General features: G+C 41.5%; 122 protein-coding genes and 1 riboswitch (1 of these 123 cut by a window edge). Of the genes, 88 read left to right on the plus strand and 34 right to left on the minus strand.

The window, feature by feature from the left end; translation table 11 throughout:
* Positions 1-1,871: the 5' portion of a S9 family peptidase gene (locus G476_RS0105135; RefSeq protein ID WP_035186135.1), read on the minus strand. It extends 112 nt beyond the left edge of the window; only the first 1,871 of its 1,983 coding nucleotides appear in the window; it begins with the start codon at positions 1,869-1,871; its stop codon lies off the left edge, out of view.
* 158 nt (positions 1,872-2,029) lie between these two features.
* On the opposite strand from G476_RS0105135, the gene G476_RS0105140 reads away from it, so the two are divergent.
* From G476_RS0105140 to G476_RS0105155, 4 genes are all read left to right on the plus strand, one after another.
* Positions 2,030-3,022 (plus strand): LacI family DNA-binding transcriptional regulator, encoded by a 993-nt coding sequence (locus G476_RS0105140; RefSeq protein WP_026689139.1) that lies wholly within the window; start codon positions 2,030-2,032, stop codon positions 3,020-3,022.
* Positions 3,023-3,024: 2 nt separating this feature from the next.
* Positions 3,025-4,707 carry a glycoside hydrolase family 13 protein gene (locus G476_RS0105145; RefSeq protein WP_026689140.1) on the plus strand — a complete coding sequence of 561 codons (1,683 nt, stop codon included), beginning with the start codon at positions 3,025-3,027 and terminating at the stop codon, positions 4,705-4,707.
* 101 nt (positions 4,708-4,808) lie between these two features.
* Positions 4,809-5,540, plus strand: coding sequence for a PRC-barrel domain-containing protein (locus tag G476_RS0105150; RefSeq protein ID WP_026689141.1), 732 nt, complete (start codon positions 4,809-4,811; stop codon positions 5,538-5,540).
* 297 nt (positions 5,541-5,837) lie between these two features.
* Positions 5,838-6,752, plus strand: coding sequence for a metal ABC transporter solute-binding protein, Zn/Mn family (locus tag G476_RS0105155; RefSeq protein ID WP_035186138.1), 915 nt, complete (start codon positions 5,838-5,840; stop codon positions 6,750-6,752).
* A 45-nt stretch (positions 6,753-6,797) separates the two neighbouring features.
* Here G476_RS0105155 and G476_RS0105160 read toward each other — a convergent pair whose 3' ends face one another.
* Positions 6,798-8,033, minus strand: a complete 1,236-nt coding sequence (locus G476_RS0105160; RefSeq protein WP_026689143.1) for a dicarboxylate/amino acid:cation symporter — start codon at positions 8,031-8,033, stop codon at positions 6,798-6,800.
* A gap of 248 nt (positions 8,034-8,281) precedes the next feature.
* Between G476_RS0105160 and sigK the strand changes: the two genes are divergently transcribed.
* Positions 8,282-9,010 carry an RNA polymerase sporulation sigma factor SigK gene (gene sigK / locus G476_RS0105165; protein ID WP_026689144.1) on the plus strand — a complete coding sequence of 243 codons (729 nt, stop codon included), beginning with the start codon at positions 8,282-8,284 and terminating at the stop codon, positions 9,008-9,010.
* 205 nt (positions 9,011-9,215) lie between these two features.
* Here sigK and G476_RS0105175 read toward each other — a convergent pair whose 3' ends face one another.
* Positions 9,216-9,425 carry a superinfection immunity protein gene (locus G476_RS0105175; protein WP_026689145.1) on the minus strand — a complete coding sequence of 70 codons (210 nt, stop codon included), beginning with the start codon at positions 9,423-9,425 and terminating at the stop codon, positions 9,216-9,218.
* Positions 9,426-9,555: 130 nt separating this feature from the next.
* On the opposite strand from G476_RS0105175, the gene G476_RS24010 reads away from it, so the two are divergent.
* The 4 genes from G476_RS24010 to G476_RS0105190 all read left to right on the plus strand — a co-directional run bounded on the left by G476_RS24010 (position 9,556) and on the right by G476_RS0105190 (position 10,775).
* The gene (locus tag G476_RS24010; protein WP_281170432.1) at positions 9,556-9,681 is read left to right on the plus strand and encodes a hypothetical protein; all 126 of its coding nucleotides are present in this window, start codon (positions 9,556-9,558) and stop codon (positions 9,679-9,681) included.
* On the plus strand, positions 9,648-9,881 hold the full coding sequence (locus G476_RS21310; protein WP_245579632.1) for an NINE protein: 234 nt from the start codon (positions 9,648-9,650) through the stop codon (positions 9,879-9,881). Before G476_RS24010 ends, G476_RS21310 begins: the two co-directional genes overlap by 34 nt.
* 4 nt (positions 9,882-9,885) lie before the next feature.
* Positions 9,886-10,104 carry a hypothetical protein gene (locus G476_RS23490; protein ID WP_156906520.1) on the plus strand — a complete coding sequence of 73 codons (219 nt, stop codon included), beginning with the start codon at positions 9,886-9,888 and terminating at the stop codon, positions 10,102-10,104.
* 398 nt (positions 10,105-10,502) lie between these two features.
* Positions 10,503-10,775 carry a hypothetical protein gene (locus G476_RS0105190; RefSeq protein ID WP_026689147.1) on the plus strand — a complete coding sequence of 91 codons (273 nt, stop codon included), beginning with the start codon at positions 10,503-10,505 and terminating at the stop codon, positions 10,773-10,775.
* Positions 10,776-10,815: 40 nt separating this feature from the next.
* Here G476_RS0105190 and G476_RS0105195 read toward each other — a convergent pair whose 3' ends face one another.
* From G476_RS0105195 to G476_RS21315, 3 genes are read right to left on the minus strand one after another with little or no spacing between them, the layout of a single operon-like run.
* Positions 10,816-11,943 (minus strand): Ger(x)C family spore germination protein, encoded by a 1,128-nt coding sequence (locus G476_RS0105195; protein ID WP_026689148.1) that lies wholly within the window; start codon positions 11,941-11,943, stop codon positions 10,816-10,818.
* Positions 11,906-13,024, minus strand: a complete 1,119-nt coding sequence (locus tag G476_RS0105200; RefSeq protein ID WP_026689149.1) for a GerAB/ArcD/ProY family transporter — start codon at positions 13,022-13,024, stop codon at positions 11,906-11,908. The genes G476_RS0105195 and G476_RS0105200 overlap by 38 nt, the downstream gene beginning before the upstream one ends.
* Before the next feature lie 14 nt (positions 13,025-13,038).
* Positions 13,039-14,547 (minus strand): spore germination protein, encoded by a 1,509-nt coding sequence (locus G476_RS21315; protein ID WP_051314665.1) that lies wholly within the window; start codon positions 14,545-14,547, stop codon positions 13,039-13,041.
* A gap of 136 nt (positions 14,548-14,683) precedes the next feature.
* Between G476_RS21315 and lplA the strand changes: the two genes are divergently transcribed.
* Positions 14,684-15,673, plus strand: a complete 990-nt coding sequence (gene lplA / locus G476_RS0105210; protein WP_026689150.1) for a lipoate--protein ligase — start codon at positions 14,684-14,686, stop codon at positions 15,671-15,673.
* 366 nt (positions 15,674-16,039) lie between these two features.
* Here lplA and deoD read toward each other — a convergent pair whose 3' ends face one another.
* Positions 16,040-16,750 carry a purine-nucleoside phosphorylase gene (deoD, locus tag G476_RS0105215; protein ID WP_026689151.1) on the minus strand — a complete coding sequence of 237 codons (711 nt, stop codon included), beginning with the start codon at positions 16,748-16,750 and terminating at the stop codon, positions 16,040-16,042.
* Positions 16,751-16,948: 198 nt separating this feature from the next.
* Here deoD and G476_RS0105220 point away from each other — a divergent pair, with 198 nt between their 5' ends.
* A complete protein-coding gene (locus G476_RS0105220) occupies positions 16,949-18,040 on the plus strand; it encodes an HD-GYP domain-containing protein (protein WP_051314666.1) in 1,092 nt (363 codons plus the stop codon).
* A gap of 44 nt (positions 18,041-18,084) precedes the next feature.
* Here G476_RS0105220 and G476_RS0105225 read toward each other — a convergent pair whose 3' ends face one another.
* The 4 genes from G476_RS0105225 to pssA form a co-directional block, all read right to left on the minus strand.
* On the minus strand, positions 18,085-18,534 hold the full coding sequence (locus G476_RS0105225; protein WP_026689153.1) for a redoxin domain-containing protein: 450 nt from the start codon (positions 18,532-18,534) through the stop codon (positions 18,085-18,087).
* A gap of 90 nt (positions 18,535-18,624) precedes the next feature.
* On the minus strand, positions 18,625-19,155 hold the full coding sequence (locus tag G476_RS0105230; protein ID WP_035186680.1) for a peroxiredoxin: 531 nt from the start codon (positions 19,153-19,155) through the stop codon (positions 18,625-18,627).
* Between the two features lie 244 nt (positions 19,156-19,399).
* Positions 19,400-21,967 carry a CBS domain-containing protein gene (locus G476_RS21320; RefSeq protein WP_051314667.1) on the minus strand — a complete coding sequence of 856 codons (2,568 nt, stop codon included), beginning with the start codon at positions 21,965-21,967 and terminating at the stop codon, positions 19,400-19,402.
* A gap of 230 nt (positions 21,968-22,197) precedes the next feature.
* Positions 22,198-22,740, minus strand: coding sequence for a CDP-diacylglycerol--serine O-phosphatidyltransferase (pssA, locus tag G476_RS0105240; RefSeq protein ID WP_026689155.1), 543 nt, complete (start codon positions 22,738-22,740; stop codon positions 22,198-22,200).
* A gap of 155 nt (positions 22,741-22,895) precedes the next feature.
* Between pssA and G476_RS0105245 the strand changes: the two genes are divergently transcribed.
* Positions 22,896-23,678, plus strand: coding sequence for a phosphatidylserine decarboxylase (locus G476_RS0105245; protein ID WP_026689156.1), 783 nt, complete (start codon positions 22,896-22,898; stop codon positions 23,676-23,678).
* Positions 23,679-24,088: 410 nt separating this feature from the next.
* Here the strand turns inward: G476_RS0105245 and mnhG are convergent, their stop codons facing one another.
* The 7 genes from mnhG to G476_RS0105280 are packed head-to-tail and all read right to left on the minus strand — an operon-like array spanning position 24,089 to position 29,843.
* On the minus strand, positions 24,089-24,448 hold the full coding sequence (gene mnhG / locus G476_RS0105250) for a monovalent cation/H(+) antiporter subunit G (RefSeq protein ID WP_026689157.1): 360 nt from the start codon (positions 24,446-24,448) through the stop codon (positions 24,089-24,091).
* Positions 24,429-24,710 carry a Na(+)/H(+) antiporter subunit F1 gene (locus G476_RS0105255; RefSeq protein ID WP_026689158.1) on the minus strand — a complete coding sequence of 94 codons (282 nt, stop codon included), beginning with the start codon at positions 24,708-24,710 and terminating at the stop codon, positions 24,429-24,431. Before G476_RS0105255 ends, mnhG begins: the two co-directional genes overlap by 20 nt.
* Positions 24,710-25,186 carry a Na+/H+ antiporter subunit E gene (locus G476_RS0105260; protein ID WP_026689159.1) on the minus strand — a complete coding sequence of 159 codons (477 nt, stop codon included), beginning with the start codon at positions 25,184-25,186 and terminating at the stop codon, positions 24,710-24,712. Before G476_RS0105260 ends, G476_RS0105255 begins: the two co-directional genes overlap by 1 nt.
* Before the next feature lie 5 nt (positions 25,187-25,191).
* Positions 25,192-26,673: a Na+/H+ antiporter subunit D gene (locus G476_RS0105265; RefSeq protein WP_026689160.1), complete on the minus strand. Its 1,482-nt coding sequence runs from the start codon at positions 26,671-26,673 to the stop codon at positions 25,192-25,194.
* Positions 26,666-27,004, minus strand: coding sequence for a Na(+)/H(+) antiporter subunit C (locus tag G476_RS0105270; RefSeq protein ID WP_026689161.1), 339 nt, complete (start codon positions 27,002-27,004; stop codon positions 26,666-26,668). Before G476_RS0105270 ends, G476_RS0105265 begins: the two co-directional genes overlap by 8 nt.
* Positions 27,004-27,429 carry a Na(+)/H(+) antiporter subunit B gene (locus tag G476_RS0105275; protein WP_026689162.1) on the minus strand — a complete coding sequence of 142 codons (426 nt, stop codon included), beginning with the start codon at positions 27,427-27,429 and terminating at the stop codon, positions 27,004-27,006. The genes G476_RS0105270 and G476_RS0105275 overlap by 1 nt, the downstream gene beginning before the upstream one ends.
* Positions 27,426-29,843 (minus strand): Na+/H+ antiporter subunit A, encoded by a 2,418-nt coding sequence (locus G476_RS0105280; protein ID WP_026689163.1) that lies wholly within the window; start codon positions 29,841-29,843, stop codon positions 27,426-27,428. Before G476_RS0105280 ends, G476_RS0105275 begins: the two co-directional genes overlap by 4 nt.
* 391 nt (positions 29,844-30,234) lie before the next feature.
* On the opposite strand from G476_RS0105280, the gene G476_RS0105285 reads away from it, so the two are divergent.
* Positions 30,235-30,450 (plus strand): hypothetical protein, encoded by a 216-nt coding sequence (locus G476_RS0105285; protein ID WP_026689164.1) that lies wholly within the window; start codon positions 30,235-30,237, stop codon positions 30,448-30,450.
* Between the two features lie 2 nt (positions 30,451-30,452).
* On the opposite strand, the gene G476_RS23210 is transcribed toward G476_RS0105285, so the two are convergent.
* On the minus strand, positions 30,453-30,620 hold the full coding sequence (locus G476_RS23210; protein WP_425387206.1) for a sporulation histidine kinase inhibitor Sda: 168 nt from the start codon (positions 30,618-30,620) through the stop codon (positions 30,453-30,455).
* A 447-nt stretch (positions 30,621-31,067) separates the two neighbouring features.
* Between G476_RS23210 and G476_RS0105295 the strand changes: the two genes are divergently transcribed.
* From G476_RS0105295 to G476_RS0105330, 8 genes are read left to right on the plus strand one after another with little or no spacing between them, the layout of a single operon-like run.
* Complete coding sequence (locus tag G476_RS0105295; RefSeq protein WP_026689166.1) at positions 31,068-31,601, plus strand: YqeG family HAD IIIA-type phosphatase; 534 nt, start codon at positions 31,068-31,070, stop codon at positions 31,599-31,601.
* On the plus strand, positions 31,544-32,689 hold the full coding sequence (yqeH, locus tag G476_RS0105300; RefSeq protein WP_051314668.1) for a ribosome biogenesis GTPase YqeH: 1,146 nt from the start codon (positions 31,544-31,546) through the stop codon (positions 32,687-32,689). The genes G476_RS0105295 and yqeH overlap by 58 nt, the downstream gene beginning before the upstream one ends.
* Before the next feature lie 21 nt (positions 32,690-32,710).
* Entirely contained in the window at positions 32,711-33,544 is an 834-nt protein-coding gene (gene aroE / locus G476_RS0105305; RefSeq protein ID WP_026689168.1) for a shikimate dehydrogenase, read from the plus strand.
* Positions 33,545-33,555: 11 nt separating this feature from the next.
* A complete protein-coding gene (yhbY, locus tag G476_RS0105310; RefSeq protein ID WP_035186140.1) occupies positions 33,556-33,852 on the plus strand; it encodes a ribosome assembly RNA-binding protein YhbY in 297 nt (98 codons plus the stop codon).
* Between the two features lie 44 nt (positions 33,853-33,896).
* Positions 33,897-34,472 carry a nicotinate-nucleotide adenylyltransferase gene (locus G476_RS0105315; RefSeq protein ID WP_026689170.1) on the plus strand — a complete coding sequence of 192 codons (576 nt, stop codon included), beginning with the start codon at positions 33,897-33,899 and terminating at the stop codon, positions 34,470-34,472.
* The gene (yqeK, locus tag G476_RS0105320) at positions 34,465-35,037 is read left to right on the plus strand and encodes a bis(5'-nucleosyl)-tetraphosphatase (symmetrical) YqeK (RefSeq protein ID WP_026689171.1); all 573 of its coding nucleotides are present in this window, start codon (positions 34,465-34,467) and stop codon (positions 35,035-35,037) included. Before G476_RS0105315 ends, yqeK begins: the two co-directional genes overlap by 8 nt.
* Before the next feature lie 3 nt (positions 35,038-35,040).
* Positions 35,041-35,397, plus strand: coding sequence for a ribosome silencing factor (rsfS, locus tag G476_RS0105325; RefSeq protein WP_026689172.1), 357 nt, complete (start codon positions 35,041-35,043; stop codon positions 35,395-35,397).
* A gap of 13 nt (positions 35,398-35,410) precedes the next feature.
* Positions 35,411-36,148, plus strand: coding sequence for a class I SAM-dependent DNA methyltransferase (locus G476_RS0105330; RefSeq protein WP_026689173.1), 738 nt, complete (start codon positions 35,411-35,413; stop codon positions 36,146-36,148).
* Between the two features lie 44 nt (positions 36,149-36,192).
* On the opposite strand, the gene comER is transcribed toward G476_RS0105330, so the two are convergent.
* Positions 36,193-37,017 carry a late competence protein ComER gene (gene comER / locus G476_RS0105335; protein ID WP_026689174.1) on the minus strand — a complete coding sequence of 275 codons (825 nt, stop codon included), beginning with the start codon at positions 37,015-37,017 and terminating at the stop codon, positions 36,193-36,195.
* A 94-nt stretch (positions 37,018-37,111) separates the two neighbouring features.
* Between comER and G476_RS0105340 the strand changes: the two genes are divergently transcribed.
* From G476_RS0105340 to G476_RS0105355, 3 genes are all read left to right on the plus strand, one after another.
* Positions 37,112-37,714: a helix-hairpin-helix domain-containing protein gene (locus G476_RS0105340; protein WP_026689175.1), complete on the plus strand. Its 603-nt coding sequence runs from the start codon at positions 37,112-37,114 to the stop codon at positions 37,712-37,714.
* 121 nt (positions 37,715-37,835) lie between these two features.
* Positions 37,836-38,408: a ComE operon protein 2 gene (locus tag G476_RS0105345; protein ID WP_026689176.1), complete on the plus strand. Its 573-nt coding sequence runs from the start codon at positions 37,836-37,838 to the stop codon at positions 38,406-38,408.
* Positions 38,409-38,675: 267 nt separating this feature from the next.
* Positions 38,676-40,895 carry a DNA internalization-related competence protein ComEC/Rec2 gene (locus G476_RS0105355; protein ID WP_245579670.1) on the plus strand — a complete coding sequence of 740 codons (2,220 nt, stop codon included), beginning with the start codon at positions 38,676-38,678 and terminating at the stop codon, positions 40,893-40,895.
* A 102-nt stretch (positions 40,896-40,997) separates the two neighbouring features.
* Here G476_RS0105355 and G476_RS23215 read toward each other — a convergent pair whose 3' ends face one another.
* Positions 40,998-41,129 carry a YqzM family protein gene (locus tag G476_RS23215; protein WP_026689178.1) on the minus strand — a complete coding sequence of 44 codons (132 nt, stop codon included), beginning with the start codon at positions 41,127-41,129 and terminating at the stop codon, positions 40,998-41,000.
* Positions 41,130-41,510: 381 nt separating this feature from the next.
* Between G476_RS23215 and holA the strand changes: the two genes are divergently transcribed.
* A complete protein-coding gene (gene holA, locus G476_RS0105365) occupies positions 41,511-42,539 on the plus strand; it encodes a DNA polymerase III subunit delta (RefSeq protein WP_245579633.1) in 1,029 nt (342 codons plus the stop codon).
* An 87-nt stretch (positions 42,540-42,626) separates the two neighbouring features.
* Here holA and rpsT read toward each other — a convergent pair whose 3' ends face one another.
* Positions 42,627-42,893, minus strand: coding sequence for a 30S ribosomal protein S20 (rpsT, locus tag G476_RS0105370; protein ID WP_026689180.1), 267 nt, complete (start codon positions 42,891-42,893; stop codon positions 42,627-42,629).
* A gap of 165 nt (positions 42,894-43,058) precedes the next feature.
* Here rpsT and gpr point away from each other — a divergent pair, with 165 nt between their 5' ends.
* The 13 genes from gpr (at position 43,059) to deoC (ending at position 58,695) form a co-directional block, all read left to right on the plus strand.
* On the plus strand, positions 43,059-44,186 hold the full coding sequence (gene gpr, locus G476_RS0105375; RefSeq protein ID WP_026689181.1) for a GPR endopeptidase: 1,128 nt from the start codon (positions 43,059-43,061) through the stop codon (positions 44,184-44,186).
* Positions 44,187-44,335: 149 nt separating this feature from the next.
* Positions 44,336-45,511 carry a stage II sporulation protein P gene (gene spoIIP / locus G476_RS0105380; protein ID WP_026689182.1) on the plus strand — a complete coding sequence of 392 codons (1,176 nt, stop codon included), beginning with the start codon at positions 44,336-44,338 and terminating at the stop codon, positions 45,509-45,511.
* A gap of 24 nt (positions 45,512-45,535) precedes the next feature.
* Positions 45,536-45,916 carry a hypothetical protein gene (locus G476_RS0105385; protein ID WP_026689183.1) on the plus strand — a complete coding sequence of 127 codons (381 nt, stop codon included), beginning with the start codon at positions 45,536-45,538 and terminating at the stop codon, positions 45,914-45,916.
* A gap of 385 nt (positions 45,917-46,301) precedes the next feature.
* Positions 46,302-48,137 carry a translation elongation factor 4 gene (lepA, locus tag G476_RS0105390; protein WP_026689184.1) on the plus strand — a complete coding sequence of 612 codons (1,836 nt, stop codon included), beginning with the start codon at positions 46,302-46,304 and terminating at the stop codon, positions 48,135-48,137.
* A gap of 260 nt (positions 48,138-48,397) precedes the next feature.
* Positions 48,398-49,546: a radical SAM family heme chaperone HemW gene (gene hemW / locus G476_RS0105395; RefSeq protein WP_026689185.1), complete on the plus strand. Its 1,149-nt coding sequence runs from the start codon at positions 48,398-48,400 to the stop codon at positions 49,544-49,546.
* A gap of 113 nt (positions 49,547-49,659) precedes the next feature.
* The gene (hrcA, locus tag G476_RS0105400; protein ID WP_026689186.1) at positions 49,660-50,694 is read left to right on the plus strand and encodes a heat-inducible transcriptional repressor HrcA; all 1,035 of its coding nucleotides are present in this window, start codon (positions 49,660-49,662) and stop codon (positions 50,692-50,694) included.
* Between the two features lie 135 nt (positions 50,695-50,829).
* Positions 50,830-51,402: a nucleotide exchange factor GrpE gene (grpE, locus tag G476_RS0105405; protein WP_026689187.1), complete on the plus strand. Its 573-nt coding sequence runs from the start codon at positions 50,830-50,832 to the stop codon at positions 51,400-51,402.
* A gap of 32 nt (positions 51,403-51,434) precedes the next feature.
* Positions 51,435-53,285 (plus strand): molecular chaperone DnaK, encoded by a 1,851-nt coding sequence (gene dnaK / locus G476_RS0105410; RefSeq protein WP_026689188.1) that lies wholly within the window; start codon positions 51,435-51,437, stop codon positions 53,283-53,285.
* Positions 53,286-53,437: 152 nt separating this feature from the next.
* Entirely contained in the window at positions 53,438-54,562 is a 1,125-nt protein-coding gene (gene dnaJ, locus G476_RS0105415) for a molecular chaperone DnaJ (RefSeq protein WP_026689189.1), read from the plus strand.
* A gap of 27 nt (positions 54,563-54,589) precedes the next feature.
* On the plus strand, positions 54,590-55,525 hold the full coding sequence (gene prmA, locus G476_RS0105420; protein WP_026689190.1) for a 50S ribosomal protein L11 methyltransferase: 936 nt from the start codon (positions 54,590-54,592) through the stop codon (positions 55,523-55,525).
* Positions 55,526-55,543: 18 nt separating this feature from the next.
* Positions 55,544-56,296: a 16S rRNA (uracil(1498)-N(3))-methyltransferase gene (locus tag G476_RS0105425; protein ID WP_026689191.1), complete on the plus strand. Its 753-nt coding sequence runs from the start codon at positions 55,544-55,546 to the stop codon at positions 56,294-56,296.
* A 7-nt stretch (positions 56,297-56,303) separates the two neighbouring features.
* Positions 56,304-57,647: a tRNA (N(6)-L-threonylcarbamoyladenosine(37)-C(2))-methylthiotransferase MtaB gene (gene mtaB, locus G476_RS0105430; protein WP_026689192.1), complete on the plus strand. Its 1,344-nt coding sequence runs from the start codon at positions 56,304-56,306 to the stop codon at positions 57,645-57,647.
* 373 nt (positions 57,648-58,020) lie between these two features.
* Positions 58,021-58,695 carry a deoxyribose-phosphate aldolase gene (gene deoC / locus G476_RS0105435; protein WP_026689193.1) on the plus strand — a complete coding sequence of 225 codons (675 nt, stop codon included), beginning with the start codon at positions 58,021-58,023 and terminating at the stop codon, positions 58,693-58,695.
* A 79-nt stretch (positions 58,696-58,774) separates the two neighbouring features.
* Here the strand turns inward: deoC and G476_RS0105440 are convergent, their stop codons facing one another.
* A complete protein-coding gene (locus G476_RS0105440) occupies positions 58,775-59,713 on the minus strand; it encodes a Na/Pi symporter (protein ID WP_026689194.1) in 939 nt (312 codons plus the stop codon).
* Positions 59,714-59,871: 158 nt separating this feature from the next.
* On the opposite strand from G476_RS0105440, the gene rpsU reads away from it, so the two are divergent.
* The 28 genes from rpsU (at position 59,872) to G476_RS0105580 (ending at position 86,230) form a co-directional block, all read left to right on the plus strand.
* Positions 59,872-60,045 carry a 30S ribosomal protein S21 gene (gene rpsU / locus G476_RS0105445; protein ID WP_026689195.1) on the plus strand — a complete coding sequence of 58 codons (174 nt, stop codon included), beginning with the start codon at positions 59,872-59,874 and terminating at the stop codon, positions 60,043-60,045.
* Positions 60,046-60,063: 18 nt separating this feature from the next.
* On the plus strand, positions 60,064-60,507 hold the full coding sequence (locus tag G476_RS0105450; protein ID WP_026689196.1) for a GatB/YqeY domain-containing protein: 444 nt from the start codon (positions 60,064-60,066) through the stop codon (positions 60,505-60,507).
* Positions 60,508-60,951: 444 nt separating this feature from the next.
* The gene (locus tag G476_RS0105455; protein WP_051314670.1) at positions 60,952-62,289 is read left to right on the plus strand and encodes an NfeD family protein; all 1,338 of its coding nucleotides are present in this window, start codon (positions 60,952-60,954) and stop codon (positions 62,287-62,289) included.
* Between the two features lie 43 nt (positions 62,290-62,332).
* Positions 62,333-63,343: a flotillin-like protein FloA gene (floA, locus tag G476_RS0105460; protein WP_026689198.1), complete on the plus strand. Its 1,011-nt coding sequence runs from the start codon at positions 62,333-62,335 to the stop codon at positions 63,341-63,343.
* Between the two features lie 38 nt (positions 63,344-63,381).
* Positions 63,382-63,975, plus strand: coding sequence for a hypothetical protein (locus tag G476_RS0105465; protein ID WP_026689199.1), 594 nt, complete (start codon positions 63,382-63,384; stop codon positions 63,973-63,975).
* 339 nt (positions 63,976-64,314) lie between these two features.
* A complete protein-coding gene (gene yqfC, locus G476_RS0105470; protein ID WP_026689200.1) occupies positions 64,315-64,602 on the plus strand; it encodes a sporulation protein YqfC in 288 nt (95 codons plus the stop codon).
* Positions 64,603-64,622: 20 nt separating this feature from the next.
* On the plus strand, positions 64,623-65,810 hold the full coding sequence (yqfD, locus tag G476_RS0105475; RefSeq protein ID WP_026689201.1) for a sporulation protein YqfD: 1,188 nt from the start codon (positions 64,623-64,625) through the stop codon (positions 65,808-65,810).
* A gap of 5 nt (positions 65,811-65,815) precedes the next feature.
* Entirely contained in the window at positions 65,816-66,787 is a 972-nt protein-coding gene (locus tag G476_RS0105480) for a PhoH family protein (protein WP_026689202.1), read from the plus strand.
* A gap of 42 nt (positions 66,788-66,829) precedes the next feature.
* Positions 66,830-69,076, plus strand: a complete 2,247-nt coding sequence (locus G476_RS0105485) for an HDIG domain-containing metalloprotein (protein WP_026689203.1) — start codon at positions 66,830-66,832, stop codon at positions 69,074-69,076.
* On the plus strand, positions 69,069-69,542 hold the full coding sequence (gene ybeY, locus G476_RS0105490; protein ID WP_026689204.1) for an rRNA maturation RNase YbeY: 474 nt from the start codon (positions 69,069-69,071) through the stop codon (positions 69,540-69,542). Before G476_RS0105485 ends, ybeY begins: the two co-directional genes overlap by 8 nt.
* A complete protein-coding gene (locus G476_RS0105495) occupies positions 69,526-69,918 on the plus strand; it encodes a diacylglycerol kinase family protein (protein WP_026689205.1) in 393 nt (130 codons plus the stop codon). Before ybeY ends, G476_RS0105495 begins: the two co-directional genes overlap by 17 nt.
* A 34-nt stretch (positions 69,919-69,952) precedes the next feature.
* Positions 69,953-70,738 (plus strand): DUF502 domain-containing protein, encoded by a 786-nt coding sequence (locus G476_RS21325; RefSeq protein ID WP_084405629.1) that lies wholly within the window; start codon positions 69,953-69,955, stop codon positions 70,736-70,738.
* Positions 70,710-71,111, plus strand: a complete 402-nt coding sequence (gene cdd, locus G476_RS0105505) for a cytidine deaminase (protein WP_026689206.1) — start codon at positions 70,710-70,712, stop codon at positions 71,109-71,111. The genes G476_RS21325 and cdd overlap by 29 nt, the downstream gene beginning before the upstream one ends.
* Positions 71,104-72,012, plus strand: coding sequence for a GTPase Era (era, locus tag G476_RS0105510; RefSeq protein ID WP_026689207.1), 909 nt, complete (start codon positions 71,104-71,106; stop codon positions 72,010-72,012). Before cdd ends, era begins: the two co-directional genes overlap by 8 nt.
* 163 nt (positions 72,013-72,175) lie before the next feature.
* Positions 72,176-72,319, plus strand: coding sequence for a YqzL family protein (locus G476_RS23220; RefSeq protein ID WP_084405630.1), 144 nt, complete (start codon positions 72,176-72,178; stop codon positions 72,317-72,319).
* A 47-nt stretch (positions 72,320-72,366) separates the two neighbouring features.
* On the plus strand, positions 72,367-73,113 hold the full coding sequence (gene recO, locus G476_RS0105520; protein WP_026689208.1) for a DNA repair protein RecO: 747 nt from the start codon (positions 72,367-72,369) through the stop codon (positions 73,111-73,113).
* Between the two features lie 393 nt (positions 73,114-73,506).
* The gene (gene glyQ, locus G476_RS0105525; RefSeq protein WP_026689209.1) at positions 73,507-74,397 is read left to right on the plus strand and encodes a glycine--tRNA ligase subunit alpha; all 891 of its coding nucleotides are present in this window, start codon (positions 73,507-73,509) and stop codon (positions 74,395-74,397) included.
* Positions 74,390-76,474 (plus strand): glycine--tRNA ligase subunit beta, encoded by a 2,085-nt coding sequence (gene glyS, locus G476_RS0105530; RefSeq protein ID WP_026689210.1) that lies wholly within the window; start codon positions 74,390-74,392, stop codon positions 76,472-76,474. Before glyQ ends, glyS begins: the two co-directional genes overlap by 8 nt.
* A 207-nt stretch (positions 76,475-76,681) precedes the next feature.
* Positions 76,682-77,329: a transcriptional regulator CcpN gene (gene ccpN / locus G476_RS0105535; protein WP_035186144.1), complete on the plus strand. Its 648-nt coding sequence runs from the start codon at positions 76,682-76,684 to the stop codon at positions 77,327-77,329.
* A gap of 27 nt (positions 77,330-77,356) precedes the next feature.
* The gene (locus G476_RS0105540) at positions 77,357-78,169 is read left to right on the plus strand and encodes a pyruvate, water dikinase regulatory protein (protein WP_026689212.1); all 813 of its coding nucleotides are present in this window, start codon (positions 77,357-77,359) and stop codon (positions 78,167-78,169) included.
* A gap of 473 nt (positions 78,170-78,642) precedes the next feature.
* Positions 78,643-79,110 (plus strand): YaiI/YqxD family protein, encoded by a 468-nt coding sequence (locus G476_RS0105545; RefSeq protein WP_026689213.1) that lies wholly within the window; start codon positions 78,643-78,645, stop codon positions 79,108-79,110.
* 65 nt (positions 79,111-79,175) lie between these two features.
* Positions 79,176-81,005, plus strand: coding sequence for a DNA primase (gene dnaG / locus G476_RS0105550; protein WP_026689214.1), 1,830 nt, complete (start codon positions 79,176-79,178; stop codon positions 81,003-81,005).
* 52 nt (positions 81,006-81,057) lie between these two features.
* Positions 81,058-82,179 (plus strand): RNA polymerase sigma factor RpoD, encoded by a 1,122-nt coding sequence (gene rpoD, locus G476_RS0105555; RefSeq protein ID WP_026689215.1) that lies wholly within the window; start codon positions 81,058-81,060, stop codon positions 82,177-82,179.
* Between the two features lie 117 nt (positions 82,180-82,296).
* A complete protein-coding gene (locus G476_RS0105560; protein WP_026689216.1) occupies positions 82,297-82,827 on the plus strand; it encodes a hypothetical protein in 531 nt (176 codons plus the stop codon).
* A gap of 165 nt (positions 82,828-82,992) precedes the next feature.
* A complete protein-coding gene (locus G476_RS0105565) occupies positions 82,993-83,712 on the plus strand; it encodes a glycerophosphodiester phosphodiesterase (RefSeq protein WP_026689217.1) in 720 nt (239 codons plus the stop codon).
* A 230-nt stretch (positions 83,713-83,942) separates the two neighbouring features.
* Positions 83,943-84,320 (plus strand): c-type cytochrome, encoded by a 378-nt coding sequence (locus G476_RS0105570; protein WP_026689218.1) that lies wholly within the window; start codon positions 83,943-83,945, stop codon positions 84,318-84,320.
* A 75-nt stretch (positions 84,321-84,395) separates the two neighbouring features.
* A complete protein-coding gene (locus G476_RS0105575) occupies positions 84,396-85,115 on the plus strand; it encodes a tRNA (adenine(22)-N(1))-methyltransferase (RefSeq protein ID WP_035186148.1) in 720 nt (239 codons plus the stop codon).
* The gene (locus tag G476_RS0105580) at positions 85,112-86,230 is read left to right on the plus strand and encodes a Nif3-like dinuclear metal center hexameric protein (protein WP_026689220.1); all 1,119 of its coding nucleotides are present in this window, start codon (positions 85,112-85,114) and stop codon (positions 86,228-86,230) included. Before G476_RS0105575 ends, G476_RS0105580 begins: the two co-directional genes overlap by 4 nt.
* 52 nt (positions 86,231-86,282) lie before the next feature.
* Here the strand turns inward: G476_RS0105580 and G476_RS0105585 are convergent, their stop codons facing one another.
* The 3 genes from G476_RS0105585 to vrrA all read right to left on the minus strand — a co-directional run bounded on the left by G476_RS0105585 (position 86,283) and on the right by vrrA (position 88,684).
* Positions 86,283-87,233 carry a 4-hydroxy-3-methylbut-2-enyl diphosphate reductase gene (locus G476_RS0105585; RefSeq protein ID WP_026689221.1) on the minus strand — a complete coding sequence of 317 codons (951 nt, stop codon included), beginning with the start codon at positions 87,231-87,233 and terminating at the stop codon, positions 86,283-86,285.
* 159 nt (positions 87,234-87,392) lie between these two features.
* On the minus strand, positions 87,393-87,887 hold the full coding sequence (locus G476_RS0105590) for a CarD family transcriptional regulator (protein ID WP_026689222.1): 495 nt from the start codon (positions 87,885-87,887) through the stop codon (positions 87,393-87,395).
* A 140-nt stretch (positions 87,888-88,027) separates the two neighbouring features.
* The gene (gene vrrA, locus G476_RS22805) at positions 88,028-88,684 is read right to left on the minus strand and encodes a VrrA/YqfQ family protein (RefSeq protein ID WP_169720875.1); all 657 of its coding nucleotides are present in this window, start codon (positions 88,682-88,684) and stop codon (positions 88,028-88,030) included.
* A gap of 68 nt (positions 88,685-88,752) precedes the next feature.
* Between vrrA and G476_RS0105600 the strand changes: the two genes are divergently transcribed.
* The 3 genes from G476_RS0105600 (at position 88,753) to G476_RS0105610 (ending at position 91,360) form a co-directional block, all read left to right on the plus strand.
* Positions 88,753-88,950: a hypothetical protein gene (locus G476_RS0105600; protein ID WP_026689223.1), complete on the plus strand. Its 198-nt coding sequence runs from the start codon at positions 88,753-88,755 to the stop codon at positions 88,948-88,950.
* Positions 88,951-89,125: 175 nt separating this feature from the next.
* Positions 89,126-90,445: a DEAD/DEAH box helicase gene (locus G476_RS0105605; RefSeq protein ID WP_026689224.1), complete on the plus strand. Its 1,320-nt coding sequence runs from the start codon at positions 89,126-89,128 to the stop codon at positions 90,443-90,445.
* Between the two features lie 24 nt (positions 90,446-90,469).
* Positions 90,470-91,360, plus strand: a complete 891-nt coding sequence (locus G476_RS0105610) for a deoxyribonuclease IV (protein ID WP_026689225.1) — start codon at positions 90,470-90,472, stop codon at positions 91,358-91,360.
* 54 nt (positions 91,361-91,414) lie between these two features.
* Here the strand turns inward: G476_RS0105610 and G476_RS0105615 are convergent, their stop codons facing one another.
* Complete coding sequence (locus G476_RS0105615) at positions 91,415-91,687, minus strand: DUF2624 family protein (RefSeq protein WP_026689226.1); 273 nt, start codon at positions 91,685-91,687, stop codon at positions 91,415-91,417.
* A gap of 241 nt (positions 91,688-91,928) precedes the next feature.
* Between G476_RS0105615 and G476_RS21335 the strand changes: the two genes are divergently transcribed.
* The 5 genes from G476_RS21335 to G476_RS0105635 all read left to right on the plus strand — a co-directional run bounded on the left by G476_RS21335 (position 91,929) and on the right by G476_RS0105635 (position 96,482).
* Positions 91,929-93,302, plus strand: a complete 1,374-nt coding sequence (locus G476_RS21335; protein WP_051314672.1) for an ATP-binding protein — start codon at positions 91,929-91,931, stop codon at positions 93,300-93,302.
* Positions 93,303-93,418: 116 nt separating this feature from the next.
* Positions 93,419-93,577, plus strand: a complete 159-nt coding sequence (locus G476_RS23495) for a hypothetical protein (protein WP_156906521.1) — start codon at positions 93,419-93,421, stop codon at positions 93,575-93,577.
* A gap of 282 nt (positions 93,578-93,859) precedes the next feature.
* The gene (locus G476_RS0105625) at positions 93,860-94,618 is read left to right on the plus strand and encodes a metal ABC transporter ATP-binding protein (RefSeq protein WP_026689227.1); all 759 of its coding nucleotides are present in this window, start codon (positions 93,860-93,862) and stop codon (positions 94,616-94,618) included.
* Positions 94,615-95,484 carry a metal ABC transporter permease gene (locus G476_RS0105630; protein WP_156906522.1) on the plus strand — a complete coding sequence of 290 codons (870 nt, stop codon included), beginning with the start codon at positions 94,615-94,617 and terminating at the stop codon, positions 95,482-95,484. The genes G476_RS0105625 and G476_RS0105630 overlap by 4 nt, the downstream gene beginning before the upstream one ends.
* Before the next feature lie 269 nt (positions 95,485-95,753).
* Positions 95,754-96,482: a lytic transglycosylase domain-containing protein gene (locus tag G476_RS0105635; RefSeq protein ID WP_026689229.1), complete on the plus strand. Its 729-nt coding sequence runs from the start codon at positions 95,754-95,756 to the stop codon at positions 96,480-96,482.
* Positions 96,483-96,531: 49 nt separating this feature from the next.
* On the opposite strand, the gene G476_RS0105640 is transcribed toward G476_RS0105635, so the two are convergent.
* Entirely contained in the window at positions 96,532-98,637 is a 2,106-nt protein-coding gene (locus G476_RS0105640; RefSeq protein ID WP_051314673.1) for an RNA degradosome polyphosphate kinase, read from the minus strand.
* Between the two features lie 144 nt (positions 98,638-98,781).
* On the minus strand, positions 98,782-100,305 hold the full coding sequence (locus G476_RS0105645; RefSeq protein WP_026689231.1) for a Ppx/GppA phosphatase family protein: 1,524 nt from the start codon (positions 100,303-100,305) through the stop codon (positions 98,782-98,784).
* A gap of 336 nt (positions 100,306-100,641) precedes the next feature.
* Between G476_RS0105645 and G476_RS21340 the strand changes: the two genes are divergently transcribed.
* Genes G476_RS21340 through G476_RS0105665 form a run of 4 tightly spaced genes read left to right on the plus strand, consistent with a single transcriptional unit; the run spans position 100,642 to position 103,555 of the window.
* Positions 100,642-101,436 (plus strand): metal ABC transporter ATP-binding protein, encoded by a 795-nt coding sequence (locus G476_RS21340; RefSeq protein ID WP_035186153.1) that lies wholly within the window; start codon positions 100,642-100,644, stop codon positions 101,434-101,436.
* On the plus strand, positions 101,433-102,263 hold the full coding sequence (locus G476_RS0105655; RefSeq protein WP_026689232.1) for a metal ABC transporter permease: 831 nt from the start codon (positions 101,433-101,435) through the stop codon (positions 102,261-102,263). The genes G476_RS21340 and G476_RS0105655 overlap by 4 nt, the downstream gene beginning before the upstream one ends.
* Positions 102,264-102,276: 13 nt before the next feature.
* Positions 102,277-103,113: a metal ABC transporter permease gene (locus G476_RS0105660; RefSeq protein ID WP_026689233.1), complete on the plus strand. Its 837-nt coding sequence runs from the start codon at positions 102,277-102,279 to the stop codon at positions 103,111-103,113.
* 19 nt (positions 103,114-103,132) lie between these two features.
* Complete coding sequence (locus G476_RS0105665; protein ID WP_026689234.1) at positions 103,133-103,555, plus strand: Fur family transcriptional regulator; 423 nt, start codon at positions 103,133-103,135, stop codon at positions 103,553-103,555.
* A 5-nt stretch (positions 103,556-103,560) separates the two neighbouring features.
* Here G476_RS0105665 and G476_RS0105670 read toward each other — a convergent pair whose 3' ends face one another.
* A complete protein-coding gene (locus tag G476_RS0105670) occupies positions 103,561-103,821 on the minus strand; it encodes a hypothetical protein (protein ID WP_026689235.1) in 261 nt (86 codons plus the stop codon).
* Between the two features lie 109 nt (positions 103,822-103,930).
* Positions 103,931-104,515 (minus strand): 5' nucleotidase, NT5C type, encoded by a 585-nt coding sequence (locus G476_RS0105680; protein ID WP_342664040.1) that lies wholly within the window; start codon positions 104,513-104,515, stop codon positions 103,931-103,933.
* Between the two features lie 96 nt (positions 104,516-104,611).
* On the opposite strand from G476_RS0105680, the gene G476_RS0105685 reads away from it, so the two are divergent.
* Positions 104,612-105,019, plus strand: a complete 408-nt coding sequence (locus G476_RS0105685; RefSeq protein WP_035186155.1) for a hypothetical protein — start codon at positions 104,612-104,614, stop codon at positions 105,017-105,019.
* A 72-nt stretch (positions 105,020-105,091) separates the two neighbouring features.
* Here G476_RS0105685 and ispG read toward each other — a convergent pair whose 3' ends face one another.
* Positions 105,092-106,204 carry a flavodoxin-dependent (E)-4-hydroxy-3-methylbut-2-enyl-diphosphate synthase gene (gene ispG / locus G476_RS0105690; RefSeq protein WP_026689238.1) on the minus strand — a complete coding sequence of 371 codons (1,113 nt, stop codon included), beginning with the start codon at positions 106,202-106,204 and terminating at the stop codon, positions 105,092-105,094.
* Positions 106,205-106,328: 124 nt separating this feature from the next.
* Complete coding sequence (locus tag G476_RS0105695) at positions 106,329-106,688, minus strand: LysM peptidoglycan-binding domain-containing protein (RefSeq protein WP_035186157.1); 360 nt, start codon at positions 106,686-106,688, stop codon at positions 106,329-106,331.
* Positions 106,689-106,772: 84 nt separating this feature from the next.
* On the opposite strand from G476_RS0105695, the gene G476_RS21345 reads away from it, so the two are divergent.
* From G476_RS21345 to G476_RS0105740, 9 genes are all read left to right on the plus strand, one after another.
* On the plus strand, positions 106,773-107,978 hold the full coding sequence (locus G476_RS21345; RefSeq protein WP_051314674.1) for an MFS transporter: 1,206 nt from the start codon (positions 106,773-106,775) through the stop codon (positions 107,976-107,978).
* 94 nt (positions 107,979-108,072) lie between these two features.
* Positions 108,073-108,975, plus strand: a complete 903-nt coding sequence (locus tag G476_RS0105705) for a DUF1002 domain-containing protein (protein ID WP_026689240.1) — start codon at positions 108,073-108,075, stop codon at positions 108,973-108,975.
* Between the two features lie 264 nt (positions 108,976-109,239).
* Positions 109,240-109,869, plus strand: coding sequence for an NfeD family protein (locus G476_RS0105710; protein ID WP_026689241.1), 630 nt, complete (start codon positions 109,240-109,242; stop codon positions 109,867-109,869).
* A 369-nt stretch (positions 109,870-110,238) separates the two neighbouring features.
* A riboswitch (cyclic di-GMP riboswitch) is annotated at positions 110,239-110,328 on the plus strand.
* Between the two features lie 31 nt (positions 110,329-110,359).
* Positions 110,360-110,500: an anti-repressor SinI family protein gene (locus G476_RS23225; RefSeq protein ID WP_245579634.1), complete on the plus strand. Its 141-nt coding sequence runs from the start codon at positions 110,360-110,362 to the stop codon at positions 110,498-110,500.
* A gap of 323 nt (positions 110,501-110,823) precedes the next feature.
* A complete protein-coding gene (locus G476_RS0105720) occupies positions 110,824-111,987 on the plus strand; it encodes a hypothetical protein (RefSeq protein ID WP_156906524.1) in 1,164 nt (387 codons plus the stop codon).
* An 18-nt stretch (positions 111,988-112,005) separates the two neighbouring features.
* Entirely contained in the window at positions 112,006-112,593 is a 588-nt protein-coding gene (gene sipW, locus G476_RS0105725) for a signal peptidase I SipW (RefSeq protein ID WP_026689243.1), read from the plus strand.
* An 89-nt stretch (positions 112,594-112,682) separates the two neighbouring features.
* Complete coding sequence (locus tag G476_RS22810; protein WP_051314675.1) at positions 112,683-113,372, plus strand: TasA family protein; 690 nt, start codon at positions 112,683-112,685, stop codon at positions 113,370-113,372.
* A gap of 63 nt (positions 113,373-113,435) precedes the next feature.
* Positions 113,436-114,137 carry an LPXTG cell wall anchor domain-containing protein gene (locus G476_RS0105735; protein ID WP_026689244.1) on the plus strand — a complete coding sequence of 234 codons (702 nt, stop codon included), beginning with the start codon at positions 113,436-113,438 and terminating at the stop codon, positions 114,135-114,137.
* Complete coding sequence (locus tag G476_RS0105740) at positions 114,137-114,832, plus strand: class D sortase (protein WP_026689245.1); 696 nt, start codon at positions 114,137-114,139, stop codon at positions 114,830-114,832. The genes G476_RS0105735 and G476_RS0105740 overlap by 1 nt, the downstream gene beginning before the upstream one ends.
* Positions 114,833-114,867: 35 nt before the next feature.
* Here G476_RS0105740 and G476_RS0105745 read toward each other — a convergent pair whose 3' ends face one another.
* Positions 114,868-115,197, minus strand: coding sequence for a helix-turn-helix domain-containing protein (locus G476_RS0105745; protein WP_026689246.1), 330 nt, complete (start codon positions 115,195-115,197; stop codon positions 114,868-114,870).
* Positions 115,198-115,343 lie beyond the last annotated feature (146 nt).

A 115,343-nucleotide genomic window follows, 5' to 3' on the forward strand; every position in this document is an offset into this window, starting at 1 on the left:
AAGCGCGTGTCTTTTTTCTGGTGCTTGAGGGCAATAAACAGTTGTTCTGCTTGCTCCACAGGACAACGGAAGTCCTTCTCTCCGTGAAGAATAAGGAGCGGCGTGTTGATGTCTTTTACATATTTCAAAGGAGAATGGTTCCACATTTTATCCGGATCGGAGAAGAGGTCGGCACCAATTTCCCACTCCGTAAAGAAGTATCCAATATCACTTACGCCGTAAAAACTGATCCAGTTGGAAATGGAACGAAGAGTGGCCGCTGCTTTAAAACGATCCGTGTGTGATACGATCCAGTTCGTCATAAAGCCGCCGTAACTTCCTCCTGTGACCCCGAGCCGATCTTCGTCAATGAAGTCAAACTGTTCAATTGCTTGATCCATAGCGCTCATGAGGTCCGTGTAGTCTTTTCCACCATAATCACCGCGGCAAGCGTCTACAAATGCCTGTCCGTATCCGTGCCCACCTCTTGGATTCGTGTAAAGAACTGCGTAGCCTTTCGCTGCAAGGAACTGCATTTCATGGAAGAATGAGTTCGCATACATGGCATGGGGTCCCCCGTGAATTTCCAAGATTGTCGGGTATTTTTCCCCTTCTACAAATCCATATGGCTTCATGATCCAACCGTGAATATTCCACCCATCTTCGGCTTTGTAGTTTACTTCTTCAGGTGCTGCCACGTGTACATTTTCCAAGAATGCCCCGTTCACATCCGTCAGTTTTTCCATTTCTCCTGAAGAGAGGTCTACTGAATAAGCATCCCCGGGGTTAGTAGGAGTAGAGATGGCAACAACGGCTTTTTGTTTTTCTGGCAAAATGTCATAGCCGTATAAGTGTTGATCACCGACTACAACTTCTGACACGCTGCCTTCAAGAGTCACACTATACAAGTTGGTACTTCCGTTAACACTTGCGGTTACAAAGAGTTTATTGTTCCCTACATCCCAGACAGGTCCAGGGTTTGGATGTCCTGAACGAAGGTCACCGATGGCAGAGTCACCTATGTTTACATCCCATTCGGATGTGACGCAAGCTGTTTCTTTAGAAGAAAGATCCATCACCCATAATTTCATATGTGTGGCGCCAGAGTACTCTTTTTGGTGTCCGTAGTAGGCTAGCTTGTCTCCATCGTGACTGAACACAGGGAACGTATAGACACCTTCTCCATCAGTGAGAAGGGTTTCTTCCTTCGTTTCCACGTCTAAAAGAAACAGGTCGGAGATGATATGGTAGTCTTGATCTTCTTTTTTGTTTGCAAAGAACGTCACCTTCGAGCCGTCGGGAGACCAGGTACCAGGCTCATGGTTGAAATCTCCTTCAGTGAGAAGAGTGGATTTGTCGGAGGCAAGGCAATAGTAGGCTAATTGCTTTGTTTTATTATCGAGAAAACCAGCTGCGTCGGACTTGTATTTTAAACGAGTTACCACAAGAGGCTCTGCACCTTTTTCATCCGTTTTCTCTTCATCCTTTGCGCCCAATTCTTCACCTGGCTCAAGGGTTGTCGTAAAGAGAATACGCTTACTGTCAGGGGACCAAGACGGCTGCATGGCACCGTTTTTCAAGCTAGTAATCTGCTTGGCTTCTCCACCTTTTGTGGAGAGTAAAAAGAGCTGTGGTTTTTTCAGGCGGTTGGATACAAAGGCAATCCATTTCCCGTCCGGTGAAAAGCGGGGATAGCTCACACGTTCTTCTCCAAATGTCCATTGAACAGGCTCTTCCTCGTCCAATTGTTGAACAAACAGTTGAGACACATACTCGTCTTTTTCACTGATCGTTTGCTTTATAAACGCAAAAGCCTCACCACTAGGGGAGAGCTGCGGTTCGTTTAACACGGTAATCTTCCTCAAGTCTTCTATTTCAAGTGGTCGTTTCATGATTGATGTCTCCTTTATTATGTATTGATTTCAGTATAATCTACAAAGTCTGAACCTTCAATTAATTACACTTTTATAAACGTTTGAAAGCGTCTACATAATATGGTAGAATCATTTACGTAAACGTTTACGTAGATTCGGAACGGAAGTGATTCATAGTGGCTATTACGATTAAAGACGTGGCTAAAAAAGCAAACGTTTCGATCGCCACGGTTTCTAGAATTGTAAATAATCAATCAGGATACTCAAGCGGTACTAAAGAGAAAGTGCTCAAAGCCATTAAAGAATTAGGATACAGCCCAAATGCCTTGGCTAGAGGACTCGTTGGCCAGCCAACAAGAACAATTGGGGTTCTTCTGCCCAATGTATCCAGCTTGTTTGCCGGGAAATTGCTAGAAGGAATTGAAGATGAAGCGAAGGAAAATGGCTACAGTGTTGTGGTTTGCAACACAGGTACACAAGGTTTGAGAGCGATGGGTTACTTAGATATGCTTAATGAAAAACGCGTTGAAGGGATCATTTATGGAAGTGGTGACATGACAAAAGACCAAGGAGATAAGCTGAGTGCTTTGAATATCCCTGTAGTGATGGTTGCTACAAAGCCTGCTTATGGCCATTTTCCATATGTAAAAGTGAATGACAAAAAAGCAGCGTTTGATGCGACTCGTTGTCTTCTTGATCATGGACATACGCGCATCGCTTTTATAGGAGGTCAACTGGAGGATCCGATTGCTGGAAGACCTCGTTATGAAGGGTTTATCCAAGCGATGAACGAGCGAGACTTACCAATAGACGAAAGCCTTATTAAGTTCGGAGATTTTAGCTTTAATTCGGGAAAAGAAATGATGACCGAATTCGTTGAAGAAGGCGCAAGTTTTACTGCACTTTTTGCTACAAGTGATGAGATGGCTGTTGGTGTTTTGCATGCAGCCTATGAAAAAGGAATCCGAGTACCTGATGACCTTTCCGTTATAGGGTACGATAATACCCTCGCTTCTGAGATGGCTATTCCGCCCCTTACAACAGTGGCTCAGCCTTTATACGAAATGGGGCAAAAAGCGTTTCAACGAGTCATAAAAACGGGAGCTACTCAAATTGAAATGAAGCACCACATGGTAGAGAGAGAAACGGTAAAATCGAGGAGGACATAACAATGACAAAGCAATGGTGGAAAGAAAGTGTCGTGTATCAAATTTACCCAAGAAGCTTTAATGACAGCAACGGGGATGGTATCGGTGATTTAAAGGGAATAACGGAAAAGCTCGATTACTTAAAGAATCTTGGCGTGGATGTGATCTGGCTATCTCCTGTTTATGATAGTCCCAATGATGATAACGGATATGATATTCGTAACTACCAAGCCATTATGGATGAATTCGGAACGATGGAAGATTGGGAACAACTTCTTGAAGAGATCCACAATCGTGGCATGCGTCTCATCATGGATCTTGTGGTCAATCATTCGTCTGATGAGCACGCATGGTTTACGGAATCTAGAAAATCGAAAGACAACCCGTATAGAGACTACTACATTTGGCGTCCCGGAAAAGAAGACGGAACAGAGCCGAACAATTGGGAATCGGCTTTTAGTGGATCCGCATGGCACTATGACGAAGGGACTGACGAATATTACTTGCACCTTTTCTCCAAAAAACAACCTGATTTGAACTGGGAGAACCCGACTCTTCGTGAAGAAGTGTATAGCATGATGCGTTGGTGGCTTGATAAAGGGGTCGACGGATTCCGAATGGATGTGGTGAACTTTATCTCGAAAGTGGAAGGGTTACCTGACGCTGAACCTCAAGAAGGGAAAAAGTACGCACCAGGTGGAGAATACTTTGCCAATGGTCCTCGTATTCATGAATTTTTGCACGAAATGAACGAAAAAGCCATGAAAGGTTACGATGCCATGACAGTCGGTGAGATGCCGATGGTGACACCGGAAATTGCCCAAAAATATACGGATGAAGAGCGAGAAGAAGTGAATATGGTCTTTCAGTTCGAACATGTTGACATTGATTCAGGACCAGGTGGAAAGTGGGATCTTAGGCCGTTAAAGCTCCAAGACCTTAAAGATAATTTGACGAAATGGCAAAAAGCTTTGGAGCACAAAGGGTGGAATAGTTTGTACTTGAACAACCACGATCAACCTCGCATGGTTTCAAGGTTTGGAAATGACGGAGAATACCGCGTTGAATCAGCCAAAATGCTTGCAACCCTCCTTCATATGATGAAAGGAACGCCTTACATTTTTCAAGGAGAAGAGATTGGGATGACAAACGTCCGTTTCGAATCCATCGACGACTACGAGGATATTGAAACGTTAAACATGTACAAAGAGAAGCGTGAACAAGGTGTTCCACACAAAACCATTATGGAAGGAATCTATGTCAAAGGTCGCGACAATGCTCGCACACCGGTTCAGTGGAACAGTGACAAGCATGCAGGCTTCACGACGGGAACACCGTGGCTTAAGGTGAACCCTAACTATACGAAGATCAATGCCGAGCAAGCGGTCAATGATCCGAACTCCACGTATCACTATTATAAAAAGCTGATTGAGCTTCGTCATAATAATGAGATTATTGTGTACGGTGGTTACGACTTGTTGGCTGAAAAAGATCAACACATTTTTGCTTACGAACGTACCCTGGACGAAGAAAGACTACTTGTTGTATGCAACTTCTATGAGGATGCCGCTACTTTTGACGTACCGAAAAATTATCAAGATCAATCAGGAGAGCTACTCATCAGTAACTACGACAATGAAACGTCCCGTGAGTTACCTATAGCTATCCATCTTCGCCCGTACGAAGCCATTGTGTATAAAGTTTAAATTCACTTACCCCGTAAAGGTATTCGCTTTGCGGGGTATTCTTATGTTTCGTTTCAAGATGGTTAATGAATGGGTAAAGAAAAGATAAAGGAGTGATGGATATGCTGTTTTCGTATAAACGAATGATAAAACCATCTCGAGTGATAGGAAAGGACAAGGAAATAGGGTCCATCCAGGACCTGTACGTCGAGGAACGAACATGGACTGTTCGATATTTTGTCGTTGGTGGCGGGTTCTTGGGTGAAAAAAGACGATTCATCTCCCCTGCTAGTGTAATCGACTATTCCATTGAAGAGGAACGCTTCCATGTATCCATATCTGAACAAGAGGCCAAGGAAAGTCCGGATCCCGACCAAGAACCTCTTTCACGTACTTTTGAGCGGGAATTTTCAATGTATTATAACTTGAATCCATATTGGATTGGAGGAGGGTTATGGGGAGCTGGAGCGATGCCGAGGGATTTAACGAATGAAGCTGCTTCAGACGTTGAAAGCATGGAAGAGGAGGAACGGCCACTTTTAAGTATCGATGATGTGAAAGAAAGCGAACTTATCGCAGAAAATGAAACCGTCGGAAAAATAAAAGATGCACTCATAGATGATCAGTCATTTACAATTCGGTATTTTGTTGTCGATACAAAAGGTGACGGAAAGAACATTCTTCTTTATACAAGCTGGGTAGATGAGGTGGATTGGACTAGTAACCTCGTTCGTGTCGATGTTTCAAAGGAGAAGCTACGTGACGCTCCTGAGTTTCAAACAGATCGGCCAATCGATCGTGAGTTAGAAACATCACTATTTAAGCATTATGGTAAGCCGAAGTATTGGGATTAAACGGTTCGGATCTTCCGGCCGTTTTTTTCTTTGTTTATCAATCTTATAAGAATTTTCTTTTCGGAGGACGTCTCAAATTTAAATTGTAAGCAAAGTTAGCTTAAAAAAATATCGTTTTTTTGGTAGACAAAGGAACATTTTTTTGTTTATAATGTGGTCAGTGCTCAAAAAGTTGCACAAGGGAAACATTTTGAGTTTGATAAAAAATAATAACCTGTAGGAAAAATAGTTTTAGGACAGCACACTTTGTAATACCTATACATAGAGTGTGTTTGAAACATGAAAGGGGCGGGACATATGTTTAAACATTTGATTAAAAAGATTGCTGGAGTGACCGTGCTTGCTCTAGGAACTGTGGCATTGGCCGCATGTGGAGCGGAAGAGGAAGAAGGAGAGGCATCAGAAGGTCTAGAGATTACGACCAGTTTTTCTGTTCTTGGAAACATCATTGAAGAAGTTATAGGGGACAGAGGGTCTGTTGAGTACATTGTACCAATTGGCGAGGAGCCTCACGAGTATGAGCCGGTACCGAGTGATTTTAGAAAAGTAAGTGACAGTGATGTGTTTTATGTAAATGGACTTGACTTAGAGGGGTGGCTCGGTCGCATTGTATCTAACGCAACGGATACAGAAATTCAAGAACTGTCAACAGGGGTTGATATCATCACTCTTGAAGGTAGTGATGAGCCCGATCCTCATGCGTGGTTAAGCCCTAAAAACGGGATCACATATGTTGAGAATTTAGTAGAAGATTTAACTGATAGAGACCCTGAAGGTGAAGAAGTCTATCGGGCTAATGCAGAAGCATTCATTCAAGAACTCGAAGACCTTGATGCTTGGATTGATGAAGAAGTGTCCTTGATTGATGAAGATAAGCGAGTCATCGTTGTAAGCGAAAATGCATTTAAGTATTTTGGCGAGGATTATGGTTTTGAGACTGAAGGAATATGGGAAATGAATTCCCATGAAGAAGGAACGACGCAACAAATTAACCGAGTGATTGACTTGATTCAAGATCTTCAAATACCCGCCGTTTTCGTAGAAAGCACGGTCGACCAGCGTTATATGGAGACGGTATCAAATAACGCCAATATACCGATTGCCGGTGAAGTTTATACAGATGCACTAGGCACTGAAGGATCTGGTGCACAGACGTATATTGATATGCTAAAACACAATGCAACAACGTTTGTAGAAGGTCTAAAAGAATAAGGAGAAAGAGGCTTCCCACTTTTTTGAGATGGGAAGCCTCTTTTTCTATTTACGTTTGGCTTCGCGGGCTTCTTCCGTTTTATCCACTACAGAAGTTCCGACCAAGTCACCAGTTACATTACAAGCAGTGGCGGCCATTCCGAGTAGTGCATCAACAGAAGCCACTAGGGCGACCACTTCAATAGGCAAACCTGCTTGGGTTAACACAACGGAAAGGGTAATGAGTCCTGCTCCCGGCACCCCGGCGGTTCCAACAGAAGCCAACGTCCCAGCTAATACAATTCCGATTAGAGCCCACAAGCTTAATTCCTGCCCAATGATGTTAGCTGCAAAAATAACAGAAGCTCCGACACGTATGGCAGCTCCATCCATGTTCATCGTGGCTCCAAGGGGCAACGAAAATCCGTAAAGCTTTTCTCTTAAATTCAGTTTCTTTGCCGCTCTCATGGTAATAGGAAGTGTCCCAAGAGAGCTTTGCGTTGTAAAAGCGGTGGCAGTAGCGTCCCGTGCTGCTTTAAAGAAGCGGATTGGAGACCGACCAATCAATTTTAAAATGACAATGTAGACGATAAACTGCAACAATATACTCACATAAACGGTTCCCACTAGTGACCCGAGAGACGTGAGTGTGTTCCACCCTTGCTCACCGATCGTCGATGCTACAATCGCAAAGATCCCAATTGGTGCATATTGCAAAATCCAGTTCATGATCTTAAATGATACTTCTGACCCTGCACGAGAAAGTTCAACAAGCTGTTCCCCCCACTTCTCGTGCTGTTCATTTCCTGATTTCCTGAGTGCAGCAATTGCCAATCCAACGACAATCGCAATAAAAATCATACTCAAGATATCAAGTTCAAGCATGGTTTCGATAATATTTGCCGGAAAGATATCGACGATGAAATCCAGAAAGCCTGGCGCTTGCGGTACGTCCACATCAGCGTCACCGGGAAGGGTGAGGCCTTGACCGGGTCTAATAATCAGCGCAACGGCGAGCCCAATCGATAATGCAAAAGCGGACGTGACGAAATAATATCCAATCATCTTGGAACCCATACGTCCAAGGCCTTCCGCCGGCCCCTCATTGATCCCAACGATAAGAGTGAGGATTAATAATGGGATGATAAGTGCCATAAGTAGATTTAAAAACACATCTCCTAGAGGAGAAATCACTGAAGCTTGTTCACCAAACATAAATCCTGCAAAGACACCTAGCACAAGTCCGGCAGTAATTTTCCATATTAATGGTGTGTCCAAGTATTTATGCCATAGATTTTTCACACTAACACTCCATTCTGTTTTATAACCAAGTATATATATAGGAATAACTCACATTTAGTATAAAGGCTGATCGTAAGAGATCAAGTAAAACGCTTGTTTACTAGCGCCATTCACCAAATACCTACACGATCCTCCACTTCCTTCGACTTATGTTTCCCCTTTAGTAGTCAAAAGTTTTCATGTACACGCACACTGAAAATCTTTTGGGCATATAGATGATTAAAGAATGCCCAAAAGGAGGTTTATCGATGTCAGGATTTATAGCGGCCATCACATACCTCGTCAAAGAATTGTTCGTGTTTGTTTCATTTGTAAAAAACAACGCCTTTCCTCAGCCGTTAAAAGAAGAAGACGAACGGAAATACTTAAAGCTGATGAAAGAAGACAAGGATGAAGATGCCAGGAACAAACTCATCGAGCACAACTTAAGGCTGGTCGCCCACATCGTTAAGAAGTTCGAGAATACCCGTGAAGACACAGAGGACCTCATCTCCATTGGAACAATCGGCTTAATCAAAGCGATCGAAAGTTACTCTTCAGGCAAAGGAACGAAATTGGCCACGTATGCTGCGCGGTGTATTGAGAATGAAATCCTCATGCACCTGCGCGCACTAAAAAAAGTAAAGAAAGACGTATCCCTTCAAGATCCGATCGGAACGGATAAAGAAGGAAATGAAATCACCCTCATCGATGTTCTCCAAGCAGAGACCGTAGACGTGGTGGATGCGATCCAACTCAGTATGGAGAAAAAACAAATATACGAGTTTATTCACGTATTAGATGAGCGTGAAAAAGAAGTAATCGTCGGCAGGTTCGGGTTGGATTTGAAAAAAGAAAAAACCCAGCGTGAAATTGCCAGGGATCTAGGCATTTCAAGAAGCTATGTATCGCGTATTGAAAAGCGAGCTCTTATGAAGCTGTTTCATGAGTTTTATCGTCATCAAAAGAACGCGTTGAAGCAGGAGCCAAATAATTAAAGTGGTTGTTACATGTAACTAGCATCCTATTCTTTCGTAAGAGGTGATGCCTATGCTAAAAGGATTAGATTTGCAAATGGTTGCATTTGTAGGAAGCTCTATTGTAAAAGATTATTTCGTTGTTTACCGGATACCAAAATAGATTACTATGATTTGAAATAGTATCATGAAAAAACCCTCGATCTCTGGTCGAGGGTTTTACGTATTATGCTTCCAAGCTTTCAGGTTTCGTCGTACATGCCCACACGAGGGCAATAACCCAGCCGATAAACGACCATCCAAGTAAAAGATTAAGAATAAAAATGGCCACCACATTCTCTTTCTTTCGTGCCAACGCAACGACGGTTGGAATAAAGTAGAACGCCGCTACTACCAACATAATAAAAATGCCGAATAATCCCCCAATTGCCTCCATAAATCCACCTCTCTCTTTTGTTAAAGATCTGCAAAACGACCCTTAAATCAAAATATGCATAAAAAATTGTGAACATGACTGGGCTTCTCACAGATGAATAAACATATAGTAACCAAGGAGGGGGGATTGTGTGAGCAATGTAGAAGAGAAGCAGAAGTTATCTAGTGAGCAGCTGACTATCGTGTTCAGTGAGTTTGAAAAAAGAAGAAAAGCAAAGCGGTATTGTATCTGCTTTGGTTCTTTCTCGGAGAATTAGGGGGACACAGTTTTTACTTAGGTGACACAAGTTATGCAATTGGTATGGTTGTGGTATGGGTTGCTAGATGGTTCTTATTCTTTATCCCAATCGCCATTTGGGCTTTAATTGATGTTTTCTTAATCGTGAAGCGACTGGAGACGTTAAATGAGGAGCTTGAGCAATCCATTATTCAATCTGTGAGGTCTTACGAAGGGTAGAAAATTGAGAAAGTGGTTGCTCACTTTAGAACAACCGCTTCTTCTTTTTCATGCGCAAGCCAAAGAGGATATGTCGAAAGGCTTGGTCAAGCATGTCCAGGGGAGCGTGGTCGATTACAGTATTGGAAATCCCTCTGCGCGTGCGAAGGGAAAACGCATCAATGTGCCCGTTTTTATTGGTGCAAAAATGAATGGTGAATCTGTACTTAGTTTCACAAAGTGACTGTATAGATAAGTGGTGCTCCCTAGGGTTGACGTAGGATCGTTCAACAGGATACGCTTTTATGATAAGATTTTTCATTTGGTCACTACTAATAAAAGTAGATAGCTGTTCGAAAACGAATGACTCATACGGTTGCATCACACGCCAAACAAACGTGTTTTCTTCAACGCAAACAATGATTTCATTTTCCGAACCTTTGGAAACGGAAATTTTTGACCGGGCTTTATTTTTATTAGCTAGCCAAGGGATTAGCCGGGAAATAACCATGTGCACACAAATCACCTCGTTATATGTATATGGTTTTAGAGGAGTCTGGTGTGAAAAATGAGTAGCAACTAAAAGAGAGTATGGTACTATTTTAATAACGGGGATTTTTATAGGTGAGGAAGTGAAGTGTGATGAGTATTAGTGAGGTGTTAGTGTTTATTGTAAACCCCTTCTTCGCTTTAGTAGTAGGGTTTGTTGCCTGTATGTCAGGAAAAAAAGGAATTTCAAATCCGGTTGTTGCCTTTCTTGCAGTCTTTGCGTTAAGCTTACTCACCATGACAACGGTTCAACGAATGACTCTTGCCCCTGAGCTTTATGGGTTTGCCGCTTTTCACTCGTTTATTGGATTGTTAGGCTTTGCTCTAGGTTTAATGGCGAAAAAAACCATTCATACAGAAGACTAAAACGGAATGCCTGATCTGTATCAGCCATTCCGTTTTTATTTTAATTGATGATACCGTGTGCAAGGATTTCCACCGTAACATTCGGTGTGATCGTCATTTCAGGATATACTTTAAGCCAATCATTGTTTCTCCAAAATGAATTGTGAAAGGCGATGGTGTGTCTCCCAATCCCCAAAGCGTCACAGTTCGCCTCTTGAAGAGTCGTAAAGAGTTGTTCTGCTTCAGCAGTGAGTGCTCGACTTAGACGATCATTTAATTGAACGACTTTTTCTCGTTCATGTAGTTCGTCTGGAGGGTACTCAATAGCTTCCACTTGTAAAGTAAGATCTACAGTTGCTGAAATTTCGTTTGTTGCCTGGTTGACATCTACTTTTAGATTGCGAGTGGATTCTTTTAACAGTACTGTAATGAATTCTTCTTCCTCTTCATGTTTTTCGGATACTTTTTCTGTTAGGTACGTACTACCACCCTTTTCCCCTTTTAATAAAAACAGCAACACGGAATCTTCCGGAGAGATGGAACCGGTCATTTTTTCTCCATTGAACAAGGCGTTCCCGTTTAAATAAGGGTTGTTGTTGATATCCATAGACATATATGGCAAAACCATATCCTGACCAGGATCAAACATAATTGGACAAATAAGCTGGACATTCAGATACTCAACTAGTGAATTGTGTTCTGCAGTTGTCAGTAAATCCGCTACAAATTCACTCGTTCTTGGTTTATCCTGAAGTTTAGTCTCTATAAGGTCAGCTGCCTGCCCGTCAAATATAGCGATTTTTGCTCCTAATGAACTGCGTGGATCACGATACATAATGTCCAAAGGATTGTAGACGGAGTCTTCAGCAAGGCTTTTTCCGAGGATAAGAACCCGGAGTTTCGAAGTATCGATCCGCTCTGCCACTTTATTGTCCAATGCCATACGCGCTTCTCGAACCGTGTGTCCAATCCCTTGGACAACTTGAGAACGCTCTTGTGCTTCGTACCTTTTAGGAACAGGTGAGGATATTGTAGATTGGTATTTGCCGTCTTCTAATAAATCCAATCCTGCACTTTTAGCAATTGTGATGTCTCGTAACTGCCTAGAGTCCCAGCATCCCGTTAATAGAATAATACACAAACAAATTAGACTAAACTGAAGGGCTCTTTTCATGATCTTCAGCTCCATTCTTTCCTCTTTGTCTGATTAGTGATACAAGATAAAGCAACAAGGGAATCCCAAAAACCATGATTAAGCCGAACGTGTCTACGCCTTCCGCGTATTTATCGATAGTCAGGCGGTTCTTTGGGCCAAGTGAAATAAAATAGACAGCAATGGCAATAACCGTAACGAGCTTTTTTCTAGGAACTCCTTTTATCAATTGGGTTGTCGAAAGTGAAGCCAAGTACATATAAGTCATTAACGATGTTGTTACGCTTACGATCCAAATGGCCATAAAAATAATATCAAGTCTATCGACTATAGGCGTATTAAACGTCTTGAGCATATATAAAAGAGGCTGTGGGATAAGTGCAATCTCCGGTGGACTAAAGAACATGAGCGTAATTAATACAGTAAACCCGTATAAACACGTAGTGAAAATGTTTGCGTAAGTTGCCGTTAAAAGAATTTCCTTCTTCTTATTCACTTTTACGTAAGGAAAGATATACATAAATACCCCAAAACCAAGCATGGCTTGCATTGACGCAAGAACGGCTTTTCCAACGGCACCAAATCCATGGTGTCCTATAGGCAAGATGTAGAGAGGATTTATATATGGTATTGCAAAAAATAATACACCAATAACAAGAATTAAAAGGGAGCTTACAAAAACATAAAACCTCACAATGATATGAAGCTTTTCTCTTGTCAAATACCAAGCAGCAAAGACAAGGAGAAAGTTAAGAACCCACCCCGGAGTTTGTGGAAACAACCATCTGATAATAATGTGCTTGTACAAAACGAGAATAAGAATACAGATGCTGGAAAAATACAATGTGTACACTAAATTAAGCACATGACCCGGTATTTTTCCAATGATCAAAGGAAGAGCATTAAAGAACATTTTATCCCCATAACGGACCGCAAGGAGATACATGAGACAGATTGCAACCTGTATTGCTAACCCTCCTGTAAAAACCCCGAGCCATCCATCCCATTCGGCTTCTTGAAACACACTAAAGGCAAGTGATAATACACCAATACCAATCTGACTTTGGATGATAAAAAAGAACAATTGTGATTTTGATATTAGTAAATTATCATTCATTCTCATGAAACTCCTTATGAAGAAGAATTGGTTTTTTGGTTTTCCTTTTGGTCGTTTTTTATTTCCACAGTGTGTGGTAGTCTAACAAACCGATTCATTAAACCCTTTAAATTAAATGGTGCAAAAGGATAAAAGAGTGGCTTTCCAAGACTCGTTAATTTACACAAATGAATCAGGTAGATGGTCAAGCAGAATACAATGCCTACAAAGCCCAAGAGAGAGGCCATAATCATGATTGGATAGCGCAGAAGACGCATGGCCATACTCATCTCGTGGATGGGAACCACAAACGATGAAATCGCCGTTAGAGCTACAACAATGATCATAATACTGGAGATAAACCCTGCGTTTACAACGGCGTCTCCAATAACAAGACCACCTACAATACCAATGGTTTGACCGATCGGTGTAGGTAACCGAATCCCGGCTTCACGTATTAGCTCGAGCGTCAACTCCATAAACATGGCTTCAATAAGTGGAGGATATGGAATGTGTTCTACTGCATCTTTAATTACGTAAGTCATACCAAAAGGGATAATTTCAAAGTGAAACGTAATGATGGCAATATAAATCCCTGGGAGTGTCACGGCCAATAAAAAACTCACTACACGAATAAACCGAAAGAAGTTTCCTGCCACCCAACGACTGTTATAGTCATCTGTCGATTGAAAGAAGGAGAAAAATGTGACAGGCAAAACGAGGACCGTAGGATCGCCGTCAGTCATGATAATCACTCGTCCGTCGATTAAGTTCAACGCGGCCCTATCTGCACGCTCCGTGCTTATATATTGCGGGAAAAGAGAGAAGATATTGTCTTCCATGTACTCTTCTATAATCCCGGTATTCATTAACTTTTCTACTTTGATCTTCTTGAGCCTTCGATGAATTTCTTCAACAACATTGGAATCTGCACGGCCATCCATGTAAAGAACCGCTGTCTTTGTTTTTGATACTTCACCAAGGGTTGTGTATTTAACAACTAATGACGGATGACTAATCAAGTTGCGAACCAGCTGCAGGTTGACACTTAAATTCTCAACAAATCCACTGTGACTTCCCCGAATCACCTGCTCGTTATCAGGCTCCCCCACGTCACGATGAATCACACTATTCGTACTTAACACAAAGCAGTAATGGGTATTTTCAATGAGCACTAAGCTTTTTCCTGAGAGCATTTCGGCAATAGCATCGGACAAATGAAGAAGCTTTGCGGAATCTCTGTCCGTTAATACCCGTTCTAGATGTTCATCAGAATTGATTTCTCTTAAATTTCTGTAAAAGTACTCATTCATGTCTTTCGTATCGGACACCGTTTCAAGATAAAGAAAATATAGTATTTTGTTATGATTGGTTACTACTTTCTTTTCAACCAAGTCTTCTGTATAGTGTAGGGTTTCTTTAACATAAACACGGTTTTTGTCAATGTCTAAAGAGGCAGGAAAGGTTGGTGTTTCCGGCGGCTCTAAAATCCGAGTGTCATTTTGACTATTCTTCTTGTTTTGGAAAGCTTTGAAAAATGACATTGAAAACACACCTCCTTTTCTTCTCTTCTTAATGTCTCTTAATTTTTTGGTAACATACACGCATTGGCACAATTTATGGTTCCATAGGGAGTTGTGGTAAAATTGAAGTGAACCCATTAACAAGGAGGTTGTTACGATGCTTTTTATTAGCAACGAAAACATCACAGACCCAAGAACAAACTTAGCCATCGAAGAATACGCCCTAAAACACTTGGACAAAGAACATACATATCTGCTCTTTTACGTAAACGAACCGTCCATCATTATCGGAAAAAATCAAAACACGATCGAAGAGATCAATAAAGACTACGTAGAAAAGAACAAGCTCCACGTGGTTCGGAGACTTTCCGGCGGCGGTGCCGTTTATCACGACCTCGGTAACTTAAACTTTAGCTTCATCACTAAAGATGATGGAGAAAGTTTTCACAATTTCCAAAAGTTCACCCAACCCGTTGTCGATGCTTTGCAAAAGATCGGTGTAGACGCAAAACTTACCGGGCGTAACGATTTACAAGTTGGCGAGAGAAAAATATCCGGAAACGCCCAGTACACGACAAAAGGCCGAATGTTCAGCCACGGCACACTGCTCCTTGACTCCGAAATGGAAAACGTTGTGGATGCATTAAATGTAAATGAAGAGAAAATTCGCTCAAAAGGCATCAAGTCGATTCGTAGCCGTGTCGCCAACATCAACGAATTCGTCGATCGACCATTGTCGATGGAAGAATTCAAATCTCTCCTACTACGCTACATCTTTGACGGAACAGAGGAAGTCCCAGAGTATAAGTTAACGGAAGAGGACTGGAAGGGCATCAACAAGATCTCAGAAGAGCGCTATCGAAATTGGGACTGGAACTACGGTCGCTCTCCAAAGTTTGATCTCAAACGCTCAAAGCGCTTTACAGGAGGCACAGTCGATATCCGACTGAACGTCAAGAAAGGAACGATTTCAGACTGTAAGATCTTCGGTGATTTCTTCGGAGTAGGAGAAGTCGTCGACGTTGAGCAGGCTCTAGTAGGAACCCGTTACGAGCGCGAGGACATTGAAAGAGCGTTGGACGAGCTTCCAATGAAGCACTACTTTGGCGCCGTGACGAAAGAAGAGATTGTGGAATTGGTGTACTAATAGGCTGTTGTGACCCCACTCATGCTGCGGTGTGTGGGGGGTTTTTGGGTTGTGATGGGGATGCGAGGCGGAGACGGAGGGAAGTGATTGATAAATCTGAAAGTTGATGAAGAAAAGGGGGAAGTCGATGGATAAATCCGAAAGTCGATGAAGAAAAGGGAGAAGTCGATTGATAAATGTGAAAGTCGATGAAGAAAAGCACCAAGTCGATGGATAAAACTCAAAGTCGATGAAGAAATGGCCATACTCCTTCTCAAACCACTACCAAACCACACCTTGCGACTCATCACCCAACCCCTTAAAAAAACAGACCCTCCACAAGGGAGAGCCTGCTACATACGCTTAAAATCCGCAAACGTAATAACCTTATTCAGCCTCAATCGCTGCTGTTAACGCGACTTCAACCATTTCGTTGAATGTTTCTTGGCGCTCTTGTGAGCTCGTTTCCTCACCCGTGATGAGGTGGTCACTTACCGTTAGTACGCTCAGGGCGTTCACACCGAAGCGAGCTGCGATTGTGTAAAGAGCGGAAGACTCCATCTCTACAGCAAGCACTTGGTGATCAGCAAGCTTTTGAACTGTGTCTTTGTAGTCGTTATAAAATACATCGGAAGTAAATACATTACCAACGCGTACGTTCAAGCCACTGGCAACAGCGCCATCGTATGCGCTTTTCAATAGACCGAAGTCCGCTGTCGGAGCAAAGTCAATTCCTCCGAAGTAACGCTGGTTTACGCCTGAGTCTGAAGAAGCACTCATAGCAAGGATTACGTCGCGTACTTTAACGTCTTTTTGGAATGCCCCACATGTTCCTACGCGGATCAAGTTTTTTACGCCATAGCTGTTGATAAGCTCGTGGACGTAAATGGAGATGGAAGGTACACCCATGCCTGTTCCTTGAACAGAAATGCGCTTTCCTTTATACGTACCAGTGTAGCCCAGCATGCCGCGGACTTCGTTATAACATGTTACGTCTTCTAAAAAGTTCTCTGCGATATATTTTGCTCGTAAAGGATCTCCTGGGAGCAAGATGGATTCTGCAATTTCGCCTTCTTTAGCACCGATATGTACACTCATAAAAAAGCCTCCTATTAGTCAAATCATTCATAGCATATCGAATGTAAATGGTCAAAGTCAACTTCTTTAATAGATGGTGACGGTTAGAGTGAAAAGGACTAAATAAATTTTTACAATAAATGTCGGATTGTGGAAAAATGTGATATAGTAAATGAAATGTACATATTTAAGGTGTTTACTCAGTAAAGAGGTGAGTGGATGGTTGAATCTGTGAAAATTATACCGAATAAAGACGTACTAATAGGTCGGAGTTTAGGTGAAGATATTGTTTCAGAAAACGGCCATTTTCTCCTGAAGAAAGGGATGACTCTGTCTCAGTGGCATCTTGATATTTTACTCAGCCATGAAGTGGATGAAATAAAAGTAGTGAAAAAGTCTACCGTTCTAGCGGGCGACCTTATTGGGACGTGGTCCAAGGAAAAAGAAGAGATGTTACATCTTTATAGGGGAAGTGTTTTGGAGATCAAGCAGTTGTTTGAAGCGGCGATTATGAGGGAGAACGTGGATATTCAAGACGTTATGAAGCCGTTTACGTACCTTTTGGAAAAAGTACTCACCAGGACGTCAATTTTTTTAGAGCTGTATCAAATCAAGGGGTACGATGAATATACGTACCGTCACAGCATTAATGTAGGTCTTTTGGCAGCAACGATAGGAAAAATGCTAGGGAGGCCTGAAAAAGACGTATTGGAACTAGGAAAAGCGGGGTTCTTTCACGATATCGGAAAAATGAAAGTTCCTAAATGCATTTTAAATAAAAAAGGTCAGTTGACTGACAACGACTACATGGAAATAAAACGTCATCCTCTTTATGGGAGAGAGATTCTAGATAAGGTGGAGGGCTTGAGTGAAATCATCGTTCAGGGGACATTGTTGCACCATGAGAGGCTTGATGGATCTGGCTATCCTTTTGGAGTGAAAGGAAATGACATTCCCTTTTATGTTCAGGTGCTGGCTGTTGCGGACGTGTATGATGCTATATCATCTGATCGGGTTTATCGAAGCAGATATAGCCCATTTGAAGCGTTGGAAGAGCTGATTAAGGACGTGTACAGAAACAAGTTGAGTGGCGAAATTGTGTTACCGTTCGTTCAACAGGTAATCAATGGTTATATCAATTGTCCCGTTCGTTTGGAAAATGGAGAAGAAGGTGTTCTTGTCCATCTGCCTTTAGAAGAGATTACAAGACCGCTCATTGCGGTTGGAGATACTTACGTGGACTTGAGAAAAGAGCGTCATTTGACTATAAAAGAAGTGATTCTCGATCACGTCCATCCTGCAAAAGTATAAAAAGAGGAGCGATCGCCATAGGGTGAACGCTCCTTTTTTACAATTTATTTTTCTTCATTACCAAGAACACGATTCACGCGTTTACGGAGCATTTTCATACCACCGCCGCCAGCTTGGAAGTGGCGTAGTTTACCTTCAGCGTCGAAAACATAATACGCAGGCACGTATTGATTCTCGAAAGCATCTGTAAGTTTATGCTCGTTATCCACGAAGATCGGCTGAGAGATGTCGTGGCTTAGTGCCATCGCTTTAATGACACTCATGTCAAGGTCCTTCTCTGAACGAGGCATGTGTACAGCAACCACGTTAAGCTCATCTTCAAATTCATCACGGAATTCGTTTACGTCAGGCATGGCTTCTTTACATAGTCCGCAGCTAACAGACCAGAAGTGAAAGAGGGTAGGTTTATCTCCGACTAGTTCTTCTCTTGTTAATTCTTCGTTTAACCATTCAGTAGCACCAGTAAGTTCAGGCATTTCAGATCTTAGTTTCATCGATTTATCACTCCTGTTTTATCATTGTTGTTTTATTTTATGTTTAGGGAAGGTTGTCCCAAGCTCAGTGGGACAACCTTTGAAAATCAATTATAGTGTTGCTTGTCCTGGCTTCCAGTTTGCAGGGCAAAGTCCGCCAGTTTGAAGGGCTTGTAGGACACGTAGTGTTTCATCTACGTCACGACCAATGTTGTTGTGGTTGACTACAGAGTACATAAGTTCACCTTCTGGGCTGATGATGAAGAGACCTCGCAGAGCCACACCTTCATCTTCTAATAGAACACCGTAGTCACGTGCTACACGATGGTTTGTGTCAGCAGCAAGGGAATGCTCAAGCTTCCCAAGACCATTGTCATCGCGGTCTGTGTTAATCCATGCTAGGTGAGTGTGGATCGTATCGGTTGAAACACCGATTACTTCGGTATCAAGGTCGTCAAACTCGTCTTGACGATCACTTAAAGATGTAATTTCAGTCGGACAAACGAAGGTGAAATCCATTGGATAGAAGTAAAGAACCGTCCACTTATCGTTTTTCATATTCTCTTCAAGGGAAACTTTCCCGAATTCTTTATTTGGAAGTACTGCATCCATTTCAAATCGAGGTGCTTGTTTTGCTACCATACGCTTGTCTGTCACAACAAATCGCTCCTTTAGATTAGAATAATTATTGTTTAATACATATTATATTTTAACAAAAACAGATCCGTTGTCAACAGTTAATAATAATTATTTTAAACAAATAATTAAACTCGTCTGGACAACTGTTTTCTATTATATCGAACCTAAATGGAGATTCAAGAAAAATGCTCACCACAGCACAAGGTGGTGAGCATCAGCTAGATTTCTCCTTATCACAAGGGATTTCTCATTCTTTTTGGGAGTATACCTTTTTCGCATAGGATAAGAGGTCCGTTTTGGTTAGAGACGGATTTTCAATTTTACTTGCTTCAAGTTGAAGAAGCCATTGTTTAAAGTGCGGCCCAGGGATTAGACCAAGGTCAATTAAGTCGTTACCTGAAATGGCAGATGAAACCGACTGTCGTTGAAGTAAATACTCGGATCCTCTTTCAATTAGATCGTCTTGGTGGTTATAAAGGGCAAGGACAACGGCAAGTGCTTCATTGCTCACCTCGGCACAAACGGTGTGCCAGTCATAAAGGGAGTGGAACTGAAAATCAAAGGTGGTAAAGAGTTTATACACGGTTTTTAACAGGTGGATGTCCTGTTTGTTTTTAGCGAAAGCTAAGCATTCTTCATAGGCCTCAGTCGTCAAGTCCGTCATGGCAAATAAAATACCAAGCCAGTGGCTGTGATGAAGTGGTTCTTTTAACGCTTGCTGTAATGTATAAAAGCACTCGATTCGCTTTAAGACCGTTACAGGGTTGGAGGCTCTTGTAAGAAGATGTTCTAGTACTTGCAAGTCACTGGCCCTTTTAATAAATGTAGACGTGTCTTCTTCGATGATCAGGCGTTTGAGCTCGTTGGCCAACCGTGGCTTTGACACAGATGAAAGCATTTTAGTGTGTGTTTTTGCAAATTCTTCTGTCTCTTTGTTCATTAGAAAGCCGAAGCGATTTTCAAATCGAAGTGCTCTTAATATTCGAGTCGGGTCTTCGAGGAAACTTAAGTTGTAGAGGGTTTTAATCCGTCCTTTATGAATATCTTCATAGCCGTGAAAGAAGTCAAGAAGGGTGCCAAAGTCATCTTCAGACAAAGAGATGGCAAGGGCGTTGATCGTAAAGTCCCGACGATAAAGATCTTCTTTAATGTTGGATAATTCTACGCTTGGTAGAGCTGCCGGAAAGTCATAATATTCTGTTCGAGCACTTGTAAGGTCTACTTTTAGTCCTTCAGGGTCTGTCCAAGTTGCGGTCTTGAACGAATCGTGAGAGCGTAATGAACCACCAAAAGCTTCAGACAATGACTCGCCTAATACGATTGCATTGCCCTCTACGACAATGTCAATATCTTCGTTTGGACGTTCGAGAAGAATATCGCGAACAATGCCCCCAATCAAGTATGCTTTCATGTTTAGTGAATCGGCTTGTTTTCCAACTGTATGAATACGTTTATATACGTTTTCTTTTAGCTGAGAAGAAACCTGATTTGAAAAGTTTCTTTTGACTTTATCGTATTGGGATTCGTTTTTTTGATGTAACGGTTTATTTTTATGGTGAATGGTCCTAATGACGTCTGTTCTGGATACAATCCCCAAGACCTGGTCGTTTTCTATAACTGGAAGTCTTCCCACGTTATGGTCCATCATGATCTCTTGAATATCAGTTAAAGATGTATCGAGAGAGATTGTCATAGGATTGGTGGTCATATACCCTTTTACGGGTGCATGACCTAGACCATGGTGGATGGCTTTATCCACGTTTCTTCTTGAAATGACTCCTACAAGTTTTTCATCTTTCACAACTGGAAAACCTGAATGGCCGTACCGGTAGAGCATGGCGGACACATCCCCTATAGTAGTGTCAGGAGCGACGACACGAACAGGACTGCTCATCATCTCTTTGGCTGTTGCTTCTGTTGAAATAAGGAAAGGAAGCTGTTGTTCTAGTTCTTTAGCTAGAATGCAAGGGTCTAGATCTTTACGCATTGCGGAGGCTGCTTTATCGTGGCCACCCCCACCTAAAGCTTTAATTGGAGCCAAAATGCTTAGTCTGTCAGCAGACGATCTTGCTGTGATAAATGTTTTATTTTCCATACGTACAACCACAAACAAGGCATCTACTCCTGTTAAGGATAAAAGGTGACTGGCAATGCCGGCCAAGTTACCGGTGTAATGATCTTGGCTATGTTGCGTGATAATGGCGCTTGTACCATCCTGATTTAGTCTTTTAGCGTTTGTGAGAAGAATCTGTATGAGTTGTTGTTCATCTGTGCTTAGTGGAGTATCACGGAATCGTTCAACGACTTCAAGATTTGCCCCGGCTTTTAACAAGTGATATCCAGCGAGCATGTCTTCAGGCGAGGTCGTGCTATATGTATAGTTTCCTGTATCAGCTTGAAGACCTAATGTGAAGAGCGTCGCTTCGAATGCCGACACCGTATTGCCGGCTCTTAAAATGTCTTCTATTAAAATGGTGATACACGCCCCGTAAGGAAGGTACTTTCCTTGATAGTGATGGGAGGCGTGGTGATCGTAGCATATGATTGTGACATCTTCAGGTAGTTTGTTTTTAATTCTACCAACTCGTTCGATAGTAGACGTGTCGACCAAGATGACCTCGGTCACCGATTCCCAATCGATCTGGTTTTCTTGTGTGAATGAAAAAGTATCCCTATAGAGGGACAGGAAATGTTGCACTGCATCTTGAAGTTTCTCAGGGAGCACCATTTTACCGGAAGGGTAGAGCTTTTTTGCAGCTACCATAGAAGCGAGTCCGTCAAAGTCCAGGTTTGTATGAGATATGATTACTTGCATAACAAACTCCTCTCCGTGTTCAGATCAGGGTAATTGTATTTGTTTCATTTTATCAGTTCCTAATCCATTCGTGAAATCCCTTTTAATGAAAAAGGGGGGAATGGAACTAGGGATTTAATGAGGAGGGAATTAGGAGATCGGATAAGTAAGTCAATTGAAGAGAAGATATGATTAAGACAAAAGGCAATAAAATGAAAAAGACTGATCCAGAATAACTGAATCAGCCTAAGCTACATCTTGCGTACACGAAACGTGCTAATCATTAAAACGGATAGGGCAAGTGTAATCCACATGAAAGCAGGTGCTGCGATCGTGTCATTTAATAAATGACTCACAGTTAAAATACAACCTGCTGCTGTGATTGGTAATCCTACGAAGAATCCTTCTTGCTCGGTTACGTTGAATCTGGCAAGGCGTATCGCACCACATGCAATAAAAATGATGGTAAATATCATACCGGCTGTTGAAAACTGGTATAATACTGATTGATAAACTAATAACGCTGGTGCTACGCCAAATGATATAATATCACATAAAGAGTCCAATTGTTTTCCCATCTCAGATTCTATATTCAACTTTCGAGCCACTTTCCCATCAAGGCGATCAAAAATGGCTGCGAGGCAAATAAACGCAACGCTCATACCATATTGACCTTGAAGAACGGCCAACATTGCAGCTCCGCCGAGGCCCAAATTTAAAATGGTTAATAAATTGGCCGTCTGACTGCGAAACTTACGATACGTATTATCAACAAGGTGTTGTAACAACGTCAACGACATCACCCCTTTATTGGTTTATTCGTTTGCTTCGATGTGGAAGCAAGCAAACTCTGATTAAATATTTATTTTACCATAACTAATACTAACAAACTACTAATATATGTTAGGATTTCATACATATATGACAGTGCAACTTGGAGGAATCAGTTTTGAAGAAAAAAGTATATCGATCATTAATGGAATTAACGAAAAGTCCGGTACAGTCATGGGGGATCAGAAAATTTACAACCTCAAGGGTAAGTAAGCCCCTCATTCGTTCTTTTGCGAATGTGTATAAAATAAACTTGGATGAATCCAAGAATAAAGTAACCGAGTTCGATACACTTCAGTCTCTGTTCATCAGAGAACTTAAGCCGGGGCTCAGGCAGGTAGCAGAGGGACACGAAACCATCGTCAGTCCTGTAGATGGCACGTTGTCAGAGACCGGTGGTATTTCCGAAGATGCCACATTTACAATTAAGGGACAGACATATGATGTTAATGAGCTCGTAGGTTTGGAAGAAACGGGGAAACGATACCTGGGTGGGAGGTATATGCTTTTTTATCTAAGTCCTACAGATTATCATCGGATCCACAGTCCTGTTGAGGGTGAAATCGTTAAAACATGGGCACTGGGCAACCACTCATCACCAGTCAACCCCCTCGCTCTTTCACTTGGTGACAAAGTACTAGCTAAAAACTACAGACTCCTTACTGAAGTCAGTACAGAAGAAGACCAGCGGGTATGTATAGTGAAGATAGGAGCATTAAATGTAAACAGTATTCACCCGAGGAGAGCAATGGCAAATGGCACCGTTTTAAAAGGCGAAGAAATGGCTTATTTCTCATTCGGATCCAGTGTGATGTTGCTTTTTGAAAAGGGTATGGTGGCTGAACCACTTCTCCAGGGAAAAGTTAAGTACGGAGAGGCAGTAGCAACGATTACTAAATAAAATAGTGTGATGAAGAGGAAGAGTCATATATATGATGATTCCTCTTTTTTTATGCTTTTTTAAATGTGTTTTCCCGTTGGATTACCAACCGAAACTCTGTCAAATTGGAGAGAATGATCTTGGTTTACCCGGCTTGGTTATCAGGTAGGGTTTGAGGAAGTTCTCAGGTGATGTAGGTGGATGAAACAGAACATTTTTTTGTGTGTCACAATCGCTGATCACACCATTCACATAAAGGATACTCATCATTAAAGGTGTCATCATGTGATGATGGTACTTTAGGGGAGGGAGGTACTACGATCGTTTATTCGATCCGTTAGCAACTCTCCGTTGTTTCTTCGAGGAGGTATGAGTAAATTTAAAAAACGGCATTGAAGTATATGATTACTCCAATGCCGTACCTCTTAAGATTATTCACTCTTTTGTTGTTGTTCATATTTCTTCATGTCTCTTCCGAGATCGTCCTGCGTGCTCTGATCCCACATCTTTACTTTAACATTATAAGCTGATTTGGCAATCATAAAGCCCGCTACCGGAGCTGTCAGGAAGACGAAAAGAATGGTGAGCAGGAATTTTCCTACGAAGATTCCCTGAACAATTAAAAAGTAAATGAAAATTCCAATCATAATACTGATAACGCCCAGTGTAGCACTTTTCGTAGCTGCATGGAGCCTGCCGTAAACATCAGGGAAGCGAATGATGCCGATTGACCCTATTACACTCAAGCCGGCACCGATAATAAGGAAAATACTAACGATCACCTCGGTCAATGACGACACCCCCTTCGATAAACTTGGCAAACGCGATTGAACCGACAAAGGCAAGGATGGCGATCACCAGGATAACTTCTGAATATGCGATTGTGTTTTGAATGAGCATAATGATCCCGATAAAGCCGATCAGGTTAATTCCGATCGTATCCAATGCCACAACGCGGTCTGAAAGGGTAGGGCCTATGATGACCCTGATAAACAAGACAGCGATGGATAGGGCCATTAATACGAGGCATACATTTGCAATAGTATACAGCATTATTGGGTCACCTCCAGAATCGCTTTTTCGAAAGTAGAGTGGATCTCTTCAATCGCCGCTTCCTTATCCGGTACATGAATGGAATGAATATAAAGGGTTTTGCCATCCGGTGAGAAGTTCATGGACAGTGTACCGGGTGTAAGGGAGACTAATGATGCGAGAAGGGTAACCTCCCAGTCCGTTTGTAGCTTTGTAGGAACCGCGATAATACCCGGCTCAATATCAAGTTTTGGACTTAATACAATTTTAATCACATCGATGTTTGACAATATCAGTTTGTAAATAAACAAGAACAAAAGTTTGAAGATCGCAATTACGCGGCTGAAGTAAAATCTGAACTTCAGGAAGCGCCTTAAGAAAAACAGAATTAGAAGACCGACGATATATCCAATTCCGAATTCTAAAAGAGAGGCTTCGTTTCGTAAAAGCATCCAAATAAACGCGATTGCGATATTTATTAATATTTGAAAAGCCATTTTACCTACTCCTTAAGAACAGAATTAATATATTGGGAAGGCTCCAATAACTGATTAGCTACTTCCATTGAGAATGAGAAAATCGGCTCTGCACCGATACCTAGAATAACGGTTAATGCCACTAAAGGTAAAATAGGTGCGAGCAACGGCATGATTGGTTTGTTTTTATCTTTTTCAGCCAATGATTCTTCACCCCAGAATACGTAGATGAATATTTTCATCATAGAAAAGAGGGTGAGTATACCGACCACCAAACTGATAAATACGATAAAGTAACGCTCTTGTTCAATACCATTTAGAATCAGAGCAAATTTACTGAAGAATCCGCTAAGTGGTGGTATACCGGCAAGTGAAATGGCTGTGACCAAGAATAGCCAACCTAGAACCGGATAGGACTTTAATAAACCACTCATTTTCTTTAAATCAGTTGTACCTGTAATTTTTTCAGTAGCTCCACAGAACAGGAATAATGCCGATTTTACAATGATGTGGTGAGCAATGTAGTAAATCGCACCTGCAATGGCGAGCTGGGAATACAATCCTAAACCGAGAGCCATATAACCGACCTGACTGATAATGTGGAAAGACAGAATGCGTTTAAAGTCAAACTGTGCTACAGCTCCGAGTACTCCAAAGAACATCGTTCCACCGGCAAGAATCAAGATCAGGTTATGTGTAAAGCCCGGATCGTGAATGAAAATTAACGTAAAGGTACGAATGATAGCGTAGATACCAACCTTGGTTAGCAATCCGCCAAATAGTGCAGCGATCGCTGATGGTGGGCCAAAGTAAGAGTTTGGTAGCCAGAAATAAAGGGGGAATAACCCACCTTTCATTCCGAAAACAACCAAGAAGAGAACAGCGATGGCATTTAAAACACCTGTTTGTTCAATCTCAGCTACTCTTACAGCAATATCAGCCATGTTCAATGTCCCTGTAATGCTGTAAATATAAGCAATACCAACGATGAAGAAGATCGATGCAAATACATTTATGACGACGTATTTAAACGATTCCCTTAGCTGATACTTCGTACCTCCATGTACGATTAAAATATAAGATGCAATTAGCATCACTTCGAAGAATACGAACAGGTTAAATAGGTCTCCTGTTAAAAATGCACCGTGTACCCCTGCTAGCAGGTACATGTAAAACGGATAGAAGAAAAACTTTTCACGTTCTTTACTGATCGTCTGAAAGGCGAAGAATAAACAAACAACCCCGACAATGCTCGAAAGAATAACCATGAGACTTGCGAAAAGATCAGCAACAAGAACAATACCAAAGGGTGGTGCCCATCCGCCGAGCTCAATGGTTTGTATACCATCTACATACACGATATACGTAATATAAAAGGCGAAGCCGAGCATACCGATAGCTGTGATCGCACTAATCCAACGCTGAACAGTCAAGTGGTTTTTAAAGAGAATTAGTATGGTTCCTATTAGGAAAGGTGCCAGAACTGGTACAAGTAATAAATTATTCATCTGCATGACCCCTTAATTTATCCAGTTTATCAGTTTCATGTGCTCTGTACGTTCTATACCCAAGTACAAGTAGAAACGCTGTAACACCAAAACTGATTACAATAGCAGTTAGAATGAGCGCTTGTGGCAGGGGATCCATATAAACGCTTGATTCTTCTCCAAGTAGAGGCGGTGCCCCTTCATTAAATCCTGACAAAGTCAGTAACAGCAGGTGGGCACCATGGGAAAGCATGATAATCCCGAAGATAACTCTTAACAAACTGTTTGTCAGAATGAGATACGTACTGACGGAGAAGATGATGCCGATAAGCAGAATCATTAAAAGTTCCATTATGCTTCATCCCCCGCAATCGTTAATATAGTGAGAAGTGCAACGCCAACAACAACAAGAAAAATTGCGATGGCAAAAGGTGTGGTTGTTGTAAGAGCCACTTCGCCGAACGGCCAGATGGTAAAGGTATCAAAATACATCGTAAAGAACGGGTCACCGAACAGCAATGAATTCAGTCCGGTGCCAATTCCGATAAGAAGGCCGATGGCAATGACTTTTTCAAAATCAATCGGCAGGACGGTCTGTATCTTATTCAGGTCAAAACTCAAGTAGAGGAGGAGGAGTCCGCAGGCAAACATGAGCCCTCCGATAAAGCCTCCCCCAGGTGTATAGTGTCCTGCAAAAAACAGATAAACTGAAAACGAGAGAATAATCAAGGCTACGATTCGTGTAATGGTATGAAGCATTAAATAGTTTGTCTTCACACGTCTTCGCCTCCTTTAAAACGTAATTTGATTAACGCTACGACTCCGAGGGCGGCAATACCTAGAACGAGCACTTCCAAAATGGTATCCAAAGCTCGGAAGTCATCCAGGATCATATTAACCATGTTTTTACCGCCGGTTAGTTCATACGTGTTTTCGATAAAGTAATCAGAGATGCTGTCAAATTGAGCTGTATTTGACAATGCAAGTGAACTAATACCGATAAGCGATACAATTAGACCGACTGAAATGGAGATTACAAGGTTTAACCATCTGAATCGTGGCTTGAAATCCTCTTTTTTGAGCTCCGGCAAGAAGTAGAAGCAGAGCAGCAAGAGGACAACCATAACGGTTTCGACGAGCAGCTGGGTCAAGGCCAAGTCAGGTGCTCTGAAAACAACGAACAGAAGTGCCAATAAGAAACCGACAACACCTAGTACAATGATCGACGATACGCGGTGATTAATGAACGGCAGTGATAATGAAACAGCGGCCGTTAAAGCGATAATGATCGCGGCATAAGGTGGTATGGATGCCAAACTATTCGGATCTACTGCAAACGTGAAGGCATCAAACCAATACATGGTAACGGTAAGTGAGCCAACCATGAACACAATCATGTAAGCAAAGTAATCTCGCAACAGTCCAGTCATTTGCACATTCGTGACCCCTTGAGCTCCCGTAATCAATCCGTCAAGCCCGCGGTCATACACTTGATTAAGTGGATCCCGCTCCCGAAGGAAGAAGTACGTCTCCTGCCACCTGCCCAAGTTCATATAAATGAGAGAACCAAAGACAATGACACCTAATGTCATGAATAATTCGGTGTTTAATCCGTGCCAGTGATAGAGATTGACTTCGAACTCGAATCCTGGAAGGATCGAATTCATCACAGGCTCAATTAGAGTGTAGGACACAATGTTCGGGAAGAGCCCGATAATGACAACCATGGAAATAAGAATAATTGGGGAGATAAGCATTCCGATTGGTGCTTCGTGCGCTTCTTTCTCCAGTTTCTCAGGTTGGTATTTACCAAAGAATGTTTTAAACAACATAATCAAGCAGTATAAGAATGTAAAGATACTTGCAATCCATGCAAAGATAGGGAAGATGATCCCAAATGTCTGCATATTAAAAATTTCTAGTGCAGTTGCATCAAGGACTCCTGTAAAGAACATCTCTTTACTTAGGAAGCCGTTAAATGGCGGGAGTCCTGCCATGGAGGCAAGTCCAATTAAACTAATTGTAAATGTAATTGGCATTAAGGACATAAGTCCACCGAGTTTACGTATGTCCCGTGTTCCTGTTTCGTGATCAATGATACCCACGGCCATAAACAAGCCGCCTTTAAATGTTGCGTGGTTAATTAAATGAAAGACAGCAGCCATGGTAGCAACAGTAAACACAGCGCCCTCATCTGCCACATCATAATAGAGAGCAGCTGAACCAAGCCCCAATAATGACATAATTAACCCTAGCTGACTGATTGTTGAAAAGGCAAGGATCCCTTTAAGATCCTTCTGGCGTATCGCAGAGATCGAACCCCAAGTTAGGGTAATGAGACCTACCAATGAGACCATCCAAAACCAAATGCTAGTGCCACCGAATACCGGCGTGAATCGTGCTACGAGGTAAATTCCCGCTTTAACCATCGTTGCAGAGTGAAGGTATGCACTAACCGGTGTTGGTGCTTCCATCGCATCTGGTAACCAGATGTGAAACGGAAATTGAGCAGACTTTGTAAATGCACCAAGTAAAACAAGCAATACTGTTGGTACGAGTAAAGGACTTTCAATAACCACTTGGCTTTGCTCAATAATACCTTGAAGACTGAATGTGCCTGTAATCACATAAAGAAGCGAGAAACCGGCAAGCATTGCAAAACCACCCGTTACTGTAATCAGCATGGATTTCTGTGCTCCGTAACGGGATTTTTCTTTGTGGAACCAATAAGCGATTAATAAAGATGACGCTAAGCTGGTCAATTCCCAAAAGACGTAAATGACAATGAGGTTGTCCGAAAGAACAACGCCAAGCATAGCACCCATAAACATCAACAAGTAAACATAAAAATTGTTTAGGGGTTCGTCTTTTTTATTAGCAATGTAGAAGATGGAATAAAGAACAACTAATGCTCCAATCCCTGTAATCAACAAAGCGAATAAAAGGCTAAGTCCATCGAGATAAATGGTGAAATTTATTCCGAGGGATGGTACCCAGGGTACGGTTTCCATAATCGGTTCAAATCCGAGTCCTGGTCCTGTGGAAACAAACTGAATCAGGTAAGCGAATAAGATTACCGGTAAAGGAAGGATGAACCACCCTGTATGTACGTTTCGGAACCATTTATAAAGAAAAGGAATAAATAGAGCTAGAATAAATGGTGACAAAACAAGTAAATGCAATAATGACAAGTGAGTTACCTCCTCTATTTTGTTTAATTGAGCTTGTTTTTTTGGCTCTGTCCTTAAGCGTAAGTAAGATTATAATATAAAACAAGTTGGCTTGCATCCTTCGTATACCTGGAGTTTATATTACTTTTCAAGTTTATTAAATAAGAAGAAACACAACTTTATAGTGAAAGATTTTTTCTTTTTTAAATCTTAAGAACATAGGACAGAGATAGGAACCACATTCATATTCTTTTTATTTTGTACCAAAACATCCTAGTGTATTAGTACCATTCTGCTTTACATTAGATTCCCTGACTTTCATATGTCTTAAACCTTTTACAACGATCAAGTGATAAGTATAAAAAAGCAAAAAAAACACCACCCTATTTGTAGAGAATAGGAGTGGTGTATCGTGAAAAAGAAAGTCGTTTTTTCACTCGGAATCTTTGTAGTCATGTGCTTAGCTGTAGTACCGTATCATTTGGATGTAACAAAAACTATTGTTGATCAACAGTCCCAACATGAAGATCGAGATGGGACCCAAGGGTATCAACTGGATGAGGAGCGCTTGCGTGAAATCAAGTATAAACCGAGAGAATACATTAGATATCAGCGACGGTCTGAATAGTGTTAATGGTACTTTTTGTGGTGCGCAGATCGATTTGTGATTGATCTGCGTTCAAGTTCTTGGGTAATAAGAAAGATAAATTCGTCATTCAATTCAAGTTCACACGCTTTTTCATATGTTTCCAACAGTAAGTCATCATTGAGATGTCGCATTGCTCCATGCCGCCTCATGGCAGCTTCACCTCCTTATATCTTCGCTTCCCATTTTGTCTAACCCAAATACGCTTCAGCTTAACATTGACTATCAATTATGAGTGAAGGTTGTCCGTTTATGAACGTCACCGTCTCTTGGTGTTTTGATATTATCAGATAATTGAATGTGGAACAACTGTTCGTTTTATCCACAATGCAAGTGGATAACTTGTGGATATCCTGTTCATAACACTGTGAATGAGAGGTGGGGAACGTTGGAAATTGTTGATAGTGTTTTCCACAGTCTTTCGATTCTGGTATTTTTTGTCGAAAAGTATTTGTTCTTTTTTTATTTACTTTAGTATTCACGTGAATTTCGACATTAAATCTCTTTAAACATTGAAAAATAGCTCAAAATAAGGGTATTATGAAGGGTAGCGTAAAGGTGAGTGTATTTTACACAAATATGATTATGGAGGGCATTCATTGTTAAAGCGATTCGTACCTGATCAATATGTACCTTCGATTTTTGACGTTTCTATAAGTGAGTTAAAAGAACGAGGGATAAAAGGAATCATAACAGATTTGGATAACACGCTAGTAGAATGGGATAGACCGGACGCAACAGAAGAGTTGATTAAGTGGTTTAGGCAAGTGAAAGCTGAAGGGATTGATATTGTTGTTGTTTCAAACAACACGGAGAAGAGAGTAAAACATTTCTCCGATCCTCATGAACTAACTTTTATTCATAGTGCCAAAAAACCAATGACTCGTGCATTTAAAACGGCTTGTAACATTATGAAGATCGAGAGAAATGAAGCGGTTGTCATCGGGGACCAGCTACTGACGGATATTTTGGGCGGTAATCGAGGGGGATTTCATACAATCCTCGTTGTCCCTGTTGCTCAAACAGACGGAGTAATTACGAAATTTAATCGAAGAATGGAACGGGTAGTATTTAGATGGATGAAAAGAAAGGGGCTTATCGAGTGGGAGAAAGAGAAGAAAAACAACCAGTAATTTGTGCAGGGTGTGGGGTCACCATTCAAACATCTGATAAAGACAAGATCGGATACACACCTACCCAAGCGCTGGAGAGAGATGTAGTCATTTGTCAACGGTGTTTTCGCCTGAAGCACTATAACGAAGTGCAGGATGTTTCATTAAATGATGATGACTTTTTACGTATTTTAACGGAAATAGGTTCGAAAGATGCTTTAATTGTAAAAGTCGTTGACATCTTTGATTTTCACGGAAGTTGGTTGCCAGGCCTACACCGATTTGTGAACAACAACCCCGTCCTCTTAGTTGGAAACAAAGCAGATGTGTTACCTAAATCAATTAAGCACAACAAAATTGTTCAGTGGATGAAACATGCTGCAAAAGAAAACGGTCTAAAACCGGTTGACGTTCAATTGATGAGTGCTGAAAAAGGCCACGGTGTTATGGAAACCGCCGACTTAATTGAAAAATATCGTAAAGACCGAGATGTGTACATTGTAGGATGTACGAATGTAGGAAAGTCCACTTTCATCAATCGACTGATCAAAGAGTTCGGTGGAGATGAAGAGTTCTTGATTACAACATCGAATGTTCCTGGTACGACATTGGATATGATCGACATCCCACTTGATGATGGATCGTCCCTTTACGACACACCGGGAATTATCAATCACCATCAAATGGCTCACCTTGTAGACAAAGAAGACTTGAAAGTCATCATGCCACGTAAAGAAATTAAAACCAGAGTGTATCAACTAAAAGAAGGTCAAACGTTATTCTTTGGAGGGCTGTCTCGCCTTGACTTTGTAAAAGGGGAGCCCCAATCATTTGTCGTATATATGTCAAACGAATTGAACGTTCACCGTACAAAGACGGAAAAAGCAGACGATCTGTATCAAAATCACCTTGGCGAATTGCTCACACCACCTAGACAAGATGGAGTAGAAGCTTTTCCTCCATTAGAGAAACATGAGTTTAAACTTCCTCATGAGAAAACCGATATTGTGTTCTCAGGTCTTGGATGGGTAACGGTACATGGTAAAGGTACAATTGTAAGAGCATACGTGCCAAAGGGAGTACAAACAGGTACACGTCCATCCTTTTAAATTGCAAAAGGAGTCGATGATATGAGTTTGAATATGGGGGTGTTTGGTCACCCCATTGGACATTCGAAGTCACCGGTCATGCACAATGCGGCATTGAAGGAGCTCGGAATATCTGGGACTTATGAAGCCTATGATATTCATCCGGATGATTTAGAAGAAGCGGTAGACAGCTTGCGACGTAATCACTTCCGTGGTGTCAATGTAACGTTGCCTCACAAAGTGAGTGTGATGCCGTTTTTGGATGAGGTATCAAGTGATGCAAGGGCCATTGGAGCAGTAAACACGATTGTAAATGAAAACGGCAGGTTAATCGGATACAATACGGACGGTCAAGGCTACTTGAATTCATTGATTGCGGAGAGTGGAGAAGATATTAAGAATAAAAGGGTGTTGGTGATCGGAGCTGGCGGGGCTTCTAGAGCGGTGGCTGTTTCTTTAAAAAAGTACGGTGTCAATTTTCTTGCAATAACCAATCGTACATTGAGTAAAGCGAAGGACATTGCAAGGATCTGTGAACCGATTGGTCGAGTGAACGTATTGCCCTCTACCATTGCTCAAGCGAATGTTACAAGCTTTGACATTATTATTAATACCACCTCCATTGGAATGGAACCGGACGTGACTCGAATGCCCTTTTCACTAGAAACCCTCAAGCGTGATTCGATTGTATCGGACTTGATTTACACACCATTTAAAACCAGGTTCTTACAAGTAGCAGAAAATAAAGGGGCAAAAACGATCAACGGATTAGGAATGTTTATTAATCAAGGAGCGATTGCCTTTGAATTATGGACTGGAAAACAAGCGCCCCGTGATAAAATGAGACAGGTAGTATTGGAAACATTGAAGAAGTAGGAGGCACCAAGATGAAAACACTAACAGGAAAACAAAAACGATTTTTAAGATCAAAAGCACATCATATCAAACCGATTTTTCAAGTTGGAAAAGGCGGAGTGAATGAAAACTTGATCATACAAGTAAAAGAAGCTCTTGAGGCTCGAGAGTTGATTAAGATTAGCATCTTGCAAAACTGTGATGAGGATAAAGACGAAGTGGCTACGTCCATTCGCAAAGGCGCAAAAGCTCACCTTGTACAACTCATTGGAAGCACGATCGTTTTATATAAAGAGTCTGAAAATCAAAAAACAATTGAACTTCCCTAATAAACACGGTCAGGTGAACGTGATGAAGTAAAGGAAGGATCACGATGGTTCAAAAGATCGGATTAATGGGGGGGACATTCGACCCTCCCCATATTGGCCATACTATTCTTGCGGAAGGGGCAAGACTCTCACTCAACCTTGATAAAGTGTGGTGGATGCCAAATCAAATCCCGCCTCACAAGGAAAAGAAGAGCGATACGAGTGATGAGGAACGAATTGAGATGGTTGAACGTGTATGTGAAATGTCTTCTTCGTTTACATGTAATCTAATTGAGTTTGAGCGTAAAGGTCCATCCTACACTGTCGATACCCTTCTCGCTTTAAAAAAGCGGTATGCCAATGTGGAGTTTTACTTTATCATTGGTGGCGACAGTGTGGATACCTTACACACGTGGCATGAGATTAATACAATAAAAGAACTGGTCACTTTTGCATGGATGAAGCGGCCTGGTTCATCAGGGGTTCCTAAAGTAAATGTAAATATGGTGTCAATTGAGAGTCCCCCTGTGGACATTTCATCAAGCTATATTCGAGAATCCATTAAAAACGGAACGTTCAATTCCTTTTTTGTACCGGATTGTGTCGCATCCTACATAAAGGAGAACAAACTATATGAATGAAAAGCAGGCATTTGAATCTGTAAAAAAACAGCTAAAACAGGCACGTTACGACCACACGGTGAGAGTAGTAGAAACAGCTACGAAGTTATGTGAGCGATACGGGCAGTCCGTAGAAAAAGTACGGTTGGCTTCTATTTTGCACGATTACGCCAAGTACAGACCATCAGGCGAAATGAAAAACGTAATCAAAACGACCGAATGGTTATCGGACGATTGGTGTAATTATGGGGAAGCGATTCTTCATGCGCCAGCCGGAGCTGCACTGATTCGTGAGGAACTAGGTATTACGGATGAAGAGATTCTTCATGCGGTTGTTTTTCATACGACCGGAAGAGCGGGAATGTCTGAAATTGAAAAAATCGTTTACTTGGCTGATTATATTGAGCCAGGTAGAAAATTCCCCGGCATAGACGATGTCAGGGATGCTTCTGAACAATCACTAGATTATGGGTGTCTAATCGCTCTTTCAAACACGGTTACATTTTTAATCAGTAAAGGTCATCCTGTTTACCCTGATACAATCCATGCCTATAATGAATTACTAAAGACGAGAGGATTGAAGTAAAGAATGGAACCAAAGCAACTATTGGATTTAGTCGTTAACGCGGCAGATGATAAAAGAGCAGAAGATATTGTAGCACTTGATATGGAGGGCATTTCTTTAATGGCTGATTATTTTGTGATTTGCCATGGTAATTCTCCGAAACAAGTAGAGGCAATTGCCCAAGAAGTTAAATCAAAAGCCCAAGAGGCAGACATTGATGTGAAGAGGTTGGAAGGAACAGACGAAGCTCGTTGGATTCTTATTGACCTTAATGATGTGATTGTTCATGTCTTCCATAAAGAAGATCGAAATTATTACAACCTTGAAAAGTTATGGGCAGATGCAAAGTACGTCAATCTTGATCCTGTCTTAAAGCCATAGAGGGTTCAAGCATATGACTTACCAGCACTTTGCTTATATTTATGATCGTCTCATGGCAGACGCCCCTTATGATCAATGGGTTGATTATGCGAAAGAAAGAATTCCTGAAGGGGCGTCCATTTTGGATGTCGCTTGCGGAACGGCCACCTATACATTAAAGATGGCTTCTTTTGGCTACGCCATGACCGGGGTTGATTTGTCTGAAGAAATGCTTTCTGTAGCGAAACAAAAAGCAGACGGGGATAAGAAGAACATCACGTTTATTAAACAAGATATGCAACAATTAACAGGTTTTCAGGATATGGATGCTGTGACCGTGTTTTGTGATGGAATGAATTACTTAATGGATGAAGATGAAATACGCGCTACTTTTGATTCCGTGCGTGGCGCACTTAAAGAGGGTGGGACTTTCTTATTTGATGTACATTCCTCCTTTAAGATGGAGTCGGCATTTGATCATCAAGTTTACGCTGATAATGAGGAAGAAGCTTCATATATTTGGTTCGCTTCTCCTGGAGAGTATGATAATAGTGTTATTCATGACCTTACCTTTTTTATAAAAAATGAAAAGGGCACATACGACAGGGTGGATGAATCTCACACACAGCGAACCTTTGACTCTTCCGTGTATGCGTCTCTTCTTGATGAATGCGGCTTTGACATCGTAGAAATTTCTTCGGAGTTTGGACTAAAAGCGCCTATTCATCAAACAGACCGTATCTTTTTTCATGCAAGAAAAAGAAGGAAATAGTAAATATGTGTCGAATAAAAAAGGAGCAAAGGTTTTGAGAAACCTTATTGCTCCTTTTCTAATTGTTTTTGCACCAAATATTTGTCTTCATCAAACTTCTCATGGGTTTTTATAAACAACTTATGAAACATATCTCCCGTTTCTTCATTTAACACCTTCAAACCTTCTCCTGTTACACCACCAGGTACTGTTACCCTTTTCCTTAACGTGGATAGTGTAAATAGCTTTTCTTGTAGTAATGCTCCGTACCCGATGAGCATGTTTTCTGCAATATGCGTAGCCTCTTCTTTAGTGATATTTGTCTCTGCCACCGCAGCTTCAATGAGCTTTTCAACAATGAAACTGATAAATGCTGGACCACAGCTGGCTATGTCTGATGATACGCGAGTGATTGATTCATCTATCTCAAGTGGTGAAGAGAAATGAGAGAAAAAATTCTTGAAGGCTTCTTTTTCTTTTACATGTTCTCCGTAGGTAATGAGGGATGGTCCGCAGCCTGCTCGGTTTACAATACTTGGTATAAAGCGGACAGTTTGACAGGTTACAACGGCCTCTAATTGCTCAATAGACAATGGGCTTGTAATGGATAGGAGTGTTTTTTGATTAGTAAAGAGGTTTTTATGTTCATTAAGAATTGGGATCATTTGTAGAGGTTTGACACATAAAAAGATCCAGTCACACTTTTTGATTAAGGATGGCAAGTTTGCTGATACCGTGATGCCCTTATATTGGTCTGCAATGGCGCAAGCTTTTTCCATCGTGCGATTGTGAATGGTTAATTGATTGGGTAACGCTGCTTTTGATTCCAAGATTGCTTCAATGAGAATGCGCCCCATACTACCCGTTCCGATAAATCCTATCTTCCTCAATCGAAGCCCCTCCTTTTCACACGTATTTTCCATTCATTGTATGAATTTGTTTCTTTAAATATGAACATATGTTATCCGGAGAGGAAGTGAACAAGTGGCGGATTGGCATAAGTACAAACCTTATTTGCCTTATCTCATTGGTGGTACGGCTTTAATTTTCTTTTTAGGCTATCATTTTATGCAAGCGATACCTGAAGAGGCGATTATGGAATTTGAACCAACGTATGTGGAACAAGGAGAGGAAGATGTAGAAGAGGAATCTGTACAAGTTGATGTTTACGTCGATGTGAAAGGAGCAGTCAAGCAACCTGGGGTTTATATGTTCCCTGAAGGAGCCCGTATCCAGGATGCTATTTCAAAGGCCGGGGGAATGGTGTCCGAAGCCGATGAGGATCGTGTTAACCTAGCACAGCGCCTCCAGGACGAAATGGTTGTATACATCCCGGTGAAGGGGGAGGAAGGAATCTTGGAGGTAAGTCAAGGGGGACAATCTTCTGCTAGCGACTTGATCAATATCAACACAGCTACTCAACAGGAGCTTGAAACATTACCGGGCATCGGGCCTTCAAAAGCGCAAGCTATACTTAGCTATGTTCAAGAGCACGGTCCCTTTTCACAAGTGGATGACATTACGAATGTACCTGGAATCGGTGCGAAGAGTTTTGAAACGTTAGAAACTCTTATTAGGGTAAAGTAAGATGATGATTGACTCACCCTACAGGTCTTGTCTACACTTAAGTCATACTGTTTAATTGAAGACTAGGAAAAATTTCGGTCTGTCATTTTTTCTAGTATCTTATTATAGGAGGAACATCAAGATGGAAAGAATTTCATGGCATCAATACTTCATGGCTCAAAGCCATTTATTAGCTCTTAGGTCCACGTGTACTCGCCTTATGGTTGGCGCCACTATTGTAAGGGACAAGCGGATTATAGCAGGGGGGTATAATGGTTCAATTTCAGGAGGCAAACACTGTGTTGATGAAGGGTGTTATGTGATTGACAACCATTGTGTAAGGACCATTCATGCTGAAATGAATGCCCTCCTTCAATGTTCGAAATTTGGGGTGCAGGCAGCAGGTGCGGAGATGTATGTGACTCATTTCCCATGCTTGAATTGTTGCAAAGCCATTATTCAAGCGGGGATAGAAAAAGTTTTCTATGCAAAAGCGTACAAAAACCACCCATACGCTGAAGAGTTATTTGAGCAAGCTGGTGTCGAAGTAGAACAAGTGGAACTTGAAGAAATGATTCTTGATACGAAGAACCATGAAAAATTAGCGTTCACTGCAGATTTGTTAGGTATGTTAGAGAGCTCGGGGCTGGAAGGTCAAACATTAAAAGAGCTTAGAGAAAAAGCGAATCAACTTTATACTTCATCAAATCAATAACTTAGCTAGAAGTGTCATCGGTAAGGTGGTGAGCCTCCTTTACAATTGCAATGGAAAAGCACTGAAAAAGTTCGAACTTTACTATTTCGGTGGCCTCATTGGCCCTGGAGAGCTCATCTTTACTTCTCATCCCCCTAGTTATAGCTCCAACTATTTTTATAAATCGCGCTCCTTCCTCTTCTTATCCTCTACATTGAAAGCAGGAACTATATGCTTAAATCCTCCTATCTGTTTCCCTTCGTTGCATTGTCAGCTGCTTTATGGTCGATGGAAGGTAGCTCATTTTGGACAATCATCTTCACTGGTGCCACTTTCTTCCTTGTTTTCCTGCAAAGAAAGACCATCTCAAAAAAACAATTATTATTGCTTTTTATTCTCTTTATTAGTATGTTTTTTTGGTGTGAACATAAAGTGAGTGATACCAGCCTTCTGACAGGGGAGGATAGCATTTTATACGGTACTGTGGTTTCTGCGCCTGTCAGCCACAACGACCGATCAGGATTTCAAATTGAAGGTATGAATAATGAAAGAGTCCAAGTCTATAGTAATGATGCTCTTAAGCCTACATACGGTGATGTTTGCACACTAAAAGGTACCTATGAACAACCTTCTCCCGTTTATCATATTAACGGCTTTGACTTCGGAAGTTATTTAAAGAGACAATCCGTTCACTGGTTGTTTTATGCAGACGAGCTGATATGCAGGCCATCCTCTTCTTTAAAAGGAACCGTACTCAACTTCCGGGCTAAGGGAATCCGTGCATTAGATCAAATGGGCAATGAAAATGGAGATCCCCATACTGCTGCAATTCTCCAAGCCCTCGTATACGGGGAACGGTCAAATATTTCTGATGAGCACAGAGAAGCGTATCAAATTATAGGCGTGAGCCATTTACTCGCCGTCTCGGGGCTTCATGTAGGACTTGTTGTGTTCATGGTCATCTTCTTTATCTTACGATTAGGTTTGACGAAAGAGACAAGCTTGACAATTGTGGTCTTTCTATTACCTTTATACATGCTTTTGGCTGGCGGAGCGCCGTCAGTTGTTCGGGCATCATTAATGGTAATGTTCGCAATTATTGCATTTAAAACAATGAAAAAAGTTAGCTCTGGACATAGCATTTCAGTTGTGTTTATTGTTCTTCTTTTCATTGGTCCTAATGTCATTTATCACCTCGGTTTTCAACTGTCATTTCTCACAAGCTTTGTCCTTATTCGATCGGGGAAGATTTTAATGAGGGCAACATCCGCTCTTGGGCTCGTTTTTAGGGTGACGCTCCTTGCTCAGCTTGCTTCGTTACCGATTATTTTGCATCATTTTTACGAATTTTCGTTACTAAGCTTGCCGTTTAACCTCTTTTTTATTCCGTACATCTCCTTTGTTGTATTACCCCTTTCCATTGTTACCTCCTTTAGTCTAGTGCTCTTTCCACCAATAGGGAACTTCACCTTTTCTCTTTTATCTTATACGTTAACCTGGAGCCATTCACTCATGTTTTACCTTAACGACGCTTCTGTTTTTCGTATTCTGTTTGGTAAGGTTTCTTCGATTACAATTGCTGTTCTATTGCTTTTGATTGTTTTTTTCTTTTTTTCATGGGAAAGAGGAAGCAGTCGACATATGGCCTTTTGTAGTGCAAGTATTGTCATTGTTCTGTCCCTTCAACTAATGGCGCCGTATATCTCTTCTCATGGGAAGGTGACAATGCTCGATGTAGGGCAAGGAGACGCTATATTGATTGAACTCCCTAAGAGGGAAAAGGTGTATTTAATTGATACTGGTGGACTCCCTAATTGGGGAGATGAGCAACAGAGGAGGGGTCCAGGAGAACGAGTGATTCTTCCTCACTTAGCCTCGAAAGGGATTAAACAAATTGACAAACTCATCTTAACGCATGGCCATTCAGATCATATTGGGGAAACCTGTGCAATCATTGATCGTGTACATGTGAAAAGGGTTCTTTACCCAGTTGGTGGAATGAAAAACGAATTGGAAATGGAAGTGGAAAAGTGCTTAGATGATGCGAATGTTCCGGTTTTAGAGGTCCATGAAGGCATGACATGGAGCGTTGGTAAATCGACTTTTCGGATTCTTTCTCCAACAGGGAGGGAGGACTCTGAAAACGAGCGTTCAATCGTCCTGAAAGCTAATATGGGGGGAGTAAGGTGGTTATTTACCGGTGATATTGAACGCGAAACAGAACAGAGGCTAGTCAAAGAGTACCCAAATCTTAATGTGGATGTCTTAAAGGTTGCGCACCACGGAAGTGTAAGCTCGTCAAGTCAGGAATTTATCACTCATGTTACACCTACTATTAGCCTTATTCCTGTAGGAAGGAAAAATCGTCATGGTCATCCTGGATTGGAGGTTATTGAAAGGTTGAATGACCAAGGTGCAGAAATATACCGAACGGATGAAAATGGAGACATTGAAGTGAAGTTTTATCTTGATAGAAGGTCATTGGAGGTAAGGCCGGTGGTTGATTGAAGTGAACTAGATAACGGACGAAGCCCTAATAAACGACACAACAAAAAACACAACGCTTCGCGAAGCGTTGTGCATACTCTTGTTCTTTTATATGTAATGCGCTTACCAGATCAAGTCAATCGCTTGGGCAATGACGAAAATGATCGCAAAAAATAAAAAGGACACGACAAATGCAACACCACTGTCGATCGCATCATTTCGTTTTGTTTGTACATTCTTTTCAAACTCATTCATCTTATATCCCTCCCGTTTCAATTTTTAGTATACGTTACCGTGATTAAAAAATCCATAAAAAGATCCCAAAAGAGCGTTTTTAAAAGTGGTACATTTCTAATTTATTGTAAAGAGTTGTCACCTATATCCCCATCAAGCATAGGATATCATAATTAACAGGGAAATGAAAACGGATTATCGTCACTGTTCTTCATCCGCGGTGAAGCGTGGTGGCGTTTATCATAAATGAGGCTGTCTGAAAGGGTGGTACGACCCATTCAGACAGCCTCTCTTCTTGTTTTCCGGGACGAGCAGGTGTGGTACGATAGACGAATGAAGAAGGCACTGAAAAAGTTCGATCTTTAACTTCTTCAATGCCTTCGAATGATTGGAGGGATACCTGTGTCGTATTTTGACATGTTAAAACATATAAAACGTGAACCACTTGGAGGCCTGTACTTGCTTTATGGAAGTGAGTCCTTCATGGTTTCCGACGTACTCCAAAAATTAATTGGGTCGGCTTTAACTAAGGATGAGATCGAGTTCAACCTTTCTCAGTTCGATATGAAAGAAACCCCAGTGGAGTTGGCTATTGAAGAAGCATACACGTTTCCTTTTATGGGCTCTAAACGAGTGGTTATCCTAAAAGAAGCGTATTTTTTTACAGGGATGAAAGTTACATCTAAAGTGGACCACGATCTTAAGAAGCTAGAAGCGTACATACAAAACCCTGCACCAGAGACGGTGTTTATTACTGTTATTCCATCGGAAAAACTGGATGAACGGAAAAAAATAACGAAGCTGTTCAAAAAACATGGAAAAGTAATGGAAGGAAGGCCGTTTGAAGAACGAGAGCTCTTAGGTTGGCTGGACGAAAAAGCGAAAGAGTTACATGTGAGTATTGATCAAGAGGCAAAAGGGCAGCTTCTCATGTTAACAGCTTCCAACCTAATGATGATCACATCCGAGCTCAAAAAGATGTCGATCTATACCGGTGAAGGGGAAACAATAACAAAAGATGTTGTGGATGAGCTGGTAGCCCGTTCCTTGGAACAAAACATTTTTGCCCTTGTGGATGGCGTTGTAAAAAGGAACCTGGACAGTGCGTGGCAAATTTTTGATGATCTCTTAAAACAGAAAGAAGAACCGATCAAAATTTTGAGCTTGTTAGCAAGACAGTTCAGGATTTTATATCAAGTCAAACAATTATCTCAACAGGGGTACTCACAAAAACAGATGGCGTCACAACTGAAGCTTCATCCCTATGCAGTTAAACTTGCTGCTGGACAAGCGAAGCATTTTGACGATAGGCATTTGCTCGACATCCTTGATCAGCTTGCTGAAACAGATTATAAAATCAAAACAGGTCAGCTGGATAAAGTGTTGGCTGTTGAGTTGTTCTTAGCAAAACAAAAAGAGCCGGCTCGTTAAAAACCCGGAGGATCACATGATCCTCCGGGTTTTTAACCATACAAAAAAAGCTGTGGATCGCATCCACGGCTTTTTTGTTCGTTCCATTTACGCTTGTACACCGTTAAGTTGTCTTTGTAGACGAGACTTTTGACGGTTAGCTGCATTTTTATGGATAAGACCTTTATCAGAAGCTTTATCTAACTTTTTGGTTGCCACCAAGAATGATTTTTTTGCAGCTTCTACATCTTTAGCTTCAACTTGTTTTTCAAATGATTTTACAGATGTACGTAGATCAGATTTGAATGCAGCGTTTTGCGCACGACGCTTTTCGTTCGTTTTACCGCGCTTAATAGCAGATTTAATATTTGCCATGCCTTTCACCTCCTTGATGCAACCGTATCACGTTTTAATCGTTTTCGGTTTGTGTGCAACACTAAGGATTGTACCAAATGGTATTTTAAAAATCAACATAAGAATGAAAGGAACTCTGTTTGTTTATGCTAAACATATCCAAAAGAGTGAGTAGAGGTGGAGAAGATGAAAGAGCAAGAATTGGATTTGAGCAGATACACAGTAAGAACAGACTTAGCTATTGAGGCCCATGAAATTGTTCAAGAAGAAGATCAAGGTGGTCAACCGGATCAAGAAACAAACCATCAAATTGAGGGTGTCATTATTAAAGAACGGGAGGAACAAGGCATTTCCATTACCCGAGTTGATATTGACGAATCTGGAGCCGAGCGAATGGGCAAAAAGCCCGGAAAGTATTTAACGCTACAAGTACAGGGAATTCGCGCAAAAGATAGTGAGCTTCAAGATAAAGTGGAGGAAGTGTTTGCAAAAGAGTTCAGCCACTTTTTAGAGGAGCTTGGGATCGATCGAGATGCAAGCTGTCTAGTTGTGGGATTAGGAAACTGGAATGTCACACCTGACGCACTTGGGCCACTAGTAGTAGAGAACCTCCTCATTACTAAGCATTTATTTGAGTTGCAGCCTGAGCAGGTACAAGATGGTTTTAGACCTGTAAGTGCGATCACACCTGGGGTTATGGGGTTAACAGGAATTGAGACGAGCGATATCATTTATGGTGTAATTGAAAAATCAAAACCTGATTTTGTTATCGCAGTTGATGCCCTTGCTTCAAGATCAATTGAACGGGTGAACACAACCATCCAAATATCTGATTCAGGTATACATCCAGGGTCGGGTGTCGGTAATAAGCGAAAAGCAATTTCAAAAGAAGCGCTTGGGATCCCTGTCATTGCAGTAGGCATTCCGACAGTTGTAGATGCAGTATCTATTACAAGTGACACAATTGATTATGTGCTCAAACATTTTGGTAAGGAAATGAGAGAAAAAGACGATCCTAAGCGCTCTTTGGCTCCTGCAGGTATGTCTTTCGGTGAGAAGAGAGTTCTGACCGATGAAGATCTTCCTGGTGAAAATGAGCGCCAACAATACATGGGTATCGTTGGGACACTTGAAGAACATGAAAAACGAAAACTCATTCAAGAAGTGCTCGCGCCATTAGGGCATAACTTGATGGTCACCCCAAAAGAAGTAGATGAGTTTATCGATGATATGGGGAATGTATTGGCTCTTGGTCTAAACGCGGCTCTTCATGGAGGGGTTGATCAAGGTAACGTAGGTGCGTATACGAAATAAAGCGGGCAAAGATAAAGTTTTCACTTTTCAGGTGCCTTATATACGAATGGGCGGCCAATTTTGGTCGCCTTTTTTACATTCATGTTCTACCCCTCGCACTATCCGAATAGGGATACTGTAAGAGCTCGGACAGGAGAGGGTGGTTTCATTTGAAGAAACGTCCATACAGGCGGCCGAACTCAGCGTCGTGGAAAGGGACAAGCAGTTTAAGACAGTATTTTTTTACCTCGGTTACCGGGGTTTTATCCATTTTCATTATTACCGCTATTATTACGGCTTTTGGACCTGGTTACAGTCTCACGTCAGCATCGTTAAAGGGGTTTAGTGAGCATTTATCTGATGAGGTTCTTATCTACTTAATGGGTACTGAAAATACGTATTTCACACAAGAGTTGCCAGAGGATAGTAAACCTCCTCAAGTATCATCGTTGGTCTTTGAAATGGCTACGAGCCTTGATCCCAACGACCCGCGCAGTTTGCTTGGTAGAGAGTTGCCGGGAATTGACTTCTTTGGGGGAGAAATATTTGTAGCAGGTCAAGGGTCCGATTTTACAAACTTGCCAATGGAGTCCTCGCCTCCACCGGAAGTCATTTCGAAGGAGCGAGAAGCAGCGACAGAGCGATTGGACGAGCTTGATCAACTGAGAGAAGCGATGGCCGATTTAACAACAGGGCAAGAACCGGATAAAACAGTTCACATTATGCACTCTCACAATAGAGAATCGTTCTTGCCTGAGTTAAAAGGGGAAAACGATGCAGACGGAGCGATGCACGAATCGGTCAACATTACATTGGTGGGTGAGAGACTTGGGTTAGAGCTTAATAAAAGAGGAATCGGTACTGAAGTTGACACTTCTGATGTGTACTCAAGTCTAGGTGACAGAGGGTGGCAATACAGCAGGTCGTATGACATGTCTCGAGAGATTGTTAAAGATGCAATGGAATCAAATGAAGACCTCACCTTCTTTTTTGACCTCCACCGAGACAGTGTTCGAAGAGACGTGACCACCGTGACAATAAATGGAGAAGTGTATGCGAGAACGTTCTTCGTTATCGGAACGAGACATGATAATTACGAAAAAAACAAAGCTCTTGCAGAGGAATTGCATGCGAGAATTGAGAGTGTATATCCTGGATTAAGCCGAGGGGTATTTCCTCCGACTTCACCTGGATCGAATGGGGTATATAATCAAGATTTATCCGAAAATGCATTAATCGTGGAGTTTGGTGGCGTGGACAATACGTTGGATGAAGTGTACCGTTCAGTCGAAGCATTTGCTGAAGTGTTTTCTGAATATTACTTTGAACAAAAAGATGTTCAATGATTTTTAGTTGAGGAGGAGAAAAGAATGGGTCCGTTTTTACTTAGATGCTTTTTTATTACTACTGTATTTTTTGGAGGTTTCGTTTTTGGTATTGTTTACGTGAACCATTTGAGCGGATCATTCGGGACAGCCATGGAGCCCTCTCCTCTTCAGCTTCCTACAATAAGCAATCATGAGCCTCAAATCGTAGAGATGGAAGATGGGGATCACCTCGTTGTTTATGAGGAAGGAGACGAGGAGATCAAGGGAGACCTTGGTACGACACCGGATGTGTATAGGGAGCTAGCTGAGAAACAGAGTAGTACCAAGGAGCGAGGGTCGGTTAACCTCTTTTCAGAGGTAGGCCTTCGATTGGCTGATACATTTGAATCGATTTTTAAAGGGTTATTTGGTGGGATCGGATAGCGTTGCTCTTAAGCGGCGCTTTTGTTTTGGTTAGAGAAAGGCCAATTGGTTTGAGAGTGAGAGGTTTTTGGTGTCATCGATTATGGGGGCAGAATAATTGAGCCGTCTTCTAGTGGCGCGAGTGATATCAGAGTTTAATCACGAATAAGACGAACCAGGTATATACTCTTTTCTTAAGGCCAGTTAAAAAATGCACATATACTGCAACAGGAGAGCACTACCAAGCGGTTGCAAATTATGTTTGTGGCAGTTGTTTTTTATTGCTATAATAAACGTTAGTCTAATTATATTGTGGAGAATTGTGGCATTTAATAGCCATTTCGCATAAACCGCCACTATCGTTAGTTGGCGAGCCATCTTTGTTTATTTTAGTAGGAGTGAAAACGTGATGAATAACGAAAAACGAATCCAACGTAGAGAAAAGATCCGTAACTTCTCGATTATTGCACATATCGACCACGGGAAATCTACGCTTGCTGACCGTATTCTTGAAAAAACAAGTGCCCTTACACAACGAGAAATGAAAGATCAAATGCTGGATGCCATGGACCTTGAGCGTGAGCGTGGGATTACAATTAAATTGAATGCCGTTCAATTGCGATATAAAGCAAATGACGGTGAGGAATATATTTTTCACTTGATTGACACACCAGGTCACGTCGACTTTACATATGAGGTTTCACGAAGCCTGGCCGCTTGTGAAGGTGCTTTATTAATTGTCGATGCCGCTCAAGGGATTGAAGCTCAAACGTTGGCTAACGTTTATTTGGCACTGGACAACGATCTTGAGATTATCCCTGTAGTAAATAAAATTGATCTTCCGAGCGCTGAGCCTGATCGCGTCATGCAAGAAGTAGAAGACATTATCGGTCTACCGAAAGAGGATGCGATTATGGCTTCTGCTAAAAACGGAATTGGAATTGAAGAAATCCTTGAATCGATCGTAGATAAAGTACCAGCGCCGCCAGGAGATCCGGCTGCACCTCTACAAGCGATGATTTTTGACAGTCTATATGACCCTTACAGAGGTATCATTGTCTACATTCGTATTGTAGAAGGAACCGTCAAGCCTGGAGATAAGATTAGAATGATGGCTACGGAAAAGGAATTCGAAGTACAAGAGCTAGGTGTGTTCACGCCTAAACCAACGGTTCAAGAAGAACTTACTGTCGGAGATGTAGGTTACCTTGTTGCCTCTATCAAGAATGTAAGTGACAGCCGTGTAGGTGATACGATTACACATGCTGATCGTCCAGCTTCGGATATGCTACCGGGTTATCGTAAGCTCAATCCGATGGTATTCTGCGGATTGTATCCAGTCGATTCCAATGATTACAACGATCTTCGTGAAGCTTTAGAGAAATTGGAGTTGAACGATGCTGCCCTTCAATACGAAGCAGAGACATCACAAGCGTTAGGTTTTGGTTTCCGATGCGGTTTCCTTGGTCTTCTTCATATGGAGATCATTCAAGAGCGAATTGAGCGTGAGTTCAATATCGACTTAATTACAACAGCACCGAGTGTTATTTACAAAGTTCACACAACAGATGGTGAGCTAAAACAAATTGACAACCCATCAAAAATGCCTGATGCTCAAAAAGTCGATCACGTGGAAGAGCCTTATGTAAAAGCAGAAGTGATGGTTCCAAATGATTATGTAGGATCTGTGATGGAGCTTTGTCAAAAGAAGCGTGGTGACTACCAAGATATGAAATATCTTGATGAAAACCGAGTGGTGATCACGTATGAAATTCCACTATCTGAAATCGTTTATGATTTCTTTGATACGTTAAAATCGAGCACAAAAGGGTATGCATCCTTCGATTATGAACTGATTGGCTATAAAGAAAGCCGTCTTGTGAAAATGGATATTCTTCTTAATGGAGAACAAATTGATGCGTTAAGTGTCATTGTTCACCGCGACAGTGCCTACCAGCGTGGGAAGTCTATTGTTGAGAAGTTAAAGGAATTGATCCCAAGACAGCAGTTCGAAGTGCCAATTCAAGCAAGTATCGGTCAAAAAATTATCGCCCGTTCTACAATTAAAGCGATGCGTAAAAACGTATTGGCTAAATGTTACGGTGGGGATATTTCCCGTAAACGTAAACTTCTTGAGAAACAAAAAGAAGGTAAACGCCGTATGAAGAGTGTAGGAAACGTTGAAGTTCCTCAAGAAGCATTTATGAGTGTACTCAGCATGGACGATAGTGACAAAAAGTAAAAAAATGATAGAGGCTGGGACATGAAGAGCGTGTTTAGATGACAGTTTGAACAAATAACGACCAATGCGGTTGAAAATATAGAGGCTCCTGAGAGATAAAAAGGACCACTGAATAAAGAGGCAGAGCGAATTTTTCAGTGTCTTCGATAAAAGTCCAAGGATCTCTTCTTTTCACCGCGTAGGTTTTTGTTCAAATTCTCGTTCATCAAAACATTTTTGTCCTAGCCTCTTTACTGTAATCGCGAGGTGAAACAAACGTAATGAAGCCAAGAGCTATATATGTACATGTGCCTTTTTGTGAACAAATCTGCCATTACTGCGACTTTAATAAATTCTTTTTAAAAAACCAGCCGGTAGACGAATACTTGACTGACTGTGATACAGAGATGAAGTGGACGGTTGAAAAGTTCCCAAATGGTCCGATTAAGAGTGTTTATGTAGGTGGCGGTACACCAACATCTCTTTCCACTGCGCAACTGCGAAAGCTTTTACGTTCAATCAAACATCATTTTCAAATAAAAGACCCGGAGGCGATTGAGTTTACCGTGGAAGTAAACCCGGGGAGTGCTGATCGTGAGAAGTTGCACATGATGAGAGAAGAAGGAGCGAACAGGCTAAGTATCGGTGTTCAAACATTCGACGCTGACTTGCTACAGAAGATTGGAAGAGACCATAAACCAAACGATGTTTTAGAGACCATTGATCGAAGTCGGGAAGCGGGATTTGACAACATTTCCATTGACCTTATGTTTGGGCTTCCAGGTCAGACGATGGAGCAGTTTGAAGATACGATCCACAAAGCGTTAGCATTAAACATTGAACATGTAAGCGCCTATTCTTTAAAAGTGGAAGCAAAAACCGTGTTTTATCAACTCGCTCAAAAAGGGAAGTTGCCACTACCTTCAGAAGATGCGGAAGCAGATATGTATGAACGTTTAATCGAAAGATTAACTGAGGCAGGCTTTTCAATGTATGAAATTAGTAACTTTGCTAAGCCAGGTATGGAAAGTACCCATAACCTTACGTATTGGGAGAACGAGCAGTACTACGGAATTGGGGCAGGTGCCCATGGATATGTTGGTGGTGTAAGAACACGAAACCACGGCCCTTTACCGAAATATATGAAAGCCATTGAAGACGGAAACCTCCCATACTTGGAAGAACATCCGGTTCCGGTCAGAGAGCAAATGGAAGAAGAAATGTTTATGGGCCTTAGAAAACGGGCAGGAGTATCCATGGTTGCTTTTGAAGAGAAGTATGGACGTTCCATGTCTGAAGTGTTCGGTAAAACGGTAGAGACCCTTCAAGAAAGAGAATGGGTGATGATTGAAGATGGTCGAATCAAGCTAACGGAACGAGGACGATTTTTAGGAAATGAGGTCTTTGAACAATTCCTCCTCCAATCTTAATCTTTAATATGAAAAGTACCTGCTTTTATCTTGACAACAAGAAATGAAGTTTGGTACTTTATATTATAGATTTAGCACTCGGTCCAAGTGAGTGCTAACAGGGAGGGATGTTCATGCTCACAGAGAGACAGTTGCTTATATTGAAGGCGATTATTGACGATTATGTTTGTCATGCAGAACCGGTGGGATCCCGTAGTGTTTCCAAAAGGGAAGATATGAACTTCAGCCCTGCTACGATCCGAAATGAGATGGCAGACCTTGAAGAGCTAGGATTCCTAGAGAAACCACACAGCTCTGCAGGTAGGATCCCGTCTCAAAAAGGGTATCGATATTTCGTAGATCATATGTTGTCTCCTACGATGCTTACGAAAAACGAAGTAGCTGACATTCGTTTGATGTATGAGGAGCAGTTCGTTGAATTTGAAAAGTTGATTCAACAAAGCGCAAAAATATTGTCAAGCCTTACAAGTTACACATCGATTGTACTTGGGCCGGAGTTGTTTGAGTCTACACTCAAGCAAATACAACTTGTACCTATATCAAAAGACAGCGCCGTAGCCATTATCGTTACGGATACGGGTCACGTTGAGAACCAAACGGTAACTGTACCAGGTGGCTTTGATGTTAGGGAAATCGAGAAAATTGTGAACATCTTAAATGATAAACTTCAAGGTGTGCCCCTCATTCATTTGAGGCATAAACTCTCCACCGAAATTAGAAAGGTCCTAAGTAAATACGTCGATCAGTACGATCAAACAATGGAGATGCTCAATCAGATGTTTCGTCAATCTCATAACGAAAAAGTGTTTTATGCAGGGAAGACGAACATTTTGACACAGCCTGAGTTTAATGATGTGAATCGGGTAAGGGACCTGTTCAATATTTTTGAAGAAGATCAATTAATTTCAAAGCATTTTCGTTCCGAGCAACATGGAATGAAGATTAAAATAGGTGAAGAAAATGAGTTTGCACCGTTCGATGACTGTTCGATCATCACAGCTACGTATTCGATTGACGGCAAACATCTTGGTACCGTAGGAGTTCTAGGACCTACAAGAATGGAGTACCAGCGGGTCGTTGGTGTTCTTGACTTCTTTTCCAAAGATTTGACAAAGGTCCTTACAAAACGGTATCAAAACAACAATTAACGGAAATATTGACAAATGTATGAATCGGTATTATTCTCGCATATTGGGTAGAAGCATGTCTCTTTCACCGGCAGGCTGTTGGTGAGGGAGGCTGTTCCATGGATAAATGTTTATTTTACTTAGGAGGTGAACGATGTGGAACAAGAAAAGAAAACGAACACGATGGAAGAAGAAGTAGAACAAGTAAAAGAAAGTGATCAACCAGAAGAAGTTGAGGTTGAGGAAACTGAAGCAGAACTTGTAGACGAAGAGACTGAGGTTAATCAAGTCAAAGCACTTGAAGCCAAAGTTGAAGAACTTAACCAGCGTCTCGTTCGTAATCAAGCTGATTATGATAACTTCCGCCGCCGCACCCGAAAAGAAAAAGAGGCGGATGCTAAATATAGAGCGCAGTCCCTCGCTGAAAAGCTCATCCCTGCTCTTGATAACTTTGAAAGAGCAATGATGGTTCAAGTAGATTCAGAAGATGGTAAGAGCCTACTTCAAGGAATGGAAATGGTTTATCGCCAAATGAAAGAAGCGCTTGAATCTGAAGGGATTACTGCAATTGAAACAGTAGGGGCTCCATTTGATCCTCATTACCATCAAGCTGTAGCTCAAGCAGAGTCTGATGAGTATGATTCAAATGTGGTTGTTGAGGAAATGCAAAAGGGCTATATGCTAAAAGACCGTGTCATTAGACCAGCAATGGTTAAAGTAAACGCGTAGGACTACATACGTTTAAAATAGGAGGAATAACAATGAGTAAAGTAATTGGTATTGACTTAGGTACAACAAACTCTTGTGTTGCTGTAATGGAAGGTGGAGAAGCTACCGTAATCCCGAACGCTGAGGGTAGCCGTACAACCCCATCTGTTGTTTCATTTAAAGACGGTGAGCGTCAAACAGGTGAAGTAGCAAAGCGTCAAATGATTACGAACCCGAACACGATCGTTTCCATTAAGCGTCACATGGGAACGGACTATAAAGTAGAAGCGGAAGGAAAAGAGTATTCTCCACAAGAGATCTCTGCAATTATCCTTCAAAAGCTTAAGGAAGACGCTGAAGCTTACCTAGGTGAAAAAGTAACGAAAGCGGTTATTACTGTTCCTGCTTACTTTAACGACTCCCAGCGTCAAGCTACAAAAGATGCGGGTAAAATTGCAGGACTTGAAGTAGAGCGTATTGTAAACGAGCCAACAGCAGCGGCACTTGCTTACGGTTTTGAAAAGGAAGAAGATCAAACGATCCTTGTATATGACCTTGGTGGCGGAACGTTCGACGTTTCCATCCTTGAACTAGGTGATGGATTCTTCGAAGTACGCGCGACATCAGGAGATAACAAGCTTGGTGGAGATGACTTCGACCAAGTCATTATTGATTATTTAGTTGATGAATTCAAAAAAGAAAACGGCATTGATTTGGCAAAAGATAAAATGGCACTTCAACGCCTTAAAGATGCAGCTGAAAAAGCGAAGAAAGATCTTTCCGGTGTTTCTCAAACACAAATCTCTCTTCCATTCATCACAGCTGATGCATCAGGTCCTAAACACTTAGAACTTACTCTATCTCGCGCGAAGTTTGAAGATATGAGTGCAGACCTAGTAGAAAGAACAATGGGACCTACTCGTCAAGCTATGAATGACGCTGGTCTATCACCAAATGAAATTGACAAAATTGTTCTTGTAGGTGGATCTACTCGTATCCCAGCTGTTCAAGAAGCAATCAAAAAAGTAACTGGAAAAGACCCTCACAAAGGGGTTAACCCTGATGAAGTTGTAGCCCTTGGTGCTGCAGTTCAAGCAGGTGTATTAACAGGAGACGTAAAAGACGTTGTCCTTCTTGACGTAACTCCACTATCTCTAGGAATTGAAACGATGGGTGGCGTATTTACGAAGCTGATCGACCGAAACACTACAATTCCAACAAGTAAATCTCAAACGTTCTCCACAGCTGCTGATAACCAGCCATCTGTAGACATCCACGTTCTTCAAGGTGAGCGTGAAATGGCTGCAAACAACAAAACACTAGGTCGTTTCCAGCTTAACGATATCCCACCAGCACCACGTGGCGTTCCACAAATCGAAGTATCTTTTGATATTGATGCGAACGGTATCGTAAATGTCCGTGCGAAAGACCTTGGAACAAACAAAGAGCAGTCCATCACAATTACGTCTTCTTCTGGCCTCGATGAAAATGAAATTGAGCGTATGGTAAAAGAAGCGGAAGAAAATGCTGAAGCAGACAAGAAGCGTCGTGAAGAAGTAGATCTACGTAACGAAGCGGATCAGCTTGTCTTTACTACAGACAAAACGATCAAAGAGCTTGGTGATAGCGTAGAACAAGAAGATAAGGACAAAGCGGAAGCTGCAAAAGAAAAAGTACAAGAAGCTCTAAAAGGCGACGACATCGAAGCAATCCGTTCTGCAAAAGACGAGTTGCAGGAAATTGTTCAACAGCTTTCCACAAAGATGTATGAGCAAGCAGCACAACAAGCTCAGGCACAGCAGGAAGCTGAAGGCCAAGATGGTGCTGAAGGTTCAAAGCAAGACGACGACAACGTTGTTGATGCTGAATACGAAGAAGTGAACAACGAAGATAACAAGCAGTAATGTCAATCGCGTGTTGAAACGAAGTCAAAGTCAAGGGCTCCTTGGCTTTGACTTTTTACACGTATGGGGTATTTTGACCTGAAGCGTATTGCAGGAATACCCTAGTGAGTGTTAAGATAATCGTTATGGATTAGCAGTCGGGAGTGGATACGATGAGCAAAAAAGACTTTTATGATGTACTCGGTGTTTCTCAAGATGCATCTGATGCAGATATAAAAAAGGCGTACCGGAAGCTTGCACGTCAATATCATCCGGACGTTAACAAAGAAGCAAACGCTGAGGATAAGTTCAAAGAAGTTAAAGAAGCGTATGACACATTAAGTGACTCTCAAAAACGTGCTCACTATGATCGATTTGGTCATACTGATCCGAATCAATTCGGAGGCGGTGGAGCCGGTGCCGGTGACTTTGGCGGTTTTGGTGACATCTTTGACATGTTCTTTGGTGGTGGAGGCAGACGTGACCCGAATGCACCTCGTCAAGGATCGGATCTTCAGTACACGATGACGTTGGAATTCAAAGAAGCCGTCTTCGGAAAAGAGATGGACATTGAGATCCCTCGAGAAGAAACGTGTGAGACGTGTCACGGGTCAGGTGCCAAACCCGGAACGAAACCGGAAACGTGTAAGCACTGTGGTGGCGCAGGGCAACTTAATGTTGAGCAAAACACACCGTTCGGTCGTGTTGTTAATCGCCGTGTGTGTAACCAATGTAGCGGTACAGGTCAAATGATTAAAGACAAGTGTCGAACATGTGGTGGGCAAGGAAAAGTGAAGAAGCGCAAGAAAATTCACATTAAAATCCCAGCAGGTGTCGATACAGGTCAACAAATCCGTGTTGCTGGTCAAGGAGAGCCTGGAGTGAACGGGGGGCCTGCCGGTGACTTGTTCGTCGTGTTCAACGTAAGGCCTCATGAATTCTTCAAACGTGATGGCGATGATCTTTATTGTGAAATGCCGTTAACGTTTGTTCAAGCAGCATTAGGAGACGAAATTGAAGTGCCGACACTCAAAGGGAAAGTAAAGCTTAAAATCCCTGCAGGTACTCAAACCGGAACGGACTTCCGTCTAAAAGGGAAAGGTGTTCCAAACGTTCGAGGAGCCGGTCAAGGAGACCAGCATATTCGCGTTCGCGTCATTACACCTAAAAACTTGAACGACAGTCAAAAAGACATTCTTCGTCAATTTGCGGAAGAGAGCGGAACAGAAGTACCTGATGAACAAAACGATAACTTCTTTGCAAAAGCAAAGCGGGCATTTAAAAATTTTGGCGAGTAAATCATCCTTTGGGGAGCTGGTAGAAAAATGAAATGGTCTGAAATTAGTATTCATACAACACAAGAAGCGGTGGAGCCTGTTAGTAACATTATGCACGAAGCAGGAGCCAGTGGCGTTGTTTTGGAAGACCCGGGTGATCTTACTCGGGAGTGGGATACAACTTATGGTGAGGTCTACCAGCTTTCCCCTGATGATTACCCGACTGAAGGTGTCATTCTTAAAGCTTATTTACCTGTTAACAGCTTTCTTGGAGAAACAGTTGATGAGATTAAAGAGGCAATTAACAACCTTGTCGTTCATGATATAGACTTGGGTCAAAATACCGTGACCGTGAGTGAAGTGAACGAGGCAGAATGGGCGACAGCTTGGAAAAAGTATTATAAGCCAGTCAAAGTGTCCAATAAAATCACGATCACCCCTACATGGGAAGAGTATGAAAGAGTTTCTGATGATGAACTCATCATTGAACTCGATCCAGGTATGGCGTTTGGCACAGGCACACACCCAACAACGGTTTTGTGTATTCAAGCTTTGGAAAAATACATGAACGAAGGGGACCGTGTTCTGGATGTTGGAACAGGATCCGGTGTCCTTAGTATCGCTTGTGCTAAGTTAGGTGCAAAGGAAGTTTTGGCTTTGGACTTGGATGAAGTTGCGGTTAATTCCGCGCGAATCAATACGAAGTTGAATAAAGTTCAAGATGTGGTCACCGTCAAACAAGGTAACTTACTGGAGGGCGTTCAAGAAAAGCCTGAGTTAATTGTAGCTAACATTTTAGCGGAAGTGATCGTTCGTATGACCGATGACGCATTTGAACAGCTACAACCAGGGGGCACATTAATTACTTCTGGAATCATTAAGGGTAAAAAAGAACTAGTCAAAGACAGCTTGATTAATAGTGGATTTACCATTTCAGAAACAATTGAGATGGAAGATTGGCTATCCATTGTAGCTAAAAAGTAAAGATAAAAGGTGATGACTGTGCAACGGTATTTTTTGGAGGATACGCAATTCGATGACAACTATGTTATTATAGCGGGTGATGACGCAAAGCACATCCAAAAAGTCATGAGAATGAATGAGGGTGACAACGTGATCTGCTGTAACCAGTCAGGTGATTGTTTTTTGTCTGCGATTGAAGAGATGACCCTAACCGAGGTTCGGGCATCGATTCAACAGATAGAAGAGCGATCAAGTGAAATGCCGGTGCACGTTACCATCGCCTGTGGTTTAACAAAAGCTGACAAGCTTGAATGGGTCATTCAAAAAGGGACCGAGATGGGGGCCTTTTCCTATATCCCCTTTGAAGCAGATCGTTCAGTTGTTAAACTAGACCCCAAAAAAGCAGTCAAGAAACAGGACCGTTGGAACAAGATTGCCAAAGAAGCAGCAGAGCAATCCCACCGTCAGCGTATTCCTTTCGTTTATAAACCGGAGAGTTTTAAACAGTTGACTTCACGGATTGAGGCGTTTGACCACGTTTTGGTTGCTTATGAAGAAGAAGCCAGAAACGATGAGAAAAGCCGCTTGGTTGACACTCTTGCAAAGGTGGAAGAAAAAGATACGATTCTTCTTATTGTAGGTCCGGAAGGCGGTTTTTCTGATCGGGAAATCGAAGGGTTTATTCAAGCCGGGGCCCATCCCTGTGCTTTGGGTCCGCGCATTTTAAGAGCCGAAACAGCACCTTTGTATGCTCTATCGGCCATTTCTTATCATATTGAATTATTGAGGTGAAGATTCCATGCCTTCAGTAGCTTTTCATACATTAGGCTGTAAAGTAAACCATTATGAAACAGAGGCCATCTGGCAATTATTCAAGTCGGAAGGTTACGAGAAAACAGATTTTGACCAAACGTCGGATGTTTACGTGATTAACACATGTACCGTTACAAATACCGGAGATAAAAAAAGCCGTCAAGTGATTCGACGAGCGATTCGAAAAAATCCTGAAGCGGTTATCTGTGTAACTGGATGTTACGCTCAAACATCTCCTGCTGAAATTATGGCGATTCCAGGAGTTGATATTGTAGTCGGGACGCAAGACCGCCACAAAATGATTCCTTACATTGAACAATTCCGCGAAGAACGGGAGCCTATTAACGGTGTTGGAAACATTATGAAAACCCGTGTATACGAAGAATTGGATGTTCCTGCGTTTACGGACCGCACCCGTGCTTCATTGAAGATCCAAGAAGGGTGTAATAACTTTTGTACTTTTTGTATTATTCCGTGGGCGAGAGGACTTCTTCGCTCAAGAAAACCCGAGGATGTGCTATCACAAGCCCGTCAGCTAGTTGACGCTGGGTATAAAGAGATCGTCCTCACAGGAATTCATACTGGCGGGTACGGTGAAGACTTCAAAGATTACAGCCTTGCAGACTTGCTCCTTGAACTTGAAAAAGTGGAAGGGTTAAAGCGTATTCGTATCTCCTCAATTGAAGCGAGCCAAATTACGGATCGTGTAATTGAAGTTATCGATCAATCGGAAAAGATTGTAAGGCATCTTCATGTTCCTCTTCAATCTGGTTCAGATACGGTACTTAAACGAATGCGAAGAAAATATACAAACGAGTTTTTTGCAGAGCGTGTGGGAAGACTTCACAAAGCTCTTCCAGGGCTTGCGGTTACTACCGATGTAATCGTTGGCTTCCCTGGTGAAACCGATGAAGAATATCAAGAAACGTATGATTTCATTCGTGACTTGAAATTCTCGGAACTCCACGTGTTTCCTTACTCCAAACGTACAGGAACACCGGCTGCTCGTATGGAAGACCAAGTAGATGATAACGTGAAAAACGATCGTGTTCATCGCTTGATCGAACTTTCCAATCAACTTGCAAAAGAATATGCTTCCACATTTGAAGATGATGTTCTTGAAATGATTCCGGAAGAAAAAGCGAGTGAAGGAGACCTTCTTGTTGGATATACGGACAACTACATGAAGGTAAAGGTAGAAGGATCAGAAGACTTAATTGGTGAGATTGTAAAAGTTAAAATTACCAAAGCAGGCTACCCGTATAACGAAGGTCAATTCGTACGTGTTGTTAAAGACGATGCGAAAACAGCCATCGTAGCAGGCGACTGATTGTTATAATAAGTATGGGATAAAAGCAACGTAAAAAGGGTTCTGATCATCTAGAATGATTAGAGCCCTTTTGTTATATGGTCTTTTCTCATTGACGCAGCTAACTCCTATAATCAATTCCTGTGGAGATTTGCAAGCACCACTATGGAAAGCGAAGGCCCGTATGCTTCAATCACAATTCTGGTGATGAAGGTAATAATGAAAAAGCAACAATCTATACCAAAACAGCCATAATAAAAAAAGTATGGTTATGTTTCTTTGAGGAAGCATAAGTTTTAGACTCTCGTCAAAAAATAATAAACATGCTATGATTATGTTTGGACAGATGAGTGGTACGTACATCTATTACATATTGAAAGAGAGTGTGAATAACATGACACAAAACCTTGCTCAATTAATCGACCATACGTTGCTTAAGCCAGAAGCGACAAAAGACCAGATTGTTAAACTTGCTGAAGAGGCAAAGGAATATACTTTCGCAAGTGTATGTGTAAACCCAACCTACGTTCAAACTGCTTATGAAGTATTAAAAGACACGCCTGATGTAAAAGTTTGTACAGTTATCGGATTCCCTCTTGGTGCATCCACACCGGAAACGAAAGCGTTTGAAACAAAAGACGCAATTGAAAAAGGTGCGACTGAAATTGATATGGTAATAAATGTAGGCGCTCTTAAAAGTGATGACCTTGACCTTGTAAAAAGGGATGTACAAGCAGTTGTAGATGCTGCAAAAGGAAAAGCTCTTACAAAAGTTATCATTGAAACAGCTCTTTTGACTGACGAGGAAAAGGTTAAAGCATGTGAGATTTCTGTTGAGGCAGGTGCGGATTTTGTAAAGACTTCCACTGGCTTTTCAACAGGTGGAGCGACAGTTGAAGACATTGCTTTAATGAGAAAAACGGTTGGCCCGGATGTTGGTGTAAAAGCTTCTGGTGGCGTTCGTGATACTCAAACTACACTTGCCATGGTTGAAGCAGGAGCAACTCGTATCGGAGCGAGTGCAGGAATTGCAATTGTAAAAGGTGAAAAATCTGATTCAGACTATTAATATATATAAGATCCCGGTACCAAAAAAAGGTGCCGGGATCTTTTTTTACTGTTTCAAAAGCAGGGGCATAAAAAGCATGTCACACTCTCATATCTTTTACTCTGTGCACCCAAAGTAGAAAGCGGGCGAACCGGTCCGTAAATGGCAAAATAACAGCGGATGAAAGAATGTTGAATACCGTAGCGGCATGTGCGAGTTGCATAGCAGGTGAATCAGCCGTGAGTTTGATTACATCAGAAAAGATATGAATGAAAGGGAAGAATAATAAAACGCCCAAAACATTAATCCAAATATGTGCATATGCTGTTAACCGAGATTCTACGCTTCCCCCGATACTTGCAAGCCACGCTGTTACACACGTTCCAATGTTGGCTCCAAGCATAATGGCAATGCCAGTCGGTAGTGACAAAATGCTTTCATTCATAAAAGACATGGTTATAGCAGAAACAGCCGAACTCGATTGGATAATCCCACTCATGACCACACCAATGATGAGTGCTACTGTTCCCTTTTCATCTGTACTCATCAACCAGTCATGTACAGACGTGAGTGAGGTGAGTGGGTACGCGAGAGTTTCAAAACCATGCATCGCCACAAAGATACTTCCCAGCCCGAAAGTAAAACATCCAATACAAAAGAAAGCGTGATTTCTTGTCATTAATAATGGTAAGCCGATTACAAGCAGAGGAATGACCAACCAGCTAATATCTAGTGCGACAATTTCAAGGGTTAGACATGTCCCTATATTGGCCCCAAGCATGATCCCGATGGAATGCCTAAAAGAAATGACGCGAGTAGCTACTAGTCCCACGGTCATGACCATGACAGCTGAACTGCTTTGAAGCAGTCCTGTTACAAGGGCGCCGATAACGAGTCCTTTATAAGGTCTATCAATAAAGCGTAATAGTAAATCTGTCATCCTCCTCCTCTGCAGGTTAAACAGACCTTGTCTCATGACAGTCATTCCGAATAGAAATAAAGCGATATATATGGCAAACAAAGAGAATAATTCTTTCATGGACAACACCTCACCTTATGTTTATGGTCAAATAAGACAACCATGACAAGGAATTAATGAACGATAAAAGTTGACCCGAGCAAATGATTCGTTTATAATCATGAAAGACATGCAATTCAAGTGTGTCTTGATTGGTTGTTTGGAGGGAGGGAAACAGAATGGCAGAAACAAAAGTACGTAAAAATGAATCTATCGATGCTGCCCTTCGTCGCTTCAAAAGAACGATGTCTAAAGAGGGTACATTAGCAGAGGTTCGTAAACGTAAACACTATGAAAAACCGAGCATCAAGAAAAAGAAGAAATCAGAAGCAGCTCGCAAGCGTAAGTTCTAAGGAGAGGGTGTTTTTTTCTTGGATCTTCAAAAGCAATTGAATGAAGACATGAAGCAAGCGATGAAGAATAGAGAGAAGCAACGTCTCGTGGTCATTCGTTCCGTAAAGTCCGCTTTACAAAACGAACAGATCAAACAGGGGAAAGAACTTACTGAAGATGAAGCACTCACCGTTCTGGGTCGTGAGATGAAACAACGAAAAGAATCCCTCCAAGAATTTGAAAAAGCCAATCGTGATGATTTGGTTGCGAAAATGCAGGCAGAAATGGATGTACTTGTGGCCTATTTACCCAAACAACTTTCCGATGAGGAACTTCAATCCATTGTTGATGAGACAATTGAAGAAGTAGGAGCCTCTACGAAAGCTGACATGGGTAAAGTTATGGGAGCCATCATGCCAAAAGTCAAAGGAAAAGCCGACGGCAATCAAGTAAACCGACTCGTGCTGAAATCCTTGTCATAATAAAACAAGCAAGAGGATGCGCTGAACGAAGCCATCCTCTTTTTGTATTCACTTAACCATCTTCTGCCTCCTCGTGGTCTTTCTTGAACACTGTTTTGGGAAGGGGGGAGGAAATGTTGAAGTCGAAGGGCCCGTATGCTTCAACCGGAAATTGAATGATAAAGAAAATAATGAAAAAGAAACAATCTATACGAAACCAACCTTTCTAAAAAGGTGAATTAGTAAATAGTAGTTTTAACATGGAAGTTCCTACATAGATCTGCAAAAGGCAAATGGATGATGGATGAAATGGAAATGATAAGCACAAAAGGAGAATCGGTTTCGCTTTTAGGTTAAAATGATTAGTAAAAGTATGAAACCTTTTTATCCTACACTTCGTATACACAAGTAACGTCGCTTTTATATGAAGGATGCCAATTACATAAGAAAGGGGGAATGGACTTTATGGTAGCTAAGGCTTTTAGGATGTCGTTGTACTCAGTATGTTTACTTACAGGACTCCTGCTTCTTTTGTTCCCACCTCCAGTCCAAAGTGACGGTGAAGGAAAGCTCGTTTACTATATTCCGGTAGAGCAAACAGTAGAAAGAGGACTACTTGCTTTTATGGAAAGATCCTTTGAAGCAGCAGCGGAAGAAGGAGCCGACCATATCGTACTGGAAGTTGATACTCCGGGAGGGTTTGTGGATGCTGCTGGTCGAATTGCAAACCTTATGAATAACACGGATATTCCGATAACCGCATTTGTTGTCAACGAAGCATTAAGTGCAGGTGCTTATATTTCGTTAATTGCCGATAATATTGTGATGATGCCGGGTACTGATATGGGTTCTGCGGCTGTGGTTGATGGAGCCGGTAATGCTGCTGAAGATAAGTCACAATCGGTGTGGCTTGCAAGGATGCAAGATGCAGCTGAAAAAAATGGTCGCGATCCGATCTATGCATTAGCCATGGCCGACCGTAGTATCGACCTTGAAGAGTATAGAGTGGATGGAGAGAGCCTTCTTACCTTTAATGCCAATGAAGCGTTAGAGGCGGGCTATGCTGAAGCGATTGCGAGCAATCGCGAGGAATTACTCGAGTTTCTCGGAATGGAAAATGCCATTGAACGAGAAATGGAAGTAAGTTTTGCAGAACAAATTGCCCGTTTTGTGACTCACCCGATTGTGGTTCCGATTTTACTGTCGATCGGAAGCTTAGGGCTTGTTCTTGAGCTCTACTCACCTGGATTTGGTATCCCTGGTCTAATGGGGATAAGTGCTTTGCTCCTTTATTTCTTCGGTCATACGGTAGCCGGGTTTGCAGGATGGGAAACCTATATTTTGTTTGGTATAGGAATTGTACTCGTCGTGATCGAGATCATAGTTCCGGGGTTTGGCATCTTCGGGATTTTGGGGATAGGGGCCATCATATCGAGTCTTGTGCTTGGATCGTATAGTACGATGAACGTGATGGTGTCTATCCTTATTGCAGGAGTAGTAACCTTGGTTGCAATTACTTTATTATTTAAATATGCCGGATTCCGAGGACCGATGAAAAAAGTGATTTTGTTTGATTCAACTAAGAGTGAAGAAGGCTATGTGTCAAATGAAACAAGAAAAGAACTAGTGGGAACATTAGGCGAAGCGTTAACCGTCTTAAGACCTTCAGGAACAGCGCTCGTGAATGATGAACGACTTGACGTGGTTTCTGAAGGAGGCTATATTGAACAAGGAAGGAAAGTAAAGGTAGTCCGAACGGCAGGTTCAAGGATTGTTGTACGGGAAGTAATGGACAACGAGTAATTGGGTAGCTATTGGATTATGAAAAATCGAGGAGGATGAACACATGGCAACAGATCAATTAATGATCCTGATTGGATTAGGAGCAATTGTAATTTTCTTTGTGGTACTATTCACATTTGTACCTGTTATGCTCTGGATTTCTGCATGGGCAGCCGGCGTTAAGCTTGGCATTTGGCAACTAGTAGGGATGAGGCTTCGTCGAGTTATTCCCCACCGCGTTGTTAACCCGTTGATTAAGGCTGTAAAAGCAGGACTAGACTTAAACACGAACAAACTTGAAGGGCACTATCTTGCAGGTGGTAACGTAGACCGTGTTGTTAATGCGCTTATTGCTGCACAGCGTGCAAATATCGAGCTTAGCTTCGAACGTGCTGCGGCGATTGACCTTGCAGGACGTGACGTGCTTGAAGCCGTTCAAATGAGTGTTAACCCTAAAGTTATTGAAACACCATTCATTGCTGGTGTAGCGATGGACGGAATTGAAGTAAAAGCGAAAGCACGTATTACGGTACGTGCAAACATCGACCGCCTTGTCGGTGGTGCCGGTGAAGATACCGTTATTGCCCGTGTAGGTGAAGGGATTGTATCGACGATCGGTTCTTCTGAAAGTCACAAAAAAGTACTTGAGAACCCGGATTTGATTTCTCAAACTGTCCTTAAAAAAGGATTGGATTCCGGTACGGCATTTGAAATTCTCTCGATTGATATTGCTGATATTGACATCGGTAAAAACATCGGTGCCGGTCTTCAAACGGACCAAGCGGAAGCGGACAAGAAGATTGCTCAAGCGAAAGCGGAAGAGCGTCGTGCGATGGCCGTTGCAAAAGAACAAGAGATGAAGGCCCGCGTAGAAGAAATGCGCGCGAAAGTGGTAGAAGCAGAAGCAGAAGTACCACTTGCTATGTCAGAAGCACTCCGTTCCGGAAACCTCGGCGTTATGGATTACATGAACTTCAACAACGTTAAAGCCGATACGGATATGAGAGATTCAATCGGTAAGGCTACGGATGATGGAGAAGAGGGCGACCAGACAAAACGACCAACAGATCGCTAATGGTCTCTGTACCGCTTTCATGAAGGGAGCGCTGAATAATGGAAGGGTTAATTAATTTGCTGCTCAACAACCCTCTGTTGTTATTGTTTGCGATCTTTGGTCTGATCAGTCTCTTTGGAGGAGCAGGAGCTGCTAAGAAAGGTGATCAAAACCAAAGGCAACGACCGCAACAAAGACAACAGGGCGGTCAGCCGGCAAAAGAAGAACGAGATATCGATTGGAAGCAAATCTTTGGCGTTGAAGAGGAAGAACAGTATGATCGGAAACAGCCTCGAGCGGAGTCAGACACATACAAAGCTCCGAGGTCGTTGGGAGAATCGGAACCTAAGCCCGATCAATATGCTGCCGACCAACAAGGTCGAAGAGAGCTTGCTCAAACCAACGATGACCTTAATGATCGATATGAAGAAATGAAACGAAGAAAGCAAGAAGCAAAACGGAGATCAAGTAAGATCGATGATGAATCTCCAATTTTCCAAAAAGACATCACTCGTAAAGAGAAAGTTGAATTGGATTTTAGTTCCATATCAAGAGAAGATGCAGTCAAAGGTGTGGTTTGGTCAGAGATTCTCGGACCGCCACGATCACGTAACCCGAGAAGGCAAAATAGTTATGGGAGAAGGCGAGGATAATTCCTCGTCTTTTTTTTGTGCTTGTGCGGTTTTAGAGCATGTGAGAGTGAAACCGTTAATAACCGGATTGAAACCGTTAAATCTATGTGGCAAGCCGTCAATCTCACTACCGAACCGGTAAATGACGTACGTATAGCCGTTAATACCTGCCCCGAATCCGGTAATCGCCATAACCCTCCTCTCAAATTGGCAGAAAGTCACCACAAGGGTTTCCAATAGCTGATCCCGATTCATACCAAGACCTATTCTCATTCCCATTAGAAGACCTTATCGGGAAAATTCGTAAAACGTGTGATACCTTCCTGTTTATTTACATAGATATGAGAGGAAAGGGGGTTCATCATGAAAAAGATGAGACGATGGGTCAAACAGTGGATGACAGAGAGAATGGAATTGCCTGCTGATGTCATGATGGACCTTCCTCGGATTACAATGGTCGGGCACCTTCACATTTACATAGAGAATCATCGAGGGGTTTTGCGCTTCTCCCGAGAGGAGATGCGACTTCGCCTTGATGACGGACAGCTGCTCATTCGAGGAGAAGGCTTTGTCATAAAAACAATCTTACCGGAAGAAATCCTTTTGGAAGGAAAGATCTTAAGCGTTCAATACGTGTTTGAAACTTAGACAGGCAGGTGAACGGGTAAATGAAAAACATGTGGGTCAATACATTCTCCGGTTATGTTCGCATAAAGGTAGTGGGAACATATCCTGAGTTATTTATTAATCGTTGCACCGAGAAGAGGTTAATGATTTGGGATATTAGACAAGCAGAGGATAAATCGTATCTTTGTTCTGTTCTCCTCGATGATGTGAAACGTTTGAGAAAAGTCGCTCGGGAATCAGGTTGTAAAATTCGTTTTATTGAGCGTAAGGGGGCGCCATTTTTACTTAAAAAGATGATCACACGAACGGGGTTTGTGACTGGGGCAGCCTTGTTTATTGCAATGCTGTTTATATTAGCCAACATGGTTTGGAATATTGAGATCGACGGTGCTTCTCCTGCTATGGAGCATGAGATTAGACAAAAAGTGGACGAACTAGGTATTCAAAAAGGGAAGTTACAATTCAGGCTTCCACCCCCTGAAGTAATTCAAGAACAAATCAGTGATAAAATTCCGGATGCCACATGGATTGGTGTAACCATTCGTGGTACAACGTATCATTTTCAAGTAGTTGAAAAGGAGCTAGCGGAAAAAGAGCCCCCAGAGGCCCCAGGACACCTGGTAGCAACCCGGAAGGCGATCATTCATCATATGTTCGTTGAACAGGGTAGCGCTGTTGTTGAAGCCAATCAAGTCGTTCAAAAAGGGGACTTGCTTGTAACTGGACTGATCGGTAAAGAAGGAAAAGAACAGAGAGTGACGGCCAAGGGAGAAGTGTACGGGGAAGTCTGGTATAAAGCAACCGTGGAAGTACCTCTAGAGCAAGACTTTCAAGTGGTTACCGGAGAGGCTCATACGCGCCATTCCGTAAAAATTGGTAGTTGGGACATTCCGTTATGGGGGTTTGGCGATCATGAGTTCCAACATGCCAAACAAGAAGAGTATGAACGCCCCTTTTCACCATTTAACTACTCACTGCCAATATCATATAAACGGATTATGAATAGGGAGACTGAAAGCATGGAACAGATCTATTCCTATCAAGAAGCCCTTACTGTGGCGAAAGAAAAATCCCGAGCCGAAATATTGGAACGGTTTAGTGATAAGGCCGAAATAATGGGAGAAAAAGTTTTGCACGAAGAAGAACGGAATGGTAAAGTTAAGGTAACCATACACTATCGAGTAATCGATAATATATCCAGAAAACAACCGATCATTCAAGGAGATTGAGACTATTGACAGATATCAAACAGACGATTGATTTGCAAGTACAGGACGGTAATGAAGTTCAAGCGTTATTTGGTCCGAATGACCGTCACCTAACCCGCTTGGAAGAAAAACTGAATGTAACCATATTAACAAGAGGCGAGCAAGTAACCGTTGTCGGAACTGAAGACGCGGTTATGCTCGTCCAAAATACTTTGCAAATGCTTTTGGACTTGATACGAAAAGGAACAACCTTACAAGAACGTGATGTTGTTTATGCAGCTCAATTGGCTCAAAAGGGACAATTAGACCAGTTGGCGGACTTGTTTGATGAAAAAATTACGGTGAATGCCAAGGGGAAACCGATCCTTGCTAAAACCATCGGTCAGCGCCATTATGTGAGCTCCATTCGTAAAAGAGATATTGTATTTGGAATCGGTCCTGCTGGTACAGGGAAGACGTATCTAGCGGTTGTTATGGCTGTTCACGCGTTAAAAGAAGGACATGTAAAGCGGATCGTTCTTACGAGACCTGCAGTAGAAGCGGGGGAGAACCTAGGTTTTCTACCAGGGGACTTAAAAGAAAAGGTCGACCCTTACCTCAGGCCTTTATATGATGCTCTTCATGACGTATTAGGACAAGAACAGACGGTTCGCCTCTTAGAAAGAGGAACCATTGAAATTGCACCATTGGCATACATGAGGGGACGTACATTGGACGACTCATTTGTTATTTTGGATGAGGCACAAAACACAACGAAAGAACAAATAAAAATGTTTTTAACTCGACTTGGTTTTGGCTCTAAAATGGTTATTACTGGTGACTTATCTCAAATTGACTTACCAAAAGGCAAAGTATCCGGATTAAAAGTGGCAAGTGCGATCCTCTCAAATGTGAAAGGGATCGACTTTCATTTTCTTGAAGCATCAGATGTCGTTCGTCATACTCTTGTTCAACGAATTATTGATGCCTATGATTCAGAAGAGAAAAAGGAGAACTAACGCTATTTAATGTAACGTTGTCAAGAATATGGGGTGAAAAGTGTGGGGAAACGTTCATCACCTATAGATCAACAGCATTGGTGGATGAAGCTTAAGGAACACCGCTACATCAGACATAGTTTATTTGTATTACTTGGTGTCCTGCTATATGCCTCAATGGTTACAAATGTCATACCGGAAACACTGTCAATTAGTCCCGGTACAATGGCAGACCAAGACATCCGGTCGCCAATTACCGTTGAAGACAGGGAAGAAACAGAACAAAAAAGACAGGAAGCAGCAGAGTCGGTTGAAAGTGTATATACGATAGAAACGAGGTATGCACAAAACCGTGTTGATAAAATCAACGAGATCTTTCTTTTTACCCGTCAAATCATTAAGTCACAAAATGAAAGATTAGAAGAGGTTACAACTACTGAAGAAGTCATTTCGGATGAAGAGACCGAAGATGAGATTGTTCAAGACGAAGAAGCCAATGTTGAACCATTTACAGAGGAAGAAATAGTAGATAAACTTCGAGAGTTAATGTCTACAAGAACAAGTCAAGAACTGAGCGATGAAACGCTAATAGCCTTGCTAACGGCTGATGAAGAGCAGCTAGAAATGTCTCAGCAAGCGACCACGAATACGATCTATGAAATTATGGATGATCGTGTACGTATGGATGAAGTGGATGAAGCGAGAGAACAGGCTGAAAGAAGAGTCGGGATATCCTTTGCAGATCAAGGTCTACATGATGCTATGGTCGAGCTCGTCCGATTTGGGGTTACCGCAAACTACCTATATAATCAAGAAGCCACGGAAGAAGCGCGTCAACTGGCGATAGACTCAGTAGAGCCTGTCATCATTAGAGAAGGACAACTTCTCGTGGCAGAAGGCCAGCTCGTGACAAGTGAGGTTTATCATCAATTATCATTGGCCGGGCTTTTGGATGATCATACCAACTTATTTCCATACATAGGCCTTGCCATGTTGGTTTTGGTGATGACAGCCATGGTCGGTTACTTTTTAAGTGATGCAAAAACGTCGTTAAGAACAAACAATACCCATTTGCTCATGTACGTATTGATTTTTAGTTTGACACTGGTTGTTATGAAGGTGGTTAGTTTTACACACCTTATTGATTTGGCTGGTATTAGCTTGATTGCCCCAATCGCGATGGGTACTATGCTGATGACTGTTCTGTTGCATCCGCGTGTGGCTTTGTTTTCAAGCATGATCTTAGCCATAACGGCGAGCATCATCTTTAACAATGAAACAGCGAATGTCGTTAACTATACCCACGGAATGTACGTATTCTTCAGCGGAGTGGGAAGTACGTTTTTTCTCAGTCAATCCCATAGAATGGCGAGGATTCTCCAAGCTGGGTTGTTTGTTGCTGGACTGAACGCGTTGGTTATTATGGCTATCTTGATGCTTAGAAATGCACAATTTTCGTTATTGGAAGCAGGTTTAAGTGTAGCATTTGCAGGAGCTGCAGGAATTTTGGCTGCCATTTTGACCATAGGGTTGATTCCATTCTTTGAAGCTGGCTTCGGTATTTTATCGACGATGAAGTTAATCGAATTATCAAGCCCTAACCACCCTCTTTTAAGGAAGATCCTTTTGGAAGCACCAGGAACCTATCACCATAGCGTCATTGTGGCTAACCTTGCGGAGGCCGGGTGTGAATCTGTTGGTGCGAATGGGCTATTGGCACGAGTGGGATCCTACTATCATGACTTGGGTAAAACTAGGCGACCACACTTTTTTATCGAAAATCAGATGAAGATTGATAATCCGCATGACAAAATATCACCTCAGCTTAGCAAGACCATTATTACAGCCCATCCTTACGACGGGGCGGCAATGCTTCGGGAACATCGGATGCCAAAAGAAATTATCGATATTGCCGAACAACACCACGGTACGACCCTTTTAAAATACTTTTATCATAAAGCCAAACAAGACTCGGAAAATGGGGTAACAGAAGAGGAATTTAGATACCCTGGTCCAAGAGCGCAAACGAAGGAATCGGCCATTGTTGGAATTGCGGATTCTGTTGAGGCAGCCGTTCGCTCAATGACAAAGCCTACACCTGAGAAAATCGAGTCTCTAGTTAGTAAAATCATTGCCGACCGCCTTGAAGACGGACAGTTTAATGAATGTGATTTGACCTTAAAAGAATTAAACACGGTCGCAAAGTCTATTTGCGAGACGTTACAAGGGACATTTCACTCCAGAATTGAATATCCGGAGGAAGTGACGGAGAAGAATGTAGATAAAGAGAAGGTGAAAAAACATGGATAAACAAATACACGTGGTCGACGAAACAGAGGAATTGTCACAAAATCATCTCGACCTTGTTCAAAGTGTCTTAGAGACTGCTTACGAGGTAAGAGACGTGAATCCTGAATCGGAAGTGAGCGTGACAATCGTTACAGATGAAGAAATTCATCAGTTGAATCGCGACTACCGAGGAATCGATCGTCCAACCGATGTATTATCTTTTGCTCTAAACGAAGGAGAAGATGAGGGGCCTCATTTTGAAGATGGAGAAGGAGTGCCAGAACTTCTAGGGGATATTATAATCTCGGTCCAAAAAGCTCGCGAACAAGCAGAGGAATACGGGCACACATTCGAGCGTGAATTAGGCTTTCTAGCTGTGCACGGTTTCCTTCATCTCATTGGCTTTGATCATCAATCCGATGAAGAGGAAAAGGAGATGCTTGCAGTACAAGAGGAGATTTTAAACGAGCATGACCTCAAAAAATAAACAAACGTTTGTGTCTTGGACCAGGTTAATGAAGAGTTTCCGCTACGCATCAGAGGGTATTAAACATACATGGGCAAATGAACAAAACTTTCGCATCCATTCTATCTTAGGTGCCATCGTTCTTATTGCCTCACAACTCCTTCAAGTAACAGTTTTTGAGCAGGCTTTGTTGATCTTGGTTATCGGTGGCGTCCTCGGACTTGAACTCATTAACACAGCTCTCGAACGTTGTGTTGATATGATAACAAAAGAGTATGCCATTGAAGCAAAGGTGATTAAAGATGTGGCAGCAGGGGCTGTGATGGTGTTTTCCATTACAGCTGTTCTTGTTGGTATTACGATATTTTTACCAAGAATACTATCACTTCTTTTTTAAATCGATATAAATAGGCAAAAAGGGGGACTCTGTTGTGTGGAAGGCCTTTCAGCGAAATTTGGTAGTGGGGTTTCTCTTTTTGCTTCCAGCTATTGCAACGATTTATGTACTACAACTGTTGTTTTCAATCATTGATAATTTTTTGGGTCCCTTTATTACAGACGTTTTACGTGTACTCAGAGTGATCAGTATTGAAGAAGGTGGACTGTATTTTCTTGGGGTGTATACGCCATTTACAGAGCGACTTGTTGGAATTGGTTTCATCGTCACGCTACTGCTGGTTGCGTGGATTGGAGCTTTAAAAAGGAAAGGCACAAAAGAAGAGGCTTTTACTGGTGTGGATCGCTTCTTTCGAAAAGTTCCTGTAGTAAACTACATATATGGATCTGTTGATCAATTAATTAATGCGTTCACGCAAGAGAGGTCCTCCTTTCAAAAGGTGGTTATGGTAGAATATCCTCGTAAAGGCGTTTACACATTAGGTTTCTTAACAGGAGAAACGAAGGGAGAAGTACAGCGCATTACGCAAAAGGATTCCATTAATGTCTTTTTGCCAACAACCCCAAACCCGACTTCGGGGTGGCTTGTAGTCGTCCCGTTAGAGGATGTAACCATTTTGTCCATGACTGTGGAAGAAGGATTGAAGTTTATTATTTCAGGTGGGGTTGTCGTACCTGAAGATAAAGCCAAAGGATTACAAGAAGAGTTTGAAATGCAGCAAAAGAAAGAAAAGGAACAACTGTTTGAGGATTTTGTAATTAACGTAAGCAAGCATCGAAAGGATGAGTCAAATGGCAGACGTAAAAACATTGATAGATGAAGCCAAACTAGCTAGAGAAAGAGCGTACGTCCCATATTCTAAATTTAAAGTAGGCGCTGCTTTATTATCAGCGGATGGTCAACTTTTTCACGGGTGTAACATAGAGAATGCAGCATACAGCATGTGTAACTGTGCTGAGAGAACGGCTTTGTTTAAAGCGGTATCTGATGGTGTCACAAAGTTTGATGCGATTGCAGTAGTAGCTGATACGGATGGTCCAGTTTCACCGTGTGGCGCGTGCAGACAAGTGATGAGTGAGCTGTGCGAACCAAGCACAAAGGTTATTTTAACGAACCTAAAGGGAGACGTTTCGGAATGGACAGTACAAGATATCCTGCCAGGTGCGTTTTCAGGGGCGGATCTCGATGACTGAACAGATATTTAAATCCGGTTTTGTCTCATTGATTGGACGACCGAACGTAGGGAAATCCACGTTACTCAATCAAATGCTAGGACAAAAGATTGCGATTATGAGTGACAAAGCGCAAACGACACGTAACAAAATTCAAGGTGTTTATACGGAAGAAAGAGGACAGGTTGTATTTATTGATACACCGGGAATTCATAAGCCGAAGCATCGTCTTGGTGACTTTATGATGAAAGTCGTGGGGACTACTTTCAATGAAGTTGACACGATCCTTTTTCTCGTTGATGCAAAAGAAGGCATGGGTCGTGGCGATGAATTTATTATGGAGCGTCTCCAGTCGGTTAAAACGCCGGTATTCTTGGTCGTTAATAAAATTGATGAAGTCCACCCGGACGAACTATTGCCTATTATTGATAAGTACCGAAGCAAGTACGATTTTGCAGAGATTATTCCGATTTCCGCACTTCAAGGAAATAACGTGGAAACGTTAAAGGAACAGATTTTTGCCAATTTGGAGGAAGGACCGCAGTACTATCCTTCCGACCAGATCACCGATCACCCGGAACGATTTTTAATTAGTGAAATGATCAGGGAAAAAGTCCTTCATTTAACTCGGGATGAAGTGCCTCATTCGATTGCAGTGGATATTGAGCAAATTAAACTGCGTGAAGATGGAGAGACTGTCTATGTTTCTGCGGTTGTCGTTGTTGAGCGCAGCTCACAAAAAGGGATTATCATCGGGAAAAGGGGCGCTATGTTAAAAGAAATCGGACAACGAGCCCGTGAAGATATCCAAGCCCTTTTAGGATCGAAAGTTTTCTTGGAGCTGTTTGTGAAAGTAGAAAAAGATTGGCGTAACAAAGCGAAGTACCTAAAAGAATTCGGATACCGAGCTGACGAGTATTAAAAATGGCTAGTTGATCCGAAAGCAGCCTAAAGGATAGATGCGGGTTTTCTTTATTGAATGGATTTACTGTTAATTTCCAGTCATGAATCATGGGATTAGAGGCAAGCTACTATGTAACGAAAGAATCAACAAAATAAAGTCTGTTTGAAAGGGTTGAACCAAGTTGAAAGAATTTTCTTGGAAGGTTTTCTCAGTCACAGGCAGTATTGATTCGTACTTGTTATTTAAAGAAATGGACAACGAAGACGCCGATTATCATGATGAGGATGAAGAGTTACAGCAAGAGCTTCAGCCTCCCATTCAGTAAGGTGAATCCGCTACTCAAAAAAAGCATTAGCGAAGTGTGGTGAGTAGATGCTGCAAAAAGCAGAAGGAATCATTATTCGCACCAATGATTACGGAGAATCAAACAAAATCATAACGCTTTTTACAAGAGAGCACGGCAAGCTGGCACTGATGGCAAAAGGGGCGAAACGACCAAAAAGTCGATTTGCTTCCAGTGCTCAGCTTTTTATTTATGGGACGTTTATCTTCCACCAATCTAAAGGAGTGGGAACGTTAAACCAAGCGGATCTTACAGAATCGTTTCGAGAGGTTCGAAGTGACCTGATGCTAACCGCTTATGGTGCTTATATGGTGGAGATTGTTGATAAGCTAACAGAAGACCGGCAAAGAAATCCATTTTTATTTGAACTTTTGTTTCAAATGCTAACACGAATAAACGAAGGCGATGACAGCGAAGTCTTAGTTAGAATGTTTGAAACGAAAATGCTTCAAGTAGCAGGGATTACTCCGATGTTGGATGCATGCGTCAATTGCGGTAGACAAGAAGGTACGTTTGCTTTTTCCGTAAAAGAAGCAGGAATTATCTGTTCATCTTGTTATGATATCGATCCATACAGAATTGAAGTGGTACCAGGAGCTTTGAAACTGCTTAGGCTATTTCACTATTTAGATGTGAATCGCATCGGGAACATCAAAGTTAAGCCGGAGACGAAAAAGCATCTTAAACATTTGTTAGAGGTTTATTATGACGAATATTCGGGCCTTCGACTAAAGTCAAAGCGCTTTTTAGATCAAATGGAAAAAATGGGCCCGTAAAGTTGACACCTGTACGCTTTTTGAGTAAGATACAAAATAACTACATACGTGTGCATGCCGTGAAGAAGAGGAGTATTTAGTTAATCTGTGTACAATATTTAGCGAACCCGGGGCAGTGGAAGCCGGGCACACAGACGCTAGAGAAGGCGCTTTGGAGCATTGCAACCATGAAAGCAGGCTGAGGACATTCAGCAATTAGGGTGGAACCGCGGGTAACTCTCGTCCCTATGTTCAACATGAACATAGGGACGAGAGTTTTTTGTTGTCTGCGATTTATCATGTGACAACGCCTTTTGTAAATCCCTTTGGTATCTCACTACAGCGGTTATATTCTTTCGTGGTTGCCGGACGCGGCTCTTGCACGTGATTAGAATAGTGAATGGAGGGAACGTCATGAACGTTCAAGATATGATCCTTACGCTCCAAAATTTTTGGGCGAAACAAAATTGCTTAATTACCCAACCCTATGATGTGGAAAAGGGTGCGGGTACCATGAATCCAATGACTTTCTTAAAAAGTATCGGTCCTGAACCTTGGAATGTAGCTTATGTGGAACCGTCCAGAAGACCTGCCGACGGTCGATATGGTGAAAACCCCAATCGTCTTTATCAGCACCACCAATTTCAAGTGATCATGAAGCCAAGTCCGGACAACATTCAAGAATTGTATTTGGAAAGTTTAAAAGAGCTTGGTATTAATCCTGAAGAACATGATATCCGTTTTGTTGAAGACAATTGGGAGCATCCGGCCCTTGCAGCATGGGGATTAGGCTGGGAAGTTTGGCTTGATGGAATGGAAATTACACAGTTCACGTACTTCCAGCAAGTAGGGGGCATTGAAGCAAGTCCCGTGAGCGCTGAAATTACCTATGGTATTGAGAGGCTGGCTTCCTATATTCAAGATAAAGAGAACGTATATGACCTCGAGTGGGTAAAAGGAACAACATACGGTGATGTTTTTTTGCAAAATGAATATGAACAGTCCAAGTACGCTTTTGAAGTTGCAGATGCTAACATGTGGTTCAATCTTTTCTCAACGTATGAACAAGAAGGCATCCGGACGCTAGAGGAAGGCCTCGTTATTCCAGCTTATGATTACGTCCTGAAGTGTTCCCATGCTTTTAATATGCTCGATGCTCAAGGCGCGGTAAGTGTGACCGAGCGAACAGGGTATATCGGACGTATCCGTAATCTCGCAAGAAAGTGTGCAAAAGCATATTACGATGAACGTGAGCGTTTAGGCTTTCCGTTGCTTAAGGAAAAGGAGGATGCAGACAATGAGTAATCGTACATTTTTACTAGAAATCGGTTTGGAGGAAATGCCGGCACGATTTGTAACTGACGCTATGAATCAGCTTGAAAAAAAGATGGAAGAATGGCTAACTGAAAATCGTTTGGCTTTTGAGCAAATCCTTCCTTTTTCTACACCAAGACGTCTAGCCGTTATGGTAGAAGGCCTTTCTGAAAAACAAGAAGATCAAAGTGCTGAAGCAAAAGGTCCTTCAAAGAAAATTGCATTGGACGCCGAAGGGAATTGGTCAAAAGCGGCACAGGGATTTGCACGTGGACAGCAAGTGGCTGTGGATGACCTTTACTTCAAAGAACTAAAAGGTGAAGAGTACGTTTTTGTAAACAAATTCACAGAAGGGAAGTCTACCCTTCAGCTGTTAAGTGAAGTCGATCAGCTTCTAACAAGCATCTCATTTCCTAAAAACATGCGATGGGGAAGCGGAAAGCTTCGTTATGTCCGACCAATTAAATGGCTGATTGGCTTGTTTGGAGACGAGATTATCGACTTTACCATTGCTGGTGTTCAGTCCTCTAATGTCACAACCGGTCATCGATTCCTTGGTCAGTCGACAGTGGTTGAGCATGCTTCTGACTACCGAGAAACCTTGCTTAAAGAACATGTCATTTGCGACCCGAAAGAGCGTAAGGATGCGATCAAAAAACAAATCGAGCAGTTAGCTGAAACGGAAGGCTGGCAAGTGCCGGTTGATGAGGACCTATTAGAGGAAGTCACGAACCTCGTCGAATATCCGACTGTCTTACACGGAACGTTTGATGAAAAGTTTCTACATGTCCCTGATGATGTCCTCATCACATCTATGAGAGAACATCAGCGTTATTTCCCAGTATTGAACGATAAGGATGAACTCTTGCCTTTCTTTATTACAGTTCGAAATGGTGATCATCGTCACTTGGAAAACGTTCAAAAGGGGAATGAAAAAGTTCTAAGAGCGCGACTTGCAGACTCAGAGTTTTTCTATAAAGAAGACTTGAAGACGAATATTGATGATGCAGCAAAACGACTTGAAAATGTTGTGTATCATGAAGAGTTAGGGTCAATTGGAGATAAAGTCCGACGCATTAAAGACCTTTCGAGGCGTCTAGGAAACAAACTGAATGTGAATGAACAAGATGTGAAAACCATTGAGCGTGCAGCTCAATTAAGTAAATTCGATTTAGTTACTCACATGGTCGGAGAGTTCCCAGAATTGGAAGGTAGAATGGGACAGGAGTACGCAGAAAAAGCTGGAGAAACGAAGGAAGTAGCGGAGGCCATTCGTGAGCACTATCTTCCTCGTCATGCTAAAGATCAGTTCCCTACTCGTTTGGAATCAGCAGTTTTAAGTGTTGCTGATAAATTAGATACGGTCGTTACGAGCTTTGGGATCGGACAAATCCCAACAGGCTCCCAGGACCCTCATGGTCTAAGAAGGCAAACGGCAGCAATCATCGCCATTCTTCTTGATCGTAAATGGGAGATTGAACTGCCGGAACTCTTCGACGAAGCACTTTCCTTATGTGAACAACGAGGGCTGTTAAAGAGGAATGCTGAAGATGTAAAAGCGGATTTGATGGAATTTGCAGAACTTAGAATTAAAAACGTATTACAAGAGAAACAAGTGCGTTATGATATGATTGAAGCAGTCCTATCTTCAGGAATTACACGTGTTGATGTATTGGTTGAAAAGGGTCAATTCCTTACTGAGCAAGCAAAAAAAGAGGAATTTAAACCGCTTGTTGAAGCCTTTAGTCGTGTAACGAACATTTCGAAAAAAGCAGAATTTGCAAGTGTGAAAAAAGAATTGTTTAAGCAACCAGAAGAAGAGGAACTTTACAATAAACTTCATGCTGTCAGAGGAGAAGTAGCATCTGCCAAACAGCAAGGGGACGTGGAAAAAGAATTTACTGCTCTTGCTCAACTTGAGCCGGCGATTCACGAGTATTTTGACAACATTATGGTCATGACTGAAGATGCAGAGTTAAAGCAGAACCGCTTAAGTCAAATGAAAGAGACGTCTGATGTGATCCTTTCGTTTGCCGATTTTCAATCGGTTGTGTTTCACTCAGAATAACGAAAATCATGCTCTAACAAGCTATGGCTTGGGTAAGTTGTATTTAAATGGTTTTCTAAAATACACATTTGCTTGTACAATCGCGAGTAAGTAAAAAAACCTGAAAAACGTTAGGACTGAGTTTGGGAATTTTGTCTACAAGTCAACGAAGAATAATAAAGGTAATTAAAGACCCCGTTCTAAAATGCCTGAACGGACAAGGCGGTGATGATCATCGAGCTGAATAAACGACAGCAACATATATTGGAAATTGTAAAGGATAAAGGCCCGATTACAGGAGAACAAATTGCGGAAAAGCTTTCATTAACGAGAGCGACGTTAAGGCCAGATCTCGCCATCCTTACCATGGCAGGGTTTCTGGATGCACGCCCTCGGGTAGGCTATTTTTACACAGGTAAGACCGGTGCACAACTCCTAACAGAAAAGATCGGTAAACTGACTGTTAAGGAATACCAATCCATTCCGGTGGTCGTTAATGAATCAGCTTCTGTCTACGACGCTATCTGCACCATGTTCTTGGAAGACGTAGGGACGCTGTTTGTCGTTAATCGTCATTCTCATCTTGTAGGCATTCTCTCAAGAAAAGACCTCTTAAGAGCGAGTATGGGGAAACAAGAGTTAGAGACCATGCCGGTGAACATCATTATGACCAGAATGCCAAACATTACGACTTGCAAGCCGACGGATCTTTTACTGGATGTAGCCCAAATGCTAATTAATAAGCAGATCGATGGCTTACCAGTCGTGCATTTTAAAGAGGGTGATAATGAAGTCCAGATGGAAGTCGTTGGGCGAGTCACAAAAACAAGCATTACCAAAGCGTTCGTAGATATAGCAACGAATAAACTTGTTTAACTAGGAGAAACAGGAGGTTTAAAGTGTATGAGTAAACGTCCGGTTGTATTTGTAGTATCCGATTCAGTGGGGGAAACAGCGGAATTGGTAGTCAAAGCCTCAGCAAGTCAATTCAACCACGCCGGTATTGACGTACGCAGAGTTCCTTACGTTGAAGACGAGGGGACTATTGAAGAGGTTATAGTACAAGCGAAAGAGGAAAATGGAATCGTAGCGTTCACCCTTGTTATTCCTGAGCTTAGGAATTATCTGTTAAAACAAGCAAAGGCTGCCGGTGTGCCTACTCATGATATCATTACACCTATGATGGATTTATTAGAGAAGCGAACAGGCGAAAAGCCACGACTGCAACCAGGCCTCATTCATACTCTTGATGAGGATTACTTTCGAAAAGTTGAAGCCATCGAATTTGCAGTGAAATATGATGATGGGCGTGATCCGCGAGGCGTAAAAAGAGCAGATATTGTATTAATCGGTGTATCACGAACATCCAAAACACCATTGTCCCAGTACTTGGCCCATAAACGGCTGAAAGTGGCTAACATTCCTCTTGTGCCTGAGGTTGAGCCACCGGAAGAGCTTTTTAAATTGGATAAGAAAAAAGTGATTGGCTTAAAAATTAGTCCAGACAAGCTTAATAGCATTAGGTCTGAACGTTTAAAAAGCCTTGGATTGAAAGAAGAAGCGAACTACGCTACGATAAAGCGTATTGAAGAAGAACTTGCTTTCTCCAATAAAGTAATGGAGCGAATTGGCTGTGAATCGATTGATGTTTCTAATAAAGCGGTTGAAGAAACAGCAAATTTAATTTATAACATTTTCAGAAAAAACAATAGCTAATCCTCATCTTACTCACAAAGGGTGGAATGTTTTTATCCACAATCTTTGTGAGTAAGATACGGGCTAGTTCAAAAGGTTTAAAGTCTTTTGAGCTAGCTTCTTTTTGTGTTTTGACCAATTAAGATGAATAAAACGATATATTGATTGAATGGTTCCATTGTTACAAGAGGCTATGACCTGTTCATTAGAGTGACCTAATGTAGAAACCTTTGAAATTACTCTAAGCTGTACCAATCACCAAATTAATCATGCAAAAAAGATTGATTAAAATGCTAGCGAAATTAGTGTTGTTACTATATAATGAAAAATTGTGATTTATTTTTTTTTGTTACACGCAAGGCATATTGGAAAAAAGAACAAATAAAATTTATATGTCAAGACTTTTTATCGTATTTTTGGTAAAGATAGTAAGTGTGAGATGAAAAACGGCAAGAAAAGAAGGAAACGAACAGGAGATGTAGAATACAACAACTATGTCAGATAACTTTAAGACCGTCTTTATTGATGGAGATGCATGTCCGGTTCGAGACGAGGCTATTTCAATTGCCGGTCGGTTTCAATTGCCTGTTGTATTAGTTAGTTCATATGCTCACGAAACGAGCAAAGTTTTCCCGCCTCATGTTCAAAAAATCACAGTCGATCAAGAAGCCGAAGCAGCAGATATGGCGATTGTGAAAAATGTGAAAAAAGGAGACGTTGTCGTTACTCAAGACCACGGTCTAGCTGGATTACTGATTGCTAAGGGGGTTCATGTACTAACACCAAGAGGCAAAATCGTCACAGACCTTTACATTAATACATTGCTGTCCATCCGTCATGATCAGGGAAAGCTCAGACGAGCAGGGAAGAAAACCAAAGGCCCTAAAAAAATGACAGATGCTGACCGTAACCATTTTGAAGATCAGTTTGAAAAAATTCTGTCAAACAGGCAGGAATTTTGACGATTGAGGCGAATTTATAATAGCCATCCCTTATACGACACTTTCACTAAAGGGTGGTGAACGAAGTGGGCACACGTATACCTGATGAAAAAATAGAAGAAATTAGAAAAGCAAGCAATATCGTTGATGTGATTGGCGATTATGTTCAGCTTAAAAAACAAGGTAGAAACATGTCGGGACTCTGTCCTTTTCATGGAGAGAAAACACCGTCTTTCTCAGTATCCCCAGATAAACAGCTCTATCATTGTTTTGGATGTGGGGCAGGAGGAAACGTTTTTTCTTTCATTATGGAAATTGAAGGAGTAAATTTTGTGGAATCGGTAGATAAGCTTGCCGAACGATCCGGAATTTCACTTCCTCAAACAACAGAGCAGTCACAGGAGGACTCGCGAGAGAAAAAGCGAAATCGGTATTGGGTTGAAGTTCATAAGCTTTGTGTGAAACTGTACCAGCATGTCCTACTTCAAACTGATGAAGGCAAGGAAGCAAAACAGTACTTAGAACAACGTGGATTTGATGAAGATACAATTAAAGAATTCGAACTTGGCTTTGCTCCTGATTCGTGGGACTTCCTAACATCGTTCTTATCCAAGCGGCAGTATGATATGGATGAAATGGTCGAAGCGGGGCTTCTCGCAAAGCGAGATTTTGACGGAAAGCCATTCGATAGGTTTCGCGGTAGAATTATGTTTCCTATATGGGATAGGCGAGGACAAGTGATCGGCTTTAGTGGTCGTGTCCTTGGTGAAGGTAACCCAAAGTACATGAACAGCCCTGAATCAGAGCTTTTTAACAAAAGTGAGATTCTCTACGCTTTTAATCGTGCTAGGCCATCTATCCGAAAGAAAAATGAAGCGATTTTGTTCGAAGGATACGCCGATGTTATTTCTGCTTTTGGAGCGGGTATAGATAATGGTATTGCCTCCATGGGAACAGCACTTACTGAACGCCAAGTAAAAATGCTCAAGCGAAACACAGAGAAAGTGGTCCTTTGTTTCGACTCGGATGATGCAGGTCAAGCTGCCACATTCAAGAATGCTGACCTTCTTGAGCAGGCAGGATTGACAGTAAGAGTTGCCAATCTCGAGGAAGGCTTAGATCCGGACGATTACATCCAAAAATATGGAGCGGATCGTTTCAATGAGGAAGTTCTTGGAGAAAGCCAGACGTTTATGGGGTTTAAATTCCGGTATTTTAGGAAAGGATTAAACCTCCAGGCTGAAGGTGACCGGATGGAATACGTGGAGAAAATGCTCGTGGAAGTGAGTAAGCTTAATCGGGCAGTCGAGCGTGACCATTATTCGAGGCAGCTAGCTGATGAGTTTTCTTTATCGCTAGACGTTCTAAAACAAGAACTTTTACACATCCATAAAACTCAAAAGCGTGGCAAAAAAGAGGAAGGCTCTTTACCTGATTCAAAGAGTACGGAACGGAAGTTTGTGTCATTGAAATCAGGGAATAGACTACTTCCTGCATACGCAAATGCGGAACGTTATCTTCTCGCTCATATGTTACAAGATGCGGAATTAACGTTCAGGGTACAAGAAAAACTAGGTGCATCTTTTAACATAGATGACTACCATGCTATTGCCGCCCACTTGTACAGTTATTACGGTGAAGGATATGAACCTTCATTGGCTCGGTTTATCGAGCAGTTGCCCGATGAACGTTTAAAACGAATCGTCAGTGAGCTTGCGATGATGGCAATCAAAGAAGAATTGTCTGAGCAAGAATTGAACGATTATATTAAACAAATTCTCATCTACCCTAAAAAAGTGGAAATAGAGAGAATGAAACAAGAATTAAAGTCAACAAAAGATGCTGTGAAAGCTGCGGGAATGGCCGCAGAAATTATTAAAATGGAACAACAGCTTAAAAATAGTCTGTTATCATAGTTCAAACTTTTTTATAAAGAAGTTGTCGTGAACCAATGGAAGGAGGGATCGCATGGCTGAGAAACCTATTCGCCCTATGGCGGAAGGCGATCTAACCATCGATCAGGTGAAGGAACAATTAGTTGAACTCGGAAAGAAGCGAGGAGTTTTAACGTATGCTGAGATTACTGAACGTCTAGCTGCGTTCGATCAAGACTCCGAACAAATGGATGAGTTTTTCGAATATCTCGGTGAGCAAGGTGTCGAGATCATGAATGATAACGAGGGAGTCAGTGTCCCGAGTATGCAACAAGTTGAAAAAGAAGATGAATTCGACTTAAATGACTTGAGTGTGCCTCCGGGAATAAAAATAAATGACCCCGTTCGTATGTATTTGAAAGAAATCGGACGTGTACCTTTACTATCTGCTCAAGAAGAAGTCAGCCTTGCAAAACGCATTGAAAATGGAGACGAAGAAGCAAAGCGTCGTCTAGCTGAAGCGAATTTGAGGCTTGTAGTTAGTATTGCTAAGCGTTACGTAGGTAGAGGCATGTTGTTCCTTGACTTAATCCAAGAAGGGAACATGGGACTGATCAAAGCCGTTGAGAAGTTTGACTATAACAAGGGCTATAAATTTAGTACGTATGCCACTTGGTGGATTCGTCAAGCTATCACTCGTGCAATCGCTGACCAAGCAAGAACAATCCGCATCCCGGTTCATATGGTTGAAACAATCAATAAACTCATCCGTGTTCAACGTCAGCTTCTTCAGGACCTAGGACGAGAGCCGACGCCAGAAGAAGTATCCAAAGAGATGGACCTTACACCTGAAAAGGTAAGGGAAATTTTAAAGATTGCTCAAGAGCCTGTTTCCCTTGAAACACCGATCGGTGAAGAAGATGATTCACACCTTGGTGACTTTATTGAAGACCAAGAAGCTCTTGCGCCATCTGATGCTGCTGCTTATGAGCTTCTAAAAGAACAGCTCGAAGACGTTCTAGACACATTAACAGACCGTGAAGAGAATGTGTTGCGCCTTCGTTTCGGTCTCGATGATGGTCGTACTAGAACACTTGAAGAGGTAGGAAAAGTGTTTGGTGTAACGCGTGAGCGTATCCGTCAAATAGAAGCAAAAGCACTTCGTAAGCTTCGTCATCCTAGCAGAAGCAAACGACTAAAAGATTTTCTCGAATAGAGTTTCAACGCCTGATGCGATCATTTATCGTGTCAGGTTTTTTTATCTTTTCTTATTAACAAATCTAATTCGTTGCACGATATAAGTAGTAAGACAGAGTAGATCGGCGGTCGGATTATGGAAGAGCGAAAAGCAATTATTAAAAATGAGATAAAGTATTGGCAAAAAAATCGCTTATTGCCTGACGTTTACTGTACGTTTTTATTAAGACTCTACGATCGAGACGAGAGCGTACCGGAAAAACGACGGACCAGACTAACAAGTAAATCCATGGCCATGATCTTAGCCTCTATCGTAATGACAGCGTTAACATTTCTTGTCATTTATTTTACTCAGTTTTCGACGGTAATGCAAATAGGTCTAGCAAGTCTTTTATTTCTACTTTTTAGTAGCGGTCTTGTATATAGTCTGAAAGCTAATAAGGCAACCGTGTCATATTTTGTGTGTGGTGCTGCTGTCATTCAATTTTATTGGATCACCTTGGTATTGCATACCGTCATTGAAGGGTCTCAATTTGCCCTTACGATGTCTGTTATAATCACATGTGTGGTTTGGATCTGGGCTGGTCGATGGTTCAGGCTTACCTATTTGTGGATTGCAGGTGTGTCAGGATTCGTTATGCTTTTTTTGTTTTTTAGCCTACTATAGTTTGTTTTTCGTATGGGATCAGTTTATTTTAACGAAACGAATCTATTCTACATTCAGCCTGAGCATTTACGAGTGTTTTCTTAGAGCTGTATGGGTGTGAATATTCGCGTTCTTTCCGAGGGGTGGTTATAATAAAGGAATAAACGCGATAAAGGAGAATCGTTCATGGAAGTGATTGCTCACCGGGGGAACACGTTTTATACACCAGAAAATACAATGGCATCTTTTCTTTCAGCAGCTACTTACCCCGTCGACGGAATCGAATTGGATGTCCAATGGACAAAAGATGGTGTACCTGTCGTCTTTCATGATGAGAAAATTGACCGAACCACAAATGGAAGTGGATGGCTGAGATCCTTTACTTATAAGGAATTACGCCAGTTTGATGCGGGTAGCTGGTTTGCCGAAAGGTTTCGCGGTGAAAAAATTCCCAGTTTAGAAGAAGTCCTTGAATGGATGAAAGAGAATCACCTTACTTTACATATGGAGATTAAAAAACCGCCAAAAAAGTTTGAAGTCCTATTGGATCCAACGCTTCATTTAATTGATGAGTATGGTTTGTCAAAGCGCACCGTTGTCTCTACATTCCATCATCCTGTACTTACGTATATGGCCCAGGAAGCAAAGGAATATTTCCAACGTGCTTTTTTAACGAAAACTCCATTGTTCAGAGGCATTCGGTACGCTAATGCCATACAAGCACACGCCATTCACATCCGTCATTCTTATCAGGCAATGCAATTCTATCCCTTATGGGCGAAAAGCGGAATACCGGTAAGGGCTTATACGATTAATCGTGAAAAAGAAGCGCTTAGGTGTAAGCGTCTAAACGTGACAAGCATTATTACAGATGATCCAAAAACAATGACCTCTTTATTTAAGTGAATCAGTAAGTTGTATTGTGTGCTCCATTCAATGAAGGGCGCCCATTTAACGTATAAAGTTCGTCGATTTGTAACAGAATCTACAAGAGAGAGACAAATATTCACCTTTCCTCTTTTCACTTATACGTTTTTAGAGTAGAATATACTATAGCTGTGTGAAGCTAAACGTCGGGGCTTTTTTTGATACACTCCCGGTTTAAGACTGACTGACATTTGAAGGAGGTACATAACATGAGAGGGAAACCCCTTTATCCGTTCCTTGTAACCGCTATTCTTGGAATCTTACTTATGGTTGTTTTATCTTTTGTAGGAAATGTTCAACAAGACCAGATTGCCCAAGAAGCTGAGGGTGGGGAAAACGGAGAAGAAGAAGAACAAGAATTCGATGACCCAATCGAGCTTGGTGAACATGTATACGAGCAAAACTGTCTTTCTTGTCACGGCGGAGATTTAGGCGGTGGCTCAGGCCCAGCTTTGAATGACGGCTCTTATTCAGCAGAAGACATCATCACTGCTATTGAAGAAGGCCCAGGAACAATGCCTGACGGGCTTGTAGGCGGAGAAGAAGCTGAAGCCGTTGCAGAATACATTTTAAGTGAAAACGAATAATAGTGAGTAAAAGAAGGGATGTCATGTTCCTTCTTTTTGTCTTATTTAATACATACTAAGTTAATGAAACAGGTGATGGATTTGAAACCTCAAGATTTATCCGATCGTTTAAAAGTTGTTGTGCGTTATATTCCGAAAGGTTCTCGTATTGCAGACATCGGTTCGGATCATGCAAAGCTTCCTTGTTACGCGGTCGAGAACGACATTGTATCTTACGCAGTAGCTGGAGAAGTAAATCAAGGTCCATTGGCTTCTGCTAAAAAAAACATTCAATCTCGTGGCCTTGAACATGTGATTTCCCCGAAGCTTGGTAACGGTCTCGAAGTGTTAGAGGAAGAAGAGATTGACGTAGTGACGATCGCCGGAATGGGTGGTCCTCTTATTATGAACATTCTTGAACAAGGAAAAGCTCGCCTTGGTGGGGTTAAGCGACTTGTATTGCAACCGAACGTGGCATGTGACCATATTCGAAAATGGCTTTATGAAAACGGATGGTCCTTGGATGATGAACAGATCTTGGAGGAAGATGGGCACATCTATGAAGTGGTATTAGCCACAAAGGAACGTCCTCCCGAGTCGGCATATACGCCTTCTCAGCTGGAAAAGGAGATGTGGCTTGGTCCATATTTAATGAAAAGAAAAGATCAGGCGTTTAATATGAAGTGGACAAAGGAAAAAGAACAATTGACCAACGTGTTAGAACAACTTTCCAAAGGTGAACATACGCCAGCGTTAGTTGAAAAAAAGGAAAAAATAAAACGCTATCTTTCATGGTTAGAGGAGGAATTGCAATGAAACAAACGAATGGACAAGCCATCATCCAAGCTTTTGAAGCATTTTCCCCTAAAGGGTATGCAGTAGAAGGAGATAAAGTTGGTTTGCAGATCGGGACCTTGAACAAGAATGTAAACAAGGTCATGGTCGCATTAGACGTAATCGAACCGGTAGTAGATGAGGCAATTGAGCAGGGTGTGGATTTGATTATTGCTCACCACCCGATTATCTTTAAGCCTATTAAAGCTCTTAGAACGGATCAAGTGTATGGGCGAACCGTAGAAAAATTGATTAAGCATGACATAGCCGTATATGCAGCTCATACTAACTTAGATGTAGCTCCAGGTGGCGTGAACGATTTAATGGCCAAAGCTCTGGGGCTTGAGGAAACGGAAGTTCTTGTAGAGACTTATGAAGATCCATTAAAGAAGGTAGCCGTTTTCGTGCCTGAAGATTCCGCGGAGCGCGTAAGGGAAGCGATGGGGCAAGCAGGTGCCGGCCATTTGGGGAACTACAGTCATTGCTCTTTCAACACGAGCGGGACTGGCATGTTCAAACCTGGGGAAGGAACCGATCCATTCATTGGGGAGCAAGGGAAAATGGAACAAGTGAACGAACTGAAAATAGAGTCGGTCTTCCCTGCATCAATTGAAAAAAGAGTGGTAAGAGCAATGGTAAACGCTCACCCTTATGAAGAGGTAGCATATGATCTTTATGACATGGCAGTCCCAGGTGAAAAGCTTGGCCTTGGTCGTATCGGTGGCTTGAAAAGTGACATGACTTTGGCAGAATTCGGTGAACACGTTAAACAAGCGTTTGATGTTTCAGGCGCCAGAGTTGTAGGGGACATGACGCGAAAAGTGAGTAGAGTTGCTGTGCTTGGTGGAGACGGGAACAAATATGTAAACCAAGCTTTATTTAAAGGTGCCGATGTCTTTGTGACAGGGGATTTGTATTATCATGTTGCTCATGATGCCATGATGGAGGGCCTAATGATGGTTGACCCGGGTCATAACGTGGAGAAAGTGATGAAGGAGGGCGTTGCAAGCTTTCTGTCGTCCTTCATGAAAGAAAAGAAGTACGATACAAAAATTGTGGTGTCAAAGGTGAACACAGACCCTTTCCAGTTTATTTAATTGAACCAAAAAAGAAGCTGCCGATAGGCGAGCTTCTTTTTTGCTATCATCATTATTGAGCTTGCTTTTTCTTTACTTTTGGTAATATCTTGGTCATTTTTACTTGGCTCACCGTACTCCAGGTTCCTGGATCCTCTTCATCGAATTGTTCAAGGAATCTAATCACTTCTTTTGTGATTGGAGTAGGTGTGCTTGCTCCAGCAGTAACGGCCACTTGCGAGATGCCTTTTAACCAATTTAAATCTATTTCGTTTACATTGGCAATACGGTACGCAGGTGTACCGGCAATCTCTTTGGAAACTTGAGCCAAGCGGTTTGAGTTGTTACTTTTAGGGTCTCCTACAACAAGTAAGAGGTCGGATTCACCTGCTTGTTTTGCGACGGCTTCTTGTCTTACTTGAGTAGCCATGCAAATTTCATTGTGAACCTCTGCATGAGGGTAACGAGCCAGTGCTTGATTGATGATGTTTTTTACATCCCATTGACTCATTGTCGTTTGATTTGTGATGATGATTCGTTCAGCATCAATATTAAGCGCTTCGACATCTGCTTCTGACTCAACCAAATGAACGATGTCAGGAGCAACACCGATCGCACCTTCAGGCTCTGGGTGTCCCTTTTTACCAACATAAATCACATGGTAGCCTTCTTGTTTCTTTTCACGAATCAGGTCATGTGTCCGTGTCACATCAGGGCAAGTTGCATCTACTGTTGTAAGTCCTTTTTCTTTTGCGAGTGTGCGTACTTCCGGCGAAACCCCGTGAGCAGTGAAAATGACGGTTCCTTTGTCCACTTGCTTTAGAATTTCAAGGCGGTTTGGTCCGTCTAAGGTAACAATACCTTCTTCATCAAAGGCATCTGTAACGTGTTTATTGTGTACAATCATACCTAAAATATAAATAGGGCGCGGAAGATCCAAATTTTCAGCTGCCTGTCTGGCAAGTACCATTGCATCAACAACACCATAACAATAGCCCCGTGGGGAGATCTTTAATACATCCATCTTTATTCAATCCTCCATTATAGAGACGTCTCTAACATTTAAGTCCATTCTTCATTATAAAACACATGAACAAAAAGGGGAACCGCTATGCACATTGTGTTTGTTACCATCATAACAAAAAAGATGCTCGCAACGCTTGTGCGAGCATCTCTATAAGCTTTAGGCACCTTGGGAGTTTTTCATAATAAACTCGTAGGCTTCTTCTTCTGAAATATCGTTTACAAGCATTAATTCACTGGCGATGAATTGCTTTGCTCGATCCATGTTCTTACGGTCTTCCATATGTAGACCGTTTGTACGCTCGCCTTCCTTTGATGTAAGGTTAGCAATGACACTGGCGGCGTCCATGATGCAACCGGTTTTTAGTAGTGTTTCATTCTCTTTTGAATATGGTCTTGCAGCTTCTTTCTTGGAGGTATTGCTGTCAGGTTGACTAAGAGCAGTGGCAAGCTCATCAACTTTTGAAGTCTCAATGACCTTTCTTAGTCCTGATTCTTTAACGCGGTTTTCAGGAAGCATGAGTGTAACGTGGTTCAGTGGAAAGAAGACAATAAAGTAATTAATCTTTTCTCCCAGAATATCTTTTTCTTCCATATCTTGAATGGTACCGGCACCGTGGTACGGGTAAACAACGTGATCACCGACTTTGAACATATACATTCCTCCATTACGGTTATGAAGTTATTTTACCACAAAAAGATATAAATTAAAAATTTTACTATGTTGGACAACTTTCGTCAATAAGAAATAAATAAGAAAGAAAAATCAGTCTTGTTCAAAAAGACTGAGATTTCTTATACGTACAGCTTAGGGCCGGGAAGGTCTTTTTTGGGGCTTTTTTCTTTCTTTTTACTGATTTGTACTTGGCTTTGCGTGCGTTTTTTTCTTCGTTTTCGTTTAGGGCTCACCGCAGGGAGTGTTTTTTTGACAGGTTTCTTTTTCTTTGTTGTTTTTTTGTTTATTTCGATGACTTCTTCAGAGCTTTGATCGCTATTTTCCTCATCAATACCGTCATTGGATTGGTCGGATGCCTCTGTTTCATCTTCATCACTACTATCACTTGAACGCATGATTGCCATTAATTGAGGTAGAGAGCGAACGAGGGGGCCATATTGTTGTACCATAGGGCCGACTGTTTGCACGACTTGAACGGCTTTTTGAGCATTTTGTACAAGTCCAAGTACAGAGTTAATACCTCCGCCGTTACTGACAGCATTCGTTAATGTGGCAAGTGGACCAGCTCCAGCAGAAGCCCCAGCCGAGCTTCCCATACCTCCGAATCCTCCAAGGCCTCCAAGGCCACGAGCAGAAGATCCAGCAGCTTGGGCTCCTCCACCTCCAAAGAGACGAGATAAAAGACCTCCACTTTGCCTCATTCCGGCCTGAGGGGCACCGCCAAACATTGAATTAAATTGACCAAACTGACCTGCAGCCCCCGAACTCCGTGCCATTCCTGCGCCAGATCCGGGTCCTCTCATAAAGGGTGAGAAAGTGGGCTGATTTGCTGGTGGTAAGGGACGTGGACCGAACATACCTACCAATCCTTTCACATGCAAAATATTCTCTTGGTATATATATGCACGCGTTAGGAATTGGATTGGGCGTTGTGATTAAAGTGGGTTATTCTGACAAGAATGGTAATGAGGAAGCAGAAAAAGTTTTAAAAGACCGAATATCTTTAAAAAAGGGACTTTTTATGACCGTCAGCCTCATGTAAGGGTTTGGACAAGAAGAGTGGACACTAAAACATTCACATTCAGCTAGCGCAGAGGTCCTTGTCCGTGTTAAAATGTATAATTAGTGTATGCTGTGAAAGCAGTATTTAGACGTAAATTTGGAAAAAACAGGTCAGGGAAACCTGGCAAGTGTTTTTAAAGAAAGTAGGAAAAGGTATGAAACATAATTTTGAACGATTTGAACTGAAGCCTTTTATTATTGAATCGTTAGTGGCTCAAGGAATCGAACTTCCGATGGAGATTCAAGAGCGTCTGATCCCTTCAATTAAAAATGGCTCTGATGTTATTGGACAATCGCAAACAGGTACGGGAAAAACATTGGCATTCTTGCTCCCTCTTGTAGATCGAATAAATGAAGAAAAACGCAATGTGCAAGCTGTTATTACAGCCCCTACTCGGGAACTAGCTCAACAATTGTTTGATGAACTAGCGAAAATTCTTGAGCATGGGGAAAACAAAGTCACAGCTAAGCTCGTGGTTGGTGGTACGGACCGTCAGAGAATGGTTGAAAAGCTAAAGAATCCTCCTCATATTGTAGTTGGAACACCAGGACGGATTAATGATCTCGTTAAAGACAATGCGTTGGATGTGCATCATGCAAGCATTCTTGTTGTAGATGAAGCGGACCAAATGCTTGATATGGGATTCATTGAAGATGTGGATCAAGCAGCATCGCGTATGAGAGATAACCTTCAAATGCTGGTTTTCTCAGCTACAATACCGGAAAAACTTCAGCCTTTCTTACGTAAATATATGAGCAACCCAAAGCACGTAAAAGTTGAACCAAAACAAGCATCACCAAAGAAAATTCAGCATTGGCTTATTCCCGATCGTGATCGTGATGTGAAAGAACTTTCCGTAGAGATGGCAAAAGCGTTTAACCCATATTTAGCTGTGGTGTTCGCAAACTCTAAAGAAATGGTGGATGACGTTTATCAAGCCTTTTTGGATGCTGGTTTGGACGTTGAAAAGCTACACGGAGGAATATCCCCACGTGACCGTAAAAAAGTGATGAAGAAGCTAAAGGATGCAGAGGTTCAGTACCTTGTAGCTTCTGACCTCGTTGCTCGCGGAATTGATGTAAAAGGGATTAGTCATATCATTAATGTCGAAATTCCTAAGGAGCTTGAATACTATGTTCACCGTGTAGGTAGAACAGCGAGAGCAGGCTGGGACGGTATTGCTGCTACGATCGTGAATCGAAAGGATCAGCAATCCGTTGAAAAGCTGGAATCACAGGGGATCTCATTTGTTTACAAAGATATTAAGAACGATGAATGGGTAGATCTAGAACAAAAAATGCGTCGCAGAAGGCTGCAAAATCAACCTCAAGAAAGCGATGTAACCATCAAAAAGCCTAAGCCTAAAAAGGTGAAGCCTGGCTATAAGAAAAAGGCGAAGATGCAAATGGAGCAAGAAAGAAAGCGTCAGAGAAGATTGGAAACCAAGCGAAACAATCGTATGAAAAATAAATAAAGATTGATTTGGGAGAGGATAGTCATGTTACTGGGATCACACGTTTCCATGAGCGGAAAAAAAATGTTAGTAGCTTCAAGTGAGGAAGCGGCTTCTTACGGGGCGACCACGTTCATGATTTATACTGGGGCACCTCAAAATACACGTCGTAAACCGATCGATGAATTGAACATTGAGGCCGGAACGGCACACATGAAAGAAAACGGCATTAGTAACATCGTCGTTCATGCACCATATATCATTAATATCGGGAACTCACAAAAACCAGAGACATTCGAACTTGGCGTTAACTTTTTAAAAAGCGAGATAGATCGTACGGAAGCGATCGGAGCAAAGCAAATCGTGCTGCATCCTGGCGCTCACGTAGGTGCCGGTGCGGACAAAGGGATTGCAAAAATCATTGAAGGATTAAATGAGGTACTCGATCCGGAACAAGATGTTCAGATTGCATTGGAAACGATGGCAGGAAAAGGATCTGAGTGTGGAAGAAACTTTGATGAATTAGCCAAAATCATTGATGGTGTCCACCATAATGAAAAGCTAAGTGTTTGCTTTGATACGTGCCACGTTCATGATTCGGGCTATGACATCGTTGGCAATTTGGACGGGGTCATTGATGAGTTTGATCGTATTGTAGGGCTAGACCGGTTAAAGGTCCTTCACGTTAATGACAGTAAAAATGAACGTGGCGCCAAAAAAGACCGTCACGAAAACATCGGCTTTGGACATATCGGTTTTGACGCACTAACCAACGTCATTTATCATGATGCTTTTGAAAACATCCCAAAGATCCTTGAAACCCCTTATGTAGGTACGGACAAGAAGAACAAAAAAGCCCCTTACCGTTTTGAAATTAATATGATTAAAGAAAAGAGATTTCAAGAAGATCTTAAGGATAAGATTATGGGTGTGTAAAGATTGATGGCAGAGGACTGAGTCCTCTGCCATCTTTTTTTGGTGACCGATTTATTAAGTCGGCCAATTGATGTAGCTTTTATAAGGTTCGAGCAGTTTTTCCGCTTTTTTATACAGGGCAGGGTCGAGGTTCTTTAACTCTTGCTGGATACGTGCTATTTGTTTCTGGTTACCAACGTCAATAGGCTGCTTCTTTAAAATGGCCATAATTTCTTTCCCTTGCTTAACGGTTAAGGGAATATTGTTTTGTTTGCTTAAGCGCATCAGTTCTTTTAAATCCAGTTGATTAATCTTTTGATTGACCAACTGTTGAATAAAAGGGTTCATCGTCGTTCCCTCCTTTTTTCTGAAGGCATTGAAAAAGTTAAAGATCGATTTTTTTAGTGCCTTCTTTTCTCTTTATTAGCCTATGTGGAAGAAAGGATTAGGTTTCATCGGTTTTAATTATAAGATCATATTGATGATTCTGAAAATTAAATGAAGAAATTACTGCCAAAATATTGTATACTTTTGAGTAACGATTATGTGGAATAAAACCTGCCATGAAGAAATGGGGGAAATCCAGGGCATGGACTGTCATACTTTGATTAAAAATGAAGAAATCATGGAAACGATTGTAGAAATGTCTTCAGAATGGCTTCTCGTCTTTGACGAAAACGACACCCTTGTTTCAATAACAATGCCATCTGATGAGCAGGGAATAGACAATAATTCGTTCTTTCATTTGTTTTCGGATCATGAAGTGGTTCGGTTTCATGCTTTTTTACGCAAACTTTCTGAATCAAAATCCACCGCTAGTGATTATTTTGAATTAAGATATAAATCGCAAGTATTTTTGATGCGTTTTGAAGGGATGTCTCTTTCTGAAGGGGTTTTATTAAAAGGAAAGAAAGTAGAAGAAGAAGCTGGAGATCTTCTTCGTATTTTAAAAGATATTCCGATTCCTTTTTTTACAATGGATATTGAGAGGCGAATTGTTTCTCACAATCAATTGTTCTTGGAGATAATAAAAACAATTGATGAACCTCTATCTTTGGAAGTTCCGTACTTGAACCAAGAGTACAGTTTTCATCGTACAATTTCAAAACTGGCTGATATCGTGACGATGGATAATCGTAAAGCTACAGTCGTCTTTGAGAAGGATGAAGTGAGGCTTACCATCTATGGGCATCTATTATCTCCCACACTACTGTGCGTGTATGTGAAAGATGAAACGGTTGAGCATCGTTTTGAACAGTTGCTTACGTATAAACAACAAATGGAAAGTGTTTCACAAATTGCAGCGGGAGTCGCACATGAACTCCGAAACCCTCTTTCAGTGATCAAAGGGTTTATTCAGCTTTCAAAATTGTCCAATAGTCTCAACAAATATTATGAAACGATTTCATCTGAGATTGATCGTATGAACTTGATCATTGAAGATTTCTTATCCATGTCGAGAAAGAAAATTGATAAAAAATATATTCTTCCTTCTGAATTAATTGAATCCATGCTCATGATCTTCCGCTCGGAATGCTTACTCCATGATATCGATTTTAGTTTTGCGATCAGGCATTCAAAAAAGTACTTGTATGTGAATGACCAAATGATTAGGCAAGTTACTCTTAACGTTTTGCGAAACTCCATTGAAGCTTATGAAAAAGAAGGAAACGATCGTAAATTTACAATGCATACATCTGTAAAGGAAGAGCACTATATTATTGAGCTTCAAGATTTTGGTCCAGGTATGCCCGAAATCGTTCTAAACGATATATACAAGCCTTTTTTTACGACAAAAGATAAGGGGACAGGAATCGGTATTCCATTGTGTAAAAGAATCGTAGAAGAACATGAGGGATCCTTCTCCATTGAAAGTGAAGTTGGTCAAGGCACGTTAGTAAGAATCTCATTACCTTTGTATGAAGAACCTGAAGAAGGAACAGAAGAGTCATCACTGTCTTAGGGGGCACCCTCGAGGACAGTTTTTTTGTGCGTTAAGAAGTCTTAAAAAATGTATATTCCTCTTACCCAGCAAACCTTTACTTTATGTGACGTGTTGTGGCCTTTTGATATTCGTTGTTGAACGCTAGTAATGATCCAGCGGCGGCAGTGACGACCGTTTACCTCGTGATTGTGCTTTGCGTTGCTTCGACGCAAAAACGACGAAGCATTACAGAGGAAGAAGCAGGATTCTTGCAACAAGCCGGGACCGTAGTGAAAAGGGAGCGGATGGCGTAAATCTGGGGTTTTACACACGGACGTAAGAGTATACTAATTTAATAAAAAAAATGGCTTCACTACTTAGACAGGCTTATGTTTACGGATGGATGATTTAGATTTGATATTTTCCCCTTTAGCGTCTATAATTGAACACAGCAACAAAAGTTTACTTAGGGCAACTTTTTAATTTGAGTACAACTTTTTCGCCGTATGGCACAAATCATATGCGCATAACATATATTACAGATGATATCTAAACGAACGTCTATTTTCTAGAATTGGAAGAGGGGGAAGTGAATCATGTCTTTACATGAGACAATTGATGTGCGTGAACTATCTGTACACTATCACGGACACCTTGCATTAAAAAACATTAATTTTTCTGTTGATAAAGGGCAGCTCATTGGTGTGATCGGACCTAATGGGGCAGGGAAATCCACATTGATAAAAGCCATCTTGGGCCTTGAAAAATCAAATGGAGATGTGAGTGTTTTCGGAGAAACGATCAAAACATATCGAAAGCAAATTTCCTATGTGCCACAAAGAAACACGATTGATTGGGATTTTCCAGTGCGTGTGGAAGATGTCGTCCTAATGGGACGCTATGCTCATATTCCTTGGTATAAGAGAAGTTCCAAAAGAGACCGAGAACTGGCTAAAGAAGCGTTGGTGAAGGTAGGTATGGAAGAGTTCTCAAAAAGACAGATTGGAGAACTTTCAGGTGGACAACAACAGAGGGTATTTATCGCAAGAGCGTTAGCTCAAAACGCTGATGTATTCTTCTTGGATGAACCATTCGTTGGCATCGATGTTAAATCTGAAGAGATTATCGTAAACCTCTTACATCAACTAAGAGATAGTGGAAAAACCATTTTTGTAGTCCATCATGATTTAAGTAAGGTTGAGAAATACTTTGATCAATTAATCCTATTAAACCAAGAGCTCATTTCTGCAGGAGCAGTTAAAGATGTGTATACACCTGAGTTTTTAAAGCGTGCTTACCAAGGCAGTGCGGCTGTACTTGATGATAAGGACGGGATTGTGGTGGTGAGCCAATGATTGAGAATGTCATAAGCTTTGTAGATCAAGTGTCTCGGTATCCTTATTTACAAAACGCCATGCTTGCAGCAGTGTTGGTTGGGGTCATATGTGGTGTTATAGGATGCTTCATTATCTTAAGAGGAATGGCTCTGATGGGGGACGCGATCTCTCATGCGGTTCTACCAGGGGTCGTCATTGCTTATATGATCGGAGTGAACTTCTTTATAGGGGCAGTCATTACCGGTGTAATTACAGCCTTATCAATTGGGTACATTTCCCAGAATAGCCGAATAAAAGAGGACTCAGCTATCGGTATTATGTTTACCGCGATGTTTGCTTTAGGTGTCGTTCTAATTACAGCTATGCGTGGATCGAGCGTAGATTTGTGGCATATCCTATTTGGGAACGTATTGGCTGTTTCTAGAACAGATCTTTGGATTACATTTGGTATAGGAATCTTTGTTTTATTAGCCGTCTTTGTTTTTTACCGTCCACTTTTATTAAGTACGTTTGATGAGACGATGGCAAAAGCAACGGGTCTTCCTGTTCAATTTATTCATTATATGCTTATGCTATTACTATCCTTGGTTACCGTTGCTTCCCTTCAAACAGTGGGGATTATCCTCGTTGTTGCTATGCTGATTACGCCTGGAGCGACGGCGTACTTATTGACAGATCGCTTTCCAGTCATGCTCGGTTTAAGTGCCGTGTTTGGCGTGATATCTGCGGTAATGGGATTGTTTTTCTCTGTTATCTATGATGTTTCTTCAGGTGCATCGATTGTCCTTGTGGCTTCTGCACTATTTGGTTTAGCGTTCTTTTTCTCTCCAAAGCAAGGGATTGTGTTCAGACATTTCCGGTCTGTAGCTTCAAAACAACACTAGAGGTTTTAAAATAAAAGAAGAGGGAAAAGAGATTATCATAAACCGATAGTCTCTTTTTTTTGTATGAATTTGGGTTTGATAGGACAGAAATACCGAGTAATTGGAAGCATACGTTTCTCTAATAATGGATAGGAGAGCTAAGTAATAGTAGGAAGGTTTTAAATAAGATAATAACGATTAAAGTCACTTTGTCAGGTTTGCGAAATTTGTCGAATGAGCGTAAGATTTACAGTCGTGTAAGTGAGGACGGTTCTGTAGGAGGGACATGGATGAAAAGTAAATGGTCTTTCATAATCATTACGGCAGTTGCTTTTGTGATGCTTGGTGGAACGGTTATTGTACTAGGATTTCAAAACCACCAAATGCAAGAGCGAGTCGCTGAAATAAAAGAACAGAAGGAAAAACAAAGAGAAGAGCAGATCTTGGCAGAAGAAACAGAGCAAATGCAACATTATATTGATCATCTTCCGGAAGACTACGATGTAGCAGGATACGATTCTTGGCAAAAAGCCACGATGATTGCTGATCACTTTGTGGAAGATAGTGAAGGAAGGTTTAAAGAAGAGTGGGGAATATTCTTAGCTTTGGAAGCGGAGAAAAAAGACATCGACCCATTCTTAGTGTATGAGCTTCTCCGTGTGGAAACGGGAGATACGTTCGATCCGGAGACGGTTGGACCGAAAACGCAGTATGGACGTGCATATGGTATGGCGCAGTTTATGAAGAATACTGGCCCATGGATTGCTGACATGGCCGATCTTCCTTACGAGGATGACCTTCTTTTTGATCCGTTTTATTCCATTCAGCTTTCAGTCGTTTATTTGGAGTTTTTGTTCAGCCGTTACGATGATTGGGATCAAGCTCTAACTGCATATCACCGTGGTATTTACGGAATGGAAGCTTACGTGGAAGAAAACGGTGACGCAAAAAGTTGGTATGCCGTTGAAATTCAAGAAAAAGCTGAAGAAAGTCAGCAACTCGTTACAGTCAATCAATAGTGCATTCAAATCCAATGCCCCGTAGGGATTCTCCTTACGGGGCATTGGTTTATTCCTCATCATCTGCGTGTTTTGAAGCGAGTTTGTAAAAGACGAGTTGACTTTGCACCGATGGTTCAGAAGGTTCTCTCCTTTTGTACTCATAATCGCCGTTCACTGTTTGGAGGCGAGCTTTCATATTATCTTTAAGAGTAATGTCTAGAACCTGTTTAATTCGTTCTTTGCAATGTTTACTTTCAATTGGGAAGAGGATCTCAATTCGTTTTTCCATGTTTCTAGTCATCCAATCTGCAGAAGAAAGGTATGTGTTTTCTTCACCGTTATTGTAAAAGTAAAACACTCGGCTATGCTCTAAAAATCGATCAACAATGGAGCGGACAGTGATATGTTCACTCACTTGTGGGACACCTGGTCTTAAGCAACAAATTCCTCTTACAATAAGGTCAATTTTCACCCCGGCTTGACTAGCTTCGTATAGCTTTAAAATGATGGATTTGTCCGTTAACGAGTTCATTTTTGCTATAATTCTCCCATTTTTGTACCTTTTTTCTTTTTCAATTTCTTGATCAATTAATTTGATGAATTGATCTCGGATACCAAAAGGAGCGGTATAGATCTTTTGCCATTCAGGTTTAGTACTGTATCCACTGAGATGATTGAAGAAATTAGTAGCGTCTTGACCAAATGCTTCATCGGAAGTGATGATGCCCATGTCGGTATAAAGCTTTGCTGTGGAATCGTTGTAATTTCCTGTCCCAAGGTGAACGAATCGCTCTACTTGTCCTTGACTATGCCGGACGATTAAAGTGATTTTACTGTGAGTTTTGAGTCCCGTAATGCCATAAATCACATGAACGCCAGACTTTTCTAGCTTTTTTGCCCACTGGATATTGTTTTCTTCATCGAATCTAGCTTTTAATTCAACTAATACTGTTACTTGTTTACCCGATTCAGCCGCTGTAGCTAATGCATGAATAATGGGAGAATCGCCGCTGACCCGATACAACGTTTGTTTAATCGCAAGAACCGATGGATCAAGTGCAGCTTTGGTGATCCAGTCCACGATCGGTTGGAATGATTCGTAGGGGTGATGAAAAAGAACATCTCCTTTTAAAGCTGCAGCAAACAGGTCTTCTTCGTCAACGAGATCTATGGGAGGTTTCGGGATAAGTGTTTCATTAACAAGGTGCTCGAATTCAGGCGCAAGCTCCTTGTATAATCCAAACAAAAAGCTAAGGTCAATCGGTCCTTTAACTTCGTACACATCATCTTTATGAATTTCTAGCACGTTCGTTAAGAAGGAGAGAACCTTTTTGTCCATATTCCCATATTCCATCTCAAGTCTTACTGCAGCGCCCCATTTTCTTTTTTTTAGTTCTTTCTCAATTTGTCTGAGCAAGTCCCTAGCGCCTTCTTCGTGAATCGTAAGGTCGGCGTTACGGGTAATTCGGAATGGGGAGACGGACTTGACTTGATACCCAATAAACAAACGCCCAATAAAGTAGCTGATCACCTTTTCTAGCAAAATGAACTGCTTTATATTTAATCGAGTCGGAAGTTGAATGTAGCGTGTAAGAACAGCAGGTACTTGTACGATCGCAAGTTTTTCTCTTTCCCCCGTTAATATAACAGCCAAGTTCAAGCTTTTGTTTAACAGCATGGGGAACGGGCGGTAAGCATCGATAGCCATAGGTGTTAACACAGGCAAAATATACTGATCAAATCGGTTTTCAACGTATGCAAGTTGCTCTTCGGAAAGGTCTTTCATGGATAAAAAAGAAATGTTCTCTTTATCAAGTTCCGGTAAAAGTGTAGTGGTAAGTAAGTTGTCTTCCCGTTCGACTAGTTTGTGGTTGGCATGACTGATTTCTCTTAGCTGTTCTTTAGGTGTAAGTCCTGCTTTATTATCGGGCTTATTAAACCCTGCTTTCACTTGATCTTTTAGCCCTGCAACACGTACCATAAAAAATTCATCCAAGTTTCCACTGAAGATAGCCAAAAATTTCAACCGCTCCAACAGTGGGTTGTCTTCGTCTATGGCTTCTTCTAATACTCGTTGATTAAAGGCAAGCCAGCTTAATTCTCGGTTATTATAATAAGCTGAGCTGTTTACGTTCACTTTACTACTCACCTCGTCTGATACTTGATTCGTCATTCTTATCCACCATCCATCATCGTTCTATCTTTTCTCAGACAAGTGTAGCAAAAGAATGTGAAGGTTATGTTAAGAACATGTCAAGAGTGTTCATTTTGGATATAGACGAATGAAATGTTGCTCCTGAAGTTTTCATACGTTGGGTTATGTTAGTAATTCAATTTTTATACCAAAAGCTCGTTCTACATGTTTTTTGTATTTTTGAGCATGAAACACTTCAAAGTAATCATCTTTACTTTTTTCCAGTTTTAAATATAATGCATCTTGTGATTGCTCAGGATCAGAAATGACTTTTTTTACAACACCTTGTTTAGAACGGTCTAATCCGTATGCAAGTCTTAAGATGGCGCCGAGTTTTTCATATTTGGATAAGTCTTGTTTTGGTATCCATTGCTTGTAAGGTTTTGAATATTGATTAAATAAAGACCGGTTACGAAAGGATGCGAGAAGAGCAACGGCGAGCCTTTTCGAGTGTGAAAGACCATCGATTGATTGGTTGGTGAGCAAGTAAAACGTATGCTGAGATCTGGATTCGGGATGAATGGATTCTCCGATAAAAAAGACACGAGCTCCTAATTGAAGGAGGTGGATATCTTCGTTGCTAAAATGCTCTCCAGTATATCCTTCTAAAGAACGAAGCAAATATGTAGCCAGAACAGATAGTCTACGGTGGTGGTCGAAATCTAAATGGTAGTCTTTGCTCAGTTGATAAAAGCTTTCTTCTGTTACGTTCGGAAACGACTCTACCTTCATTTCGCCTAGTAAGGTTTCAAAAAAGACTCCTTCTCTAAGCCCTTTATTACTAACAACATAATGATCAGCGTTAGTATATTCGATTAGGGTTTGGATCACGAAAATCGCTGGGAGAATAATATCAGCCCGGTCTTTAGATAATCCGTCCACTTGTTGACGTTTCTTTAACGGAAGAGATTGAAGGCGTTCAAATACAGACTTCACATCTCGATCTGACATTTCGTATTGATGAAGCCCTGATAATGGATAATCAATGGCATGCTGATGAACAAGAGCGAGGTTTCTTGCACTACCTCCAATACCTATGACTGTGCCAGTTGATTCTTTGAGCCATGGAAGGCTATCGAACGCTTGCAAGAGATAGTGATGAAGCTTTTTTAGTTCCTCTTTGGAAGGGGCGTCTTCAGTGATAAAGGTTTGTTTGAGTGTCAGAGCACCAAAGGGAAAGCTGTGATAATCGTTTAGTTTCCGATCTTTAAAAAACGTAATTTCCGTGCTTCCTCCACCGATATCAATGGTAATTCCATTTTTAATGTCAGTTGAGTTAACGACGGCAAGAAAACCATAATGAGCTTCTTCTTTTTCAGAGAGTACGTTAAATGACATATCTGTATACGTATGGAGTAGTGCTTCAATATCTTGGCGATTTGAAGCGTTCCGAACGGCAGCTGTAGCTACACCGTGAATGTCAGATACGTGATATCGCTCGAGGACGGAACGAAAACGTTTAAGGGTTTTTTTAATCACCTTCATGCCGTCCCTTGAAAGTGATCCGTCTTGATTAATGTGAGAACTAAGTCGAGCAACGACCTTTAAGTTTTGAATTTCTCTGTAGCATCTGTATTCGTTTATTTCAAATATCACAAGGCGAATAGAGTTTGAGCCTAAATCGATAACCGCAGTTTGTTTATACATACCATCACACCTTTACTGTGAAAAAATTCCTTGTATTGTTACTTATTATAAACGTTTTATGAGATGAATACGACTTGTTATGACAGACATGTAAGCTTATTATGGTAATGAAGACACGGTCATACAAAAGGGAGTAAAGATAAGTGGGGAAGATCAAAAGAACACCTTTATACGAAGTCTTTGGGTGAATGGAACAATAGTGCCACTTCTCTTTTGTTATCATGGTAATGGCCTTCATGCACGTGTGTTTACAAACATAAACCCCTCATGTATACTACTGGGAGGAATAAATCGTAATCGTTCTTAAACGATTGGGATTAAAGGGCTGTGATAACGATGAGTAACATTATTGAGATAAAGGATTTGTCCTTTGCCTACCATGGACGTAACGTGTTAGAAGATATAGATTTATCTATTGAGGCTGGATCGTTTTTGGGGCTGGTTGGTCCTAACGGTTCAGGAAAGTCAACGCTAATTAAGTGTCTCCTTGGACTTGTGACTCCTGAAAGAGGAGAGGTTCGCCTGTTCGGAGAGCGTTTGAGTCGGTTTCATAAATGGGAGGACATTGGTTTTGTAAGTCAAAAAGCGAATAGTTTTAATAGCGGCTTTCCTGCAACGGTCTTTGAAGTCGTATCAATGGGGCTATACGGAAAAGTAGGTTTATTTCGTTTCTTAACGAAAAAACACAAAGAAAAAGTCCGGGAAGCGATCAGGCAAGTTGAGATGGAAGCATTTATGCACGAGAATATTGGACAACTTTCAGGAGGGCAGCAACAACGGGTTTTTATTGCTCGTGCACTAGTGAGTGAACCCAAACTGTTGATCCTGGATGAGCCTACGGTTGGGGTCGATGCGAAGAGCGTGAAGCGCTTTTACACGATGTTGAAAGACCTGAATCGAAATAAAGGGATTACCCTCGTTTTGGTTACCCATGATATTGGGGCTATGACTGAGTATGTGACAGATGTAGCCTGCTTAAATAAGCACTTGCATTTTCATGGTGATACGAAGGAATACGAGGAACAAGAAGACGATATGATGTCCCGAATGTATGGTCATGACGTACAGATTATTACTCACAACCATGAACATCATGACGATCATGCCCATGATGGAGGACATTCGTCTTGATCAGTGTATTCTTTCAATATGACTTTTTAAAGTATGCTCTTTACACAGGGTTGATGGTCGGTTTCTTAGCGCCTTTTTTAGGCGTTTTCCTTGTTGTAAGGAGGCTTTCGTTAATCGCAGATGCACTCTCTCACATTACACTGTCTGGTATTGCGTTTAGTCTCTTGTTAGGTAGGTATTACGGTTTCTTTGCAGGTTTGAACCCTATTTATATGGGGGCAGCCTTTTCCGTTGGAGGGGCTCTTATGATTGAGCGTCTTAGGACGGTTTATGTGTACTATAAAGAGCTTGCCATACCGATTATCCTATCTGCAGGTATTGGTATTGGTGTAGTGTTTATCAGCCTTGCGAACGGCTTCAATAATGACTTGTTTAACTATTTGTTCGGAAGCGTAGTAGCTGTCACTAAGTCCGACTTTCATTTGATTATTGGGATTACGATTGTAGTGACGCTCCTTCTTGTTCTGTTTTATAAGGAACTGTTTTTCTTAAGCTTTGATGAAGACCAAGCCGTCATTTCAGGCATTCCTCGTCGATTCTTACATGTATTGTTTATTATTATGGTCGCCCTTGTTATTGCGGCTTCTATGCGAGTAGTAGGAATCTTGCTCGTATCTTCACTCATGACACTACCTGTAGCTGCGGCTATGCGCCTTGCGAGAGGATTTAAGCAAATGTTTGTATACGCAGTCGTTTTCGGTGAGCTGTCGGTTATTGTAGGACTGATCAGTGCGTTTCACTTGGATTTGGCACCTGGTGGAACGATCGTGATTATTAACGTTATTATCTTATTAGTAGTTGTGCTACTCACTCGAAAACGAGTGTAAAGGGCGTGTGAAAATGGAATTGTTACAACAGCTGACGTTTTTGGAAAGAGGTATCATTGCCGGAGTAATTATCGGATTCATTTGCCCTCTTCTTGGAGCCTTTTTATTGGTAAGAAGAATCACAATTATATCCGAGGCATTGTCTCACATCACGTTAACAGGAATAGCGGCTGGAATTTTTTTAAGTCAATCTGCGCTTTGGCTTGGATTTATTAACCCGCTTTATACCGGCTTGGTTTTTTCTTTAGCTGGTTCGCTACTGATTGAAAAGTTAAGACAAATTTATAAACACTTTCAAGAATTGGCGATTCCGATTATTTTAAGCTCTGGAATTGGATTAGGAGCCATTTTGATTAGTTTGTCCCAAGGGTCATATAATGAATGGTATAACTATTTGTTTGGCAGTATCGTGACTGTTAGACTGGGTGACTTAGGGTTTATCTTTTTTACAGGTGTTTTAGCTCTCGTCATTCTTATTATGTTTTATAAGGAATTGCTGTCGATTTCTTTTGACCAGGAATTTGCGAAGACGAGTGGAATTGGGGTAAGAAAGATTAATTTCTTTTTCTCTTTATTAATTGCTCTTGTGATTTCAATGTCCATGAAAGTGGTGGGCATTCTGCTTGTTGGTGCAATGGTGACGCTCCCAGTTGCTGCGAGTATCCAACTTGCTAAAAGCTTTCGTCAAGTGGTGATCTTCGGTATTCTATTCGGTGAGCTCGCGATGATCGGGGGAATATATTTCTCCTATCATTTGAACGTGGCAACTGGAGGAATGATTGTTGTAACGGGAGTCGTTCTATTGCTCATTGCTGTTATCTTAAAACGGTTTCGTACCGGTTTAGCATAAAACAGGAGGTTGTACGGACATGAATGTTGAGCAAGCCTTAAAAGTCATGAAAGAAAAAGGATATAAATATACAGACAAACGGGAAGACATGCTTACATTGTTTGCTGACGAAAAGAGGTACTTGGCAGCTAAAGATGTGTTACAAGCCCTACAAGAACGGTATTCAGGTCTAAGTTTTGATACCATTTATCGTAATCTTTCCCTCTTTTCGGAACTTGGTATTTTGGAAGAGACAGAGCTTGAAGGGGAAAAGAAATTCCGGTTTGCTTGTTCTACAAACGACCATCATCACCATCTTATTTGTGTTGATTGTGGTAAAACAAAGCATGTTCACAGTTGTCCGATGGACGCATTTGAAGAGAGTGCAGGTGACTTTCAGATTACTGGTCATAAGTTCGAGATTTATGGATATTGTGGGGATTGTGGAGAGAAGAGAGTGTAAATTGATTAACGATGTGCACCGCCTTTTGGGCGGTGTTTTTTGTGCGTTTGGAGGTAGTGATGGGGAGGGGAGCTATCATCGGTACTAATGCGGATCGTGGCAATGACCATTCGCATAAACCACTTTTCTTGTTTCATATTTAAGAAACACTGTTTTCGGAAGGCATAGAAGGCAAAAGCGAATGTAAGAAGGACGTAAATGACAGGGGAATAATGCGCAGGCAAGGTCTTGAAGTAAATAAGGAGGGCTGTTACGAATGCACCCATCGAACTGCAGATACCTAATTGAAAAAAGAGAAAGCATTGAAAAAGGTAAAGATCAAACTTTTTCAGTGCCTTCGAAGGAACAGGCGAGGAGGGAGTGGTGATCCACTCCTCATCCAAACAACTTCCTGACCGTTTCTCTTGCTTCCTGCCAACTGTTTACCCGGTGGACAAGTTTAGGGACGGGCTCTTGGTTGTATGGTGTATTCATTAACACAACAGGGATATCGCATTCTTCAGCAATGTTAACCGCATTATCATGTTTGTCTTCAAAAAATGCATGAACGTCATGTTTTTTTACAGCTCCGATTTTGTCGTGCTTGCCAATCAGTTCAATGTGATGGTATGGGAGCTGGTTCGTGTCAAACCAATCCTTCGTAAGATCAGCAAAGCGACTGTTACGAGCGCTTATATAAAAAAGTTCATGCTTCCTTTCCCATTCAAGCAATGTTTTTTTCGCTTCACTAGCAAGTTTTGCCTGTGAGTAAAGGCTGCCTTCGTGTTGCTTCATAAATGTCCAAAAGTCTTCTTTTGTAATGCCAAGAACACGGCTTAAATCATATTCAGTAATGTCATCTAACGTGAGCTCACGTTTGAAATGTTCGTTTAATGCAGGGATAAAGGTAGCAGGATCTGTTACTGTACCATCAATATCAATCCCAAACCTGTAAATATTCTTCATATTTAACCAAAACACCTTTCTATCTCCAAGATTTACACACTATTGTGCGGGGTCAGACCCCGCAGGAGGTGCATACTAAAGGTACGTCCGAATGATAAAAGGGGGAGTACCATGGACGAACGCAATAAGCGAGAACGCGATTTGCGTCTTGTGGACGAAGAACGGGACGCTTCTTATTATGATGATCAAGAGCTTGCAAAGGACCGCGAGCTTGAGACGGAATACCGTGAAGAAACGGCTGCCGAGGTATCACCTGATGCAAGGCTTGCTAATGCTGAGATTAATGACGATGGAGAAGCGGATTTTATGGAAGACGCTTCAGAAGGGAAGGGGATTGGTGCTATTGCGGTTGCTTTAGCAATCGTAAGCTTATTTTTCCTTCCTGTTGTCCTAGGTGCGGCTGCCATTGTTATGGGATTCATTACCCGGGCGAATGGCCGTGCCGGTCTCGGATATACAGCCATCGGTATTGGTGCATTTTCGATCATTATCAGTGTGTTTTTATCTCCGTTCTTTTAACCGCAAAACCCTGAAAAACGTCAAAGGGAAAGGCGCACACAAAAATGTGTGCGCCTTTCTAATTATTATTATTTAATTTTTTGCTTCAAGTTCTGCTAGACGTTGCTTTTCGTAATGTTCTTCTGCAAGCTTGTCAATTTCTTTTTTCAATTCTTCAACCATTGTTTCTTCTGGTACTTTTCGAATCGTTTTTCCTTTACGGAATAACAAGCCTTCTCCACGTGCTCCGGCTATGCCGATGTCCGCTTCTTTCGCTTCACCAGGTCCGTTAACGGCGCAACCAAGAACACTTACTTTAATCGGTGCGTGAACTTGCTGAATGTATTCTTCTACTTCATTAGCAATACTAATTAAATCAATTTCAATACGCCCGCATGTTGGACAACTGATCAAGGTTGCTGCATTTGCCGCAAGACCGAACGTTTTAAGGAGCTCCTTGGCCACTTTTACTTCTTCCACAGGATCTGCACTTAGTGAAATACGAACGGTATTTCCGATTCCTTTATTCAAGATAACCCCGAGGCCTGCAGCACTTTTTACAGTACCGGCAAACAATGTACCTGACTCGGTGATTCCTAAATGTAGAGGATAATCAAATGCTTTTGCCGCCTTTTCATAAGCTTCCACAGCCAAGTTCACATCAGAGGCTTTCATGGAAACGATAATGTCATGGAAGTCGAGATCCTCAAGAATTTTAATATGGTGAAGAGCACTTTCGACCATACCATCAGCTGTTGGATAACCGTATTTTTCAAGAATTTTCTTTTCCAAAGAACCAGCATTTACGCCAATGCGAATCGGAATCTTTTTTTCTTTTGCGGCTTTAACGACCGCTTCAACTTTTTCTCTTCGGCCAATGTTACCGGGGTTAATACGGATTTTATCCGCACCGCCTTCAATGGCTTTAAGCGCCAACTTGTAATCAAAATGAATATCTACAACAAGAGGGATGTTAATTCGTTTTTTAATTTCTGGAATGGCTTCTGCGGCGCGCATGTCCGGGCATGCTACTCGGACAACTTGACAACCAGCTTCCTCTAAACGAAGAATCTCTTTCGTTACGGCTTCCACATCATGTGTTTTAGACATTGTCATACTTTGGATGATGACTTCGTCGCTGCCTCCGATTGTCAACGGTCCAACTTTAACCGGCCGCGTTTTTGTACGATGGGTGATTTGAGTCACTGCGTGATCGCCCCTTTATTTTAGTTAAGAATAAAAATCGTTAAATATGTGTCCTCACACATTGTACCAACCGTCTGGAAAGCTGGCAAGGACTATGATTTTTACAGGGGGATCAATGTTAAGACTATTGTTCAAGAACTTCTCTATATATAGGAAACCGATAAGTCTGGCCGACTCTAATCTCGTGTGCGCTTACGTTAGGATTTAAACGCTCAAAGTCTGTGACGATCTTTTCGAAATTTGATTCAAGAAGGGCATCTTGGTGAAGGGCTTTTACAATTGTATAGACGGTGTGTCCTGATTGAACGATGACTTCTTGGTATTCAAGTGTAGCCGGTTGAGTTTGTACTTGGACATCCACACTCTCATCTCTAGCTACTTGACCCTGACTTAAAGACGTGTCGGGTAATGTCCCTTCTGTCAGATCATAATAAACACTAACTGAAAGGATGAGAATAAGGCCAAATAGTAATGCTTGCTTCACAATTACGCACCTCCCGATTGTTGATAGTTCTATCCTATGCTTGTCCAACTTCGATATGACAAAAATGTAAGGTGAAGAGAAGATATGACAAAACAAGAGAAGGTTATCGTGTTTATGCTAGGCTTATTGCCTTTCTTAATGGTTATTGGTAATTCCATGTTTATTCCGCTTCTTCCAACTATGGAGGTAGACATGGGGATTTCTACGTTTCAGTCAGGGCTTATTTTAACGGTCTTTTCAATCCCTGCAGCCTTGTCGATTCCTTTTGTGGGTATTTTAGCTGATCGAATTGGCCGAAAGCGAGTGGTGATGACTTCTCTCATCGTTATTGCTTTAGGAAGCCTCGTTTGTGCTGGGGCTACTTTCTTGAACGGGGAATTAGCGTATTCCATTCTTTTAGTAGGAAGATTCGTTCAAGGTCTTGGGGCGGGAGGGACCGCGTCCCTTGCCATGACATTTATTGGGGATCGTTTTTATGGTGAAAAAAGAAGCGTTGCTCTTGGAACAATGGAAGTATTTAATGGACTTGGAAAAGCCATAAGCCCAATTCTCGGAGCTTTGGCTGCTTTACTTATTTGGACAAGCACGTTTTGGGTTTACTTCTTGTTAGCTACTCTTGCTCTTATTGGTATCTCGAAATTTATTCATGAGGTAGAAGAAGATAAAATAACGGTGAATATGACTGACTATATAAAAGGTGTTTTTTTAGCAATGAAGAAGGAGGCGTGGTGGATTACTCCTGTTATGTTTGCTGGTGGAGTAGCGTTGTTTCTATTGTTTGGGCTGCTTGTTTATTTGAGTTATGAAGTTGAACGAGTATATGGGATGGGTGGGATTACGAAGGGGTTGATCATTGCCATTCCTTTAACGGTTTTCACAATGGCTTCTTTTTATGCAGGAAAGAAGGTCGGCCAAGAGAGTGAAAAGGTTACGTCTCTTCTTGTGGTTAGCCTGGCCTTGTGCATGCTTCCAATATCTTTTGCTCTTATATATCATTCCTTTATTGCGACAGTTATTTACCTTACATTGATTGGAGCTGGGGTAGGTTTTTTTCTTCCGTGTTGTAACTTCCTTGTTACATCTGCCGTCTCACATCATGAAAGGGGCATGGTTGTGTCTTTTTATCACATGATTCGTTTTCTAGGAGTGGCTTTTGGTCCAGTCGTTTACAGCTCCTGGATGATGAATGAGTGGGGGATGTTTTTAAAATCATTCGTATTGCTCGGCGTGGTTGCTGTATGGCTTAAAGGCACGTTTCCGACTAAACGTTTGGTCTTACAAAAGGGATAATTGACTCTTTTCACCGTTCATGTTTACAGATAAGATAGCTTTATGGAGATGTCGTTAAGAAAAAGAAAAGCGGCTCGGAAGGAGATAGGAACAAATGAAACACAAACTATTTAAAAGTACAGTGGCGGTTTTTGCAGGTTGGTTCTTACTTGTTTCAACCACGTATGCGGATGCGGCACCTGGGGATGTTATTGTTACACTTGGGGAAGATCTAAATGCCAACCAACAAAGTCAACTGTTAGATGAAATGGGTGTGTCTGAGGACGAAGCACTTGTTGTATATGTTACGAATGAAGAGGAACACCAATACTTAGGAAACTACATTTCAGCAAGCCGAATTGGTTCGAATGCGTTATCTTCATCTAAAATTACGCTATTGGAAGAGGGTTCAGGCTTAAACGTAACTACAAACCGAATTGATTGGGTAAGTGAAGAAATGTACACCAATGCGTTGGCCACAGCAGGAGTAGAGGATGCAGAAATCTACGTAACTGCACCTTTTAATGTTAGTGGAACAGCAGCGCTTACAGGCTTGATTAAAGCGTACGAGATTTCTACAGACGAGGTTATTCCTGAAGAGCAAAAACAAGTAGCTAATGAAGAAATGGTAAAAACTGCTGAGCTTGGGGAAAATGTAGGGGTCGAAAAAGCGACAGAACTAATGACCCGTATTAAAGAAGAAATTGCAGAAGGAAACGTTGAAACAGAGGAAGACTTGCGTGACCTTATTGATCATATTGCTCGCGAATTGGGCATTGAACTTACAGACGAAGAAAAGAATGGTCTTGTTTCTTTGTTTCAGCGCATGCAAAACTTGAACATTGACTGGTCACAAGTACAAGAACAGATTGGTAGCATCCGTGAAAATTTGACCGAGTTCTTAGAAAGTGAAGAAGGTCAAGGACTTATTGATTCAATTCTAGGTTTCTTTGAAGCGTTGATTGATGCAGTTAGAAGCTGGTTCTCATCAGCCTTTATCTCTCCATTTACTAAATAATAATAAAATCAGCTTCGTCTATATGACGGAGCTGATTATTTGTGTTGTTTTAATAAAGTTTAGCTTAGGGTTTGGAAAATCCTATTTTAAAGGAATAAAACACATGAATGGTCGTATTATATTCACCTAAAAAATAAATTAATAATACGTGAAACCTTATCGGAAGCTATTCGTATATAAATTAAACCGATATTTTTGTTATGATAAGGATAATGAACACAGAACAACCAACATGCTCTTCTCTACGATTGGGGGAAATAAGAAATGGAAATGCTTGAATCACCGACGATTGGATTTTTAGTTGTCTTTTTAGGTACACTCTTTATTTTTGGTGAAATTATGGTCAGATCCAAAGGTCTCTTTGCAATTCTGGGAATTGGAATTATGACCATGTACTTCTCATACCACCTTACAGCGGACGCTGGAATGTGGGTTGTGCTTCTTTATTTGATTGGTCTTGCGTTAATTATTTTTGACGGCAAGGTGACTACAGATGGTACGATTGCCCTTGTTGGTGTGTTACTAATGATCCTTGGATTGTCTCTACCGACGCCAGGTATCATTTATGGAACGATGGTTGCATTTGCTCTAATACTTGCAGTACCGAGTTCGTTTTTGTTCACTAAAGTATTCCCTCCAAGAAACCTTTGGAATAAGATGACGCTTAAAGATAAGCTCTCTTCGGAAGAAGGATATAACTCTATGAACGAAACGTACAAAGAGCTTGTCGGAAAAACAGGATTAACAAAGACACCTTTTAGACCGACTGGTACAGTTGAGGTTGACGGAAAATTGTACAGTGCCACTAGTGACAATCAATGGATCCAAAGTGATGAGAAAGTAAAAGTGATCAGTGTCGATGGAACAAGGATTGTTGTTGTTCAGGATGAGTAAAGCAATTGTAATCGACAATTTAACATGGATTTTATTAGAAGGGACTCTTAGGAGTCCCTTTTTTCGACCATTTCATTAGACTCCCTTCATTGGATAACCCTAAAAATAGTACTAAAGATCTAAATTAAGAGTTATGACAATATTCAGCAAAATCTTTATAGGACTTTTTTGGCTTATTTGTATATAATGGAACTACATCAAATGTTCTATATCGTAACCGTTTTGGTAACGTACTTCCAAATGATTGTTAACGTTTATCTACCACAAGCCCCAGTAAATGTAACGAGGACGAGGACGAATCGGTATTGGGATTGGGAGACCGTTTTGATTTTGTGAAAAACGAATTTACATTCCTGAACCATCCTCCTTCTAGTTCAACGGCAAACCTGTTGAAAAATAGGGACGCAAAGCTACGGGTCTAAGGAACGACTTTGGTTCTATGATCGCCGAGCCACCTAGCAAGGACATATTTGAGAGGAGGATTTCAAAGGTGGCAGTATCTGAACGAGTGGAACAAGGGTATGACGAAGAATGGGAAGCGTTAATTAAAGAAGCATTGCACATGGGACTTACAAAAGAAGAGATCCGATCATTCCTCACGAAGCAGCTACATAAGGAAGCTAGTTTGTAAAATAGAATAGGTATAACGATACACTTCCGTTTTTACTACGGGAGTGTCTTTTTTTATTGATAATTAACATATGATGGTTATTCTTAGGTATTACTAATCAAGTCATTCGTTAAAAAGGATTATGAAAAGTTTAAAAAACGATGAAATACTAAGGAAAAGGGAGAAAAACGTTATAAAGAACGTATTTTTGTTCGTTATAACGTTGTTATTGCTTGTTTCTCGTGTTTTTAATAACGAACAAGGACGTTTATACTAGGGGTATATTCGATATAAAGAACAAAATGAACGTAATAAAGAACGGGATGGAATGCGAGGGATACCGATTGAAAAAACTGGCGGACTTCAGAAGGCTCATTCAGATCCTGAGTTCTCAGGAGGGCGATGGTATGAGGAAAGGCCGGCTCACTGCTCAGCGGAAGAGATCAATAGTCAAAGGTATTTATATCAAAATTGCGTTGTTCAGTTACATATTTTTTCTGGTCGTCGCTCAGACGATGGGTTCAACCAATGCTCTGTTTAACGACACAGAATCAATATCCATGCAATTAAAGGCTGCAGATGAATTTCCGGATCCATTCTTAGACGAATGGGATAAAAGTTCTATTGAAGTTACCAATGGTAAATTAGAATCTTGTGAAAAAATTACAGCGGAGATTAAAAACGTTGGGGACGGAGACATGGGAGGGAAATTAAGGTATTGGATTTACTTTGGATCAGGACCTCCCGGAAATAACTTAGAGGAAAATGAAAAGTATACCCTAATTTTTGAAGGGAAATATGGACCTCTAAATAAAGATCAAAGTGAAACGATCACATATGAAATGGACAAAAGTGATGGAAACGGAAAATATTTCGTTGTAGCAGAGAGGCATCCAAAACACGCAAATGGAAAAGGCAACCAAAATAAAGGGTTGCCGAGGACAGAAATTGATGTAAGTTGCTTCGAAAAATATGATGAAAACCATGATGTGAAAACTCATGAGGAAGTGGAAGAACAGGTTGACGAAGAGAAAGGTGAAGAAAAGAATGAGAATCTTAAAGAGGATAGTAAAAAAGAAGAGGATGAAGAACATGAGACTTCTATAGATAATGATAAACAGCCGGAGGATCAGCAAAATGAAGAGGAGCCAATAGAAGAAGAACCAATTGAAGAAAAAGCTGAGGAAGAAACCATAGAAAAAGAAATTGAAGAGAATGTTTCATTTAAATTAGATCAAAGTGAAAGTGAAGTGGAAGTTGAACTCACGAATAACAGTTCCGTAGATATGAAAGATGTTGTAATTACTCTCCACACGCATCAAGAAAATGGCTCTGTAAAAAACAATAATACCAAAGTGGATGAAGTTCAAATTAGTAACATAGAAGCGAGTGAATCAAAAAGGGTGAAGTTTGAAGCTGAATTACTAAACCGGAACTTTTCAATCAAAACAACTTCTGCAAGTGGCAAAGAACACTGGTCAGAAATCTATGAGACTAAGAAAAACTAATGAAAGGGGAACTACATCATGGGTGTAAAAATTCTTAAAGGAATAAGTACAGGAGTCAACGTTCTCCTGTTCGGCATGTTGATTGTTACAGCCATTCTCGTATTAACTTCTTTAACTTCAGATGGAGAAACGCAGGTTTTTGGGAAAGAGCTTAAGGTTGTCTATTCGGGATCCATGGAACCCGAGATTCAAACCGGTGCTGTTATCGGTATCAACCCTAACATAAATAAGGAAAGCCTTTCTGTAGATGATGTGATCATGTTTCAGCAGGAAGAAGGCGTGTTTGTTACTCACCGAATCATTGATGTAATTAACAACAACGGACATGTGATGTATATGACAAAAGGTGATAACAACGAAGCTGCAGATACCAACCCTGTTCTTTCAGACAATGTTTACGGCCTACACGACGGGATCAACGTACCATATTTAGGCTATGCAATGGACTTCGCAAACTCACAATTTGGATTAGTAGCACTTCTAATCATACCCGGTGTCATGCTCCTGATTAGTTCAGTTAAACAACTATACGGAGGCTTCAGACAGCTAAATGAGGAAAAACGAAAAGCACTAACCGAAGCAGCATCTTCGACTGAGAGTGCTTAGCTTGATTTTAGCGGCGCTGGCAAATATCGGCGCCGGTAAGATATATCTTTATACATACCTCAAAAGAGGTGAAAGGGAGGAATTATTCAATGAGTATTAAGAAGAAGATCGGTGTAGGTGTATTGACAGGAGTACTTGGACTATCACTAGTAGGAGGAGGAACATGGGCAGCGTTTAACGATATTGAGGTAGTCGACAATAATCGTTTTGCAGCTGGTGTTCTTGATCTAGAAGTACATCCTGAAGTTGTCTTCGATGTATCGAATCTTAAACCGACTGAAAGAATGGACAGAACTTTTACCATTAAACATGGACAGGCATCTACGATTGATTTTGCGAAGGTTCTTATGAACACAGAGGTTACTAATTTCAGTGATGGGGAAAGAGACCTAGAAATGTATGGTCCTACTAATGCAGATGAATTTGCTAAACAGTTTGAAGTTCAAATTTGGTGGACAAATCAATATCAAGAGGGAGAAGTGAACTTACTTAATAGGGCAGGTTCTAATCCAGAGGGAGGAAGATGGACTCTATATGATCTGATTAATAACGATGTTTTTGAAGACTTCGACATTAGTAGAGACGGTCTTTTGAGCCCTGATCAAGAAGATAAAATTCGGATTAGCCTAATCTTTGAGAACAAAGACGAGAGGCTCGATAATGGTTTAATGAAACAAAACCGCTTCCAAGGTGACGAACTTGAGTTTAAATTTACATTCGAGGCAGTGCAGGATATGCATGGACCGTCTAGTCCAGATGGCTCGCGTCAAAATGATTAATTAGTCAAGGAAGGGTGTGAAGGCGCCCTTCCTTGATTTTAATAATTTGGGAGTGATGGTTCTTTGTTATCATATATATTGAAAGTAACTGTTATTAGTTTTATGGCTGTAGGTCTTTTAATTTCTCCTTCAATTTTGTATGCCCAACAGGAAGAATTAAATGTAAGTATTACTTCAATGCCTGAGACTATGTTGTTTAATGATTCTAACTTAAAACCAGGAGATATTGTTACTAAATCTCTTATTGTAAGGAACGATGGCAACACAAATTATTACTTTTTTTCTTCTGTGGAACAAACAGGGGGGTCACTTGAACTATTTGAATTCTTAGAGTTGCGTGTCTTAGATAGCGATGGACTAATTTTATATGGAGGTAATCTCAATGGGTTCGAGGGATTGGACCCAAGATACTTAGCTGTGGATTCTGAGGAAGAAATTACTTTTGAAGCCCATTTTCCTTTCGGATCAGGTAACAAATTTCAGGGTGAGTTTGCAGAATTTCAGATTATATTTTGGGCTGAAGCATCTCCTGTCACAATACCTGAAGACTCTTTGCCAGGGGAAGAAACAGATCATGATGGTCCGGGCGAATCAGCTGGACCACCTCCCGCACCAGGAGGCTCAACTCCAACATTAGGCGGGGGTCTGCCGCAAACCGGAGAACAAATCCCATTCCTTTACTACCTCATTGGCACATTTCTACTTGTAGCGGGGATCTATCTGTACCAGCAAAGAAGGTGTAACAAAGTAAAGGTTCAACACTAATGCTTCGCCTGATTTCGATTCTGCTTATTCTTGTGGGGCTCGGTGTACTGTTTTTCCCCCATGCCCAGAAGTACTTTCATGCCCAAGAGGAGCGGCAGCTTGTAGAAGAGTTTCTGGAGCTTGAACAGGTGTTTACTAGTGTGGATGCAGACGAAACGGAGGAAAGGGCGTTTACCGATGAGGCTGCTTTTATGGAAGAACTGGAGACCGTTCAGACTTCTGATTCAGGTGATGAAGTGGACAGCAATATTGATAGTACGGACAATCAGTCGGATCCTTTTGTGGAAGAAGGGGCTAGAGGCAATACGATCGCCATCATTGAAATTGACCGAATTGGCTTGACTCTTCCAATACTACAGGGGGCAAGCGAAGAAAACCTGAAGGTAGGAGCTGGACACCTTACCGGTACGACTCCGATTGGGGAAACGGGCAACGCCGGCATTGCCGCCCACCGTAGTCATACGTACGGTCGTCAGTTTAATCGACTTGATGAGATAAAAGAAGGGGATCTTGTTCGGATAACGACGCGCAATGGGGAAGAGGAATACCAAGTGTTTGAGCTCGATGTAGTCGTCCCAGAGGATACGAGCGTGCTTGAGCCCATGGGGGATGAGGCGGTCATTACTCTCATCACGTGCGAGCCGATGATCAACCCAACTCATCGTCTGATCGTTCACGCGAAACGAATCTCATAAAAAGAGCCTCCTAATACATTATGGAGGCTTTTTTGTTATTTCTTCATTTTCCACTTATTGAACTCTAGAAAATCTCTAAACTCTTCTTTGGATACGCCCGAGTTCATCGCTTCTCTAACAAGGGTTTGCCATTCTTCGTCAATATTAGACTCTGTGCTCGTGTTCTCCACCTTATCCTTTAATAAGTGATCCACGGTGATTCCTAAAACGCCGGCAATTTTCTCCAAGAACTGAATTGACGGGTTTGATTGGATGTTTCGTTCGATGGCACTAAGATAACTTTTTGCTACACTGGCTCGGTCGGCCAGTTCTGTGAGAGACAGCCCTCTTTCTTTACGATATTGCTTCACTCGTTCACCAATCATTTGGCATTCCTCATTTCTATTGCTTTTTCATATAATGTGCGTGTATGTATTTTGTTCGTTATGGAGGTATAATGTTCACTTTTTTGTTCGCTCATTATAAATATAGCATATATTTTAATCTTGTGACATTTTTGGTCGATACTTTT

It is taken from the genome of Alteribacter aurantiacus DSM 18675, assembly GCF_000429705.1.
Classification (GTDB): Bacteria; Bacillota; Bacilli; order Bacillales; family Salisediminibacteriaceae; genus Alteribacter; species Alteribacter aurantiacus.

Excerpts from the sequence above, each read along its gene's own strand:
- G476_RS0105145 (WP_026689140.1), top strand. The coding sequence starts at position 3,025 with ATGACAAAGCAATGGTGGAAAGAAAGTGTCGTGTATCAAATTTACCCA.
- G476_RS21335 (WP_051314672.1), top strand. The coding sequence starts at position 91,929 with ATGGACTGTCATACTTTGATTAAAAATGAAGAAATCATGGAAACGATT.
- G476_RS0105635 (WP_026689229.1), top strand. The coding sequence starts at position 95,754 with ATGAAAAGTAAATGGTCTTTCATAATCATTACGGCAGTTGCTTTTGTG.
- lplA (WP_026689150.1), top strand. The coding sequence starts at position 14,684 with ATGCTTTTTATTAGCAACGAAAACATCACAGACCCAAGAACAAACTTA.
- G476_RS0105345 (WP_026689176.1), top strand. The coding sequence starts at position 37,836 with ATGGAAAGAATTTCATGGCATCAATACTTCATGGCTCAAAGCCATTTA.
- G476_RS0105610 (WP_026689225.1), top strand. The coding sequence starts at position 90,470 with ATGTTACTGGGATCACACGTTTCCATGAGCGGAAAAAAAATGTTAGTA.
- G476_RS0105705 (WP_026689240.1), top strand. The coding sequence starts at position 108,073 with ATGAAACACAAACTATTTAAAAGTACAGTGGCGGTTTTTGCAGGTTGG.
- cdd (WP_026689206.1), top strand. The coding sequence starts at position 70,710 with ATGGCAGACGTAAAAACATTGATAGATGAAGCCAAACTAGCTAGAGAA.
- deoC (WP_026689193.1), top strand. The coding sequence starts at position 58,021 with ATGACACAAAACCTTGCTCAATTAATCGACCATACGTTGCTTAAGCCA.
- dnaJ (WP_026689189.1), top strand. The coding sequence starts at position 53,438 with ATGAGCAAAAAAGACTTTTATGATGTACTCGGTGTTTCTCAAGATGCA.
- G476_RS0105265 (WP_026689160.1), bottom strand. The coding sequence starts at position 26,673 with ATGAATAATTTATTACTTGTACCAGTTCTGGCACCTTTCCTAATAGGA.
- sipW (WP_026689243.1), top strand. The coding sequence starts at position 112,006 with ATGGGTGTAAAAATTCTTAAAGGAATAAGTACAGGAGTCAACGTTCTC.
- recO (WP_026689208.1), top strand. The coding sequence starts at position 72,367 with ATGCTGCAAAAAGCAGAAGGAATCATTATTCGCACCAATGATTACGGA.
- G476_RS0105465 (WP_026689199.1), top strand. The coding sequence starts at position 63,382 with ATGGAAGGGTTAATTAATTTGCTGCTCAACAACCCTCTGTTGTTATTG.
- G476_RS0105710 (WP_026689241.1), top strand. The coding sequence starts at position 109,240 with ATGGAAATGCTTGAATCACCGACGATTGGATTTTTAGTTGTCTTTTTA.
- rpsT (WP_026689180.1), bottom strand. The coding sequence starts at position 42,893 with ATGGCAAATATTAAATCTGCTATTAAGCGCGGTAAAACGAACGAAAAG.
- era (WP_026689207.1), top strand. The coding sequence starts at position 71,104 with ATGACTGAACAGATATTTAAATCCGGTTTTGTCTCATTGATTGGACGA.
- G476_RS23210 (WP_425387206.1), bottom strand. The coding sequence starts at position 30,620 with ATGAGGCGGCATGGAGCAATGCGACATCTCAATGATGACTTACTGTTG.
- G476_RS23215 (WP_026689178.1), bottom strand. The coding sequence starts at position 41,129 with ATGAATGAGTTTGAAAAGAATGTACAAACAAAACGAAATGATGCGATC.
- G476_RS0105200 (WP_026689149.1), bottom strand. The coding sequence starts at position 13,024 with ATGAATGATAATTTACTAATATCAAAATCACAATTGTTCTTTTTTATC.
- G476_RS0105615 (WP_026689226.1), bottom strand. The coding sequence starts at position 91,687 with ATGAACCCTTTTATTCAACAGTTGGTCAATCAAAAGATTAATCAACTG.
- G476_RS0105155 (WP_035186138.1), top strand. The coding sequence starts at position 5,838 with ATGTTTAAACATTTGATTAAAAAGATTGCTGGAGTGACCGTGCTTGCT.
- G476_RS0105355 (WP_245579670.1), top strand. The coding sequence starts at position 38,676 with ATGGAAGGTAGCTCATTTTGGACAATCATCTTCACTGGTGCCACTTTC.
- aroE (WP_026689168.1), top strand. The coding sequence starts at position 32,711 with ATGAGTTTGAATATGGGGGTGTTTGGTCACCCCATTGGACATTCGAAG.
- G476_RS0105220 (WP_051314666.1), top strand. The coding sequence starts at position 16,949 with ATGGTTGAATCTGTGAAAATTATACCGAATAAAGACGTACTAATAGGT.
- rpsU (WP_026689195.1), top strand. The coding sequence starts at position 59,872 with ATGGCAGAAACAAAAGTACGTAAAAATGAATCTATCGATGCTGCCCTT.
- G476_RS0105640 (WP_051314673.1), bottom strand. The coding sequence starts at position 98,637 with ATGACGAATCAAGTATCAGACGAGGTGAGTAGTAAAGTGAACGTAAAC.
- vrrA (WP_169720875.1), bottom strand. The coding sequence starts at position 88,684 with ATGGCACGGAGTTCGGGGGCTGCAGGTCAGTTTGGTCAATTTAATTCA.
- G476_RS22810 (WP_051314675.1), top strand. The coding sequence starts at position 112,683 with ATGAGTATTAAGAAGAAGATCGGTGTAGGTGTATTGACAGGAGTACTT.
- G476_RS0105195 (WP_026689148.1), bottom strand. The coding sequence starts at position 11,943 with ATGGAGCTGAAGATCATGAAAAGAGCCCTTCAGTTTAGTCTAATTTGT.
- rsfS (WP_026689172.1), top strand. The coding sequence starts at position 35,041 with ATGGAACCAAAGCAACTATTGGATTTAGTCGTTAACGCGGCAGATGAT.
- G476_RS0105560 (WP_026689216.1), top strand. The coding sequence starts at position 82,297 with ATGGAAGAGCGAAAAGCAATTATTAAAAATGAGATAAAGTATTGGCAA.
- G476_RS0105585 (WP_026689221.1), bottom strand. The coding sequence starts at position 87,233 with ATGGATGTATTAAAGATCTCCCCACGGGGCTATTGTTATGGTGTTGTT.
- G476_RS0105315 (WP_026689170.1), top strand. The coding sequence starts at position 33,897 with ATGGTTCAAAAGATCGGATTAATGGGGGGGACATTCGACCCTCCCCAT.
- ccpN (WP_035186144.1), top strand. The coding sequence starts at position 76,682 with ATGATCATCGAGCTGAATAAACGACAGCAACATATATTGGAAATTGTA.
- G476_RS21345 (WP_051314674.1), top strand. The coding sequence starts at position 106,773 with ATGACAAAACAAGAGAAGGTTATCGTGTTTATGCTAGGCTTATTGCCT.
- G476_RS0105270 (WP_026689161.1), bottom strand. The coding sequence starts at position 27,004 with ATGGAACTTTTAATGATTCTGCTTATCGGCATCATCTTCTCCGTCAGT.
- G476_RS21340 (WP_035186153.1), top strand. The coding sequence starts at position 100,642 with ATGAGTAACATTATTGAGATAAAGGATTTGTCCTTTGCCTACCATGGA.
- G476_RS0105385 (WP_026689183.1), top strand. The coding sequence starts at position 45,536 with ATGGGTCCGTTTTTACTTAGATGCTTTTTTATTACTACTGTATTTTTT.
- ybeY (WP_026689204.1), top strand. The coding sequence starts at position 69,069 with ATGGATAAACAAATACACGTGGTCGACGAAACAGAGGAATTGTCACAA.
- G476_RS0105590 (WP_026689222.1), bottom strand. The coding sequence starts at position 87,887 with ATGTTCAAAGTCGGTGATCACGTTGTTTACCCGTACCACGGTGCCGGT.
- hemW (WP_026689185.1), top strand. The coding sequence starts at position 48,398 with ATGAAGCCAAGAGCTATATATGTACATGTGCCTTTTTGTGAACAAATC.
- G476_RS0105605 (WP_026689224.1), top strand. The coding sequence starts at position 89,126 with ATGAAACATAATTTTGAACGATTTGAACTGAAGCCTTTTATTATTGAA.
- G476_RS0105150 (WP_026689141.1), top strand. The coding sequence starts at position 4,809 with ATGCTGTTTTCGTATAAACGAATGATAAAACCATCTCGAGTGATAGGA.
- G476_RS0105685 (WP_035186155.1), top strand. The coding sequence starts at position 104,612 with ATGGACGAACGCAATAAGCGAGAACGCGATTTGCGTCTTGTGGACGAA.
- G476_RS0105225 (WP_026689153.1), bottom strand. The coding sequence starts at position 18,534 with ATGAAACTAAGATCTGAAATGCCTGAACTTACTGGTGCTACTGAATGG.
- G476_RS0105565 (WP_026689217.1), top strand. The coding sequence starts at position 82,993 with ATGGAAGTGATTGCTCACCGGGGGAACACGTTTTATACACCAGAAAAT.
- G476_RS0105645 (WP_026689231.1), bottom strand. The coding sequence starts at position 100,305 with ATGTATAAACAAACTGCGGTTATCGATTTAGGCTCAAACTCTATTCGC.
- rpoD (WP_026689215.1), top strand. The coding sequence starts at position 81,058 with ATGGCTGAGAAACCTATTCGCCCTATGGCGGAAGGCGATCTAACCATC.
- G476_RS0105545 (WP_026689213.1), top strand. The coding sequence starts at position 78,643 with ATGTCAGATAACTTTAAGACCGTCTTTATTGATGGAGATGCATGTCCG.
- G476_RS0105540 (WP_026689212.1), top strand. The coding sequence starts at position 77,357 with ATGAGTAAACGTCCGGTTGTATTTGTAGTATCCGATTCAGTGGGGGAA.
- G476_RS21315 (WP_051314665.1), bottom strand. The coding sequence starts at position 14,547 with ATGTCATTTTTCAAAGCTTTCCAAAACAAGAAGAATAGTCAAAATGAC.
- dnaK (WP_026689188.1), top strand. The coding sequence starts at position 51,435 with ATGAGTAAAGTAATTGGTATTGACTTAGGTACAACAAACTCTTGTGTT.
- yqfD (WP_026689201.1), top strand. The coding sequence starts at position 64,623 with ATGAAAAACATGTGGGTCAATACATTCTCCGGTTATGTTCGCATAAAG.
- G476_RS21320 (WP_051314667.1), bottom strand. The coding sequence starts at position 21,967 with ATGCAAGTAATCATATCTCATACAAACCTGGACTTTGACGGACTCGCT.
- deoD (WP_026689151.1), bottom strand. The coding sequence starts at position 16,750 with ATGAGTGTACATATCGGTGCTAAAGAAGGCGAAATTGCAGAATCCATC.
- G476_RS0105665 (WP_026689234.1), top strand. The coding sequence starts at position 103,133 with ATGAATGTTGAGCAAGCCTTAAAAGTCATGAAAGAAAAAGGATATAAA.
- G476_RS0105175 (WP_026689145.1), bottom strand. The coding sequence starts at position 9,425 with ATGGAGGCAATTGGGGGATTATTCGGCATTTTTATTATGTTGGTAGTA.
- gpr (WP_026689181.1), top strand. The coding sequence starts at position 43,059 with ATGAAAGAGCAAGAATTGGATTTGAGCAGATACACAGTAAGAACAGAC.
- glyS (WP_026689210.1), top strand. The coding sequence starts at position 74,390 with ATGAGTAATCGTACATTTTTACTAGAAATCGGTTTGGAGGAAATGCCG.
- G476_RS0105575 (WP_035186148.1), top strand. The coding sequence starts at position 84,396 with ATGGATTTGAAACCTCAAGATTTATCCGATCGTTTAAAAGTTGTTGTG.
- G476_RS0105440 (WP_026689194.1), bottom strand. The coding sequence starts at position 59,713 with ATGAAAGAATTATTCTCTTTGTTTGCCATATATATCGCTTTATTTCTA.
- glyQ (WP_026689209.1), top strand. The coding sequence starts at position 73,507 with ATGAACGTTCAAGATATGATCCTTACGCTCCAAAATTTTTGGGCGAAA.
- G476_RS0105230 (WP_035186680.1), bottom strand. The coding sequence starts at position 19,155 with ATGGTAGCAAAACAAGCACCTCGATTTGAAATGGATGCAGTACTTCCA.
- G476_RS0105630 (WP_156906522.1), top strand. The coding sequence starts at position 94,615 with ATGATTGAGAATGTCATAAGCTTTGTAGATCAAGTGTCTCGGTATCCT.
- yqeH (WP_051314668.1), top strand. The coding sequence starts at position 31,544 with ATGGATGAAAAGAAAGGGGCTTATCGAGTGGGAGAAAGAGAAGAAAAA.
- G476_RS0105495 (WP_026689205.1), top strand. The coding sequence starts at position 69,526 with ATGACCTCAAAAAATAAACAAACGTTTGTGTCTTGGACCAGGTTAATG.
- hrcA (WP_026689186.1), top strand. The coding sequence starts at position 49,660 with ATGCTCACAGAGAGACAGTTGCTTATATTGAAGGCGATTATTGACGAT.
- G476_RS0105660 (WP_026689233.1), top strand. The coding sequence starts at position 102,277 with ATGGAATTGTTACAACAGCTGACGTTTTTGGAAAGAGGTATCATTGCC.
- G476_RS0105255 (WP_026689158.1), bottom strand. The coding sequence starts at position 24,710 with ATGCTGTATACTATTGCAAATGTATGCCTCGTATTAATGGCCCTATCC.
- G476_RS0105625 (WP_026689227.1), top strand. The coding sequence starts at position 93,860 with ATGTCTTTACATGAGACAATTGATGTGCGTGAACTATCTGTACACTAT.
- G476_RS0105455 (WP_051314670.1), top strand. The coding sequence starts at position 60,952 with ATGGTAGCTAAGGCTTTTAGGATGTCGTTGTACTCAGTATGTTTACTT.
- G476_RS0105745 (WP_026689246.1), bottom strand. The coding sequence starts at position 115,197 with ATGATTGGTGAACGAGTGAAGCAATATCGTAAAGAAAGAGGGCTGTCT.
- G476_RS0105670 (WP_026689235.1), bottom strand. The coding sequence starts at position 103,821 with ATGGGTGCATTCGTAACAGCCCTCCTTATTTACTTCAAGACCTTGCCT.
- prmA (WP_026689190.1), top strand. The coding sequence starts at position 54,590 with ATGAAATGGTCTGAAATTAGTATTCATACAACACAAGAAGCGGTGGAG.
- yhbY (WP_035186140.1), top strand. The coding sequence starts at position 33,556 with ATGAAAACACTAACAGGAAAACAAAAACGATTTTTAAGATCAAAAGCA.
- G476_RS0105260 (WP_026689159.1), bottom strand. The coding sequence starts at position 25,186 with ATGGCTTTTCAAATATTAATAAATATCGCAATCGCGTTTATTTGGATG.
- G476_RS0105740 (WP_026689245.1), top strand. The coding sequence starts at position 114,137 with ATGCTTCGCCTGATTTCGATTCTGCTTATTCTTGTGGGGCTCGGTGTA.
- mtaB (WP_026689192.1), top strand. The coding sequence starts at position 56,304 with ATGCCTTCAGTAGCTTTTCATACATTAGGCTGTAAAGTAAACCATTAT.
- yqeK (WP_026689171.1), top strand. The coding sequence starts at position 34,465 with ATGAATGAAAAGCAGGCATTTGAATCTGTAAAAAAACAGCTAAAACAG.
- G476_RS0105190 (WP_026689147.1), top strand. The coding sequence starts at position 10,503 with ATGAGTATTAGTGAGGTGTTAGTGTTTATTGTAAACCCCTTCTTCGCT.
- G476_RS0105570 (WP_026689218.1), top strand. The coding sequence starts at position 83,943 with ATGAGAGGGAAACCCCTTTATCCGTTCCTTGTAACCGCTATTCTTGGA.
- G476_RS0105330 (WP_026689173.1), top strand. The coding sequence starts at position 35,411 with ATGACTTACCAGCACTTTGCTTATATTTATGATCGTCTCATGGCAGAC.
- sigK (WP_026689144.1), top strand. The coding sequence starts at position 8,282 with ATGTCAGGATTTATAGCGGCCATCACATACCTCGTCAAAGAATTGTTC.
- floA (WP_026689198.1), top strand. The coding sequence starts at position 62,333 with ATGGCAACAGATCAATTAATGATCCTGATTGGATTAGGAGCAATTGTA.
- G476_RS0105580 (WP_026689220.1), top strand. The coding sequence starts at position 85,112 with ATGAAACAAACGAATGGACAAGCCATCATCCAAGCTTTTGAAGCATTT.